We start from the raw sequence: 95,212 nt of genomic DNA, 5'->3' as shown, positions 1-95,212 counted from the left end.
TAGTCAGTAAGCTCTTTTGAAAAGACTAGTGTCTTCGCAACAACTTCATGTGGTGCTAAAGTTTGGCGGAAAGTCTTTGAATAAAAAGAGTTGAGAGATAGTTTACGGCTGTCCTTTTGGAAGAGTCGCCAATGATTTTTCAAGGTTCGATAGAGTAGTGACTTCTTATCGAACTGGTTCATAATTGCAATTCTAGTCTTTAAAAATGCTCTACCAAGGTGCTGGATAATGTGGAAACAATCAAGAACGATTTTTGCGTTTGGAAAGAGCTTGCGATCCAGTGGATTATAAGCTCCAGACATATCCATTGTGATAAACTGTACCTGTTGTCGGGACTTTCAATGGATACTTCAAAAAGTAGTTTCGTATAGTGGTTTGGCGACGATTATCAAGGATGGTTATGAGTTCGTTTGTCTCATACTTTTGAGCTACAAAAGCCAACTCCCCTTTCTTGAACCCAAACTCATCCCAGGACATAACAGCAGGGAATTTGTCATAATGTTCCTTGAAAGTAAACTGATCAAGCTTACGATAGACAGTGGACGTCGACACGCGAAGTCTTCTTGCAATATCAGTTAGTGACACTTTCTCAGTTAGGAGTTGTGTAACTTTTTGTCGGACTAGATTGGAGATTTGGCAGTTTTTCTCAACGATAGATGTCTCAGCTACCGTGACACTTCTACAACTTTTACACTGGAAACGACGTTTTTTCAGACGTAGTAGAGTTGGCGTTCCCGCTTGCTCGAGAAGAGGGATTTTAGAAGGCTTTTGAAAGTCGTACTTGATCATCTTTCCATGGCAATGAAGACATGATGGTGCAGGGTAATCAAGTTTTGCTTGAATCTCGATATGAGTGTCAGTTTCAAAAACAAGTGAAATCTTGATATTTTGGTCTTTGATTCCGATTAATTCTGTGTTATTCTTAATAAGTCTCATAAGTTCTTCCTAATGATGGTTTGGTTGCTTTTCATTATAGTTCTTATGGGACTTTTTGTGTACACTCAAAAAGCTCTATAATCCCTACAGTAGTTTTACCCACTACAGAAATTATAGAGCCAAGATACTCCCCTATTCGACATAGGGGAGTATCTTGTTTTAAAACGACGAAGTGGTCCTAACTCTTCCGTTTTATTTATTAAGTTATAGCATATCTCACTCAACAGATTTTAGAGCCTCGAGCATATTGACTTTCTTAAGGTGTTGGTTCACAAAGATACCCAGACCTGTCAGAATGATAATGATTACTAGTGTTGGAACAGCGTAGATGAGCCAGCCAAGACTTGGATTGAACATAATATTTTCAGGTGGGATAACATCTACCATGTATTGATGCAGTCCCAAACCAAGTCCGAATTCAACCAAGATACCAATGATAGAAAGATAAATTGTTTCTCGATAGATGTAGAGCGTCACTTCTTTATTAAAGAAACCTAGAACCTTAATGGTTGATAATTCGCGGATACGCTCTGCCACATTGATATTCGTTAAATTGAAGAGAACAACAAAAGCAAGAAGAATAGAAACACCAATCAAAACTCCCATAACACGGCTAAGTGAGTTGACGATGGTCTTGATTTGTGCCTTTAGAGTAGTATTTTGGACATCCCCTTTTACACCATCAAGAGACATAAATCGACTGGCTGTTTGCTCAACATTTTTGTCTGAATGATCTTTTAGTGTAAGTATCGTAGCATTTTGGCTAGCCTCTTTTCCGAAAGCATCCTTATAAGTAGATTCGTTCATAAAGATGAAGTGCCCCATGTACATCTCAGAAATACCAGCAACTTTGAGTTTGATGTCTTTGTCCTGGCTATTTTGAACGGTTACTTCATCACCTACAGAAATACCAGCTAGGTCCGCCAATTTCTCTGAGATAATAATGCCTTTTTCAGTCAAATCAAGCTTCTGACCAGTTTCACGATGATTGAGTTTGATGTAATTTTGAAGTGTTTTTTGATCTTTATCATTGACAACAAGTGTTGTGATATCTTGACGATCGTTATTACTTCCTACATCTAACAGGTGCTACGGACGGTATCGGTAAGCATCTAGCAAAGAAACCGTCTAGTGAAGGCTTATCATATCATCCTCCACGGTCGCAATCCTCAAAAGCTGGAATTGGCTACTCAGGAGGTTCGGGCAGTCTCCTTGAGAGGCAGAGTGTCTAGCTACTTGGCTGATTTTTCAAAATTAGATAATGTTTATCGATTTGTGGAGGAAATCAAGCGAGACTTTCAAAGGATTGATATCTTATTTAACAATGCAGGTCTGTATGCAGGGAAAGAGCGAAAAGCGAGTGGTGAAAATGTCGAACTAACTTTCATGTTATCCGTTCTGGTTCCCTATATTTTTATAACAGAGCTAATCCCCTTGTTAGAAAAATTGCCTGATGGCCTTGTTATCAATACCTCTTCCTATATGCACCATTTTGCGAAAGTGAAGGATTTGGACTTTGGCTTTGAGAAAGAATATAATCCCGGTTTGGCCTACAATAATTCCAAGCTCTACACCATTTGGATGACACGCTATCTAGCAAGAGATTTCTTTTTAAAAGGTTCAAATACCACTATTAATGCCTACCATCTCGGCTTGATTTTAACCAACTTAGGGAATAATTCTAGTGATAAAAAGACGGAAAAGTCTCTCTTCGGACGCTTGATGAAGTCTCTTTCAAAAGATCTAGATCAGGGAATCGAAACAGGCTATTATCTCACCTTATCAGAGGAAGTCAGTGGCTTGACTGGCTACTACTTTGATGAAAAGAAAGTCAAGTCGGTATCTGAAAAAGTCTACTCATTTGAAAAAACACAGAAATTAATGAATTACTGCCAAGAAAAGGTCAAAATGTTTAAAGAAAAGCAGAATGTTTAATATCATAAATATAAGAAAAAAGCTCAAGTTTTCATTAATAAAACTTGATCTTTTCTTATACAAGAGTTAATAAAATCGTAATTACCAGAGCGATTCCGATCCGAATCAGGTAGCGGGCTACTAGATGGAAATTTCCTTTATGCTTGCCAATCCAATAGGCTCCGTAGCAAATCAAGCTAACTCCGATCAGCCAAAGGAATAAAGCAACAATCGGCAAAAGGAAGTAAAGGATGAGAGAAGGTCGCAAGGTTGCTTCCGATAAGGAGAAGCCGATTTCCTAGAGTATTCTTGTGCTTTCTTAATTCTGAAAGACTGGCCATTAAATGAAGAAGAGCAAAAGCAAGGGATAAGAAAGCTGTGAAAATACCAAGAAGAATGAGGAGGAGCATAGTTTTCCTTTCTATGATACATGATGTAAAGTCGCACCTTAGTTAGAAGCGACGTTTAAAATCTCCAAATAAAACTGGACTACTTCCTGCTCGCTGTAGGACTTGCCTTTTTTCAACCACCAGGTCAGGGTTTCAATGAAGTTGGTTACAACCAGGTGCTTGAGATATGAGTGAGGAATGTTGGGGTGTGATTGAATCAGTTCATCAGCTACCATAGGATAGACGTCATGTTCCAGTTCTTTTCGCAGCTGCCGGATAAAATAATCGTTTTTTGAAAGCAAGAGACTGGTTACATGGTCTTGATTTTTCTTGAAATGTTGAAAGATATGGGTCAGGTAGTCATGTGGAGAGAGGTATTGAGTACGCTCAAACAAATGGTGAAAGAGCTTTTGGCAGAGCTCATCCAGTAGTAACTCTTTGCTCTCATAATGGCTGTAAAAGGTCGAACGCCCCACATCAGCCAAGTCAATAATCTCCTGAACGGTGATGGCCTCATAATCTTTTTGGTTAAGTAAGTACAAGAAAGCTTGATAGATGGCTTTTCTAGTCTTGGTAATGCGACGATCTTGTGCAGTCATATGGACACTATGAACAAACTGTTCAGTAACGTACACAGCGAACGGTTTGCCCCTATCCTTTCTGTTGGTAGTATTGGATAATAGATATTGAATATGATGTTCGTGAATCTATTATACCAAAGGAAGGTAAAAAATGAGTTCAAAATATGCAGTCTGGTTGGCTTTTTTCTTGAATCTAAGCTTTGCCATTGTTGAGTTTATTGCAGGGGGAATCTTTGTTTCCAGTGCTGTTCTCGCTGACTCTGTCCATGACTTGGGGGATGCTCTAGCCATTGGCCTCTCGGCCTTTCTAGAAACAATCTCCAATCGTGAAGAAGATAGTCGCTATACCCTAGGCTACAAGCGTTTTAGCTTATTAGGGGCTTTGGTAACGGCAGTCATTCTGATGACAGGGTCTGGTATGGTGATTTTAGAAAATGTAAGCAAGCTTTTCCACCCACAACCCGTCAATGACGAAGGGCTTCTTTGGTTGGGAATTATTGCTATCAGTGTTAATCTGCTGGCGAGTCTGGTCATTCGTAAGGGTCAGACCAAGAATGAGTCTATTCTCAGCCTGCATTTTTTGGAAGATACCTTAGGTTGGTTGGCTGTCATCCTGATGGCCATTGTCCTCCGATTTACGGACTGGTATATCCTAGATCCCCTCTTGTCTCTTGCTATTTCCTTCTTTATTCTGTCCAAAGCCATTCCACGTTTTTGGAGCACGCTCAAGATTTTCCTGGATGCTGTGCCAGAAGGGGTAGATATCAAGCAAGTTAAGAATGACTTAGAGCAGTTGGATAATGTTGCTAGTATCAATCAGCTTAATCTTTGGACCATGGACGGCTTGGAGAAAAATGCTATTGTCCATGTTTGTCTGGAGCATGTCAAACATATCGAGGTCTGTAAAGAGTCTATCCGAGACTTGCTCAAAGAGAGTGGCTTTCAAAATGTCACCATCGAAGTTGATGAAGACTTGGCAACCCACCAAGCTCACAAGCGAAATATCGAAGAGCTAGAAGCAGAAAGTGAGCAGCAACACCATCATTAAGGTTTGTTTTTAAACTCTTAGAGTCTACCTTTAAGAGTTATTTTGATACCAAGTTCCCTAAAGTGATCCTTTTCATGATAAAATAGAACAAATGTAGAACAAGGATTAATTATGAGTAAGAGAGCTGTGTTGATGATGACCTTTGGGTCACCAGAAGAGATTACCTATGAAGGAGTAGCGGAGTTTTTCACGAATATACGGCGTGGTGTTCGTCCTGAACCACATAAAATTCAGACTTTACATGACAATTACCTCCGAATTGGTGGAACTCCACTCCAAAGGATAACCAGAGAAGAGGTGGATTTGGTTGCTTCTGCTCTTGGAGAACAAGTGTCGGTTTACTTTGCCAATAAATTTTCACGACCTTTCATTACAGATGTGATTACACAGATGGAGAATGACGGAATTGAAGAATGTTTGTGCTTGATTTTAGAGCCCCATTATTCTTACTATTCTGTCATGGGATATGAGAAATTTTTAGAAAGTGAGCATATTAGGTTCCAAATTATCAAGGACTGGTACCGCGAACCTTCTCTTCTTCATTATTGGGCTGATGAAATCCGAAAGATTTTAGATCAGATTGGAGACGACAGTTATAAGGTGATTTTTTCAGCTCACAGTGTCCCAGTTTTGGCACTAGATTTTGGTGACCCTTATATCGACCAGATTTATGATAATAGTCGCTTGATTGCGGAGGATTTAGGACTTAGAGAAGAGCAGTACACTAATACTTGGCAGAGTGAGAGTGATATAGGTATTCCTTGGATTAAGCCTGATGTCTTAGAATATCTACGAGATGAGCGTGAACACCCAGACCACTATATTTTTGTCCCTATTGTCTTTATTAGTGAGCATATTGAGGTTCTTTTTGATAATGATGTGGAATGTAAGGAACTTTGCCAAGAGCTAGGTGTAGCCTATCACAGACCTCCCATGCCAAATCGCGATCCTCGTTTAATCAAGGCCCTTCTTTCGGCTATTCAGTCTCATATAGACGGTGACTATAGTTACTATCAACCTCAGCTTGAGACCTTTGATGAGCTGGAAACTCCTTCTAGCACAGGTCAGATTTTGGATGAGGAAAAGGATATTCAAATGCCCTATTTCGTCAAGAAATTGATTGCTAAAAAAGGTCTAGAAAATGTCAAGATGCCATATCTATTTAAGAAAATGCTTGAAAAGAAGTATGGAAAAAAATATAATTAGTTGCTATTGTTTGAAAGTAATTTGGAGGGCATGATGTGAGCTAAAGCTTGCCTAAAAGTGTATACTAACTATAACTAAAGAAATAGAGGTAGATATATGAAATCAGCAGTTTATACCAAAGCTGGACAAGTGGGGCTGGCAGAAATTGATCGCCCGCAAATCGTGGCAGCAGATGATGCCATTATCAAGATAGTACGTACTTGCGTTTGTGGATCTGACATTTGGAGTTACCGTAATCCGGAAATGGAAGAGGGACATAGAAATAGTGGTCATGAGGCTATCGGAATTGTCGAAGAAGTTGGTGAGCAAGTTACTACAGTAAAACCAGGAGACTTTGTCATTGCACCTTTCACACATGGGTGTGGTCAGTGTGATGCTTGTCGAGCTGGTTTTGACGGCTCTTGTGATAACCACTCAGGTAATAACTGGTCTGAGGGCGTGCAGGCTGAGTATATCCGTTTCCACTTTGCCAACTGGGCACTTGTCAAAATTCTTGGGCAACCCTCAGATTATAGCGAAGGCATGCTCAAGTCACTTTTGACACTTGCTGATGTTATGCCGACGGGTTACCATGCTGCGCGTGTGGCTAATGTACAAAAGGGTGATAAGGTTGTCGTTATCGGAGATGGGGCTGTTGGTCAATGTGCTGTCATTGCATCTAAGATGCGTGGGGCTTCTCAAATTGTCCTTATGAGCCGTCACGAAGATCGTCAAAAGATGGCTTTGGAGTCAGGTGCGACTGCGGTTGTAGCTGAGCGTGGCGAAAAAGGCATTGACAAAGTCCGTGAAATCCTCGGGGGAGGAGCAGATGCAGCTCTCGAATGTGTCGGTACTGAAGCAGCAGTAGAACAAGCTCTTGGTGTCCTCCATAACGGTGGTCGTATGGGATTTGTCGGTGTGCCTCATTATAATAACCGTTCCCTTGGTTCGACCTTTGCCCAAAATATTTTAGTGGCGGGAGGGGTAGCCTCTGTCACAACCTATGATAAACAAGTTTTGTTAAAAGCTGTTCTTGATGGCGACATCAATCCAGGCCGAGTCTTTACGACAAGTTATAAATTGGAAGATATTAATCAGGCTTATAAAGATATGGATGAACGCAAGTCTATTAAATCTATGATTGTTTTAGATTAGTTAAGTTATACAAAAGTCTTGGTAATGCAAGAGAGCTGTGTTTCCAAGACTTTTTATATGTTGCAAAGGAGACAAAAAATGATTACAGTCGAAAGGGCTAGTCACACAGACCTTTATGACCAGGTGAACGTGATTCCGTTTGAAGAGATGGATCGTTTCATTAAGGAAAACATGTAAGATGAATGAGTTCGTAATCAGTATTGCAAGTAAAAAAGTTATGACCATTTAGCTCTTACATAAAGCAAATCAGAAAGGTATATATGAAGAAAAAACTCTTATTTTCAGTCTTTTAGCAATACTTGGTCTTGTTTGTGTAGGTGTTTGGTATTTTATTTCCCAAAACCAAGCGCAGGCCGTAAAAGCAGAAGCAAGAAAAACATTTATTCAATCAAGCCGTCCAACCATCTTTTTCCATGGTTGGGAGCTCAAGCAGTCATGCGGAAAGACACATGGCTAATGCAGCTAAAAAATCTGGCGTGACCCAAACCATTATCGAAGCCAATGTAGCTGAAGATGGGACCGTTACTCTGAAAGGGACTATTCAAAAAGATGCGGTCAATCCGATTGTCCTAGTCAATTTTGACAATAATTGAGGGGCCAGCACTCAGGACCAGAGCAACTATGCCTACGCTGTCGTCAAAGCTCTCCAGGATACCTACGAAATCACTGAGATGAACATGGTTGGTCACTCCTACGGCAATATAGCTATCGTCTATTATATGCTCCAGCATGGCAGTGATACCAGTCTGCCTAAACTAGTCAAACAAGTGGATATCGCCGGTCACTTTAACGGGATTATCGGCATGGATGAACCGGAAGAAAACTCTCTAGATGGCGAAGGAAAACCAACTAGCATGACCGGGTCATATGAGGAGCTCTTGTCTCTTGGAGACAACTATCCTCAAGGACAAGTTGAAGTCCTCAACATCTATGGCAATACAGGTAAAGAGAGTGATGAGCGCGTGACCAATCTATCCAGTCAATCCCTAGCCTATCTGCTTAAAGGTCATGTCAAATCCTACCAAGAAAAGGAAATCATAGGTCTTAACGGCCAACACAGTAAACTCCATGAAACAACCTTGGTCGATAAGCCTCTAAATGCTTTCTTGTGGGGAAAATGAGTTGATAAGAATATAAAAAAATCTAGTAGAGGCTGTCTACTAGATTTTTTTAATACAATGATTGGGTTGGCAGAGAAGAGAAGTAAAAGAACGAATCCAATTTCATCTGACATTTCATGTAAAGAATGTTAAATAAAGATAAGATAATGTAATCGTTTACTTTTGTTTCTCATAATATTTACAGCCTTGTTTTTGATGGAGTTCAGAAAGATGAAGTCTAGTGATTATAACAAGGTCAGAGGAGTTATTGTCGAGAATTGTAATAAAGTGGGTCTGCATGGTAAGGTTACTATCACTAAATTATATTGGACAGCCTTAGAAATACCAACTTACCACGTAACTTATACCTATTCTGATAAAACTAACGATGACCAGAAAGTAGTATTAGAGAAAATACGGCTATTCATGAAGAAGGATCAAGTGACTCTTATGGCAATGTTCCAGAATATAAGGAATCGTTTTTGAAGCAGAAATCTGTCCAAAAGGTTGAGAAGAAAATTAAAAAACAATTGAAGAAACAAAAACTCGGTCTTCCTATTAGTTCATTTAGTTTTCTATCTAACTTCAGTCATGATGAAAAGGAGAAAAATCTGGATACCTTATCCTCAGACAATCTCAAAGAAGGTAAGAAGGACTTTGCAGGTTACTATCAAATTTCATACCAAACCTTGATTGATAAAGAGTTGATTGAGATGGTCATTTATATCGATGAAAAGGTAACAGTCAAATCACAAGATATGAAAGATGCGGCTAAAAAGTTAGATGCTAGTGATCTTCCGAATGGTGAATATAATTTCTTTTATTCCAATACCAAGGATGAGAATCAAGATTAAATCAGTTATTCTTTTAAAGTAAAAGATGGGAAAGTCGTTTTTTATGAGGATGAGAATCTAGTACTAGAAGATGATGATTAAAGGTGAGGAGATGAAGAAAAGTTATAAATTCTATTTATTTGTTATTATCAAGAATCTTCATTCTCACAATCCTTTTAAAAACTGGATAGGAGAGATTATTTCAGAGTATCGTGCATAGGTTCTTAACATCAGAAGATTTCGTGAGACAATAAAAGATGATTGAAATAATCTTTCTTGAATAGAACACAAATAAGACATGTTTCTGACTAAAACAGATTCATGTCTTTTTTAGGTGTTATGATTTAATCATCTATTTTTCTTGATTATAAGCTAATAGATTTTATGAAATCATATAATCAGTTTAAATTTTTGATATAATGATTCTTAAAACTTAGGAGGCAACAGATGATACATAAACATGAAATCCCAATTTTAGAGTTTGATGATAGTCCTCAGGCTGTGATTATGCCGACACATGAGGACTTAGATTTAGACTTGCCTGCTAGGTGTATTTACGCCTTTTTAGAAGAAGAGATTGAACGCTATGCGAACGCTGTTGAGGCTGATAAAGTTGGAGAGTTTGTCTCCGCGACCAAAACTTATCCTATATTTGTTATGACTTACAATGGGGAGGAGATTTGCTTGGCTCAAGCTCCAGTTGGATCAGCTGCAGCTGCACAATTTCTTGATTGGTTAATTGGTTATGGCGTAAAACAAATCATTTCAACTGGAACTTGTGGCGTTTTGGTAAACATGAAGGAAAATGTTTTTTTGATTCCTACTAGAGCGTTGAGGGATGAAGGAGCGAGTTACCACTATGTTGCGCCATCCCGCTATATAGACATGAATAAACAAGCTCTGGAAGCTATTGAGAAAACTTTAAAACAAAAGAAAATCCCCTATGAAGAGGTCATGACCTGGTCGACAGATGGTTTTTATAGAGAAACACCAGATAAGGTTTCCTATCGTATTGAAGAGGGCTGTAGTGTTGTAGAGATGGAATGTTCTGCACTTGCAGCAGTTGCTCAACTTCGAGGAGCTATTTGGGGATTACTACTCTTTACGGCAGATTCCCTTGCAGATATTGACAATTACGATCAACGAGATTGGGGCTCAGAGGCTTTTGATAAGGCTTTAGAGCTTTGTCTGGATATCATTGTCCAGATGTAATCCTAATTCAATAGAAAAAAGAGCATGACTATATAATCGTGCTCTTTTTAGATGTAAGTTATTATTTCAAAATATCCCAAAGTTCTTGGGTAGTCTCAGCTACAAAATCTGGATTTTCAGCTAATAAGGTTTCGTTAGTCCCGAATCCCCAGGTAACCGCTATTGTTTTGATGCCAACTGTTTTTCCACCAATCAAATCAAACTTGGTATCACCAACAATGACAGAACTGTCCTTATTCGCATTATTTTCAGTGATAGCACGCTGCAAGACGTCAGCCTTGTGGAAAGCAGTAGGTGTGGCCCCATAGATACCGTCAAAAAACTCAGTGATGCCAAGGTACTCGCACATTTCCAGAGCGGTAGGCTCATTTTTGGAAGTCGTAATATAGATTTTCTTATTTGGATCGTGACTCAGCTTTTCTAGAACCTCTTTTATACCGTCGTAGAGGTGAGCTTCAAACTGTCCTTTGGTCTCATAATAGTCACGATAAATTTTGACAGCTTGGGCAGCACCTTCTTCGCTAATTTCTTCTTTGAATGTCACTTCTAGAGGTGGTCCCATAAAGGTTCGAATTTTTTGGTCGCTAGGAACAGGTAGGCCCAGTCTTTCAAAGGTTTGGACAAAACCATTGTGGATACCCTCGGAACTATCTATAAGAGTACCATCAAGGTCGAAGAAAATGTGTGTAAATGTCATATGATTCTCCAATACAATGTTATTTGTTTATTATATCATGATAGGACAAAATGCAAAGTCAAACAATACAAGTCAGACTTTCAAACATTTTGGTTACCTGTATGATACTTATAAGTTCAATCGTGCGAAACCTATAATTCAGATGATATGTTCCAACTTAAAAACTCACCTATCTGGAGTAAGCTTAAAGCTGTTCAAAATAATAAGGCTATCTATGCAGATTATTTAACTTATATGCTCGGATTTGGCATTGTGTCGCAAGAAATAATTATGAAACAAATAGCTGATGAATGGGAATTGAATTAAACTAAAAAGGGATCTAGCTGACAAACAAACGTCTGGTGTGTTTTCTCAAAGAAAAATAGAGCTGAATAGTCATAGGAATCCAAAGCAATGGTTCACATGGATAACGCCAAGATAGCCCATATAAAGAATGACAAACATAACAAAGAGAATTTCACCAAAAAGCTCAATAAAGCTAGAGGTTAATGGTGTGAGTTTTTTACCTAGCCCCTGGAGACTATTTCTAAAGATGAAGAGTATTCCCAAAATAGGATAAAAAGGGAACTGATACGCAAGTAGCGGTCGGCGTTGTTGATAATCGTAGCATTATCAGACCCATAAATAAGACCAGCCAAGAAGGGACTTGTCATATAGAGTAGGACACAAGCAATAATGGAACAAATGATAGAGACAAGGCATTACTGTTTCAACCCTTCAACAATACGTTTAAACTGTTGGGCCCCGAAATTCTGTGAGGTGAAGGTCGTCACCCAGCAGCAAGGGAGGTCAAATGAAAAAAGGAACCTACTAAGTTCCTTTTTTATTACAGTTAAACTAGCATTAACAACCACTAGGCATTACATAATGGTTGGTGGAATGTTCAATTTATTTCATTCGCATGCTGTCAATTTTTTCTTTAGTTGGTGTGACACGTAAGGTTTTTTGTCCCGTATAAGTCACAAATCCAGGCTTACCTGCTGTTGGTTTGTTGAGTTTCTTAACATCAATCATATCTACTTGAACCAAGTTTGATAGACAAGCCTTAGAGTAGTAGGCAGCTAGTTCTGCCGCATCAGTCTTGACCTCATCGGTTGGGTTAAGATTGTCCTTGATGACCACGTGACTACCTGGAATATCCTTGGCGTGGAACCAGAGCTCCCCCTTTTTAGCCATCTTGAAGGTCAACTCCTCGTTTTGCAGGTTATTACGACCAACCATGATAATGGTCTTGCCATCAGAAGCTAGATAACGTTCAGGTTTCTTGCGTTTCTGACGTTTGTCAGTTGAACGACGCCTCATAAAGCCAGCTTGTACAAGCTCCTCACGAATGTCTTCGATTTCATCCATGTTAGCTTGAGAAAGACTGAACTCGACACTTTCCAAATAGTTAATGGTTTGCTTGGTTTCTTCAATTAAACCAGTTAAGTGCTTAACAGCTTCCTTGAGTTTCTGGTATTTCTTGAAGTAACGCTGAGCATTCTGGTTAGGCGTTAGAGCCACATTTAGAGGAATGGTAATCTTTTCGCCAGTATAGTAGTTGTCTAGTTCTACACTATCCTTGTCATTTGGTACCATGCTCAGAAAGGTTGTTAAAAGTTCACCTTTTTGACGGAACTCCTCAGCATTTTCAGTAGCAGCAAGCTCTTTTTCTTGTTTAACAAGTTTCTTCTTGTTTTTTTCCAGTTCATTTTGCACACGATGGATCAAATCACTAGCCTGTTGAGCCATACGGTCACGCGCCGCCTTGTCCAAGTAGTAGTAGTCCAAAAGATCTGACAAGGTCTCAAACTCAGGTTGGTCCTGACTATCTGAGAATCTTACAGCTGAAAATGCCTTAGTCGTAAGATTGGGTTTGACCTCACGATTAAAGAAGTCACGAAAATTCTTGAGTTTATCAGTCTCTAATAAGGCTGATAATTCATTAGCCGTATCACGACCCAACCCTTGGAAGAGTTTTTGAAGGTTTTTAGCTGATAAATCCTCCGTCTGTAAGAGTTCAAAGAGATTCTCGTCTGAAATATCGAAAGGATTCCTAGCATCTGTCTTTGGCGGAGCAATGTAGGTAGAGCCAGGCAAAATAGTTCGGTAACTATTTTGCGAGAAACCAACGTGCTTGATAGACTCTATGATTTTGTTCTCGTTCTTGTCAATAAGGATAATGTTGGAGTGTTTCCCCATGATTTCCATAACAAGAGTAACCTTAACGCTGTCACCAATTTCGTTTTTGTTAGACACGGAAATCTCAAGAACACGGTCATTTTCCAGCTGCTGGATATCCTGAATAACAGCTCCCTGAAGGTATTTACGCATAATCATGGTATAGGTGTTTGGATTCTGAGGATTTGGCAACTCTGCCTTGGTTGTCTGGATACGCCCAAAGACAGGGTGAGCCGAAAGCAAAAGCTTGTAATTCTGACGATTGTTACGAATGGTCAACACCAATTCACGCTCAAAAGGCTGATTAACCTTCTGGATACGCCCGTAAAGCACCTGCTCACGTAACTCGGCCGTCATATGATGAAGAAAAAAGCCGTCAAAAGACATGATGCAGTTCCTTTCTTGTTAGTGGTAATGGTTGTTATTTTAATTGTGATAATATATAAAATGCTTAACCATTATAGCATAAATCCGATAGAAATGTTTGGGGAGGGTCGATAATCTAAACTGATTATTTTAATCTATTATAAATTATCATAAAAAATGGTATGACATAAGTAGCTAAAACATATCAAAATTCTTCAAATATTCTTTTGAATTATATTCTAGTTATGGTATCATTTAATACGCTGAAAATTTAAGGAGTATTATAATGAATAATATTAGAAAGCTATGTAATGCGACTAATTTGAAATGCCTAGCTATTGTACTTATGTTTTTTGGATCACATCCATCAGATGTTTGAGGGTATGGGAGTGCCACTATGGTTAACTATGTTAGGGCGTTTGGTTTTTCCTATCTTCCTTTTTCTAGCAGCTGATAGTTTCCATTATACTCATGATCGATTGGCCTACCTCAGACGTCTCCTCTACATGAGTTAGTTCATGACCATTGGCAACGCCATCATTGGTAATGTCTTTCATAATGGTAATGTTGGTTTGATGAACAATGCTTTTTCAACCTTCTTTATTACTGGGATTTTTATTTGCTCTTGGGATTTGTTGACTAAGGGGCTTCGCGATAAATCATACAAGGAGTTGATTCAAGGGTTTGGTGTTTTTCTCTTGCCAATTCTGTCATCTATTCCAGTTGTAGACCTGGCAGGTATAAATGAAACACCTCATGCAAACCCAATAGTCGTTCAGATTGTTGCCTTTATCTTATCACTAGTACCAAGTATTCTTATAGCTGAAGGTAGTTTTATGATGGTTATTCTTGGTTTGCTATTCTATATTTTCCGTACCAATCGTATCGTACAAATTATCGTATTAGCTATTATATCAGTGATTGCCCATCTCTTTGATCCGACAACTGTGCAGTGGATGATGATCTTCGCTGCGATTCCTATGTATTTCTACAATGGTGAGCGTGGTAGTGGCAATAAGAATTTCTTCTACATATTCTATCCAGCCCATATTTATCTCTTGTGGATCTTAGCAAGTTTTTTCAGATAAGAAGACAAAGGCAGTCCTTGTACTGTCTTTGGCATTCCTTGTACTGTTTTTTTTTCGTGCTCAAAGTCCAATTTTTATAATTTGTTTCCTGCTTCTAAAACTGCTATAATTTAAGGAGTAATAGAATCTTGTGATAACTAAATTGGAGGTATATCATGACAAAAGTAGCAGTAGTATTTGCGGAAGGATTTGAAGAAATCGAAGCCTTGAGCCCAGTGGATGTCTTCCGACGAGCTGGATTTGACTGTAGCATGTTAGGACTTGAAAGTGCATCAGTGACAGGCTCTCATGGGATTCAAGTCACTATGGATGGCGTATTTGATGGTAATCTAGATGAATATGATTTGGTGGTTCTCCCTGGCGGCATGCCTGGCTCAACTAAACTACGTGATCACCAAGCCTTGATTGCCTCTCTTCAAGAAGTTGCTAAAGCTGGAAAATATGTTGCTGCTATCTGTGCTGCACCAATTGTTCTCGAACGTGCAGGCCTGCTTGAAGGGCGAAAATTTACTTGTTTCCCAGGTGTAGAGGAACAAATTGCATCTGGTGATCATCAAACTGACGTAGTGGTCGTGGATGACAATATTGTGACTAGCCGTGGTGCCGGAACAGCATTAGCGTTTGCTTATGCATTGGTTGATTTGTTGGGCGGTGATGGTCAGCAGTTGGCTCATACTATGGTCTACGACAGACTGTTTCAATAAGATTGATAATAGAGCATGTATCAAACAGATGGCCTAGTTGTAGGCTGGAGAGACCTTAGCTTAGTTTTAAGAGCTTTGGTTTTTTCTTTTCTGCTTTGACATCTCGCTTGAAAATGGTTATAATAATCACAAAATAACCTTTAAATGAGTCCAGAGAGGCTTAAAAGGTCGGACAGATTGAAACAGCAGGTTTCTCCTGTGATTTTTTGTGCGACCTTGCCGTATGGTGAGGTTTTTTTGATGACATTTTGCAGTATAGAAAGGGTTGTCATGATTTTAATTGAAGATTTAACCATTGTGAGTCAGCGTGAGATTGCACCTCGTATTTTTGAGATGGTGCTTAAGGGGGAGATGGTTGCGGATATGCAGCTTGGTCAGTTTGTCCACCTCAAAGTGCCAGACCCAAGCAAGCTCCTTCGTCGTCCGATTTCCATCTCAGAGATTGACTACAATAAAAAAGAGGCAACCATTGTCTATCGTGTGGAGCGTGAGGGGACAGCTATCCTTTCAAAGATGGTAGCCGGTCAAACTATTGATACCATGGGCCCTCAAGGAAATGGTTTTGATATTTCTATTATTGAGGCTGGGCAGAAAGCTCTCCTTGTTGGTGGTGGTATTGGCGTGCCACCTTTGGTTGAGACGGCTAAGCAGTTGAAGGCTAAGGGAGTGGAAGTCGTATCAGTAATTGGTTTCGCCAATAAGAATGCCGTTATTTTGGAGGATAAACTCAGGGCTTGTGGTGATGTTTATGTGACGACTGACGACGGTTCATACGGTATCAAGGGTTACGTTTCAACAGTCATTGATAACTTCGACTGGACACCAGATGCCGTTTACAGTTGCGGAGCTCCAGGTATGCTCAAATATGTTGACAGCAAGTTTGAAAATCATCCTCACGCCTATGTTTCTATGGAAGCTCGTATGGCTTGTGGAATGGGGGCGTGCTATGCCTGTGTAGTTCACGTTAAAGGAGAAACGGATACTAAAAATCTTCGTGTTTGCGAGGAGGGACCAGTCTTTCCTACCGGAAAAGTCATCGTCTAGGAGGTAACCATATCAGAGATGAAATCAGAAAATCGTTTAGCTATTAGCCTTCCAGGGCTCGATTTGAAAAATCCCATTATCCCAGCTTCTGGTTGCTTTGGTTTTGGTCAAGAGTATGCCAAGTACTATGATTTGGACAAACTAGGGTCGATCATGATTAAGGCAACAACTGCCAACCCACGTTTTGGGAATCCAACACCCCGTGTGGCAGAGACACCATCAGGTATGCTTAATGCCATTGGATTGCAAAATCCGGGTGTTGATGCTGTCTTGTCTGAAAAACTCCCATGGTTACAGGAACATTATCCTGAGTTGCCAATTATTGCGAATGTGGCTGGATTTTCTAACGAAGAATATGCAGAAGTCTCTCACAAGATTTCCAAGGCTAGTAACGTCAAGGCAATCGAGCTTAACATCTCCTGTCCAAACGTGGACCATGGCAATAACGGCCTTCTCATAGGACAAGTACCAGAACTTGCCTATGCAGCCGTAAAAGCCAGTGTTTCTCACTCTGATGTGCCCGTCTATGTTAAACTGACACCAAGCGTGGCTGACATTACAAGTGTTGCCAAGGCAGTCGAAGATGCCGGTGCGACAGGTTTCACCATGATTAACACCTTGGTTGGTACACGCTATGATTTGGCAACTCGCAAACCAATCATTGCTAATGGTCAAGGTGGTATGTCAGGACCAGCTGTCTTCCCAGTAGCCCTTAAACTCATCCGCCAAGTCGCTCTTGCATCAGACCTTCCAATCATCGGTATGGGTGGCGTAGACAGTGCCGAAGCGGCTATCGAAATGTTTATCGCTGGTGCCTCAGCCATAGGTGTTGGAACAGCCAACTTTACAGATCCATATGCCTGCCCTAAAATCATTGACCGCCTCCCAGAAGTCATGGACAAGTATGGCATCACAACACTAGAAGACTTACGTAAGGAAGTTCGAACAGACTTGTTGGGAAAATAAGGAAAGCAATCTCTTTACAATAAATAAAAATCGAAGTCCTATCGTTAGGGCTTCATTTTTTAGATAAGACATTAGAATATATTGACGATTAGAATTGTGGTGATATAATATATGTCATAAAATACTCTGAGGTAGCTTATGAGCGATTTATATATTCAAAGGTCCAATTATTACCTGTCCTTATCTGAACAAAGAATTATCATTAAAAATGATAATAAAGAGATTGTCAAAGAAGTGTCCATTTCACTCGTTGATAATGTATTACTTTTTGGTAATGCACAACTGACCACCCAACTCATCAAAGCCTTGTCAAAGAACAAGGTGAATGTTTACTATTTCTCAAATGTTGGTCAATTTATTTCTAGTATTGAAACCAACAGGCAGGACGAATTCCAAAAGCAAGAGTTGCAAGCAAAGGCTTATTTTGAAGAGGATTTCCGTTTGGAGGTTGCGAGGAGTATTGCTACGACCAAGGTGAGGCACCAGATTGCCTTACTTAGAGAGTTTGATACGGATGGTCTACTAGATACCTCAGATTATTCTAGGTTTGAAGATAGTGTCAATGATATTCAGAAAGCTTATTCCATTACAGAAATTATGGGTTACGAAGGTCGCCTTGCGAAATCCTATTTTTACTATCTGAATTTACTCGTTCCTGATGACTTTCATTTTAATGGTAGGAGTAGACGGCCTGCGGAGGATTGTTTTAACAGTGCCCTCAATTTTGGATATAGTATCTTATATTCTTGCTTAATGGGGCTGATTAAGAAAAATGGGCTAAGCTTGGGATTTGGGGTAATTCACAAGCATCATCAGCATCATGCGACCTTGGCCAGTGATTTAATGGAAGAATGGAGACCTATCATCGTCGATAATACGCTTATGGAGTTGATACGAAATGGTAAACTTCTTTTAAGTCATTTTGAAAATAAGGATCAAGATTTCATACTCACCGATGAAGGCAGAGAAATCTTTGCACGGGCTTTACGTTCAAGAATATTAGAAGTCCATCAGTATATTGAGTTAGACAAAAAACGCTATTCTTTTCTTTATACAGCAGATAGGCAAATCAAGAGTTTGATTAGGGCTTTTAGAGAACTTGACCCTAGTCTCTATGAGACAAGTTACACAGGAGGGCATTAATGGGACTTTACTTTAACCTCAGCGAAGAAGAGCGTGAGTTTGCCAAACAAAAAACCATGTTTTGTCTGATTATTTATGATATTCGAAGTAACAAACGTAGACTTAAACTCTCGAAATTACTTGAGGGTTATGGCGTGAGGGTGCAAAAATCCTGTTTCGAGGTCGACCTGTCAAGAAATGATTATCAGTCTCTCCTTAAGGATATCGAGGGCTTCTACAAGGCTGATGAAGAAGACAGCATAATAGTGTATGTGACAACCAAAGAAGAGGTGACTAGTTTTAGTCCCTACCATAGTGCTGAAAAATTAGATGACATTCTCTTCTTCTAAGCCTTTATAGACCTTTAATCATATGGTACAATATAGATAGTGTTTCCAGTAGGTCCTACATCTTGTGCCTCTAGCAACTGCCTAGAGCACAAGATATGGGGATATAAACCTAATTACCTCGAGAGGGGACGGAAACTATTTTACCTCATTTGCTTGGTAGTATGCTTTTTGTGATATAAACCTAATTACCTCGAGAGGGGACGGAAACTGGATTACTTTGTGAGGTGTTAAAATGCCTGTCTCTGGATATAAACCTAATTACCTCGAGAGGGGACGGAAACTGTTAGTGTGTTCAATAATTTTTTGTGTAAAATGTGATATAAACCTAATTACCTCGAGAGGGGACGGAAACACTTCTAATGTTTGCTTGTTTGACCAAATCCAATTAAGATATAAACCTAATTACCTCGAGAGGGGACGGAAACTCTTTTAATTCTTCTAGGTTATCGCTGAATGGATAGAACAGATATAAACCTAATTACCTCGAGAGGGGACGGAAACTCTGAAATTATCATAATTCAAATAAGTTGCTTCAGATATAAACCTAATTACCTCGAGAGGGGACGGAAACAGGGTATTCTGATCTTATAACTTCGACTTCATCAGATATAAACCTAATTACCTTGAGAGGGGACGGAAACTAAATGCTCTTGTGTACTGTTTCTTTCTTTGTCGATATAAACCTAATTACCTCGAGAGGGGACGGAAACACATTTAATATTTGGTGTGTCTGGTTTGCTGCAAACAGATATAAACCTAATTACCTCGAGAGGGGACGGAAACCGGTTAGGGTTGTATGTTATTTGAATCTGTTTCTAGTTTGATATAAACCTAATTACCTCGAGAGGGGACGGAAACCGTTTTTTCATGGCATCCATAAACTTCTTTTGGTCGATATAAACCTAATTACCTCGAGAGGGGACGGAAACGCGTTACCGTAGACCTCTGCGTTACCACTTACCTGATATAAACCTAATTACCTCGAGAGGGGACTTTTTTGAAAATTTTGAAAACAGTATTGACATCGCTTCCAGAAAAGTGTTAGACTAAAAGCACATTAAGGGCGCCCCAATGAGTTGAAAAGTACTTTCAGCTTTTTTTGGGTTTTTCATACAAAGATGAAGGAGTCGAATGAAAAAATTAGTATTTACTTTTAAAAGGATCGACCATCCTGCACAAGATTTGGCTGTTAAATTTCATGGCTTCTTGATGGAGCAGTTGGATAGTGACTATGTTGATTATCTGCATCAGCAGCAAACAAATCCCTATGCGACCAAGGTAATCCAAGGGAAAGAAAACACGCAGTGGGGTGTACATCTGCTCACAGATGACCTCGAGGATAAGGTTTTTATGACCTTATTACAGATTAAAGAGGTGTCTTTAAACGATCTGCCTAAACTCAGTGTCGAAAAAGTTGAGATTCAGGAGTTGGGGGCAGATAAACTGTTAGAGATTTTCAATAGTGAGGAAAATCAAACCTATTTTTCAATTATTTTTGAGACTCCAACAGGTTTTAAATCTCAAGGTTCCTACGTCATCTTCCCGTCTATGCGTTTGATTTTTCAAAGTTTGATGCAAAAGTATGGAAGGTTGGTTGAAAATCAACCTGAAATTGAAGAGGATACCTTAGATTACCTATCTGAACACAGCACTATCACGAATTATCGCTTGGAGACGAGTTATTTCAGGGTGCACAGGCAACGAATTCCTGCCTTTAGAGGAAAGTTAACCTTTAAAGTACAAGGCGCCAAAACTCTAAAAGCTTATGTCAAAATGCTTCTAACATTCGGTGAATATTCAGGTCTTGGCATGAAAACGAGTCTCGGTATGGGAGGGATAAAGCTTGAAGAAAGAAAAGATTGATTTATTTTACGGAGCTCTTTTGCATGATATCGGTAAGGTCATTCAAAGGGCGACAGGAGAACGAAAAAAACACGCCTTGGTAGGCGCGGATTGGTTTGATGAGATTGCTGATAATCAAGTTATTTCCGATCAAATTAGATATCACATGGCTAACTACCAGAGTGATAAACTTGGAAATGACCACCTTGCTTACATAACTTATATCGCTGATAACATTGCCTCTGGTGTCGACAGAAGACAGTCAAATGAGGAGAGTGACGAGGATGCATCAGATAAGATTTGGGATACCTATACAAACCAGGCTGATATTTTTAACGTTTTTGGGGCACAAACGGATAAACGCTACTTTAAACCGACGGTTCTAAACTTGAAATCTAAACCTAACTTTGCGTCGGCAACATATGAACCTTTCTCAAAAGGTGATTATGCGGCAATTGCGACTCGTATCAAAAATGAATTGGCAGAATTTGAGTTTAATCAAGCACAAATTGACTCTTTGTTAAATCTGTTCGAAGCAACCCTCTCTTTTGTGCCTTCTTCGACTAATACTAAAGAAATCGCTGATATTTCACTTGCTGAGCATAGTCGTCTGACAGCAGCTTTTGCTCTAGCCATCTATGATTACTTGGAAGACAAAGGTCGTCATAACTATAAGGAGGACTTGTTTACTAAAGCATCAGCCTTTTATGAGGAAGAAGCTTTTCTCCTAGCTAGCTTTGACTTATCAGGGATTCAAGACTTTATCTATAATATTGCGACGAGTGGTGCTGCTAAACAATTGAAGGCTAGATCTTTGTATCTTGACTTTATGAGCGAGTATATAGCAGACAGTTTACTTGATAAACTAGGCCTCAATCGGGCTAACTTGCTCTATGTCGGTGGGGGACATGCTTACTTTGTCCTAGCCAATACTGAAAAAACGGTAGAAACACTCGTTCAATTTGAAAAAGATTTCAATCAATTTTTATTGGCAAATTTCCAAACCAGATTATATGTTGCCTTTGGTTGGGGAAGCTTTGCGGCTAAGGATATCATGAGCGAACTGAACTCACCTGAAAGCTATAGACAGGTCTATCAAAAGGCTAGTCGCATGATTTCTGAGAAAAAAATCTCAAGGTATGATTATCAAACCCTTATGTTGTTGAACAGGGGCGGTAAATCTTCTGAAAGAGAGTGCGAGATTTGTCATTCCGTTGAGAATTTAGTTTCTTATCATGACCAAAAAGTGTGTGACATTTGTCGAGGCTTGTATCAATTTTCTAAAGAGATTGCCCATGACCATTTCATTATCACTGAAAATGAAGGGCTTCCTATTGGTCCGAACGCATGTCTTAAAGGTGTTGCATTTAAAAAGCTGAGCCAAGAAGCTTTTTCCCGTGTCTATGTCAAAAATGACTATAAGGCTGGTACAGTTAAGGCAACCCATGTTTTTGTTGGAGATTACCAGTGTGATGAAATTTACAATTATGCTGCCTTATCTAAAAACGAAAATGGGTTAGGTATTAAACGCTTAGCTGTTGTACGTCTTGACGTGGATGATTTGGGAGCAGCCTTTATGGCTGGCTTCTCCCAACAAGGAAATGGGCAATATAGTACTCTATCACGCTCAGCCACTTTCTCTCGAAGCATGAGTCTTTTCTTCAAGGTTTATATTAACCAGTTTGCTAGTGATAAGAAGCTCTCTATCATCTATGCCGGTGGGGATGATGTTTTTGCTATTGGCTCTTGGCAAGATATTATTGCCTTTACTGTTGAACTTCGTGAGAACTTCATTAAATGGACAAATGGAAAACTAACACTATCAGCTGGTATCGGTCTGTTTGCTGATAAGACCCCTATTAGCTTAATGGCACATCAAACAGGGGAGCTAGAAGAAGCAGCTAAAGGCAATGAGAAAGATAGTATTTCACTCTTTAGTTCCGACTATACCTTTAAATTTGATCGGTTTATCACTAATGTTTACGACGATAAGTTAGAGCAGATTCGCTATTTCTTTAATCACCAAGATGAACGAGGCAAGAATTTCATTTATAAATTGATTGAATTGCTTCGAAACTACGAGAGTGAAGAAAAGATGAATGTTGCCCGATTAGCTTACTATTTGACACGTCTGGAAGAGTTAACAGACAAAGATGAAAGAGATAAATTCAAACAATTCAAGAAATTATTCTTCAAATGGTATACAAACAATGAATCAGACCGTAAAGAGGCGGAACTAGCTTTGCTTCTCTATGTTTATGAAATTAGGAAGGATTAATACATGGCAATTTTAACTGATGAGAATTATGTGGATAAAGCAGAACGTGCTATTTCATTACTTGAAAAGGATAATAAAGGGAATTATTTACTAACAACGTCACAAATTAGAAAGTTATTATCCTTATGTAGTTCTTTATATGATAGAAGTAAAGAAAGAAAGTTTGATGAATTAATAAATGATGTTTCCTATTTAAGAGTACAATTCGTCTATCAGTCTGGAAGAAACTCTGTAAGAGTTAATAGACAGACGTTCTTCCCTGTTAAAGATTTGGTAGAAAAAGGTCAAATTCTTGAAGCGCTTAAGGAAATTAAAGATAGAGAGACACTTCAAAGATTTTGTAGATATATGGAAGCACTAGTCGCCTATTTCAAGTTTTATGGAGGTAAAGATTAATGACATTCGCTAAGATTAAATTTTCAGCTCAAATTCGTTTAGAGACAGGCCTTCATATTGGGGCTAGTAATGCTTTTGCAGCCATTGGTGCGATCGATTCGCCTGTTATTAAAGATCCTATTACCAACCTACCAATCATTCCTGGTTCAAGTCTCAAAGGAAAAATGAGAACGCTTCTTGCCAAGGTTTATAATGAAAAGGTAGCTGAGAAACCAAGCGATGACAGTGATATTCTTAGCCGTTTATTTGGGAATAGTAACGATGAACGATTCAAAATGGGACGCTTGATTTTTCGTGATGCCTTTTTGTCAAACGCTGATGAGCTAGACTCTCTTGGGGTAAGAAGTTATACAGAAGTAAAATTTGAAAATACAATTGACCGTATCACTGCCGAAGCTAAACCAAGACAAATTGAACGTGCTATTCGTAACAGTACTTTTGATTTCGAGTTGATTTATGAAATTACAGATGAGAATGAAAATCAAGTCGAAGAAGATTTCAAAGTGATTCGAGATGGTTTAAAACTGCTTGAACTTGATTATCTTGGTGGTTCTGGATCTCGAGGTTACGGTAAGGTTGCTTTTGAAAACCTCAAAGCTACTACCGTATTTGGTAATTATGATGTTAAAACATTAAATGAACTTTTAACTGCGGAGGTCTAATATGACCTATAAACTGTATATTATGACCTTTCAGAATGCTCATTTTGGTTCGGGCACTCTTGATAGCTCAAAATTAACATTCTCAGCAGACCGTATCTTCTCAGCACTAGTGCTAGAAGCCCTAAAAATGGGAAAACTCGATGCATTTCTTGCGGAAGCTAACCAAGACAAGTTCACGCTCACAGATGCCTTTCCATTTCAATTTGGTCCCTTTTTGCCGAAACCTATTGGTTATCCCAAACATGACCAAATAGATCAATCAGTTGATGTCAAAGAGGTTCGCCGTCAAGCAAAATTGTCTAAGAAACTGCAATTTCTTGCTCTAGAAAATGTTGACGATTATCTCAATGGAGAGTTATTTGAAAATGAAGAGCATGCAGTCATTGATACTGTGACAAAAAATCAACCACATAAGGATGACAATCTTTATCAGGTAGCTACAACCAGATTTTCAAATGATACGTCGCTTTACGTCATCGCAAACGAATCTGATTTGCTTAATGAGTTGATGTCTAGTCTTCAGTATTCAGGTCTTGGTGGAAAGCGTTCAAGTGGTTTTGGTCGTTTTGAGTTAGATATTCAAAATATCCCACTAGAATTGTCAGATAGACTGACTAAGAATCATTCAGATAAAGTGATGAGTCTTACGACAGCACTTCCTGTAGATGCTGACCTTGAAGAAGCAATGGAAGATGGACATTACTTATTAACTAAATCAAGTGGTTTTGCATTTAGTCATGCTACCAATGAGAATTATCGTAAGCAGGATCTTTACAAATTTGCTTCTGGTTCAACTTTTAGTAAAACATTTGAAGGTCAGATTGTTGATGTGAGACCACTTGATTTCCCTCATGCTGTTTTAAATTATGCTAAACCACTCTTCTTTAAATTGGAGGTATAAAAATGAAAAATGACTATAGAACATTTAAATTAAGCCTCCTGACACTTGCTCCAATTCATATTGGTAATGGAGAGAAGTATACCTCTAGAGAATTTATCTATGAAAATAAGAAGTTTTACTTTCCTGACATGGGGAAATTCTATAATAAAATGGTGGAGAAGAGGCTTGCTGAAAAGTTTGAAGCATTTCTAATTCAAACTCGTCCAAATGCACGTAATAATCGTCTTATTTCCTTCTTAAATGATAACCGAATTGCAGAGCGTTCTTTTGGAGGTTATAGTATCTCTGAAACAGGTTTAGAATCGGACAGAAATCCTAATTCATCCGGAGCTATTAACGAAGTTAATAAGTTTATTCGAGATGCTTTTGGAAATCCCTACATTCCTGGTAGCTCACTAAAAGGTGCTATTCGTACCATTTTAATGAATACTACCCCTAAGTGGAATAATGAGAATGCTGTAAATGACTTTGGAAGATTTCCGAAAGAGAATAAGAACCTTATCCCTTGGGGACCAAAAAAGGGAAAAGAATACGATGATTTGTTTAACGCAATTCGTGTGAGTGATAGTAAGCCTTTTGATAATAAGAGTCTTATCATAGTGCAGAAATGGGATTATTCAGCGAAAACAAATAAAGCTAAACCACTTCCCTTGTATAGAGAATCAATCTCTCCATTAACAAAAATTGAATTTGAGATTACAACAACCACTGATGAAGCTGGAAGATTGATTGAAGAATTAGGTAAGAGAGCACAAGTGTTTTATAAAGACTATAAGGCATTTTTCCTATCTGAATTTCCTGATGATAAGATTCAAGCCAATCTACAATACCCAATTTATTTAGGTGCGGGGAGCGGTGCTTGGACAAAGACTCTATTTAAGCAAGCTGATGGTATTTTACAAAGACGATACAGTCGAATGAAAACTAAAGGAGTTCTTAAGCTCACAAAAGCACCTCTTAAAACAGTTAAGATTCCATCTGGTAATCATTCATTAATCAAGAACCACGAGTCCTTTTATGAAATGGGAAAAGCTAATTTCATGATTAAGGAGATTGATAAATGAGAGTACTTATATCAGCTGTAGGTGACACAGATCCTTTTAGAAATTTTCATGATGGCGCCTTAATTCATATTGCAAGAAAATATCGTCCCGAAAAAGTTATATTGATTTTTTCAGAACACACTGCAAAAAAACAAGGTAATATTGAAAAAGCCTTGTTTTCTATTGCTCCTAATTATGAGCCTGAACTCATAATTCATGATCCCATTATTAGTGATAATGAGGTTCATATTTTTGATGTGATGTTTCAACGTTTCTCTGACATTTTGCAAGAATACTATACTAAAGAAGATGAATTTATCTTGAATCTTTCTAGTGCAACACCACAAATCAAATCTGCTCTATTTGTGATTAATCGTTTAAATGGTATCAATGTCAAAGCGGTTCAAGTTTCGAGTCCCGAACACGCTTCAAACGAGAATATCGGTCATGATAATGATGAGAATATCGATGAACTCATCAAAGTCAATGAAGATAATAAAGTCAATTTCATTGATCGAACGATTGAAGATAATGCCGAAAAATTTAGTCAGGCTCTATTGAAGAAAACTGCTCGAGATTTTATTGAGAAGTTTGATTATAAGGCGGCACTAGATATTCTAGACCAATTGTCAGATTTCCCGAATTTAAAAAGTGTTAGAGAAGAAATCCGCGATGTTGTCAACTGTCTGTCTAAACAAGATGTTCCAAAAGGGTTACGTCATAAAAAATTGAAGGAAGAAGAACAAAAAATTCTTAGTGCCCATTTGACTATTGAACTACAAAGAGAACGTGGGAACGTAAGTGAAAGTTTTATACGAATAAAAAATTTAACGGAATTTATTTTGGAAGACTATATTGAAAAAAGATACCCAGGTTTAATAGATGAATATTGTGAAGATATTCAGAAATATTATCTAAGTCTCTTTGATTACAGTAAACTTTTAAAAGCAACGAGAGAATTTAAACTTAAGAGAACAATCGCTCCAATTATTGATATGAATTCTTCTAGAAATAAGGTTGCCCACAGCTTAAGTCCTTTGGACTCAGATGCAGTTAAACAACTGGGGATAGCTATGAAAACCTTAAAAATTTTGGTTAGAGAACAATATCATTTTAGCCAGAGTGATTTTAATTTTTATCAGGATTTGAATAAAAAATTATTGACTAAGTTGAACTAAAGAGGTGATCCAAGTTGAAAATATTAATCTCTGCTGTAGGGACCACTGATCCTATAAGTAATAATCACGATGCAGCTTTACTTCATATCGCAAGAAATTATAGACCTGACAAGATTGTCCTTGTATATAGTCAAGAAATGATGGTCAAACAAGATTTGATAAATAAGGTTTTGCTCTCAATCGAAGGCTTTAACCCTATCATTGAAATTGACTCTACAATCTTGAATAACGACGAAGTCTTTCTTTTTGACAAAATGTATGAAGTTATGGGACAAATTGTTCAAAAGTATACTAATGACGATAACGAAATCATCTTGAACTTGTCATCAGGTACACCACAAATTATTTCAGCTCTCTTTGCCCTTAACCGTATCAATGACTATAACACACAAGCTATTCAGGTTGCTACTCCTAAAAATAGAGCAAACAGAGAATACACAGCTCTGACTGAGTCTGAGATAGATGCTCTGATTATGGAAAATCAAGATAATAGGCTGGATTTTGTTGACCGAAGTATTAAAGATAAATCTGAGAAATTTACTCAAGCATTAGTCAAACGTCATCTTAGAAGTTTAATTGCTTCCTTTAATTATCAAGCAGCAGAAGCGATAATCAATCGAAAAGAATATAATAAATTACTTTCTAAAAAGAAAATCGCTTATATTCGTGAGAAACTATACGATTTTTCACGAGTTTTCAAAAATCAGTATATTCTTTCAGATATCCTATCGTTTCCTCTCGATGACTCCCAAAAGAAGGCTTTGAATTACTATTTGATGATTGATGTTTTAAAAGAACGTGAGCATATTGCTGATGTCTTAATTAAGGCAAAATCACTAGCTGAATTTGTCATCGAAGAAACCATCAAAAAAGATCATGAGGGCTTAATTGTATTTGATGGCAATCTGCCAAAACTTAATCCAAGTTTTCCTGATTGTGAGGCAATTTTAGACGATATTGATAAGAAAATGAAAAAATCTAGGGGTATTGAAGACACTGAAGAACGCATTTTTTCAGTACAATCTACACTTAATCTATTATCTTACTTGAATATCCTTGAGTTCTATGAATATGATTCTCAGCTTCAGACAGCGATTAATGGCATTTTAAGTTTGAATGGTGAACGAAATAAAGTTGCTCACGGTTTGTCAGAAATTGATACGCGATTATTAAGTCGTAAGAAGTTAAAACAACTTTCTGAAAACTTGCGATTGCTTCTTGTTGATTGTTTGGGTATTGATTCAAGCTATTTTAACTACTATGACAAACAAAATAAAGAGCTTACAAAGATGCTTGAATAGATATTTGGGTATCGTCCCCTTTGACATTCCATTATAAAAGCGCTATAATAGAATAAATTGAAATGTACCTTTAATCGAGTCCAGAGAGGCGAGAAAGGTGTACTGAGATGTTATGGCATCACTAAGGGTAGGGACTGCCCTGTTTTCGTGCAACCTTCGCTGACTGGCGGAGGTTTTTTTGTGAAAGGATATAAGAAATGAGAGAAAAACGTCCTGTTATTGCCCTTGATTTCCCTACTTTTGGGGATGTGAAGACTTTTCTTGCTAAGTTCCCTGCTGATGAAAAGCTCTATGTGAAGATTGGTATGGAACTTTACTATGCGGCTGGTCCTGAGATTATACGCTACGTTAAAGAGCTTGACCATAGTATTTTCCTTGACCTTAAGCTTCACGATATTCCAAATACTGTCAAATCAGCTATGCGTGTCTTGTCTAACCTTGGCGTTGATATGACAAATGTGCATGCGGCTGGTGGCGTGGAGATGATGAAAGCTGCGCGTGAAGGCTTGGGAGATGGACCAATCTTGATTGCTGTAACTCAGTTGACCTCTACCTCTGAAGAGCAGATGCGTGATTTTCAAAATATCCAAACCACACTTCAAGAATCAGTGGTTCATTATGCTCAGAAAACTGCTGAAGCAGGTCTCGATGGTGTTGTCTGTTCAGCACACGAAGTAGCCAAAATAAAAGAAGCAACTAACCAAGACTTCGTTTGTTTGACACCTGGTATTCGTCCAGCAGGAGCAGCGGTTGGTGACCAAAAACGGGTCATGACACCTGCTGATGCTCATCAAATTGGTTCAGACTACATTGTTGTCGGTCGCCCAATTACGCAAGCTGAGGATCCAGTGGCAGCTTATCACGACATCAAGGCCCAATGGAACGATCAATAAATTTTCAAAAATACCTGATTTCTTAATAAAAATAGAAAGAATTGGGTTATAATAAACTACAGAAAACGCTTTACGGAGGAAACATAATTATGACATTAGCATCACAAATTGCTTCAGACTTGCTAGATATCAAAGCGGTTTACCTTAAACCTGAAGAGCCATTTACATGGGCATCAGGAATTAAATCACCAATCTACACTGATAACCGTATCACTTTGTCTTATCCTGAAACACGTACGCTTATTGAAAATGGGTTCGTGAAAAAGATTAAAGAAGAGTTTCCGGAAGTAGAAGTAATTGCTGGTACTGCAACTGCGGGTATTCCTCACGGTGCGATCATTGCAGACAAAATGAACCTTCCATTTGCTTACATCCGTAGCAAGCCAAAAGATCACGGTGCTGGTAACCAGATCGAAGGCCGTGTGGTTAAAGGCGAAAAAATGGTTGTTGTTGAAGACTTGATTTCAACTGGTGGGTCAGTACTTGATGCTGTCGCTGCTGCAGAGCGTGAAGGGGCTGATGTTATTGGTGTTGTAGCTATCTTCACTTACGAATTGCCAAAAGCTGAGAAAAACTTCGCAGAAGCTGGTGTGAAATTGGTTACTCTTTCAAACTACACTGAGTTGATTAAGGTTGCTAAAGTTAAAGGTTACATCACTGCAGACGGACTTCAACTCTTGAAAAAATTCAAAGAAAACCAAGAAACTTGGCAAGACTAATTATTATGATTTAAGGCGGAATGTTTTAGGCGTTTCGCTTTTTTTAGTATAATTTAGAAGATAATAGAAGCAGGAGATTATGAGAGGACAATAAATAAGTGGTCAGATGCGACAGCAATGGCTGAAGCCGTGCAAAATAAGATGGTCAGACCTCAAGAACTAGTGGAAGCGGACTATTCGTGAAGCAGAGAAGACAATCCTAAAATCAATGCTATTGTCAATCAACGTTACGAGAAAGCATTGGTAGAAGCAGAAAATCGAGATTTTTCTGATAAGCCTTTTTCAGGAGTACCAATTTTCCTGAAGGATTTAGGTCAGGAGCAAGCCGGGGAGCCTTCAACAGCAGGTTCTCGCCTATTTACAAGTTACCATGCTAAAGAAACGGATAACTATGTCAAGAAGCTTGAAGAACTGGGCTTCATTATTTTAGGGGTTCTAGCACTACTGAGTTTGGTTTCAAAAATATCAGTGATGCCCAGATTCATGGTTCTGTCAATCTGCCTGACGATGCGACACGAAATACTGGCTGGTCAAGTTGAAGCTGAAGATTTCTCTGATAAAGCTGCTGATAAGGCTAAAGAAGTTAATGAAAATGTTGACAAGGCTGCTGAAAAAGTTGCTGACAAAGCCCGACGATGTGAAATAATTAAGCATAAAAAAAGCGCTCACAATATATGAGCGCTTTTTTATGCAATTTATTCAACACCTTGCATCAAACCTTGAATACGCTTTGATAGGAAGACGAGAACAATACCAAGTACAACAGAACCTAATCCGAAGTAAGAGAAGTAAGCGACTTCAGATTTGGCGTTATACAACGTCACCAGTTGTGCGTTCAAAGCAGAACCTACCGCTGATGACAAGAACCACATTGACATCATTTGAGAATTAAAGGCTTTTGGTGCCAACTTAGTTGTGACGGATAGGCCGACAGGTGAAATTAACATTTCACCGAGGATAACAAGGGCCCATGAACCAACTAACCATAGTGGTGATACTTTACCACTTGTGCCATACAAAGCACCAGGAATGGCCATTAGCAAGAAGCTTAAGCCGGCAAACATCAAACCAACGGCAAATTTTATTGGTGATGATGGTTGGTTTTTCTTCCAGGCAGTCCATAGCCAAGCGAAGAATGGTGTGTAAAGCATGATGAACAGTGGGTTCAATGATTGGAACCATGAGACAGGGAACCAAGATGAATCAACACGTTCAGCAGCAAATGTTGCCAACACAACTGAGCCTTGTTCTTCAATCGCCCAGAACAAAACAGCAGCGATGAAAAGTGGGATGTAAGACACAACACGCAAATGTTCAGTTGACGTCACCTTCACTGAAGAAATCATCCAAGCAAAATAGAAAACCGGAATGGCGATCGCAACAATCGTCAAGAGATTGATGTAGGCAGGCAATGAATTCCAACCGACAAGGTTCATCACAACGATGATTGCAATAAAGCCAACAACAGCTAAGCTTACCTTAACCAGTAATGGCTTAACTTCTTCTGGTGCTAGTGGATCAGTTGGGCGCAAGTAATGCGGATCCAATGTTTTCTTACCACCGAAGTAATAAACCAGCAAACCAATAAACATACCGATTGCTGCCAATGAGAAGGCCACGTGGTAACCTGCAACTTCTTGTGCAGCACCAACGATAAGTGGTGCAATAAACGCACCCAAGTTAATACCAAACACAAAGATTGAGAAACCAGCGTCACGACGACGATCATGTTCGTCATACAATGTCCCAACCAATGTTGAAACGTTTGGCTTCAAGAAACCAGTTCCGATAATAATTAAGATCATTGACCCAAACAATGCGCTTGCGCCAAAAGGCAAAGCGAGCACGATATGTCCAAGCATGATGAGAACACCACCCCAGAATACAGCTGGACGTGCTCCGATGATACGATCGGCTACGAAACCACCGATCGTACCAGAAAGGTAAACCATTGAAGCGTAAATTGCCATGATTGATGCGGCTGTTGCTCGTGTAATGTGTAGATCACCAGTACTGATGAGGAACCACATATAGTAAAGCAAGATGGCGCGCATACCATAGTATGAGAAACGCTCCCACATTTCAGTCATGAACAGTGTTAACAGTCCTAAAGGTTGACCGAAAAATGTCTTTCCTTTGTCTTCCATGAAATTCTCCGATTGATTTTTGATACGTTGCTATTGAATTAACAACGTTACAAACATATTTATTAAAAATATCCTTCTATTTTATGCTAAAATGGTGTAAAATACAAATTATTTACCCAATTTAGTATCAAAATAATATCATATTAGGCGTGCTTAACCGATAGGTTGACGTGAAGATATCGTAAAATAGGGCGAATTAGTGGTCAGACCGTGGATTTATCTATACAATAGAGGGTAAACGAATTTAAGTTAAAGGAATGACGTACCCGTTGGGATGTCCAAAAGTATGGCAAAAGAAAAGTTTGACGCAGGGGAATTTATCTCCTCACTATTCCACTATGCACATGATTTCAATTATAATCATATTGTTTTTGAGGCTAATCGGTATAAAGTATCGGTTAATTTGACACGTAGATCGGCAATCTATGGGAATGCTGACATGTTTTATGTGTCAGCAGATACGAAGTCGTTTGCACCCGTGATGTCTGTAATTAACGGTGCCATTGAAGTGGCGGAACTCGCTAGCAAGCAACAAGCCATGGTGGAGACAGCTGCAATGTTTGATGGTACAGAAGGTGCTTTGGGCCGTTCGATGACACTTGAATATATGGAGTTAATGACTTGGGCCCATTTTTCAATCGGGTCAAAAGATTCCAGCCAAAGTTTACTCTAAAATACTAGCTCAGTGGGACCTGTATAGAGCTATCAGATGGCAGTCTTTCATGAGTCTTACGATATTTTTCTGACACCTACAGTTGCGGATGTGTCACCTAATCACGGACAGTTTGCTCTATCTGAAATCCTACAAAATCAACTCAAACCGATTGCTGATTTTGATTGGCCAAAGCAACAGGAACTTATTTGGGCCATGTTTGCGGATAGCCTAGATTGGACCCCCTTTACTCAGCAAGCTAACTTGACGGGTCAACCATCGATTTCTTTATCTATTATCTATCGTAATGCAGATGGATTATCGCTTGGTGTTTAACTGACAGTCCCCAAAGGAAGAGAGGATCTCTTGCTACTGTTAGCCAAGCAAATGGAAGAACGTTCAATTTTTAACCAGACATATTCATTCTCAGTTCAATTTTATGTAAAACTCTTTCAAATAGTGTAGTTTAAGATTATAAGTTTTTAACTTAACTTCATTATTTGTTTTAAGGAGACATATATAGATGAAAAAGAGTTTTTCGCTGTTTTCAGCCTAATCTTGGCTGCGGTCTTTTTTGGTTGCTTGCTCATCACAAAGTTCAGCTGACAAGAACTGGGAAAAGATTGAGAAGCGTGGCAGTATTTAGGTTGCGACTGCTGGAACCCTTTACCCACAGACTTACCACGACGATGATAACAATTTGACTGGTTACGATGTTGAAATTCTTAAAGAAGTTGGAAACGTCTTAAGTTAAAAATCGACTTCACTGAGATGGGCGTCGATGGTATGCTTACTTCTGTAAATAGTGGTCACGTAGATATCGCTAACCACTCACTAGAAGATGACAATAAGAACGTTAAAAAAATCCTACGTTCTGAACCATATAAGTATTCATTCACTTCTATGGTGGTTCGTGAATCTGATAGCTCAGGAATCTCTTTATGGGAAGACCTCAAAGGTAAGAAAGCAATGGGTGCTGCAAGTACTAAATACATGAAGATTACTAAAAAAATGGGTGCCGAACTTATTGTTTATGACAATGTTACCAATAATGTGTACATGTAAGACTTGGTAAATGGCCGTACAGATGTTATCGTTAACGATTATTATTTGCAAGAGATAGCAGTCGCTGCTATCAAGGACAATTACCCTGTAAAAATCAACGATGGTATCTACAGTAACCCTTATTCAACTAGCTTCACCTTTTCTTGAAAAATAAAACCCTTCAAGAAAAGGTCAATAAAGCGATCAAAGATATGAAAAAAGATGGTACTCTTACCAAGATTTCAGAGAAATTCTTTGCTGGTCAAGATGTTACAAAGAAAACTAAAGTTGACTACACTGAGATTGATATCTCTGATATCGAATAAGATAAGCGATTCAAATGGATCGCTTATTTGATAAAGTTATGTTTAGAAAGATAGACTTATGATTATTGATTTTTCGCTGATTTCAAAAAGTATTCCCTATGTCCCCTAACAGGTCTACCATACACCATAGGAATCTCAGTTTTGAGCTTTATCATTGGAAACTTTTTTGCTATTCTTCTTGCCTTTATGCGGATGTCAAAAAGCCTTGGTTAAAGTATCCAGCCTGTATCTACATTATTTCACTTATGCGTGGGGTTCCTATGTTGGTCATGCTCTTCATTTTTTACTTTGGTCTGCCTTATGTTGGCATTCAGATACCCGCTCTTTTATGTGCCCTAATTGGTTTTTCTACCGTAAGTGCAGCCTATATGTCAGAGATTTTCCGTTCATCCATTTCTGCTGTAGATAAGGGACAGTGGGAGGTTGCTCGATCTCTAGGACTTACTCAAAAGCCAATTATTCGTCACATCATTTTACCTCAAGCCCTACGTATTGCAGTAGCACCACTTGCAATGTCCTTATTGATATGGTTAAGAGTTCCTCATTGGCAGCTATGATTACAGTGCCTGACATTTTCCAAAACACAAAAAATATTGGTGGGCGTGAGTATGACTACATGTCTATGTATATTCTAATCGCCTTTATTTACTGAGTACTTAGTTTCATTTTAGAGCTTCTTCAAGGGCAAGTCAAAAAAACGTTTAACGGTATATTAAGAATAAAACAGACAGAGAAAAGTATCTTGGTCTGTTTATCACAATATTTAGAATTCTTTAATATTTAAACCTCTTACATAAATATAATTATGTTATAATATTAACGATATTCTTTTGAAAGGTTTTTTAGTGATGAAAAAGAAAACAATTGTTGCAACGACCCTATCAACCCTACTTGTATCAACAGCCATCTTGGCTAATGCTGTTAAGGCTGACGAAGTAGAAACTAGTACAGCTGTTACAGCACCAAGTACAGAAGTAGTAACCACAGAGGCAACTACCGATATGACATCTACTGCAGCAACAACCGCGTCAAACGAGTCTGAAACACCTCTAGCTAGCTCAATATCAGTTATTACAACTTCAACAGCTGAAACTAGCGTAGCACCAGTTGCTACGGCCAATGAAACAGCAACTGCAACTGCAAGCCCAGCACCACCAGCAGTTGTGACAAACGCTAGCGCAAGTGACAATAATGATACTGTAACTGTTCTCCACACTAACGACGTTCACGGTCATATAGTAGAGGATGACCATAATGGAGTCATTGGCGATGCACTCTTATCAGGTATCGTAAATGACACGCGGTCTAAAGGAACAACCCTTGTCTTTGATTCTGGGGACTCTTTCTAAGGTCTTCCAATTTCAAATAGTTCTAAGGGTGAGGATATGGCTGCTGTCATGAATGCGGTCGGTTTTGATGCCATGACAGTCGGTAACCATGAGTTTGACTTTGGACTTGATCAATTGCGTCGTTTGAGCAAACAAATCAATTTCCAATAATCACATCTAATGTCTATGTCAACGGTGTTCGTCTTTTCCAACCATCGACAATCGTTGATAAAACGCCTGGTATTGATGGAGATGAAGTAGTAGTTATTGGTGTTACGACGCCTGAAACAGCTACTAAAACACACCCACGTAACCTTCCTGGTGTCTCTTTCACTAATCCTATTACTGAAGTTAAGGATGTGGTCGACCAAGTAGAATCAAACGCTCGTGCCGAAGGTAAAGATTACGAAACTTACATTGTTCTTGCTCATTTGGGTATTGATACTACGACACCAGTAGACTGGCGTGGATCAACTTTGGAAGAAGCTCTTTCAAATTATGCACCACTTAAAGGTAAACGTGTACTTGTTCTAGATGGGCACTCACATACCCTTCATACAGCAACTTACGGAGATAATGTTACTTACAATCAAACAGGTAGCTACCTAAATAATGTTGGCCGTGTTGTCTATAATTCTGACCGTGTTTTGTCATATGGAGTGATTACACATGACGAAGCTAAGAAAAATTACCAAGTTAACCCTACTGTTAAAGCTATGATTGATGACATTCAAGCTAAGTACAAGGCAGAATCTTCTAAAGTTGTCATTGACAATAGTCCTGTAAAACTTAGCGGTGACCGTATGGACGTTCGTGTTCGTGAAACAAACCTCGGTAATGCGGTTGCTGACGCACTTTTGGATTATGGTCAGTCTGCCTTTACACACAAATCAAATCTTGCAGTAACTAACGGTGGTGGTCTTCGTGAAACAATTGCTAAGGACAAACCGATTACTAAAGGTGATATTATTGCCGTTCTTCCTTTTGGTAACTCTGTTGCTCAAATTCAAGTAACTGGACAAAACATCTATGATATGTTTGTGAAATCACTTGGATCAATTCTCCAAGTTGATGAAAGTGGTAAAAACGTTTTTGACGAAAATGGTCAACCTCTTCTTGAACCTTCAGGTGGCTTCCTTCAAGTCGCTGGAGGTCGTGTATATTATGACACAACTCTTCCAACTGAAAAACGTATCCTATCAATTGACATTTTAGATCCAGAAACTGGTGTCTATAAACCACTCAACACTACTGAAACTTATTATCTAGTAACAAACGATTTCTTGGCTGCTGGTGGTGATGGCTTCACAATGCTTGGTGGTCCTCGTGAAGAAGGTCCTTCACTCGATACAGTCTTTGCCGATTACTTGACGCGTTCAGATCTTACGAAATACGAAGTTATTAATCCTAATTCACGTACAATTTCTATTTCAAGTGCCGATTTTGCTGCTTTGAACAAGAAAGAGAATGCAGAAGATACAACGGTTAATCCAGTAAATCCTGTTGACTCAACTGTAGCTTCTAAAGTTTCAGAAAAAACGAAACCAGTGGTATCTAAAGTAGTAACAACACCTAACGGTAAAGTCTTCTTCGTTTCAATTTCAAACGAAACTCTTAAAGAAACTGAAAAAGTTACTGAAACTTCAAACCAAACCGAAGAACTTCCAACAACAGGGGATAAAGCTTCACATGCAGGTCTTCTTGGACTAGGCATGTTGCTTACGATATTTGGACTTAGTGGCAAACACAAAGGTAAAGAGAAAAATTAAATAGCTTCTCTGCATAAATAATAAGAGTTGACCAATGGTTAACTCTTATTTGTTTTCTTGTTGCAATTTGTCTTCCTGTACTGGCTCGGTGTTTGAGCATAATAATGATTAAATTGGTGGTTAAAGTTTGAAAGGTTGTTAAAACCAACGCTCGTAGAAATTTCTAAAACTGGTTTTACGCTAATTACGGAGTTCCTCACAAGTAGCGTTCAGTCTATCCTGAATAATAAATTCAGTACAAGAGGTACCAGTATGTTGTTTAAATATGGTTATAAAATGCGTCTTACTGTACCCCCCATGAGCTCGGACAATTGTTCAATAGTAAGCGTCTCAACATAATGCTTATTGATATAATCAATGATTTCCCGAATTTTTTCATTTTTACGATGATGATTATCAGAAGTCTTTCTCTTTACCAAACGATAGTAGTAGAAGAGGTAGATGAGTTCCTCCAATTTGGACTTAAGTAAAATCTCGTAGTGTCTCTCTTTTTGTCGAGAATGATCTTAAAAATTGCAAATAGGGTTCCCTTAATTTCAGAATACCCCTCATCAGTTGGTTTTAAACATTGTTTGAACTTAAAATTAGAATTTTGTAAGGGTTGAAGATAACGGAGACTAAGAGGATCCACTGGAGATTGTCCTAACATATCTAAATGAAAATGAAGAGTGTCATATGGGTGCGACTGATTATCAATAGGATGGACAGAATGGAGTCCATTAGGACGAATTAGAAAGATATCTCCAGCCTAACTATCAAAATAGTCATAATCAATGTGATAGCGAGCAGTCCCTTCATAGACGTATTAGATTTCAAGTTCTGGGTGCCAATGAAAAAGAATGTCAGGTTGTCCATTTTCAACCTTAGTTTCAGTTAGTCTAAAAGAAAGAAGATTATCATCAAAATCTATAAAATGTTTAAAATCAGTATCAGTAGTTTGTTGACCCATCATTAACCTTTCAAAATCATAGGATAGTACCATGATAGCATTTTCTTTTTCGAAAAGCATGGCAAAATCATTTTAAGGTATAAATTTATTATATTTAACATAATTATATTTCTGTAATAACTTAATTTAAAATAAAAAGATAGCAATCTATCTTTTTATTTTAAATTAAGTTGTGTCTATTTACCGAGACAGAACTGACTAAAGAGTTGAGTAATAAGCTCATCCGGTGCGGCATCACCAGTAATTTCGCCAAGAATTTCCCATGTGCGAGTCATATCAACTTGTAATAGGTCAACAGGCATACCTAATTCAAGACCTTGATTAACGGCTTCGAGACTTTCAAGCGCCTTTTCAATGAGTGAAATATGACGTGCATTTGAAAGATAAGTAGCATCTTTTTCTACTAAGCCAGTATTATCAAAGAAGAGTTGGTTGATACGATCTTCGATTTTGTCAATGTTTTCATTTTTGAGGACTGAAATTGGGATAAGGTCTTCAGGAAGCTCTTCAATCTGGATAGCTTGTGGAAGGTCCGTCTTATTTAAGAGAATGATTCGGTTGCTATTTTGGCTGATGTCAAGCAGTGTACGGTCTTGGTCGGTAAGTGATTCAGAACTATTAAGCACAAGAAGGACCAAATCAGCCTCTTCAAGAGCTTTTTTAGAACGCTCAACACCAATTTTTTCGACCACATCATCTGTGTCACGAATACCAGCGGTATCGATTAACTTAAGAGGAACACCCTTGATATTAACGTATTCTTCAATAACATCACGGGTAGTCCCTTCAATATCAGTGACGATGGCTTTCTCCTCACGTAGGAGATTGTTGAGAAGGCTAGATTTTCCGACATTAGGACGGCCTATGATTGCTGTCGAAAGACCTTCTCGTAGGATTTTTCCTCGTTTGGCAGTTGCAAGAAGATTTTCCAAGAGAGCCTGGAACTCTTGAGTTTTCTCACGGACTAGATTTGTGGTAACTTCTTCAACATCATCATACTCTGGGTAATCAATATTGACTTCGATTTGTGCCAAAGTATTAAGGATTTCTTGGCGTGTGTTGTTAATGAGATTTTTAAGCGAACCATCTAACTGAGAGACAGCAACAGTCATAGCCTTATCAGTTTTGGCACGAATCAAATCCATGACAGCTTCAGCCTGGGTCAAATCTATCCGTCCATTTAAGAAGGCACGTTTGGTAAATTCCCCTGGTTCGGCCATACGAGCACCAGAACGGATAAGGAGTTGAAGGATTTCATTTGTAACTGCGACACCACCATGTGTGTTGATTTCTACGACATCCTCACGTGTAAAGGTTTTTGGTGCACGCATAACACTGACCATGACTTCATCAATAATTTCATTATTTTCGACAATATGGCCGTAGTTGATAGTATGAGAATCAACGGTTTCAAGATTTTTACCTTTGAAAACCTTATTAACAATAGCAATAGCATCGGTCCCAGACAAGCGGACGATACCGATAGCACCTTCACCTAAGGGAGTTGAGATAGCAGTGATAGTATCGAATTCTTTGGTAATTGACATAGTTTTTCCTTTGGATTTTTTTCTTTACAAGTTTTAAAATGATTTAATTTCATTGTAACTCAAATGAGCAGTAGTAGCAAGGATTGGTACCTTTAAAGGCAAGCAAAAAGAGCATGAGCTCTTTTCCTTATTTATGACGTTCAAAATATGATTTAGTCTCTTTGAGAATAATTGGTGAAAGGACTAGGAGGGCAATCAAGTTAGGCAATGCCATCAAGCCGTTTACGATATCCGCAATTTTCCAAACAACCTCAAGTGTTAGGTAGCCACCAAGAGCGACCATAACTATAAAAACAAGACGATAGAATGAGAGGAATTTGGTAGATTTGAAAATAAATTCGAAACAACGTTCCCCATAATATGACCAACCTAGAATAGTCGTAAAGGCAAACAAGACTAAAGAAAATGTTAGAGCAAGTTCTCCAAAAGTTCCAAAAATAGAAGAGAAGGCCGCTTGTGTCATTGGTGCACCTTCTAAGCTACCAGACCATTGTCCAGTTACGAGTATAGCAAGTCCAGTAAGCGTACAAATGATAATAGTATCGATGAAGGTACCTGTCATAGAAATCAGACCTTGTTCAACAGGCTCTTCAGTCTTGGCAGCAGCAGCAGCAATAGGGGCAGAACCAAGACCTGATTCATTAGAAAATACCCCACGTGCAATACCAAGTCGCATAGCATCCATGACAGTTGCTCCAGCAAAACCTCCGACAGCAGCTTTACCAGTAAATGCTGATTGGAAAACCATCTCAAGCACAGGGAGCAGCTGATTGAAATTAACAAAAATGACAATAAGTGCGGCAATGATGTAAAGACCAGCCATAAATGGCACAACTTTTTCGGATACTTTTGAAATAGATTGAATACCACCGAAAATGATAGTAGCAGTAATAAGAGCTAAGATAACACTAACAATTTTTGGTGACCAACCAAAGCTGTTTTGAAGAGATGATGTGATTGAGTTAACTTGCGAGAAGGTACCAATACCCAACCATGCGACAAGAACGCCAGCAAAAGCGAAGAAGTAGGCTAAAGGCTTAGCGATTATTTGCCATTTTCCACTAAAACCGTGTGTGATGTAATACATTGGTCCACCAGAGACATTTCCTTGGTCATCAAACGTACGGAATTTAATGGCTAAGAGACCTTCAGCATATTTGGTTGCCATACCAAAGAAAGCAGCAATCCACATCCAGAAAAGAGCGCCAGGCCCACCAGTCTTAATGGCTGTCGCAACACCAACAATATTACCAGTACCAACAGTTGCAGCAAGTGCTGTGGCAAGGGCTGCAAAACTAGAAATATCACCCTCTCCTTTATCTTCAGCAAAGATAAGTTTAAAGGCTTTAGGCAGACGAATGATTTGCAAAAGTCCAAGACGGATTGTAAGGTAGATACCAGTTCCTACAAGAAGGACAAGAAGGGGAGGTCCCCATACAAAGTCATCAATGGAAGTGAAAAAGTCTAACATGCGTTTAAAATCTCCTTAAACCGAGACGTCAAAAAAAGGTTTGGCTTAGCCAGACCCCTGAAAATACAAAGCTATTACTGAAAGTTAAAAACTTTCAACGCTTTCTGTCCTTTTACCTGAGAGTTTCGGGTCTTATCCCTTGCCCCTTCGGTGTCTTGTCTACAGCACAAGCCGTTTCAAGATCTCTCCAGAAGTCCGTCAATCACCAGTCATCCTGATGACATCACTCGGTTATTATTTTATTGCGGTTTCATCTTATCGAAAAAATCGAACGCTGTCAACATATAATTTTATTATATACGTAAAAAAATCCGAATATTGAGCTTTCAATTTATCGTTATCTACAGTCTTCAATCTCTCAAAAAGCACGTAATGTCACCCTTTTTATTAAGCTGAGACCCTAGCAAAAAAAACAGTTTTTCACTAAATTATTTTTTTCTATTACGAATAGACTCTGCATTTTCATCTGAAAAATGATAAAATAGTAGAGCTTATTTTTGAGAATGGAGAATATGATGAACCCATTATTAACTGGTATGAATGATAAACAGGCCGAAGCAGTCAAAACGACTGAAGGCCCTCTTTTGATTATGGCTGGTGCTGGATCAGGTAAGACTCGTGTCCTTACCCATCGTATTGCCTACCTTATCGACGAAAAAATGATCAATCCTTGGAATATTTTGGCCATTACCTTTACCAATAAGGCTGCCCGTGAAATGCGTGAACGTGCAGTGGCTTTAAATCCCGCAACTTCAGAAACCTTGATTGCGACCTTCCATAGCATGTGTGTACGAATCCTTCGTCGTGAAGCGGATCATATTGGCTACAACAGAAACTTTACTATTGTGGATCCAGGAGAACAACGTACTTTGATGAAACGTATTCTCAAGAATCTGAATTTAGATCCTAAAAAGTGGAATGAACGCGCCATTTTAGGGACCATTTCTAACGCCAAAAACGACCTCTTAGATGAGATAGCTTATGAGCATCAAGCTGGTGACATGTATACGCAAATCGTAGCAAAATGTTACGAGGCCTATCAAGAAGAACTTCGTCGTAGTGAGGCCATGGATTTCGACGATTTGATTATGATGACTCTTCGTCTCTTTGACAAAAATCCCGATGTCCTCGCTTATTATCAGCAACGTTATCAGTACATTCACGTAGATGAGTATCAAGATACCAACCATGCTCAATACCAATTGGTAAAACTCCTAGCTTCACGCTTTAAGAATATCTGTGTCGTGGGTGATGCTGACCAATCAATCTATGGATGGCGTGGAGCTGATATGCAGAACATTCTTGATTTTGAGAAGGATTATCCTGAAGCTAAGGTTGTCCTTCTGGAAGAAAACTACCGTTCAACCAAGAAGATTCTTCAAGCGGCTAACGAAGTCATCAAGAATAACCGCAACCGCCGTCCTAAGAAACTTTGGACTCAAAATGATGAAGGTGAACAGATTGTTTATTACCGTGCTAACGACGAGCGTGATGAAGCTGTATTCGTAGCTTCAACAATCGATAATATCGTCCGTGAAAAAGTCAAGAATTACAAAGACTTCGCTGTTCTTTACCGTACCAATGCTCAGTCTCGTACCATTGAGGAAGCCTTGCTCAAGTCTAATATTCCTTATACAATGGTTGGTGGGACAAAATTCTACAGTCGTAAAGAGATTCGTGATGTTATTTCTTATTTGAACTTGATTGCCAACACTTCGGATAATATTAGTTTTGAACGTGTCGTCAATGAACCTAAACGTGGAGTTGGGCCTGGCACACTTGAAAAGATTCGTAACTTTGCCTATGAGCAAAACATGAGTCTCCTAGATGCTTCAGCTAATATCATGTTGTCTCCTATTAAGGGGAAAGCAGCCCAAGGTGTTTACGATTTCGCTAACACGATTCTGAACCTACGTGATCAGTTGGATGGGCTAAGCATTACCGAGACTGTAGAAGCTATTTTAGACAAATCTGGTTATCTGGATGCTCTGTCCATGCAACAAACGCTTGAAAGCCAATCACGCATTGAAAATATCGAAGAGTTCATGTCTGTAACAAAGAATTTCGACGAGACCAATACAGATGGAACTGAAGATGAGACAGGCATTGACCGTTTAGGACGTTTCTTGAATGATTTGGCTTTGATTGCTGACACGGATGATGGTGATGTTGAGGCAGCAGAAGTAACCTTAATGACCCTCCACGCCGCCAAAGGGCTTGAATTCCCAGTTGTCTTCCTAATTGGTATGGAAGAAGGCGTCTTCCCTTTGTCTCGTGCCTCAGAAGAGCCAGATGAACTCGAAGAGGAGCGTCGTTTGGCTTACGTAGGGATTACACGAGCTGAGGAGATTCTTTTCCTAACTAACGCCAATACTCGGACCCTTTTTGGTAAGACTAATTACAATCGTCCAAGTCGTTTCTTGCGAGAGATTTCAGATGATTTATTGCAATATCAAGGTTTGGCACGACCTGCTAATTCATCCTTTGGCATCCGTTTTACAAAGGATGAACCGACACAATTTGGGCAAGGCATGAGCTTACAACAAGCTCTACAAACTAGAAAAGCTAATGTACAACCTCAAAGGGCGACTTCTGCTCAGCCATTTTCAAAAGCTACTGGAGGACTTCCTTTTGGAAAAACTCCAAACTCTGACAAAGGAGCTACAGATTGGGAAATCGGAGATATTGCTCACCATAAGAAGTGGGGAGATGGTACCGTCCTAGAAGTGACTGGTAGCGGTAAAACCCAAGAACTTAAAATTAAATTTCCAGAGATAGGACTTAAAAAAGTTTTGGCAAGCGTAGCACCTATCCAAAAGAAATAGAAAAGGATCGTACGATCCTTTTTATAATCCCTATCTATCACTCTGATAAGAAATTTCTATTAGACAGCTTGACTTGTTAGGTATAGAATGAAGGCAACTTTTGTTTTGGAGGAAACACATATGACACGAGAATTTTCATTTGAAACCCTACAATTGCATGCCGGTCAAGCTCCTGATAAGGAAGCTAAATCACGTGCTATTCCGATTTATCAAACGACTTCATATGTTTTTGACGATGCTCAAGAAGGTGAAGACCTCTTTGCACTTAGAAAACCTGGTAATATTTACACTCGTATTACTAATCCAACAGTAGCAGTACTTGAAGAACGTATTGCAGCTCTTGAAGGTGGTGTTGGTGCCTTGGCAACTGCTTCAGGTATGGCAGCTATCACCTATGTAGTGCTTTGTTTGGCTCACGCTGGTGACCACGTTGTTGCTGCAACAACTCTATACGGTGGAACTTTCAACCTCTTAAAAGAAACACTTCCACGCTACGGTATCACAACAACATTTGTGGATGTTGATAATCATGAAGAAGTTGAAGCTGCCATCAAAGATAATACCAAACTTATCTTAATTGAGTCTTTGGGTAATCCACTCATCAACATTCCAGATTTCGAAAAGATTGCTGACATCGCTCACAGTCATAAGATTCCATTGGTTGCAGACAATACATTCGGTACACCTTATCTCATTAACGTTATCTCTCACGGAGTAGATATCGTGGTTCACTCTGCGACTAAGTTTATCGGTGGACATGGAACAACTATCGGAGGACTTATCGTCGATTCTGGTAAATTCGACTGGGAAGTTTCAGGTAAATTTCCACAATTGGTGGACGAGGATCCTTCTTACCACAATATCAGTTATACACGTGATGTAGGTGCAGCAGCATTTATTACTGCCCTCCGTACCCAACTTTTGCGTGATACAGGTGCAGCCTTGGCGCCTTTCAATGCTTTCTTGCTCTTGCAAGGGCTTGAAACCCTCTCACTTCGTGTAGAACGTCACGTTGAAAATACTAAGAAAATTGTGGAATTCTTGGAAAATCATCCTAAAGTTGAAAAAGTTAATTATCCTGGATTGCCATCAAGTCCTTACTATGATTTGGCGCAAAAATACTTCCCTAAAGGACCAGGTTCTATTTTCACTTTCCATGTCAAAGGTGGGCAAGATGAAGCACGAACTGTCATTGACAACCTTGAAATCTTCTCAGATTTAGCTAACGTTGCTGATGCAAAATCCTTGGTTGTTCACCCTGCAACAACCACTCATCAACAATTGGAAGAAGCAGATTTATTGGCATGTGGTGTCACTCCAAATCAAATTCGTCTCTCAGTTGGATTGGAAAATGCTGATGACCTGATTGAAGATTTAACGCTTGCTCTTGATAAAATTTAGGAAGTATTTTAATACTTTGAATTTCAACCGGCTCCTTAACTGGTTATTTGTTATACTATATCTATAAATTTGTTTTTGATTTAGATGGAACACTCTGTTTTGATGGCATGACTATGTCAAAAAGGCTATAAAAGGTTATTTTATCAGCACCTAAGTATGGACATGATATTATTTTTCAACTGCACAATCCTATAGAGACTGTCTTAGCATTTTAGGGAGATTTAAATAAATTAACTGTAGTGGGTCTAAATGGAGGAGAGCTCTTTCAAGATGATTGTTTAGTATTTAAATACATGATTAAAACAAAAAAGATCTTACGGCAATCGTTGATTACTGTAACACTTTTAATTTACCTTATTTTATTGATGATACTTTTAATTATGCTATTCAAAATCTTGAGAAAATCCCTTTCTTATAAAAAGTTGACCCTTTAAATAAAGCAACAATTTTGCCAATTCAAGAACTTAATAATCCCATAAAAGTTGTTACCCCACTTGTAGAGCACGAAAATCTACGTGAAGACCTTATCTTTAATCTAACCAAATTGAGGTGTTTAGATCTTAGTTATCATGATATCGAAAGATGTCTTTACATTAATGCTAAGGGAGTTACAAAGGCAAGTACTGTTTTGAATCATTTCGGTAAGGATTTTGTAGCTTTTGGGAATGACAAAAATGATATTCCGCTTTTCAAGAATGCTTTATATGGTGTGCAAGTTGGTGATTTTCCCTACCTAAAAGACTTTGCGGATGAAATAATCCTTCCAGTTAGCACAGAATTGCTGAAAAAAATTAAACTTCTGTTTGAAAAAATTCTAAACAAATGCTTAGGCTTATCCCAATATTTACAGTACAATAGTAAGAAAAGTATTGGAGGACTATCATGCCTACATTTATCGGAAAACAAGTAACAGTAGCTGAAGACAAGCAACTTCAAGTTGGAGATATCTTGCGTGACTTTAACTTGACTGCCACAGATTTGAGTCAAAAAACACTTTCAGAATTCGACGGTAAGAAAAAAGTTATCTCTATCGTTCCATCCATCGATACTGGTATCTGTTCAACTCAAACACGTACCTTTAACAAGGAATTGTCAGAACTAGATGATATAGTGGTAATTACTATTTCAGTGGACCTACCATTTGCACAAGCTCGTTGGTGTGGTGCTGAAGGTCTTGAAAATGCTATCATGCTTTCTGACTACTATGACAATAGTTTCGGAAAAGAATATGGTGTCCTTATCGAAGAATGGCACTTGTTAGCTCGTGCAGTTTTAGTTGCAGATGCTGACAACAAGATTACCTATGTTGAGTATTTGGACAATATCAATTCAGAACCAAACTATGAAGCAGCAGTGGCAGCTGTTAAAAGTTTGTAATTAAGAGACTCAGGTCTCTTTTTTTTGCCTTTATTACAGTTTTCACTTGCAAAAGTATTAGCTTCTTGCTATCATTGTATAGCAATACTCATTATGGATACTGGAATATAAAAAGGAGATCCAATGTCTGAAAAAGAAAGACCTCAACTTATTATCGATTACGAAGCTAATACAGATAAACTCGTTCGTTTAGGCGATGTTGTCGATCAATTTAAAGGAAAAGCCGTTCCTGCTAAGGCAGAACCAGGCGAGTTTGCAGTTATTAACCTATCGGATATGACAAGCAACGGCATTGCCTACGATAACCTAAAGATGTTTTCTGAAGAACGCCGAAAATTATTACGCTTTCTTTTAGAAGACGGTGATGTCCTTATTGCTTCTAAGGGAACGGTTCAGAAAGTTGCTGTTTTCGAAGATCAAGGAAAGCGTGAAGTAGTCGCTTCATCAAATATCACAGTGCTTCGTCCCAAAGAGAAACTTCGTGGTTTCTACATCAAATTCTTTCTTGAAACTGAGATTGGGCGTGCCTATTTAGACTATGCTGATAAGGGTAAGGCTGTCCTAAATTTGTCAACAGCTGACCTCTTGGATATTAAAATTCCTGAGATACCGATTGTTAAGCAAGATTATCAAATTGCTGCCTACTTACGTGGGCGTGCCGATTACCACCGTAAGATGGTTCGTGCAGAGCAGGAGTGGGAAAATATCCAGCAAAATGTTACAGAAGCCCTATTTGGGAATTAAAAAAGACCAACAAACTAAGATTTGTTGGTCTTTTTTTCATTCTTCTCGTGTATAATGGAAGTAGTAAATATGTTATTAGGAGGTCATTATGACTGCCAACACTATAGATTTATCACAACCTGTTGCAACAACCATAAAAGAGCATCCAGAGGTTAAGGAATTACTGATTAATCTTGGTTTCAAGCCCTTGTCCAACCCAGCTATGCTAAATACTGTTGGTAAGGTAACAAGTCTAAAAGATGGCTCTAAGTTAGCAAATATTCCCTTATCTAAAATTAAGCAAACCTTACTGTTCAATGGTTATGATGTCATCGGAGACTAATATGGAAAACAATCGTATTCAAATACTTAAAGAAATTCTCCTTGATTTACACCATGGAGCTAGTCCCGAAAGTGTTCAAGAGCGTTTCAATCAACACTTCAAGGGAGTATCTGCACTTGAAATATCTATGATGGAACATGAATTGATGGCATCTGAAGATGGGGTTACCTTCGAAGATATAATGAGCCTCTGTAATGTCCATGCCAACTTATTTAAGGGGGCAATTGCAGATGTCGAAGTAGCAGATGCTGATCAAGAGGGACATCCTGTCTATGTTTTCAAGCAAGAAAATCTAGCCCTACGTTCAGCTATACTTCGTATCCGTCGTATCATAGAAAACATCAGTAAACCTGAAAATGAGCCCTTTAAATCTAATTTATTAAACGGACTTAAGCATCAGATGACTTTATTTGGGCAATTCCACAATCATTATACGCGTAAAGAAAAGCTTTTCTTTCCCATTATGGAGCGTTATGGTCACGATTCACCTCCAAAGGTTATGTGGGGAGTAGATGACGATATCCGAAAACTCTTTAGAGATGCAGAGGCTAAACTCCAAGAACTTCCGGACTCTGATATTGAAGAATTCTCAAAAGCATTCGAAACATTTTCGGAAGAATTTGAAGCTATGATCTTCAAAGAAGAGGCTATCTTACTTATAATTCTGCTTGAAACCTTCACACAGGATGATTGGCTTTCGATTGCCGAGGAAAGCGATGCCTACGGCTATGCAATTATAAAACCCTCAGCTGTCTGGAAACCTAAGCGTGAGAGTTTTGAAGAGGACGATACGAAGACTCCTCAAGAACAGTCTAGGACAAGGACTGAGGAAAATACCGAAAATACTCGAATCATCGACACTCCTGAGGGTCAAATCACTATCACCTTCACACCAAAACCAAAAAATGAATCTGTCGCAAACAGAGAAACCACTCAGCCATTTGGTAATGGTTATCTTTCTGTTGAACAGGCTAATCTCATTCTTAATCATCTCCCTTTGGAAATCACTTTTGTTAATAAAGATGATGTTTTCCAATACTACAATGATAATGTCCCGGCAGATGAGATGGTCTTTAAACGAACACCTAGCCAAATTGGAAGAAATGTTGAACTTTGTCATCCACCCAAAGTACTTGATAAGGTCAAGAAAATCTTTAACTTACTCAGAAGCGGGGAGCGTGACCAAGTTCCAATGTGGTTCAAGTCTAAACGTTTAGGAAAATTCGTCTATGTAACTTATGCTGCTGTCAGGGATGACCAGGGGGATTTTCAAGGTGTCTTAGAGTATGTGCAAGATATTCAACCTTTCTTTGAATTGGAAAGTGATCTAAATAGAGATATCGATTAAAATGAACAAGTAGTCCTGCGATTGCTTCTCATTATAAAAGTTAGGAGGCTAGAGATGTCGTTCTCTGCCTCTTTATGTTTCTACCTAGCTCTTTAGGATTGCTTTTGATATAATTAAAAGTATGATTTCAGGAATTATTAATCTAAAAAAAGAGGCTGGAATGACCAGTCATGATGCTGTTTTTAAACTACGTAAAATATTACATGAGAAAAAAATTGGGCACGGCGGAACTCTTGATCCAGATGTTACTGGTGTTCTACCTATAGCGGTTGGAAAAGCTACTCGTGTTATTGAATACATGACTGAAGCGGGTAAAGTCTATGAAGGCGAAATCATCATTGGATTTTCGACAACTACCGAAGATGCTAGTGGAGAAGTCGTCCAAACAACTCCAATAAAAGAGCTAGATGGAGCAACTGTCGATCAGGCGATGGCTAGTTTTGAGGGAGAAATCACACAAATTCCTCCTATGTATTCAGCGGTTAAGGTCAACGGAAAGAAACTTTATGAGTACGCCCGAGCTGGAGAAGAAGTTGAACGTCCTCAACGTCAGGTAAAAATTACCGAGTTTGTCCGCACCTCACCTATTGAACTAGAAAACGGTACTGCAAGATTCACCTTCCGTGTTGGTTGTAGTAAAGGAACTTATGTCCGCACCTTATCTGTTGATTTGGGTGTAAAACTAGGCTATGCTAGCCATATGTCTGCTCTGCGTCGAACAGCTTCTGCAGGTTTAACATTAGATTCATCCCTAAGCCTGTCACAAATTTCTGAAATGGTAGAAGCAGGAGATCAGTCCTTCCTACTCCCTATCGAATTTGGCGTTCAGGACCTGCCAGCCGTACAAGTCACTGAAGATGATGCCAAAGAAATCTCATTTGGTCGCTTTATTACAATTAATAGCCAAGAGCCTTTGGTTGCTGCCTTTTTGAGCGACAAAGTTCTAGCTATTATGGAAAAGCGAGGTCAAGTCTATAAACCTAGAAAAGTATTAAGTCAATGAAAGTAACGCCGATAAACGATTATAAAGATATTCATCAGGATAAGGAAACCGTCTTGGTCTTAGGGTATTTCGATGCTCTTCATCGTGGTCACAAAGTCCTTTTTGATAAGGCGCGCCAGATTGCTGATGAAAAACAGCTTGAAGTAGCTGTCCTTACCTTTAACGAGAGCCCTCAACTGACTTTCCAACGCTATACGGATGATCTCCTTCTGCATATCACAGCACCTCAGAGACGTTGTAATCTTTTTAAAGCCTATGGCACAGATCAACTTTACTTAATAGATTTTAATAGTGATTTTGCTCGAACAAGTTCTGACGACTTCATTACACGTTATATTAACCGTCTAAAATCTCAAGAGATTGTAGTTGGGTTCGACTATAAATTCGGACACCATCGCACTGATACGGACTATTTAGACCGTAATTTTTCTGGTACTGTTCATGTCATTGAGGAACAGCAAAGTGGTGGCGAAAAGATTTCATCAACGCGCATTCGTCAATTAATCCGAGAAGGCAATGTGAAAGAGGCCAATAATCTCTTAGGACATGAATTCTCTACGCGAGGTATTGTGGTACATGGTGATGCGCGTGGCCGGACTATTGGTTTTCCAACAGCAAATCTAGCACCTATCGATAGGACTATTCTACCAGCAGATGGTGTCTATGTAGCGGATGTCGTAATTGATGGTAAGCGCTATCGTTCCATGACTAGCCTAGGAAAAAACGTCACTTTTGGTGGTACAGAGTTACGTCTTGAAGCCAATATCTTTGATTTTGAAGGTGATATATATGGAAAAACAATCGAAGTCTTCTGGTTAGATTATATCCGTGATATGATAAAGTTCAATAATATAGACGAGCTATATGACCAACTGAAAGCGGATAAAAAAATTGCAGAAAAACTTTAAGAAAGCATAGCCAAAACTAATCAAATAATGTATAATATTTTTGGAAAGTTAATATGAAAGGGCGTTTACATGGTAACTTTATTTATATCACCTAGCTGCACCAGCTGTAGAAAGGCACGAGCATGGTTAATCAATCATGAAGTTGCTTTTGACGAACGCAATATCATCACGAGCCCATTAACTCACGATGAATTGATGAAGATTTTGTCTTATACGGAAAATGGTACTGAAGATATTATTTCAACTCGTTCTAAAGTCTTTCAGAAGTTGAATATTGATGTGGATGATTTGACAGTTGAGGAGCTCATTCAATTGATTTCTGAATATCCAAATCTTCTTCGTCGACCAATCATTATGGATAACAAACATATGCAAATCGGTTTTAACGAAGATGAAATTCGTGCCTTTTTGCCTCGTGGCTATAGAAAGCAAGAATTGCGTCAAGCGACCATTAGTGCTGAAATTAAGGGTAATTAACAATGACTAAAGGAAATTATTCCTACCCACTCGATCCATCATGGAGCACTGAGGAAATTACCACAGTGCTTCATTTTTTGAGTCAGGTAGAAAAAACATATGAGAGTAAGGTTGACCGTGATCAGCTCTTGGAGGCTTATAAGGCGTTTAAAACAGTTGTTCCAGGAAAAGCACCTGAAAAGCAACTAGACAAGGCCTTCAAAGAAACAAGCGGTTTTTCAACCTATCAAGCTGTCAGAGCTGCTAAAGCAAAAGAAAAAGGATTTGTAACACTTGGAAAATAAACTTGTTTTTGCTAAAGAAATCATCAAGGAAGCTGGGGCGTTTATTAAAAAAAGTTTGAGTAAAACAATCACGGTAGAGGAAAAGTCTGCTTTTGATGATTTAGTAACTAATATTGATAAACAAACGCAAGATTTACTGGTAGCACGCATTAAATCAGCTTTCCCAACAGACAATATTTTGGCTGAAGAAAATGATATGGTTCATAATATCAAAGATGGAAACGTCTGGGTCTTGGATCCTATTGATGGGACAGTCAATTTTATCGTCCAACAGGATAATTTCTGTGTCATGATTGCCTATTACGAAAAGGGACAGGGAAAATTTGGCCTAATATACAACGTTATGGCTGATCAGCTTTTCTATGGTGGGGGTCAGTTTGACGTATACTGCAACGATAAATTGCTTTCACCATATAAGAGACGTCCTCTGGATCGTTGTCTAGTAGGTAGTAACGCTGCTATGTACGCTAAAAATTACCATGGCATAAAAGGATTCATTGACAAAACTTTGGGTGTTCGAGTGTATGGTGGTGCTGGTCTAAGTATGTCCAAGGTCCTTTCTGGTCAAATTTTAGCTTACTTTTCAGTTATTTACCCATGGGATTATGCTGCAGCAAGTATTATGGGAAAAAAATTGGACTACCAACTTGAAACCATTACTGGAGAGCTACTTGATTATTCTAGTCGCCAAGCTGTGATGCTTGTTCCCAAAGATAGACTTGAAGAAATCAGAGATATTCTTAACTCAGAAAATTAACTTTAAAAATATATACTATTCTGGACAAATCAGAATAGCAAGTTCTCTTGGGTGGTCCAGTTTTTTGATAGAAAGGAAACTATGAAATTTCCATCAGATTTTATAGAAAAATATAAAGACTTACTTGGTGCTGAAGCGGAGGAATTCTTTACATCTTTTGATCAAGAAGCCGTGTCTGCCTACCGCATTAACCCTCTTAAAAAGCAGCAGAAGGACTATCCTGATCCTATTCCTGGGACACCTTGGGGCCATTACGGTAAAATTTCAGGAAAATCTTCTGACCACTCGACTGGTTTAGTTTATTCTCAAGAACCAGCTGCTCAAATGGTTGCTCAAGTGGCAGCTCCATCAAAAGGAAGCCGTGTTCTAGACTTAGCCGCAGCACCAGGCGGAAAATCCACGCATCTCCTAAGCTATCTGGATAATACAGGTTTACTCGTCAGCAACGAAATCAATTTCAAACGTAGCAAGGTTCTAGTTGAGAATATTGAGCGATTTGGTGCTAAAAATGTTGTTGTGACTAATACGTCAGCTGATAAACTAGCCAAAGTTTTTAAAAATTATTTTGATATGATTGTCTTTGATGGACCATGTTCTGGAGAAGGAATGTTTCGCAAGGACCCTGATGCAATCCAGTATTGGCACAAGGACTATCCTAGTGAACTGGCACAATTGCAGAAGGACATCCTAGCAGATGGTTTGAAGATGTTAGCCCCAGGAGGACAATTAGTTTACTCAACATGTACCTGGTCTCCTGAGGAAAATGAAGGTGTTGTTGCTTGGATTTTAGAGAATTACCCTGACCTTGAATTGGTGGCAATCCCTAAATTGAACGGGATGAGCGATGGGATTGATTTTCCAGAAACGGCTCGAATGTATCCACACCATTTCAAGGGGGAAGGTCAGTTTGTGGCAAAATTCCAGGATAAGCGCATGCCTGAGCAGTCATGCATCAAAGAGGGGAAAACAAACCTCAATAAGGAGCAAAAACAGCTCTGGGATGATTTTGTTAAAAAACACCTTAAGCTACCTCTAGACGGTTTACTACAAGTCTTTGGCGACAACCTCTATCTACTTCCTAGGGGACTACCAGATCTTTCCAAAGTTAAAATCGCACGCAATGGCTTGCATCTTGGCATCTTCAAGAAAAAACGTTTTGAGCCAAGTTTTGCACTTGGAATTGCTTTAACATCGGATGAAGTAGCCTCAAGTATAGAGTTAACTCAAGAACAATTTGCACAGTATGCCTCTGGTAATGTGGTTACACTTGACCAAACGTTAGAAAACGGTTGGTATCAACTTTTGGTAGATGGTAATGGATTTGGCTTTGCCAAGGTTATTGGAAATACTGTAAAAAACTACTATCCTAAGGGTTTGAGATTCCATATTTGAAACCTGTAATCAAATTTTAACATGACATAATTAACCTAGACTTGATATAATTAATTTAATGTCTTTTAACAGTATATATTGAAGGCATTAGTTAAATTTTGTGACATCATATCGGAGGACAGAAATGAAAAAAACAAAAGGCCTTGCAGTGATTTTATCACTGGCAATGGCCATGCTAGTCTTAACTGGTTGTGCCTCTTGGATTGACCGTGGTCAGTCCATTACAGCAGTTGGTTCTACGGCTCTTCAACCCTTAGTAGAAGCAGCATCATATGGTTTCGCTGAAAAGAATCCTGAAATTGTGGTTAACGTCCAAGGGGGCGGTTCTGGTACTGGACTTTCCCAAGTGCAATCAGGTGCTGTTGACATTGGGAATAGTGACCTTTTCGCTGAGGAAAAATCTGGAATCGATGCCAGCAAGCTCGTAGACTTTCAAGTTGCAGTTGCAGGTATTGCAGTTATCACTAATCAGAAAGTATCCATTGATAATTTGACAACAGAACAACTTCGTAAAATCTTCACTGGAAAAATCACAAACTGGAAACAGCTTGGTGGACAGGATTTGGAAATTACTATCATTAACCGCGCAGCTAGCTCAGGAACACGCGCAACTTTCGATTCTGTGATTATGGATGGCAAATCACCAATCCGTACCCAGGAGCAAGATTCTAACGGAATGGTTAAGTCAATTGTCGCTCAGACACCAGGTGCTATTTCATACCTATCATTTGCTTATCTTGATGATTCAGTTAAAACATTGAAACTAAATGGATTTGAACCTAATGCGAAAAATGTTACGACTAACGATTGGCCTATTTGGTCCTACGAGCATATGTATACTAAAGGGAAACCTAATGGCTATACCAAACAATTCTTAGACTACATGATTAGTGACGAGGTTCAAGAAAATATCGTTAAAAAAATGAGATACATTCCAATTCATACTATGAAAGTTACTAAGGATGCTGACGGCAAGGTTACAAAGAAGAGTGAGGAGTAATCATGAAAAATGAAAAATTGGTGAAACAATTAACTTCACCCTCTAAAAATTCACGCCTTGAGAAATTTGGTAAAACAATCACTTTCCTTTGCTTGGCCTTGATTGTTTTCATCGTAGCATTGATTTTACTTTTCGTTGCCCAAAAAGGCTTGGCGACTTTCTTTGTTAATAAAGTCAGCTTAGTCGAGTTTCTCTTTAGTGGCGATTGGTCACCGTCTGAAGGCAAATTCGGGGCTCTGCCAATGATTATAGGGTCATTTTTGGTTACCTTACTTTCAGCCTTGATAGCAACTCCATTTGCCATTGGTGCCGCTATCTTTATGACTGAGATTTCTCCTAAGGGAGCTAAATTCCTACAACCCGCTATTGAACTCTTAGTAGGAATTCCGTCTGTTGTTTACGGATTCATTGGTCTGCAAGTCGTGGTTCCATTTGTTCGTTTCATTTTTGGTGGAACAGGTTTTGGTATCCTTTCAGGTACCTTTGTCTTATTTGTCATGATTCTACCAACCGTAACCTTTATGACAACAGATGCACTTCGTGCAGTGCCACGTCATTATCGTGAAGCTAGTCTTGCCATGGGAGCTACTCGCTGGCAAACAATTTGGCGTGTGACACTTAATGCGGCTAAACCGGGTATTTTCACTGCCGTTATCTTTGGTATGGCCCGTGCCTTCGGTGAGGCTCTTGCCGTTCAGATGGTTGTTGGAAATTCCGCAGTTATTCCTACGTCTTTAACGACACCAGCAGCAACATTGACCTCTGTATTGACTATGGAAATCGGAAATACTGTCATGGGAACTGTTTCAAATAATGTCCTTTGGTCACTTGCCTTGGTGCTCTTATTGATGAGTCTTGGTTTCAATATGTTGGTAAAATTTATCACTCGTGAGAGAAAGAGAAATTATGAACGCTAAAAAAGTCGATAAAATTGCTATCAGCACGCTCTATGTGATTGCTGGCATTATTGTAACAATCCTAGCAGCCTTGATTCTCTATATCTTGGTTCGCGGGATTCCATACATCAGTTGGTCATTCTTGACTAGTATATCAACATCTCACAAAGCTGGCGGAGGAATTGGAGTTCAACTATACAATTCATTCTTTTTGTTGGTTATTACTTTAATTATTTCTGTTCCTCTTTCAATGGGAGCTGGTATCTTCCTATCAGAATATGCCAAAAAAGGCCGGCTCAGCAACTTTGTCCGTACCTGTATTGAAATCCTTTCATCACTGCCTTCGGTGGTGGTCGGACTCTTTGGTTATTTAATTTTTGTTGTACAATTCCAGTACGGATTTTCAATCCTTTCAGGTGCCTTGGCATTGACTGTCTTTAACTTGCCTCAAATGACTCGTACCGTTGAAGATAGTTTACGCACAGTTCACCACACTCAACGCGAAGCTGGACTTGCCTTAGGTTTGTCTAGATGGGAAACTACATGTCACGTTGTCATTCCTGAAGCTTTGCCTGGTATTGTGACTGGAATAGTACTTTCCTCTGGACGTATTTTTGGGGAAGCAGCAGCACTTATTTACACAGCAGGACAATCTGCACCACCGCTTAACTGGAGCAACTGGAATCCGCTTAGCATATCAAGTCCAATATCAATTTTCCGTCAAGCTGAGACACTTGCTGTTCACATATGGAAGGTCAACTCAGAAGGTACGACACCTGACGCCGCTGCAGTGTCTGCTGGTTCAGCAGCAGTGCTTATGATTTTCATCTTGATTTTCAACTTTGGTGCACGTCGTTTGGGAGCTTACCTCCATAAGAAATTAACATCCGCTTAAAGGAGATTTCATGACAAAATACAATTGGGACGAGCGTCATATTATCACCTTCCCAGAGAAGAAGCTCGCTCTTGAAACCAAGGATTTGCATGTCTACTATGGTCAAAAAGAAGCCATAAATGGTATTGATATGCAATTCGAAAAAAATAAAATCACTGCACTCATCGGTCCCTCAGGATGTGGGAAATCAACCTTTCTTCGTAGCCTAAACCGCATGAATGATACTATTGATATTGCCAAGGTTACTGGACAAATCCTTTATGAAGGAGTTGATGTCAATGCAAGTAATATCAATGTTTATGAAATGCGCAAACACATTGGAATGGTCTTTCAACGTCCAAACCCATTTGCCAAGTCTATCTATAAAAACATCACCTTTGCCCATGAACGTAAAGGTGTGAAGGATAAGCAAACTTTGGATGAGATTGTTGAAACATCGCTTAAACAAGCGGGACTTTGGGAGCAAGTAAAAGATGATCTTCATAAGTCAGCTTTTACACTCTCTGGTGGTCAGCAACAACGTCTTTGTATCGCAAGAGCTATCGCCGTTAAACCACAGATTCTTCTTATGGATGAGCCAGCAGCTTCATTAGATCCTGTAGCTACTATGCAGCTAGAAGAAACCATGTTTGAGCTGAAAGAAGATTATTCCATTATTATCGTCACACACAATATGCAACAAGCGGCTCGTGCCAGTGATTATACAGCATTTTTCTACCTTGGTGATCTTATCGAATATGATGAAACCAAGAAAATCTTCCAAGATGCTGCTCTACAGTCAACCAGTGACTATATATCAGGACGCTTTGGATAGAAAGGAGCACTTATGACTGAACCAATCATTTCAATCAATGATTTATCGGTGTATTTCAATAAGAAAAAAGCCATTAATAATGTGACTATGGATTTCTATCCAAATGAAATCACAGCCCTTATTGGGCCATCTGGATCAGGAAAATCAACCTTGCTTCGTTCTATCAACAGAATGGGGGACTTAAACCCTGAATGCACAGTTACTGGCGCAGTTTCCTACAATGGCCACAATGTCTACAGTCCTCGAATAGATACTGTTGAACTCCGTAAGGAAATTGGTATGGTCTTCCAACAACCCAATCCCTTTCCTATGTCTATATATGAGAACGTAGTCTATGGCCTTCGTATCAATGGTATCAAAGATAAGGCGGTTCTTGACAAAGCAGTAGAAGAATCTCTAAAAGGAGCTTCAATCTGGGAGGAGGTTAAGGACCGACTGCATGACTCAGCACTTGGTCTTTCAGGTGGGCAACAACAACGAGTTTGTGTTGCACGGGTACTTGCTATCTCACCAAAGGTAATTCTTCTTGACGAACCAACATCTGCCCTAGACCCTATTTCCGCTGCTAAGATTGAAGAAACACTCTATAACCTTAAAGATCAATATACCTTGTTGCTTGTCACACGTTCTATGCAACAGGCAAGCCGTATATCTCAACGAACAGCTTTTTTCCTCGATGGAGAACTTATTGAGTATTCATCAACTAAAGACATGTTCCTTAATCCACAACACAAAGAAACCGAAGATTACATTACCGGTAAGTTAGGTTAAGAAAGGACGGATACATTAACAATTATGATGTTACGAACACCCTTTGAAGAAGAATTAGAAAAGCTTCACAACCAATTTTATGCCATGGGTACTGAAGTTGCTGCACAGTTCAAAAAATCTTTGCGTGCCTTTTTTAGTCATGACCTTGAATTAGCCAAGGAAGTTATTGAAAACGACGAAATCATCAATAACTACGAAACAAAACTTGAGAAAAAATCACTTGAACTTATTGCGCTCCAGCAACCTGTATCAAGTGATTTACGTACTGTAATCACTGCATTAAAAGCATCTAGTGACGTCGAACGTATGGGTGACCATGCGGTGGCCATCGCTAAAGCAACCATCCGTATTAAGGGTGAAAGCAGAATGACAGATATTGAAACTGAAATCAAGAAAATGGGAAAAGCCGTCCGCCACATGGTCGATGAAGCTCTCGAAGTTTACTTGAATGCTGACGAAGATCGTGCTTATGAAATCGCAGCTTCAGACGAGATTATTGATAATTATTTCCGTGACATCCAAGCTATGACAGTAGAAGGTGTCCGCGAAAATCCAGATGCAGCATTTGCTGCCAAAGAGTATATCCAAGTACTCGTGTACCTAGAACGTATTGGTGATTATGCCCGTAATCTTTGTGAGTGGGTTGTTTACCTCAAGTCTGGAAAAATCATTGAATTATAGGCAAAGATTAAAATCTATGTTATAATGAGCCTGTATTGAATAATTCAGGCTCTTTTCTTTTGTTAAAGTACCTGATATCGAAACAAATATCGGTTTGTTTCGATACGAAAAGTTAGATTAGGAGTATTTACATATGACAGCATCTGTTGCTCGCTTTATCGAAAGTTTCATCCCTGAAAATTACAATCTTTTCTTGGATATTAATCGTTCTGAAAAGACTTTTACAGGGAATGTTGCCATTACAGGTGAAGCTTTCGATAATCTCATCTCCCTTCACCAAAAAGACCTTACCATTAATTCAGTTCTCTTGGATAATGAATCCTTGAACTTCCAAATGGATGATGCTAATGAGGCTTTTCATATTGAACTTCCAGAAACTGGGGTTCTAACAATTTTCATAGAATTTTCTGGCCGCATCACAGATAACATGACTGGTATTTATCCATCATATTACACTTACAATGGTGAAAAGAAGAAAATTATTTCAACACAGTTTGAATCTCATTTCGCCCGTGAAGCTTTTCCTTCTGTTGATGAACCAGAAGCAAAAGCAACTTTTGATCTTTCATTGAAATTTGATGCTGAAGAAGGTGATACTGCCTTCTCAAACATGCCAGAAATCAATAGCCATTTGCGTGAAGAAACTGGAGTTTGGACATTCGAGACAACACCTCGTATGTCTACATACCTTCTCGCCTTTGGTTTCGGTGCTCTCCATGGTAAAACAGCTAAAACAAAAAATGGCACTGAAGTTGGTGTCTTCGCTACAGTTGCACAAGCAGAAAATAGCGTTGACTTCGCTCTTGATATTGCAGTTCGTGTCATCGAATTCTATGAAGACTACTTCCAAGTCAAGTATCCTATCCCATTATCATACCACCTTGCTCTTCCTGACTTTTCAGCGGGTGCCATGGAAAACTGGGGTCTTGTTACCTATCGTGAAGTTTACCTCCTTGTAGATGAAAATAGCTCAGCTGCAAGCCGTCAACAAGTTGCCCTTGTTGTTGCTCACGAATTGGCTCACCAATGGTTCGGTAACCTTGTTACCATGAAATGGTGGGATGATTTATGGCTTAACGAAAGTTTCGCCAACATGATGGAGTATGTTTCAGTGAATGCTATTGAACCAAGCTGGAACATCTTTGAAGATTTCCAAACAACTGGTGTACCTCATGCTCTTCAACGTGATGCAACAGACGGCGTACAGTCTGTCCACATGGAAGTCAATCATCCAGACGAGATTAACACCCTCTTTGATAGTGCTATTGTTTATGCCAAAGGTAGTCGTCTTATGCATATGCTCCGCCGTTGGTTGGGCGATGAAGCCTTTGCCAAAGGGCTTAAAGCTTACTTTGAAAAACACCAATATAACAATACTGTTGGACGTGACCTTTGGAATGCTCTTTCAGATGCTTCAGGTAAGGATGTCTCTAGCTTCATGGACACATGGTTAGAGCAACCAGGATACCCAGTGGTTAGTGCAGAAGTTGTTGATGATACGCTTATCCTTAGTCAAAAACAATTCTTCATTGGTGAACATGAAGACAAAGGGCGACTTTGGGAGATTCCATTGAATACAAACTGGAATGGGCTTCCAGATACACTTTCAGAAGAGCGTATTGAGATTCCAAATTATAGCCAGCTTGCTACTGAAAATAATGGAGTTCTCCGTCTTAATACAGCTAATACAGCACATTACATCACAGACTATCAAGGACAACTCTTGGACAATATCTTAGAAGATTTTGCAAACCTTGATACTGTAAGTAAACTACAAATCTTACAAGAACGCCGTCTTCTAGCGGAAAGTGGACGTATCTCGTATGCAAGTCTAGTTGGTCTTCTTGATCTTGTCGAAAAAGAAGAAAGCTTCTTGATTTCTCAAGCTAAATCTCAAATCCTTGATGGTTTGAAACGCTTTATCGATGAAGATACAGAAGCCGAAGTGCATTATAAAGCCTTGGTACGTCGTCAATTCCAAAATGACTTTGAGCGCCTTGGTTTCGATGCCAAAGAAGGGGAGTCTGATGAAGATGAAATGGTCCGTCAAACAGCTCTTAGCTACTTGATTCAAGCAGACTATCAACCAACAGTCCTTGCAGCCGCAAATGTTTTCCAAGCCCATAAAGAAAACATAGAAAGCATTCCAGCAAGTATCCGTGGCCTTGTTCTCATCAACCAAATGAAACAAGAAAACAGTCTTTCTCTTGTTGAAGAGTATATTAATGCATATGTGGCAACAAACGACAGTAACTTCCGTCGTCAATTGACCCAAGCACTTTCATATCTTAAAAATCAAGAAGGTCTTGACTACGTACTAGGTCAGCTAAAAGATAAAAACGTTGTTAAACCGCAAGATTTGTATCTCTGGTATATGAACTTCCTCAGCAAATCTTTTGCTCAAGAGACCGTTTGGGACTGGGCTAAAGAAAACTGGGAGTGGATTAAAACAGCTCTTGGTGGCGATATGAGCTTTGATAGCTTTGTTACTATCCCAGCAGGAATCTTTAAAAATCAAGAACGTCTTGACCAATATATTGCATTTTTTGAGCCACAAACAAGTGACAAAGCTTTGGAACGTAATATTTTGATGGGAATTAAAACAATTGCTGCACGCGTAGACTTAATTGAAAAAGAAAAAGCTGCGGTTGAATCAGCTCTTAAAGATTATTAATATAAAAAACAAGCTTTCCATGAAGGAGAGTTTATTTTTATTTACATTGAGTTACATAATTTTAGGTCTGTTAACAATCGTAAATAAAATTATCATTACATAATTAAATATATGTATAATAAAAGTAATCAAGCCAAATCGGAATGGTTTTGATTGGTTAATCATAAATTATCTAGAGCATTTTTTTGCTCATCATTTACAATATGGGTGTAAAGATCAGTGACCTGAGTGGAAGAATGACCAAGTTGATGACTAACTAAAACTTGAGACTTAGTAGCATCATAAAGACGTGTTGCCAAAGTATGACGTAATTTGTGGGGAGTGACACGAATCTTGAAATCCTGAGAATACTTAGCAACCATTTTTTCGATACTTGAAGCATCAATACGGTTGGGAACGCCTCGATATTCTGTTAAAAATAGAGCAACATCTTGCTTTTCAGCCTTATAGCGTTTATTACGTATGCTAAGATAGTTTTCAAGATAGGGTCTTGCAAAACTTGCCACATTAACCGAGTCCCGTTGACCACCTTTTCGAGTAACGTCAATAACCATCATTTTTAAATTGATATCTTTAAGGTCCAGATTCACAGCCTCAGAGAGTCGAACGCCTGAAGACAGCAGTAGGGCAATGATAGCTAAATCACGCTCTTTATTCTTATAAAACGAAGATTTAGCACGATTTGAGAGCTTGACTTCGTATCCATTTTCTACATAATCAAGGAACTTCATGGTTTCATCGCCTAGAAAAAGTTTTTGTTTGATATTCTCAGCACGTGCAGCCAAGGTTTCTTTCTTTTTCTTAGTCGAAATTTTTTTCATGACATTACGATAGAAATATGGTTCACCATCAGGTCCCTCGACCTCCTCAGTTAAATACTTATAGAGACTAGATAGAGCTGAAAGAGTACGATTAATGGTTATTTGAGAGACACCCTGTTTCTTTGAATAGGTATTTAAAGATGGACGTTCACGTAGATAGAAGACAAAAGATTCCATATCTTTTTTAGTTAGATTCTCCAAGGTTTTGATATGAACTGAGGTAATATCATCAGCATCTGAAATACCTGTGTCAATTAACCAGTTAAAAAAGCGTTTATATTCCTTGAGATATTCATATAAGGTTGTGAAAGAATACGGTACAGATAGTTTAGATTGATAATACTCCAAAACAAACCAAGGCATAAGAGATTTGTATTCTTCAATTTTTTCTAGTAAGAGTTCACGTTTCATTAATCTTATTCTCCATAATTACTTAAATTACTTAGTAGAAGTATATCACACCCTTATATTTCTTTCAAGAAAATTACAGTTTTTCGGAAAGATGTTATGAGGTGTTCTTCTCTTATGGGCTTTTTAGGTTTGCTGGCCTATGCTATTAAAAACTTACTAATCATCTACAATAATTTACGCATACAAAAACAACCTGGAGTTTGCCAGATTGTTTTTCAAACAATGATTAAGCTACGATAGCTTTTGCAACCTCCTCAGTTGTCATGCGTGAGAAATAATGCGTTGTGTCAATGGTTTTGAGTTTTGCCAAGACATCTTCGTACTCGTAAGGTATACCGATCAAAAGTTCTTCAATATCAGATACATCTCCAATACCAAAGAAATCTCCGTAAATCTTAACAGATTTAATAATTGAATTTTCAACATTTGCATAGGTAGAAATCTTACCAGCTGGGTAACGGACATTACGTTCTACTGTGTATTCTGGAGATTGGCCATATGTCCAGTCCCATGTATTGAATTGTTTCTCATAAGACTCTTGAATCTTAGTCAATTCGTCTTCAGAAAGGACATATTCTGTCATTTCTGGGTAGAATTCTTTCATTTTTTCCAATATTTTATCTGAGAATTCATTTACAGTGATTTTTTCTGGCAATTCGTCTACAATGTTAGTCACACGAGCACGTACAGACTTAACGCCTTTAGATTCAATTTTGTCTTTGCTGACTTTAAGGGCTTGACCAAGAACGGACATATCAACGTCAAAGAGTAAGCAACCATGGTGCATCATACGACCTTTATAGTAGGCTTGGGCATTTCCGCAGAATTTTTTACCATCGATCTCAAGATCGTTACGGCCAGTAAATTCAGCCTTAACGCCCAAATCAGCAAGTGTTGCGATTACCGGTTGAGAGAAAGTCTTAAAGTCAAATGCTCCTTCATCTCCCTTATTTGAGATGATAGTATAGTTGAGGTTGTTCAAATCGTGATAAACAGCACCACCACCAGATAGACGACGAACGACCTTAATATCATGAGCATCAGTATACTCTTTGTTAATCTCTTGAATGGTATTTTGGTGTTTACCAACAATGATAGCTGGACGGTTAATCCAGAGAATGAACAATTCATCTTCATTTACCAATTCACGAAAGGCATAGGCTTCCAAAGCAATATTATAGGCAGGATCATTTGATGTGTTTACGATATATTTCATGAGGTCTCCTCTTGTAATGTGGTACCTATATTATAATGGAAAACAGTGACAAAGTACACGAAGATGGACGGATTCTTACCTAGAAGGAGAATCTAGAACAACAAAAGACGAAATCCATTATCTAAAATACTCTAAGTCTAAGACTTACGATTCATCAAATAAAGAAGCATATATTAATGATATACTAAATTATCAATCGAAATAACATAATCTTATTTATGTAAACACAGTTAATTATCCTATTGGCTGTGTTTTTTCATGCAAAAAAAACAAGACCATTTCTGATCTTGTTTTCCTTCTATGCAACTAGGCTAATATTTTGTGTGCCAGATATCTTTGTCATATTGTTCGATTGTACGGTCAGATGAGAAGAATCCTGCTTTAGCAATGTTGTAGACAACTTTCTTGTTCCATGCATCTTGATCTTCGTAAGCTGCGTATACCTCTTCTTTCTTCTCGATGTATTCGGCCAAGTCAATCAATGTCATGAACCAGTCTTTAGAGATAAGTTCTTTGTAAAGACGTTCCAAACGTTCTTTATCCCCAACTTTTACAAGGTCCTCGCTTACGATAAAATCAACAGCTGCTTTGATGTTAGCATCATTTTCGTAGTAATCACGTGATACGTAACCTTCTTTTTTATAAAGGTCGATGATTGTATCAGAGTCTTTACCGAATATGAAGATGTTTTCTGGTCCTACCAATTCAGCAATCTCAACGTTGGCACCATCCATTGTACCAAGTGTAAGGGCACCATTAAGCATGAATTTCATGTTACCTGTACCTGAAGCTTCTTTAGAAGCCAATGAGATTTGTTCTGAAATATCTGTCGCTGGGATAAGGTGTTCAGCAACTGTTACGTTGTAGTTCTCAACCAAGTGGACGTTGAGGTATTTGCTTACTTCTGGATCATTATTAATGAGTTCAGAAAGTGATAAGATTAAGTGAATGATGTCTTGAGCAATAACATAGGCAGGAGCTGCTTTACCACCAAAGATGATTGTGATTTTACGTTTTGGAAGGTTTCCTTTTTTGATTTCCAAGTATTTGTGGATGACATACAAAGCGTTCATTTGTTGACGTTTGTATTCGTGGAAACGTTTGATTTGTGTATCGATGATTGAATTTTCGTCAAGATCAATACCTTTATTGGCTTTAAGGTAACGCTTAAGAGCTAATTTGTTATCATATTTGATTTGAGACAAACGTTTGTGTACTGCAGGATCATCTGCAAAGGCAGCTAATTTCTCCAATTGAGTGGCATCAGTAAGGTAATCATCTCCAATTAACTCTTTTATGTAATCAGCAAGTTCTTGGTTAGCGAATTCCAACCAACGACGGAATGAAATACCGTTTGTTTTGTTGTTGAAACGTTCTGGGTAAAGGTCGTAGAAAGGTTTCAACTCAGATTTCTTAAGGATTTCTGTGTGAAGCTTTGCAACACCGTTTACGCTTGTAGAGAAGTGGATATCCATGTGGGCCATGTGAACACGGTTGTGTTCGTCAATAATTTGAACACGTGGATCATCGAATTTGCCACGAACGATGGCATCCAATTTCTTGATGATAACAACAAGGTGTGGAACAACTTCTTCAAGATAGTCAAGAGGCCATTTTTCAAGGGCTTCAGCCAAGATAGTGTGGTTTGTGTAACCTACCATTTTGCTCACAATTGCTACTGCTTCATCAAATTCAAATCCATGTTTTTCTGTCAAAAGACGAATCAATTCAGGGATAACCATTGATGGGTGAGTATCGTTGATTTGTACGTAAGCGTAATCTGGAAGATCGTGAAGGTTAGAACCACGTTCGATAGCTTCGTCAATCAAAAGTTGAGCAGCGTTTGATACCATGAAGTATTGTTGGTAGATACGCAAGAGCTCACCTTTACGAGTTGAATCGTCTGGGTAAAGGAAGAGTGTCAAGTTCTTTTGGATTTCATCTTGATCAAAAGTGATTCCTTTTTCAATTAAACCATAGTCCAAACCATTGATATCGAAGAGGTTAAGGTAGTTCTTAGTTTCTTTCTTGTAACCTAAGACATCCAAACGGTCCAAACGAGATTTCAAAGTGAAGTTTTTGAATGGAACATCGTAAGAGATATCAGTTGGAATCAACCATGATTGATCTTCAATCCAGTAATTTGGTTCAGCATATTGTTTGTTATCTTTGAAGACTTGTCTGAAAAGACCACAGTGGTAGTTAAGACCGACACCTTCACCGTTAATGCCAAGTGTTGACATAGAATCTATGAAACACGCAGCCAAACGTCCCAAACCACCGTTACCAAGAGATGGTTCTGGTTCAACATCTTCGATTTCACTGATTAATTTTCCGGCAGCAGCTAATTCAGCTTTCACATCTTTATAGATACCCAAGTTAATCAGGTTATTAGACAAAAGTTTACCAATCAAGAACTCAGCTGAGATGTAGTAAACTTTACGTTTACTATCATTTTTAGGTTTTGGAGCAGCTACTTCTTTTACAAATTCTAACAAAAGGTAGTAGATCTCTTCGTTTGAAAGTTCTTTAAGGTTTTTTTTTTTCGCTTCAACGTAATTTGTAAATGTAGACATTTTAATTATTTCCTCGATTATATCTTTTTGTAATATCAGTCAAAAATTCTTTCTTATCAACAGTGATTTCACCTGGAAGCATACGCCATTTCCAGTTTTTTCCAACTGTGTTAGGGATGTTTGTACGGCTATTTTCATGTTTATCAAGAATATCTTGCATAGTCGCAATAGCTGTGTTACTTACTGTTGCGAAGAGTGTGCGAAGAAGGGCACGTGTGATTGGTTCACCTTGACGACGGTTGATATAAGCATCAGTGTAATCACGTTGCTCTTGTGTCAAGTTATTATACCAACCATTGATAACTTCATTATCATGTGTACCAGTGTAAGCCACTGAGTGTTGTGTGTATGCGTGTGGAATATCAATGCTGTTACCAGTGGTATCATAGAAACCAAATTGAAGAATCTTCATTCCTGGGTAACCACAGTCTTCAAGGAATCTACGTGTTTTATCATCAATATAACCAAGGTCTTCGATAATAATCTTAAGATCACCTAACTCTTCTTTAACCACTTTAAAGAGTTCATAACTAGGTCCTGGAACCCATTTACCATCTTTAGCAGTTTCATCTCCACCAGGAATTTCCCAATAATCAGAGAAACCTTTGAAGTGGTCGATACGCAAGCAATCATAAAGTTTGAATGATTCTTGAATACGGAAGACCCACCAAGCATAGATTTCTTCTTTGTGTTTTTCCCAATCATAAACTGGATTCCCCCAAAGTTGTCCTGTTGGTGAGAAGTTATCTGGTGGAACTCCGGCAATGTAACGTGGCTTACGTTCAGCATCTAATTTGAAAAGGTGTGGTTGAGTCCAGACTTCCACACTATCAGCTGAAACGTAGATTGGCATATCACCAATAATTTGAATACCGTTCTTATTAGCATAGGCTTTCAACTCTGCCCATTGGCTAAAAAAGAGGTATTGCACAACTTGATGGTATGTGATACGATCAGTAAGTTCTTTGCGAAGCTTTTCAAGAGTTGCTTCATCACGTTCAATCGCTTTTTTATCATCCCAATCTTGAAGGGCTTTGTTATCAAAGTATTCTTTGATAGCCATGAAGTCAGCATAATCTGCCAACCAGTAAGCATTTTCAGCTTTGAAAGTTTCAAACTTCTTAGTTTCGTTTTCATTTGCCAAGACTGCTTTGACTGCTTTTTCAAGAAGTGGGCGTCGTGCTTCGTAAACTTTAGCGTAGTCGATAAACTCTGGATCTGAACCAAAATCAGAACCTTCAACATCTGTTTCCGTCAGGAATTTGTCACGAATAAGGAAATCCAAATCGATAAAGTGAGTATTCCCCGCTATTGCTGAGAATGATTGGTAAGGTGAATCTCCATAACCTGTAGTAGTCAATGGCAAAATTTGCCAGTATGTTTGCTTTGTTTCTTTCAAAAAATCAACAAAGTCGTAGGCTGCTTGACCGAAAGATCCGATTCCGTAGTCACCTGGAAGTGATGCGATGTGCATCAAAACACCGCTTGCTCGTATGTTCATAAAGTTTACCTCAAATTATTTTTTACACTAGCGATTATAATGCAAACGGTTGCACAAGTCAAGAAATTAGTGCTCTGGATTTTCTGAAAAAAGATTGTCGATTTTCGGAAAAACGATTGTCTAGGTAATAAAAAATGGTTGCTAACTTAAGTTACCAACCAAAAGTAAATATTTAAACCTTTTTTATCCCATTGAGACACTTTCTCTTTCAATGAGTCTAAATGGAACTGTTATTTTCTGTGCCTTAGTTTGAGGATTTTTAAGAAGATCCAATAGCCTTTGGACGCTTTCCTTACCCAATTCTTTAATATTAATGTCATAGGTAGTTAGGAAAGGGTGCATGATTTCAGCAAAAATTGAATTATTGAAAGAGATAATGGCGTAATCTTCTGGAATTCTGATTCCCTGATTATTTAACCAGTGTATAACACCGTAGGGCAATCAAGTCATCTTTAACTATTAAGGCAGTCAGCAGTCAGTTGATAAGATTGCAAGCTCTCTATCAATGAATCAATGACTCTAGATGAAAAAACAAGTTCTGGATAAGTTTCTAAATTAAATTCGTTAGTCGCTTCAATATATCCTTGATAACGTTCTTGACCCACTTGACCAAAAAGATCATCTGTTACAAAACCAATTTTTTGGTGACCTTTAGCCCTTAAAAAATTAACAGCTTCTTGTCCAAGTTCTTTATTATCATTATCGATATAGGTTACTTTATCATTGTTATCAACTGCTGCTCCAACAACTACGAAAGGAACTTTTTCTTTCAATAGGTAGTCTTTAACCGGATCGTTTGTTTCTGAATAGAGAATGATAAAGCCATCAGCTCGTTTTTGACGATGCATGAGCTCGACCTGTTTAACTAATTCTTCAAGTGTGGCACCCGTAGCAATACTAACAACTTGAGAGTTAGAACTAGCTTCTTCATTAATGGCTGTTATAATCTCCATATAGAAGGGTTGGCTAATATTTTCACAGTCTGTTAAAGGAGGAAGAACAACACCTAAACTATGTGTTAAGCCTGTTGCCAACATTTGTGCTGCTGAGTTTGGTACATAACCTGATTCATCCATAGCCGCTCTTACTTTAGCTTTGGTTTCTTTTGATATGGACGGATTATCCTTTAAGGTCCTGCTTACTGTTGATGGGATAACACCAGCCCTCCTGGCAACATCTTTAATTGTAGCCATCATTTCCCTCTCATTCTCATAAATATTTCTTTATAGTCGTAAAATACAAGAATAATTATAAAAAAATAATTATAAACAAAACACTTGACATGTTATGATAACGGTTTCATAATGTATACCATAAAATAAATTTCTGGAGAGAATAGAGATGAAAAAAATGGCAAAAGGTATTACTTGGTAGTGTTGGACTTCTTGTGGCTGGTTCGCTTTTAGTAGCGTGTGGGCTCAAGCTCAAGCAAGAACTCAAGTTCGAATAATAAGACTTTGAAACTTTGGGTTCCAACTGGTGCCAAGAAATCTTATTCAGATACAGTAGCATAATTTGAAAAGAAATCTGGCTACAAAGTTGACATGGTTGAAATGGCAGATTCAAACGCTCAAGAAAACTTGACTAAAGATGCTTCTACTGCTGCAGATGTCTTCTCACTTCCACATGACCAACTCGGTAAGTTGGTAGATGCAGGAGCTATCCAAGAAATTCCAGAGAAATACTCAAAAGAAATTGCTGAGCAAGATACTGAGCAAGCTGCTTTAGGTGCTCAATACAAAGGTAAAACTTACGCCTTCCCATATGGTATCGAAACACAAGTTACTTACTACAACAAGTCTAAGCTTAATGAAGAAGATGTTAAATCATATGAAACAATCACTTCTAAAGCTAAATTTGGTGGCAACTTGAAAGAAGTTGATCCTTATGTAACTGCTCCTCTCTTCCTTTCAGTTGGTAACACACTCTTTGGTCCAAAGGGTGAAGATCCAAAAGGGACTAACTGGGGTAACGAGGCTGGTGTCAACGTTCTTAAATTCATCGCAGCTCAAAAAGACAACAAAGGATTTGTAAATGTCGATTCAGCTAACATGATGGCTAAATTCGGAGATGGTTCAGTTGATGCATTCCAATCAGGACCATGGGACTACGCAGCTGCTGCTAAAGTTGTTGGTAAAGACAATCTTGGTATCGCTGTGTATCCAACAGTTAACATCGGTGGCCAAGATGTTCAACAAAAAGCCTTCTTGGGTGTAAAACTTTACGCAGTAAACCAAGGCTGACGGTCGTTTTCACATGGGGCTTATGACTGTCCCTTTGATTGGGGTTTTGTTCTTCACAATCTTGCCTTTGATCTATATGGTCTGTTTGGCCTTTACTAACTTTGACCACAATCACCCAGCCCCTAAATCACTCTTCTACTGGGTTGGCTTCGCAACTTTTGGTCAAGTTTTAGAAGGTCGTATGGCTGGTACTTTCTTCCCACTTTTGACTTGGACCTTGATTTGGGCAGTTGCCGCAACAGCAACTACTTTCTTCTTCGGTATTGTCCTTGCCCTCTTGATTAATACTAAGGGGCTTAAATTCAAGAAAGTATGGCGTACTCTATTCATTATCACTATCGCCGTTCCTCAATTTGTATCACTACTTTTGATGCGTAACTTCCTTAATGATGATGGACCTTTGAATGGTTTGCTTCAAACCTTTCATATCACCCTTTCATATCACTAATGGACCTCTTCCATTCTTGACTGACCCATTGTGGGCTAAGTTCTCTATTATCTTTGTTAATATGTGGATTGGTATTCCATTTACAATGTTGGTCGCAACTGGTATCATCATGAACTTGCCAACTGAGCAAATTGAAGCAGCTGAAATTGATGGAGCAAGTAAATTCCAAATTTTCAAGAGTATCACTTTCCCACAAATTCTCTTGATTATGACTCCTTCTTTGATTCAACAATTCATCGGTAATATCAATAACTTCAACGTAATCTACTTCCTTACTGGTGGTGGACCTACTAACTCTGATTACTATCAAGCAGGTTCAACTGACCTCTTGGTAACTTGGCTCTACAAACTAACTGTTAGCGCTAAAGACTACAACTTGGCATCTGTTATCGGTATCTTTATTTTTGCCATCTCTGCAACATTCAGTCTCTTGGCATACACAAGATCATCTTCATTCAAGGAAGGGGCTGCTAAATAATGAAACGTAAGAAAAATCTATACCTAACTGGTATTTATATTCTATTGACAGTTTTAGCTGTTATATGGTTGATTCCGATTATTTGGATCTTCCTTATAAGTTTCCGTGGTGAAGGAGCTAATGCCGTACCATACTTCTTCCCTAAGACATACACTTTTAATAACCACATCAAATTATTCACCAGCGATGCTTATCCATTTGGAAAATGGTTCATCAATACTTTCATCGTTGCTACATGTACATGTATACTCTCAACTTTGATTACCGTTGAGATGGCTTACTCACTTAGCCGTATTAAATTTAAGCACAGAGACGGCTTCTTGAAATTGGCGCTTGTGCTTAATATGTTCCCTGGTTTCATGTCAATGATTGCGGTCTACTATATTATGAAGGCTCTCAATCTGACACAAACCTTGACATCTTTGGTTTTGGTTTATTCTGCTGAGGCTGCTCTTGGCTTCTACATTGCGAAAGGTTTCTTTGACACCATTCCTTACTCATTGGATGAATCAGCAATGATTGACGGGGCCACACGTCTTCAAATCTTCACTAGGATTACCTTACCACTTTCGAAACCGATCATCGTCTACACTGCCCTCATGGCCTTCATGGGACCTTGGGTAGACTTCATTTTTGCATCTGTTATCCTCGGTGACGTTAAAGATAAATATACTGTTGCCCTTTGACTCTACCAAATGCTTAACCGAGACGCTATCAATGAATGGTTCCTTCCATAACTTTACAAAAAGCCAGCCAATAAACTTGTTGCTGGATTTATCGGAAGTCCTGCCATGAACTTCTTCAATGTCAAAGTTGATGGCAATCATATCACTAACTCTGAAGGTTTGGATATTGTGATCTCTGAAGGTCAAGCTAAAATCTTAAGGGAAAAAGGTTATCAAGGTGTCGTTATATATGTGAATCGTCGTTTTATCATTAATAATGAACGAACGATGGTAAGTCAATTATGATCTCTCGTATGTAAGAGAACATAATCTAAAATAACAGCAGAAACCAGTGCTGTCAACGGTTTTAGGCTATTTAAGAACTATTCTAAAGAGTAGATAAGAATGATTCTAGATAAGAAAAAACCAAGGAATTCTTACTCCTTGGTTTTTGACTATTTATTGTCCGGCATATTTTGAAGCTTCTTCAAAAATCAATTTAGTTGATTCCAAACCACCACCTGAGAGGTACCACAAATCTGAGGTAAGTGTAACAATATGCCCATTTTTACCAGCATTTGTTTCTTGTAGAAGGCTATTATTTAGAATATCAGAATTCTGTGTATCATCACCACCAATAGCTAGTGTACGGTCAATTACAAAAATGAAGTCTGGATTTACTTGGTTAACACTTTCAAAGCTAAGAGAAAATAAATGATAACCTCCACCTTTTTGTTCTTTTGAAGCTTTCTTCTCATTTTTCTCATCCTTGCCTTTTTTACCTTGTTTTCCTCCACCATGGGTTTCATTTGGAATTTTCAAACTTGTTGGTTTAAAGCCTAGGCTGTTGTAGATAAATGAAAAGCGACCTTCCGGTGATACACCAGCTATATTCCCCTCATTAAGCATGACTGTCAAAGTTGTTGACTGAGTATCCTTATTGGCTTCTTGCGCTTTTTTAACGATTTGATCAATCTCTGAAAGCTTAGTTTTTGCTGTTTCTTCAGCCTTATCGCCAAATACCTTCGCAAGCTCTTGAATATTAGTCTTCACAGAACCCCAATAGTCTTTTGAGCTTGTTTCGAAATAAACTGTTGGTGCAATTTTCTTGAATTCTTCCATTTGGCCTTGTGTACGATTAGATAGAATGATTAGGTCTGGCTCAAGCTCTGCAATCTTTTCCAAATTAACTTCTTTCAGATTACCGACATTAGTAATGCCTTTTTTATTTTTGAAATCACTGAGGTAGCTTGGTAGACGATCTATTGGTAAACCAACAATACTATCTTCTTTACCAAGTGCTCGAATGGTATCAGCTACACCATAATCCAAGACAACGATTTTTTTAGGATTTTTAGGTACTTTATTATTACCTGTAGAGGTTTTAATTGTAACAGTCTTTTCTTGAGTTGCACTACTGTTTTTTCCTGAGCCATTTGAACAAGCCACAAGAGTAAGAACTGATACAAGCGCTACAAGAGCTAAAAACAATTTACGCTTTTTCATAAATTCCATCCTTATCTATATAAGCAGATTTTCTTGCCATCGATATCTGCGATTGTAATTTTCATATCATAAAGCCTGCCTAGGATATCTTCAGTCATCACCTGATCTGGACTCCCGTGACTAAAAACTTTACCATCTTTAAAAGCAACCATGACATCAACGAACTGGCTGGCAACATTAACATCATGGATAACAACGACGACCGTTTTTCCCAAATCGTCCACCAAACTTCTCAAAGTTTTCATCATGAGAATTCCCTGTTTGATGTCCAGATTATTGAGAGGTTCATCCAATAGAATAATATCCGTATCTTGTGCAAGGATCATAGCAATATTGACGCGCTGTAATTGACCGCCAGAGAGATGATCAATGCGTCTTTTTCGGAAAGTATCTAGGTTCATATAGGTAATTGCCTGATCAATTTTTTGATAGTCCTCAGTTGATAATCTCCCTTGACTGTATGGATAACGGCCAAAGGAAATCAGTTCTTCAACAGTCAATTTCACCTGATAATCAACCTTTTGCTTTAACATTGAAAGTTCCTTTGCCAAGTTCAAAGAGTCCCAACTCTCAATTTCTTGTCCTTTAATATAAAGATAGCCTTTCTCTTTAGGCAAGAGACGACTGATCAAGGACAAAAGTGTAGATTTTCCAGCACCATTTGGACCAATAAAAGCTGTAAATTTCCCTTTGTCTATAGAAAGTCCAACTTCATCAAGAACTTGATCTTTTCCATAGGATTTTGACACCTTATCTATATTAATCATAATTTACGACGCTCCTTATACAAGAGATAGAAAAAGAATAGACCTCCGCCCAGTTCAATCATAGTACGAACACTGATACTAAAATTAAACACGCGTTCAACCAGTGTTTGAACCACAAGAAGGATAACGTAACCTAATAAACTCCCAACAATAAAGAGAGTTTGATGCCGGAAATCCTTAACCATCTGATAAGTTAAATTTGCTAAAATAAACCCAAGATAAGATAGGGGACCAACTAAGGCAGTTGAGGTAGCTACTAAAATCACAACAAACCAAAGAATTTGAGTTTGCTCCTTCTCAACATTGATTCCCAATAATCTGGCATTATCCTTACCAAGATAAAAAATATCCAAAATTCTTCCCTTTCGATATAGGAAAAAGCAAAACACAAAAGTTATCCCAACTGCTAAGTATAGAACCTCTTGATTAACATTTTGCAAGGAAGCAAAAAGCTTAGACTGAAGCTTATCATACTCATTTGGATCCATAATGACCTGAAGAAATGTCGATAGACTCCTAAATAGTGTCCCCAGTGACATACAGATTAAGAGAATCAACCTAATACCTTTGCCCAATAATTTTTTTATCATAGGTAGCAAGGACAGAAAGAAAGCACATTGCAAGCTCATGACAATCAAAAATTCGGTCATTGACCGCGGTGCTACTCCCTGTGACCAACGCCAAAAGATAGCTAAAAAGAGAGATTGCATAAGGACGTAAAAACTCTCTAATCCCAAGACTGATGGTGTCAAAAAGCGATTCCCTGTCACTGCTTGAAAGGACACCGTGGTAAAGCTTGAAATCAGCGCTACAAGCAGATAGACTAAGAGTTTCTTTACTCTCAAATTAAGAATATAGCTATTTGGCACACTTGCTGTCGGAAAAAGGTAATAAGATGTAGCTAAGAAACCCAGGCATGCAAGAATGAGCAATAGGATTAGTGTAGATCTTTTAATCATTGTCATGCATCTTTTCCTTTCCAAATAAGCATCAGAAAGACAAGGGTTCCAATGACACCCAAAATCAATGACACAGAAACCTCATAAGGCCAAATGACAAGACGTGCTACGATATCACAAGCAAGTACTAATATCATACCAACCAACATAACTAAACTTCGGGTATTTTTGAAGAAATCTCCAGCAAACTGACGAACTAAATTCGGTACAATAACCCCTAAGAAAGGAAGAGCGCCAACCGTTATCATAGTAATAGCTGAAGTTAGAGAAACCAGTACCAAAGCAAGAGTCTCCATAGTCTGGTAAGGTAGTCCCAGGGTACGGCTAGTATCCTCACCCAGTGCCATGGTTGAAAAAGTATTAGAATACCACCTAACAACTAATAAGACAAACACTAAGAGAAAAAGCCATTCATACTGATGTTTTTGGATCATCGAAAAAGAACCCTGACTCCATGAAGTCATAGATTGAGTAAGGTTAAAACGAAAGGCAATCGTTTCAGCAAAGGAACCAATAATGCCACTATAAATAAGTCCGACCAAGGGTAGGACCCATTTTTCCTTAAACTTCAAGCGACGAATAACTTGGATGAAAAGACTAGTAAATAGAAGAGACGAAATGAAGGCAAAGCTCATCTTTTGAAATAATGTTGCCTTACCAAAGAAGAACAGCGATGAAAGTATACCCAATTGTGCTGCTTCTGTGGTCCCTGTTGTCGATGGTGCTGCATAAGGATTTTGCGAGATAGTTTGCATTAGCAAGCCAGATAAACTAATGGCCGAACTCGCAAGTATTATGGCTAATGTTCTAGGCAGACGAGACTCCCAAAAAAGTTCCCAAGATTTGTGCTGTCCTTGAAATAATCCAAATAAACTAAACTGTCTATTTGAACCAATAGCCAATGATAACATAATGAGTAAGACGACTATTACCCATAAAATACACTTTTTCTTCATACAACCTCTTCTAATTACCAAAATAACCTTTAATCATAATCTCATCGAAAACCAATCCATAACTGACTTCAATACTATTAATTAAAGATTATGTTCTTACCCTATCAAATGTTATAAGTACTGTCAACGCTTTCTAATTATATAAGAATCATTCTAAAATATAGTTAAGAATAAGTATAAAAAAACAACGTTGTTTATAATAAATCAAAAAAAGCGAGACGGATCTAAACCTGAAAAATTTAGATTATCATCTCACTTATGTTAATTTGTTTTTAAAAATTTTTTGTTTTTGAAAATTCAAAGAAGAGACTTATTTTAGTTTCTTTGAAACATTGCGAACGTATTTCACAGCTTCAAAAATAATTACTTGATACGTCGTTTTCTAAGGAATCCTAGGCTAAGAATGCTTAGAAGACCTGCTAAAAAGAGTCCACGATTTGTCTTTTCACCAGTGGATGGCAGTTGCTTATCAGTTTGATGACTAGCTTCAGTTTTAGCCTAACCATTGTCACGATTAACAAGTTCTGCATTTCCAACAAGGTCCTCTTTACCTGAAGCCTTGACATTTGCTTTAGTTACCTCAGTATCTTTACCACCAAATGACCCGGTCTTTTCAGAAGGATTAGCTACTTGGTCAGTTGGTGTTTTAGCATTGGTCAAACGAATAATAGTCGCTGTTAGTGGATCCAAGGTCAAGATGTGATTGTTGATTGTCACACCTGATAACTCACTAATTCCAGATAGATTGACCTGATTTCCATTCGCCAAAACTATATAGGATAGACCATTTGTAATCTTGCTCAAATCAAACTGACGAGACTTGCTATCAGTATTGACATAGACAAGGTAATGGTCCCCATTGAAAGCAGCAGTTTGGTATCCCAATACCAAATCTTCTTGAGTGACATTGTTCGTACCTGGAACTGTCAATAGCGTCACACGTGCATCCACATCTACTTTTGATTTAAAGTTGAAAGCATCTGTAGACTTACGTAGGGCGATTAAACCTTTGGCAAAGGCACGTGTTTTCGTATTTTCTGGGAATGACTTAGTATCATTCGCCCTAGTACAGTCAAAATGGTTAAAGGCGTCACTAAAATCATAAGAATCATAGATAAAGTACGGATAATCAAACGGATTTCCTTTTTCATCAACTAAAAGATGAGCCTTATTCGGCACCTTGTCCTCAGAAACCGGATAACGATAGGTAGGATCGCGGAACTGTTTCGTACGACCATATTCCTGACCAGAATGAATAAAGGGTGTTCCTTGAGCAGTCAAGACCATGAGGTTTTCTAGACGCAAGCGACGATGAATTACAGCATTATTCTCAGACTTGATTGGATCCTTCTTGATTGATTGGGCGATGATATCAAAAAGGGTCAAATTATCGTGAGCAGCAATATACTGGATAACGTCACCTGGGGAATCAGTCTCAAAGTTAGTTGGTTACGCCTTGATATTGTCAAAAACCTTATTAATATCACGTTTTGCACCTGCGATGAAGGCAGGTGTCCCCCTCATTTGGATAACCTGATTTGAGGATATTTCGAACATCATCTGAAAATACAGCTACGGTATCTGTATTCTTCATTCAAGACTGATCGGCAGGCTGAACAGGGCTATTTTCATCGCCAGCATAAGTCACCCAGCCCTCACCAAGCATAATGAGGTTTGGATTTAGAGCGCGTGCAGCAAGGTAAGCCTTCTCGATACTTTCAGCATCATGGTCACCCATCATATCAAAATGGAAACCATCAACCTTGTATTCCTTAGTAAAATAAGCAATCGAATCCACCAAGACACGACGACTCATATAGTGAGTCGTGCCTAGACGGACCACCTCCAAAACTCGAACGTGGTGTGCCATCAGCATCCATAAAGTGATAGTAATTTGGCTCAAGGTCTTCAAAAATAGCTGTCTTGGCTGTGTGATTGTAGACTACATCCAAGATAACATCCATACCGTGGGCATGAATAGCAGAAACTAAATTCTTGAATTCTTCGATACGTTTAGCTGGATCACTTGGCTTTTCAGAATACATACCCGTCAAAGAGAAATAGTTTTGTGGGTCATAACCCCAGTTATAGTTACTGTTACTTGATGCATGGGCATCCAAACGCTTCCCATTTTGCATTTCATTGACCAAATAGTATCTTAATACTGGCAAAAGCTGAATATGGGTTACGCCAAGGTCTTTAAGATAATCCAAACGCTCCGCAAAGGCTGCAAAAGTCCCAAACTGGTATTTCAATTCAGCTGAAATAGCCTTATCAGAGGTAAAATCACGGACATGATCCTCATAAATGATGGCATCTTCTCGAGATTTAAAGTTTGGAATCTTAGCGTAGTCAAGATCTTTTGGTCCATAATTAGCAAAATCTACAAAGGCAGCCTTGGCAATCTTGTGTTCAGGTCCCTGGCTGACATTGTCACTATTCCAAGCGGCCAAAGACTTCGCATACGGATCCAAAACGATTACAGACTGATCACCACGTTTGATGCGGTATTGATAGAAATAACCGGTTAAGTTTTCCAAACCAAAATCAGTCGCAAGCAAGTCAGCTTGCCAAGTACCTCGAAGTCCTTTGCTTAGAGTATGTTCAGCAAGCACCTTATCTTGATTATTCTTATCATAGACAATGATATCTACTTGATCAGAACTTGGTGACCAAAGGGTCACATGTGCCTTAGTACCATTCTCTTCTAGACGAGCACCCAATTCGCCATCGTAACTGTAGAGGGCAACCTTCAATTGCCAACTATCAGATGTTTTAAAACTATCATTGCCCAAAGTGACCTTGTAAGGCAGATTTTTCGCAGCAAAATCACCAGTTAATATAGCTTTTTTGAGCTTAGTATCCAACTCAAGCTGTTTAAGAATCACACTGTTACCATCCTTATATGTAACCTTGAGGTCTTTGAGAATATCTTCAGATGAGACCTCGTCTAAGTTGGTGAAACTAAGTTCTATTTGGCTTGGACTAAGCTGATGAGCCCCAGTCAAACGCACATCCTTGACAAAGTAAGGGTTGGTGTAGACTGTCGGATCAGTATCTACATAAACGTGAGTCGTATAGCTGCCGATAAGATTCTTATGATTAACAGTCGAAACATTGATTTCAGTGTGTGAGCTATTAGGTGCTGTATTGTACCAAGAAAGGTTGCCTTAGTTGCTTTCTGACCATGCAGCTACACGGATATTCTGAATCTGACGACCTTGTGGCGCTTGATCAACTACTACTGTAAAACTACCTGCTTCTGAATTAACATTAGTGATATAGGTTTGCGTTTTTGTCTTAGCATTACGGAATTCAACTGTTGTCGTTGTCCCTCCTACACCAACTCGTGACCCATCATTTAAAATGTAGTACAAATGAATATTGTACAAGCCTGTTGAGTTTTTATGGCTAGTAGCTTGAACATTTACCGTATAAGTGCCATTAGCTTGTCGTGTGGCTTCATACCAACGAATGTCATCTTGGCCATCTTTTTCAGACCAAATAGGGGTACTTGAACAGTACGAACACCTTTAGAACTATAGACATCACTGATAATGACATCAAAAGTACCAGTATCTTTATTGTTATTAACTACTGAAATGGTACCTACTGGTTTATTATGTTTTACATCTACAATAGTTTCAGTGATATAATGACGTTGGTTGGCATTATCTACGATGTAAACGTCAGCACGGTATTTACCAGTTGAATTCTTATGATCTGTTGCTTTGATAGTCACTCGGTAAGAACCGTCGGCTTGACGAGTTGCCTTATGCCAAACGAGATCATCTTGTCTATTAACGAGACTCCATGAAGGAACTAAGACTTCCATAACCCCATTTGGTGCTACTATATTGCGGATAACAGCGTCAAAAGTGCCTAAATCAGCACATTATTCTCAATAACGAGACTTGCACTAGGGGCGAGTTTGAGTAATTTCTACCACTTTTTCAGTAATGTAGAAACGCTTATTAGAGTCATCTACGATGTAGGCATCAGCACGGTATTTACCAGTTGAATTCTTATGATCTGTTGCTTTGATAGTCACTCGGTAAGAACCGTCGGCTTGACGAGTTGCCTTATGCCAGGTAAGGTCATCTTAACCGCCAGCTAAACTCCATGAAGGAACAAGAACCTCTTTCAAACCTGTAGGAGCAACAATATTACGAACAACGGCATCAAAAGTACCTGCTGCAGTATTGTTGTTTTCAATTGTAAGAACACCACTTGGTCGAGCATAATCAACAGCCACTACTTTTTCAGCAATATAATGGCGGTTATTAGAGTTATCCACGATATAAGCATCGGCACGGTAATTTCTTTTAATGCCCTTATGTTCACTTGCCTTAATGGTTACACGATAGCTGCCATCAGTTTGCTTGGAAGACTTATGCCAAATAAGGTCGTCTTGACTATTTTCAAGACTCCATGTTGGCACCAAAACTTCCTTAACACCTAGTGGTGCTGTGATGTTAGTGATGACAGCATCAAAGGTACCATTCTTAGCATTATTATTTTCAATAGCAAAACTTACTTTAGGTTTCAACTGCTCTGATGTCTTACCAATGAAGACTTGAGTAGTTGTTCCGCCAACACCTGTTAATTGACCATCTTTTTGAACATAATAAAGATGAACATTATATAGGCCTGTTGAGTTTTTATGAGCTGAAGCCTTAACGTTTACTGTATAAGTTCCATTATTTTGACGGTTAGCCGTATACAAGATAATGTCATCTTGACCATTAATTTCTGACCAAATTGGAACAGAGACTGTTTCAACGCCATTTGGTGCTTTGACATTAGAGATGACAACATCAAAGCTACCAAGAGTTGGATTGTTATTGATAATAGAAATGGTTCCACTCAAATTGCCTTGAGTGGCATCAACCTCAGCACTGGCATTTGCGGTGAAACGTTCTGTATAGTCCACGCTATGGTCAAAGACATGTTTACCTGGCAAGAGATTAGCCGTAGCTGAAAACTGCCATGCACCAGTTTTGGCATTAAAGCACATGTTTTTGGCACTTGTTGCTGTAAGAGTTGATGATGGGTACTGTGCAACCCAGAAATTCTCAATCCCAAATTGAGAGGTTGAGACAGGGTCGCGGTAGCCTAGATTGTTCTCATCCAACCAGCTGGCACTTGTTAGAACATCAAGTTGTTATATCCATGCTTACGCATTTCGTTAACCCAAGCTTGGGTGTTACGGTTGATATTATAAAGCATCTTAGAGTCTTCGAAATCATTAACAATAACAGTACTCTTTGGAAGGTTCAGTTTTTGTGCAGCTTGGATGTAGAAACAAGCTTCTGCACGTGCTTCTTCCTCAGTTGTGTATCGAGAAAAATGATAGGTTGATACTTGAAGACCAGCAATTTGAGCATTGCGAACTTGTGAGGGTGCTTTAGGGTTGTTGTACCAAGTGTCCTCAGTCAACTTGACAACGACACCACCCACACCTTGGCGTGCAAGAGCACGATAGTCATCTACACTGATTTCACCATTATGGCTGCTGACATCGATAAAAGTCTTTGGTTGCACCTTAAGTGTTGACGAAGGAACATCTGTAGAATTCGTTAATTTAGCAGGTGTTGCTACAGTGCTGTTTGATGTTTCAGAATTTGTCGCACTTGTAGAAACTGTTGCACTTTCTGAACTAACAACTGAAGATATTACTAAAGTTGATGCCGTTGCAGCCTCGGAACTCTGTGAAGCAGGAGACCGTAGATACCGCTGGAGAACTAGCTTTTGCCACTTTACTTGTAGCCGCAGGTGCTGAAACACTTGAGCTAGAAGTTGCCGGTAAAGCTGCTTCTCCACCAAAAATCTCAGCCCCTGTCGCAGGTTGACACTGATTTCCTTCAGTAACGGAAGGCGTTTGTGTCGCCACTTCGTCTGCTTGAGCAACCTGTGTTGTGACAGCCAAGAGAACAGCCGCACTATCATAGTAGATAAAATCTTTCGTTCGCATTTAACTTTCCTTTTGCATTTTTATAATGCTTTAACCATTTTACCATAGAAAAACTCTCATGGAAAAGTCTTTATTAAAAATTTTCTAAATAAGACAGAAACATTATAAAATTCTAAACGCTAGTAAAATTGCGATTTATCTTATTTGAAAACCCTTTAACTACCTATTCGTATTTAATACTAAAAATGAAAAGAATTTTACGAGATTTAGCTGAATATGAAAATGTGTGACAAAAGAAAAAATCCTCAAACACCTGTCCGAGAATTTAATTTATCTTATTTACGTTTTGGTGGATTATGAACAGCTTCTCCAAGTACATCAGCAAAAGCCTCATACATATTTTCAGAGAAAGTTGGGTGACCATGGATAGATTGCAAGAGTTCATCTACAGTCAGTTCATTTTCCATAATAGTTGCTGCTTCGTTAATCAACTCAGCAGCAGCCGGACCAATAATGTGAACTCCAAGAATTTCATGGTATTTCGCATCCGCAACGACTTTAACAAAGCCATGAGCTTCATTTGAGGCGATAGCACGTCCATTCCCAGCGAAGCTTGATTTACCAATGAGAACATCACCGTATTTAGCGCGTGCATCTTCTTCAGTAAGACCACACATTGCTACCTCTGGGTGGGTGTAAACTGCCGCTGGTGTATAATCAAGGTGTGCCTTACGGACATTACCATGCATAGCATTTTCGGCTGCTACTTCCCCCATACGGTAAGCAGCGTGAGCAAGCATCTTAGTTCCGTTTACATCACCAGGGGCGTAAATACCAGGGATAGAAGTTTCTTGATATTCATTCACTTTGATACGGCCACGGTCGAGCTCAAGGTTAAGATTTTCAAGACCGTTCAATTGTGGCACACGCCCGATTGATAGAAGAGCACGTTCAGCCACAATCTCTTCACCATTATTGAGTTTAAGTGTTAATTGGTTATTGCCTTCAACAATTTCAGAAACACCAACAGATGTCATAATCTTCATACCCTTCTTAGAAAGTATTTTTTGAAGCTCAAGTGACACTTCTTTATCCATAGCTGGGATGATACGATCAGCCATCTCTACAACTGTTACGTCAACGCCGTATGAAGCATAAACAAGACCAAGCTCGATACCAACGACACCACCACCCATAACAGCAAGTGATTTAGGCAATTCACGCAAATCAAGAATATCATCTGATGTCATCACAAGTTGTGAATCGATTCCAGGGATATCAATACGTGATACTTTTGATCCAGTTGCAAGGATGATGTTACGTCCCTTGATTGTTTCTGAGCCAATAGTGACAGTCTTATCAGGGTTAACTTGACCAAGACCATTGAAAATAGTTACCTTATTAGCTTTCAAAAGACCTTGCACACCACCAGTAAGGGTCTTAACAACAGAGTTCTTAAAGTCAACCGTCTTATCCATATCGATGGTGTAGTTTGTTGATGCTAGGTTGATACCACGACCTGCTGCAATTTTAAGTCCATCAAGGATTTCTGCGTTTTTAAGGTAGGTCTTAGTTGGGATACATCCCTTATTCAAACATGTTCCACCAAATTCTGATTTTTCAACGATGGCAACCTTACCGCCAAGTTGTGCTCCACGGATGGCTGCATAGTAACCAGCTGGACCACCACCAACAACAACGATATCATATTCGTTATCAGCAAGGGCAGCTTCTTCTGCTGCCGCTGGAGATGGTTGAGATGGAGCTTTAGGGACTTCAAGCCCAGCCGCTTCCAATTGAGCAGTTGCTTCTGCAGCTGGTGTGCTTGTAGAATTATCAGCCACAACTTCTCCTTCAGCTCCGATATAACCAATTACCTCAGTAACTGGTACTGTTTCACCAGCTTGACGGGTAATCTTCAAAAGAACACCTGAGTCTTCTGCTTCAAGCTCCATGTTTGTCTTATCTGACATGATTTCAAGAAGGATATCTCCCTCATTAACCACGTCTCCCTCTTGTTTTTTCCACTCAATGATTTCACCTTCCTGCATATCAACACCGAGCTTAGGCATAATAATCTCAAAAGCCATTTATAAGATACCAAGAGCGACCAGAAAGCGACTGAAAATTAGGTGCCCGGCACGTCAGCCTGCTGGCGTAGACGGACGGTTTATTTTCCAAGCTTTCCGCTCGGGTTCAGTTAAACCCTATGGTTCGCTCTCTCCTTTCTATTTAAAACTTCAGTTTTTAGATATTTTTCTTAAATCAACAATTCCATTGGATTTTCAAGCAAATGCTTTAAATCAACCATGAATTTAGCACCATTCATACCATCAACAATACGGTGGTCAATAGTCAAGCAAAGACCCATGATTGGCCGCACGACAACTTCACCATCAACAACAACCGGTGTTTGAATAGTTGCTGAAACACCAAGGATAGCTGAGTTAGGTTGATTAATGATTGGATTGAATGACTTGGTTCCAAACATTCCCAAGTTAGTAATAGAGAAAGTAGAACCTGACATTTCTGCCGCCTTCAATTTACCAGCCTGAGCTTTTTTGATGACATCCTTAGAGGCCACCACAAAGTCAGACAAACTCATCTTATCAGCACCATGAACGACTGGTACAACCAAGCCATCATCTAGACCAACTGCAATACCAAGATTAACAAATTTGTGTAATTCGATATTTTGTGCATCATTAATCAAGGATGCATTGAGGTAACGGTGTTCCTCTTTCATAAGGGTACGCACAACTGCCAAACCAATCAAATCAGTGAAGGTCACCTTCATACCAGTCTTATTCATGATTGGATCAAGAACTTGCTTACGAAGAGCTATAAGGTTAGTCATGTCCACATCATAGTTAAGAGTAAATGTTGGTGCAGTCAAGTATGAGTGCGTCATTCCCTTAGAAATAGCCTTACGCATAGCAGACATCGGAATGACTTCCACACCTTCTGGCAAGACTTTTTCAGGTTTAGCTTCAACCGCAGGTGCGGCTGCAGCCACCTTAACTTGTGCTGGAGCACTGATTGCAAGAATATCTTCCTTAGTAATCTTACCACCAAATCCTGTTCCAGATACGGTAGCTAAATCAATATCGAGGTCTGCTGCAATCTTGCGAGCCAATGGTGTTGCCTTAGGTTGAGCGCCCTTAAAGTTCTCAACATCATCTGCATGAATACGCCCTTTTGCCCCAGTTCCGAGAACTTGAGCGATGTCAATCCCCATCTCACGTGCCACTTTACGTGCTTTAGGTGTCGCGCGTATTTTGCCACCTTCATGAACAATAGCTACCTGTGGCTGAGGCTTAGCAGCAGGCGTTTCCACATCAGCAACTTTTTCAACTTGTGGCGCAGCTTCTGCAGCTGGTGCGATTGCAGCATTATCAGCCACAACTTCTCCTTCAGCTCCGATATAACCAATCACCTCAGTAACTGGTACTGTTTCACCAGCTTGACGGGTAATCTTCAAAAGAACACCTGAGTCTTCTGCTTCAAGTTCCATGTTTATCTTATCTGACATGATTTCAAGAAGGATATCTCCCTCATTAACCACGTCTCCCTCTTGTTTTTTCCACTCGATGATTTCACCTTCCTGCATGTCTACACCGAGCTTAGGCATAATAATCTCAAAAGCCATTTATAAGATACCAAGAGCGACCAGAAAGCGACTGAAAATTAGGCGTCTGGTTCACCCTCTCCTTTCAACATTAAATTATAATTTTCGATACTCCCACAGTGAAAAAAAGAAATATATTTTACTAACGAGAAATATCGCTTAACCGTCGCTAGAAAGTTAGTTTCCTTTATTAGCCATCTTGATAATAGCAGCCTTAATTTTTTCAACATCTGGAAGAACCGCTTGTTCCAAGACACGCGCATAAGGTACAGGCACATCTTCACTTGCCAAACGTACAATTGGGTGGTCAAGGTAATCAAATGCTTCACTTTCAGTAACCATAGCAGCAATCTCACCGATGAAGCCACCTGTTTTATAAGCGTCATTGACCAACATAAGTTTTCCAGTCTTCTTAACTGATTCAAAAATCAATTCTTTATCAAGTGGAATGAGAGTACGAGGATCAACTACCTCAACATTAATACCTTGTTCAGCCACTTCTTCAGCCGCCTTAAGAACACGTTCCAACATACGACCATACGTGACAATAGTAAGGTCAGTTCCTTCGCGTTTGATTTCACCTTTTCCAAGTGGAATATAGAAATCAGGATCTTGTGTAACTTCTTCTTTTTTGCCATAAAGAGCTTTTGGTTCCATGAAGATAACAATGTTATTGTCCTGAATAGAAGATTTTAAAAGACCTTTAGCATCGTTTGCATTACCAGGAGCAACAACTTTGATCCCTGGAATATGAGTCAACCATGACTCAAGAGATTGTGAGTGTTGCGCTGCAGATCCGATACCTGAACCAGAAGCTACACGGAAAGTTACAGGAGTCTTTAAACCACCACCAAACATGTAGTTGTTTTTAGCACCATTATTAACGATAGCATCAAGGGCAATAGTGATGAAGTCCATGAAAGTCAAATCAACGATTGGACGAAGACCTGTAATAGCAGCACCCACGGCTGCACCAGCAATTGCTGCTTCTGAAATTGGTGTATCCTTAACACGTTTTTCACCAAATTCTGCCAACATACCGACTGATGTACCGAAGTCACCACCATAGATCCCGACATCTTCACCCATAAGGAAGATGTTATCGTCTTTACGCATTTCCTCGCTCATAGCAAGGTTTACTGCCTCACGCAATGCCATCAATTTTGTTTCACTCATACTTGTATTACTCATCCTTTCTCTTTAGTCTACCCATACATCTTCAAAGGCAACTGAAAGTTCTGGATCTGGGCTATTTTGGGCGAACTCATAAGCCGCATCAACCTGTGCCTTAACTTGGCTTTGGATAGCATCCAACTCTTCCACACTTGCGATATTTTCAGAAACAAGATAGTCGCGGTATCTAATAATTGGGTCGTTGTTGTTCTTCCACTCGTCAATTTCTTCCTTAGTACGGTAAACACCCGCATCGGCCGTAGAGTGACCAAACCAACGGTATGTTTCAACTTCAACAATAGCAGGACCATTTCCACCACGAACATGGTCAACAGCCTTACCCATTATATCATATACAGCCATTACATCGTTACCATCTTCGCAGTAGAATCCAGGGATACCATAGGCTTCTGCACGTGTATACAAGTGAGGAGTGTTGGTAGCTCTATGAATATCCATTGAGATACCATAACGGTTATTAATAATGAAGAAGATAACAGGTAATTTCCAAGTAGCTGCCATATTGACTGACTCATGGAATGAACCTTCATTAGTAGCGCCATCACCTGAAAAGGCAACAACGATATTTCCAGTTTCTTTGTACTGTTGAGTAAGGGCTGCACCTACAGCAAGAGCGTAACCACCACCAACGATACCGTTAGTACCATAGTTACCTTTTTCAAAGTCAGCCAAGTGCATAGAACCACCACGCCCCTTAGAAACTCCTGTTGCCTTACCAGCAAGCTCTGCCATCATTTTATTCAAATCCATGTCCTGAGCAATAGATTGTCCATGACCACGGTGATTTGAAAAGAAGATATCGTCATAACTTAAGTGTTGGACAGCTCCTACGTTAGCGGCTTCTTCACCTACTGAAAAGTGAGTCATTCCTTGAACAAAACCACGACGAACTAATTTATTAATACGTGAATCGAATTCACGGATACGTTCCATTTTAGTGAACATCTCAAGATGTGTCTCTTTAGAAAGTTTTACCATATCGATCTCCTCTATCGAATTTTTTATATATGTATAGGATAGGTTAAAAAAACTTAATGAGCAAGAAATATGCTTAAAAATGAAAAGGCTTACATCCTTATCGCATATAGGCAATTCGTATGCTCTTTTTCAAAGCGTTATGCTATAATTGGATAGATTTTTCTCAAACTCAAATAGGCTATTTTATTATATGAGTGATGCCATGATTCATGGGCTTACAGCACATGCATAGCACCTATACTTCAATTTGTTATCTTCAAAATAACTACTCAAAGACCGACGAGATATTGAATTCTCATCTTAACAGGTTTAGGCATTATAGCTTTCAGTTTCTTAGGAATTCCATTCCCAAAATCTGTCTTCATTGATCTTGTGTCTCTAATAACAGCTAGTTCTCACAAGAATCTTAGACATACCATTCTATAGGCATTCTTTATCCCGTATACCTTTTCTTTAATGGCAAGACTTAAGTAATTGTTTTTCTGGTCTTAGAAGGAACCACCGCCTCTGCCTCTGGAGAAGCCACCGCCACCTCAACCTCCACTACCACTGTTTGAGTTGATAGAAAAGTTACTTACGGTATCCGAAGTCGAAACATAGGATTCTAAGCGACTAACGTTGTTCAAAATAATAAATGGCGTTGCAGAATGAGTGAACTCATCTAAAGATGGATTGCTGAGGTGAATATTATATCATTTTAGCACATCACTTACTTTTTTCGCTTGTCCATAGAGTGTTGCATAAACCAAGATACGATTCCATAGGATAACGGATTCGAGTTCTGATTGCCTAAAGGATGTAATACTTCGGAGCATGCTTTCGAAATATTGCCAATGACGATATTCTTCGGTATGTGATGGGGCTAAAGTTCTCTTTTGTCTTTTTCCAATAGATTTTCTATTAGAGTGCCAAACTAAAGCAAGAAGGAGTGAAACCACAAGATAAATAACTCCTAGGCCAGAACCAAATCCCGCAAATAAAATTATTGTTGCTAGTGTAGGAATAATAAAAAGTAGAGCAAAGACCACATTTCCTAAAGTAGTAAACATATTTTCTTTAAAGGTAAAGTCTCGATATAGGTTAGGAAGACCAAGTAAGGCAATTTCTTGATTCACACCTTCATTAACACTTCTTCCATCTTTAACAAATTTCCTCCTGATACGCTGTCCTTATTCACGAACAGAATCTCTTTCATCATTAGACTTAGCGTTGTTAAACTATTTTCTTAACCCTTTCTCGTCAAGATAGTATCAAGAGAATCTCTCGCGATCCGTGATTTCTATACGATCATCAAACAACATTTCAAGGAAATCAAACTCATAGTCTGCTAAGCCTACCTTTGAAATTCGTCTTAGAGTATCAACACCATTTTCTTGGCTATAGGCTATGTAGCCTCTATCGATAAGATCTAGGATTATTGCTTGAACCGTGTTCTTAAATTTCAAATGTCCATTCTCTTCGCCAAGTCCTGTTTTATCAAATGATTGATTATAAATATTTTTTGCTAAAACTAAAGGTGATAAATCTTGAGGAGCTTCATATATTCGGACATCGTATGGGAAGGAAGGCTCCTTTGTCCATCTCAAAACTCTTCAAAAGAAGAAAGAGCCGAGAATAAAGAAACCAACCATCACTTTAGGCAAAACCTTGTAAAAACCATTCTAATAGGCCGTCGTTATCTTACTAATAGATACTTCCTTCTCTATAAACTTTTCCTTTTATTTCTCATCACTGATATTTGACAAATGACCATCTTTTAACGCAGATGTCATAGGCTAATAGGCATGTAGTTCTAGCTTACCACCTGGCGGTAAGTCTTCAACCTGTACACGATAACCGTTTGAAGTCCTCTCTACTTCTGGAGTTTTTTCCAAAATACCCTGTATATGAGCATAAAGCTCGCCATTACTAGCATCTAGACCTTCAACTTCAAAGTCAACATGGTTGATTGATTCATCCTAATCTGAGATGGGGAACCAGTTTAAAACAGCAATATCTGAATAGAGTGACAACATATTTTGTATCTGCCAGGTAATTTTTAGCTCAACCTTATCCCCCTCAGAACCCGAATTGTAAACTTTGAGTTTACTACCGTCAGAAAGATTTGTTTCCTCAACTTGTATATCATTCTTTTCTTGACCATTCACGGTTGCTGAAACACTAGGTTTTCCGAAATCATGAATCCTTTAGGTACTGGATCAGCATATCCAAGTGCCACATATTGTCCATTATAGTCACTATTAAAAACATATGGTACTTCCTGGGTGAAGGTCCCATTGCGATCATCATTTATAATTAGGTTCCCTTGTGGGAAGCAATGTCATATCTTACCTCTTTTGCATGAATTGTTGTTGTCGGCAGGAGGATGGTAAGAATAACAATCAGAAACAAAAGAATTTTTCATCTGTGCCCCCTTTAATGGCTAAAAAAGCAGGTGCAAGACCAAAAATCTCCTTGCCCCTGCTCTAATCCACTATTTAGGCTTGATAAACAATCTCACCGTCACAGATAGTGTATTTAACACTGCCCGTAAGCTCTTCGCCTACAAATGGTGAATTGGCTGCTTTAGACTTAAAGTCTGCTGTAACCTGACGTTTTTCCTTATCTGCAAAGATAACAAGGTCTGCTGGTCCATTTTCAGCCAAATAACCGGCATCGAACCCATAAAGATCAGATGGGTTGCTTGTCATTAATTTCAATAATTCTGTCAAACTTAAATGTCCTGCTTCAACTAAATAAGTTAAACCAAGAGATAGAGAGGTTTCCAGACCAGTCATCCCTGATGGTGCTTTAGTCACATCAGCCACATTCTTTTCATCTGCGTGGTGTGGCGCGTGGTCCGTAGCAATGACTGAGATTACTCCAGATTTCAAACCTTCGATAACGGCTTGACGGTCTGATTCCAAACGAAGTGGTGGGTTCATCTTGGCATTAGCGCCTTTTGAGAGTAAGAGGTCTTCAGTTTTTGAGAAGTGCTGCGGCGCCACTTCAGCAGTGACTTGTGCTCCAAGTTTTTGAGCAAACTCAACGACTTTTACAGATTCAGCTTTTGACAAGTGTTGAATATGAACATGTGCTTGTGTATCATAAGCAACCATGACATCACGCGCAATCATGCTGTACTCAGCTACGCCAGTTGCCCCACAAATATGAAATTCTTTTTTAGCAATATTTTCATTGAAACCGAGAACACCATTAAGATCAGGATCCTCCTCGTGAAGACTGATAAAGGTATTATTCTCTTTAGCTAACTCCATGGCTTTTTTGACAATCCCAGCATTGGTCAATGGAATACCGTCATCTGAGAATCCAACAGCACCTGCTTCAAGCAAACCCTTGAAATCAGTAATATTTTCACCATCAAAGTTCTTTGTAATAGTCGCAACAGACTTAACATGGATATTTTCCTTAGCTGCTGAAGTCAAGACCTCTTTCAAAGTTTCCTTGTCTGAAATCGTTGGATTCGTATTAGCCATCATCACAACTGTTGTAAAACCACCTGCAGCCGCTGCCAAGGCACCCGTATGAATGTCTTCCTTATGGGTTTGACCTGGCTCACGGAAGTGAACATGGATATCCACCAAACCAGGAGCAACCACAAGACCAGTCGCATCGATAACTTGGGCATCTCCCACATCGATATTTTCAGCAATTTTAACGACTTTTTTTCCGTCTACAAGAACATCGGCTTGTGTGTCCAAACCAGATTTAGGGTCAACAACACGACCATTTTTAATCAGTAACATAATCTTCCAACTTTCTATCTTACTTCAACCAATCAATCGGGGATTGTCCTTGAGATACGAGGTAGGCATTGGCTTTTGAAAAAGGCTTGCTGCCAAAAAAACCGCGATAGGCCGATAAAGGGCTAGGATGAGCACTCTCAATAATGGCATGCTTAGGATTGGTTACTAGTGATTTCTTCTTACGAGCATAGCCGCCCCAAAGTATAAAGACAACCGGAGTATCCTTTTGATTGAGAACCTTAATCACAGCATCTGTAAAAGGTTCCCAAATCTGACCAGCATGACCATTGGCTCGACCAGCTGGAACAGTCAGACAGGCATTAAGTAATAGCACTCCTTGCTCGGCCCAAGTTGTTAAATCATGATGACTTCTAGGACCAAGATCCTCCCCCAATTCTTTGAGAATATTAACCAAAGAAGGTGGAGCTGGAATCGTCTCAGGTACTGAAAATGACAAACCCTGAGCCTGATTAGGACCATGGTAAGGGTCCTGTCCAAGGATAACCACCCGGACTTCTTCAAAAGGAGTCTCTAACAAAGCATTAAATACCTTGTCTCGTGGGGGATAAATTGTTCCCTCTTCATAGACCTTGTCCATAAACTGATTTATCTTTGAAAAATAATGGTTAGGCAATTCCTCTTTTAGAAGCCTGTGCCATGTCGAATGTTCCATAAAAACCTCTTTTAGACTGTTATACACACTAAATTATACCACATTTTGTAGATAATATTCGGAAAATACTGAAAAATAGTATGTGATAGCTGTTTCTTTAATATTTTCCTTTTAAGAAAGACGATTCATATTAACAATATATTCGGAAAATACTGAAAAATAGTATGTGATAGCTGTTTCTTTAATATTTTCCTTTTAAGAAAGACGATTCATATTAACAATCAAGGTATTACAGGCTTTAAGTAACTATTCTTTTGTGCTATAATAAATTATTGTATTAAACAAAAAGGTAAATCTATGACGACGTATGAAAATTTAAGGGTAGCCAGACGAGGTCCCATCGTTAGTATTGCAGCCTACTTACTTCTTACCATTGCCAAACTTATTGCTGGACATTTTTTAAACTCCAGCTCATTGATTGCCGATGGTTTTAACAACTTATCTGATATTTTGGGGAATATCGCCCTACTCATTGGATTACAGCTGGCTAGTCAGCCAGCTGATTCAAATCATAGGTTTGGACATTGGAAGATTGAAGATTTATCAAGCTTAGTTACTTCCTTTATCATGTTTGTAGTAGGCTTCCAAGTCCTAATTCAAACAGTCCGAAAGATTTTTTTAAGAGAAGAAACTGTCGTCGATCCTCTTGGTGCTGCCGTCGGAATCCTCTCTGCTATTGTCATGTGTGCAGTCTATTTCTATAACAAAGGGTTAGCGAAAAAACTAAAATCCAGTGCCCTTATCGCAGCTGCTAAGGACAACCTATCAGATGCCGTGACCTCTATTGGAACTTCAATTGCCATCGTCGCAGCATCCTTCAACCTTACCATCATAGACTATATTACTGCTATTATCATCACCTTCTTCATCCTAAAGACAGCCTATGATATCTTCATGGAAGCAACCTTCAGCTTGTCAGATGGCTTTGATGAAAGAAATCTTAAGGCCTATGAAAAAGCCATTCTGAATATTCCTAAAGTTACCAAAGTTAAAAAGCAACGTGGACGTTCCTATGGTAGTAATATCTACCTTGATATTGTGGTTGAAATGAACCCTGACCTCTCCGTCTACGAGAGCCACGCCATTACGGAACAAATTGAAGAAATCCTCAGTAAGCGTTTTTCTGTCTATGATACTGATGTCCATGTAGAGCCTGCTGCAATTCCTGAAGACGAAATTTATGGGAATGTCCTTCGCAAACTCATTCGGAATGAAAAGATTATCTTATCAAAGATTCCAGGCTACGAAAACCTCTTAGCACCCGATTTCTTTTTGATTGATGAAAACGGCCATCGTCAGAACCGGGAAGACGTCATTGCTAATCATCAACCGCTTCTCAATAACTTTGACAAGTTTAAGATGACATCCATCAGTCAAAAAACTAAATTAATTAGTTACGAACTGGGAGGAAATTTCCATACCAGCATCTGGCGCCGAAATGAGACATGGTTTATGATTTACCATCAAGTTACAGCTATAAAAGATAAAGAGTAACGAGCAAATCAGCTTGTTTTTTTTGTTATCAAAAGTATGTGATTTTTAAACCACTATAGATTCTAAAAAATGTATTAAAATATAAAATATTTCGAAAGCTAAGTATTTTATACGGTATAATGGAGGTGTTTATCACTATTAAATTTGTTTTTTAATTTTGATTGATACGCAATTTCTATTAAGTATATAACTGGGTTCCACCTATGACAGAACCCATATAAAATATATGTCTAAGGCTATGACGCTGTATTTGGTCTTCGAAACCATGTCCATCAGAAAAGCACGCTTTTAGTTATCTCCAAGAAATATTTTGAGATTGGTCATATCATTACGCATTTGTTTCAATCCTTCTTGATAAATGGCTTCGAACTTTTCTTGGTCCTTTTCCAATCTACTAACTTCAAGCGCATGCTCTGGACGAATGGCATAGACTTTTCCAGATTTTTCCAAGGTCTCAATCTTCTCAATGCTCTTATTGTAGTGAATATGTCGATTTGAAGCAACCTCAACAAATTCAGGATACTTGCGGTAAAAGAGTTTGTAGATGCGCTTGCTAGTTTTAGAAGGATGTTTTCGATAACCCTTAGGACGTGTCAAAACTACAATAAGTTTGTCAAATCCCATACTTTCCATGAAATCAATAGGAAGACTATCAGCCAGACCACCATCCATGTAGCGTTTGCCCTTGTACTCGACTATTTCAGAAACCAGAGGTAGGGCAGAACTGGCACGAAGGGCTTCCATCTGCTCAAAGACATGATCAATCTTAATATAGTCTGGTTTTCCCGTCTTAATATCTGTAGCGACCACATAGAAGGGAACACCCGACTCAGCAAAAGCGTCCTGATCAAAAACATCTAACTCCATAGGAACCTTATAATAGGAGAACTCCTTATTAACGAAGTTACCGGTTGTCAACCATGACCAAAAACTCATGTAACGACGGTCTCCCATGAATCGCTTGTTATAGCGAAGAGCTCTTTTGGGTTGGTTAGAGAGATAATTGACACCGAAGAGCGCTCCAGCAGATACCGAAACAACACCATCCACCTTAATCCCTGCTTCTAAAAAAGCGTCTAAAACTCCAGCTGTGTATAAGCCACGCATACCACCGCCTTCGAGGACTAAGCCTACCTTCATTCTAAAATCTCCTTTATAATTGGTTCTGCTATG

Annotated in this window: 67 protein-coding genes, 18 pseudogenes, 1 CRISPR repeat array and 1 riboswitch (1 of these 87 only partly in view); of the genes and pseudogenes, 55 read left to right on the top strand and 30 right to left on the bottom strand. The window is 38.8% G+C overall.

Annotated features, from left to right (window positions below; all coding sequences use genetic code 11):
* Window positions 1-936: pseudogene (locus NSQ85_RS07180) on the bottom strand (ISL3 family transposase); the annotation flags it as partial.
* Window positions 937-1,152: 216 nt separating this feature from the next.
* Window positions 1,153-1,896, bottom strand: coding sequence for an ABC transporter permease (locus tag NSQ85_RS07175; protein WP_179974481.1), 744 nt, complete (start codon window positions 1,894-1,896; stop codon window positions 1,153-1,155).
* Between the two features lie 140 nt (window positions 1,897-2,036).
* On the opposite strand from NSQ85_RS07175, the pseudogene NSQ85_RS07170 reads away from it, so the two are divergent.
* Window positions 2,037-2,871 (top strand): annotated as a pseudogene (locus NSQ85_RS07170) (SDR family NAD(P)-dependent oxidoreductase).
* A 427-nt stretch (window positions 2,872-3,298) separates the two neighbouring features.
* On the opposite strand, the gene NSQ85_RS07165 reads toward NSQ85_RS07170, so the two are convergent.
* Window positions 3,299-3,838 (bottom strand): TetR/AcrR family transcriptional regulator, encoded by a 540-nt coding sequence (locus NSQ85_RS07165; RefSeq protein WP_179974482.1) that lies wholly within the window; start codon window positions 3,836-3,838, stop codon window positions 3,299-3,301.
* 133 nt (window positions 3,839-3,971) lie between these two features.
* On the opposite strand from NSQ85_RS07165, the gene NSQ85_RS07160 reads away from it, so the two are divergent.
* From NSQ85_RS07160 to NSQ85_RS07135, 6 genes and pseudogenes are all read left to right on the top strand, one after another.
* Window positions 3,972-4,868: a cation diffusion facilitator family transporter gene (locus tag NSQ85_RS07160; RefSeq protein WP_065973155.1), complete on the top strand. Its 897-nt coding sequence runs from the start codon at window positions 3,972-3,974 to the stop codon at window positions 4,866-4,868.
* A gap of 111 nt (window positions 4,869-4,979) precedes the next feature.
* The gene (gene hemH, locus NSQ85_RS07155) at window positions 4,980-6,074 is read left to right on the top strand and encodes a ferrochelatase (protein ID WP_179974483.1); all 1,095 of its coding nucleotides are present in this window, start codon (window positions 4,980-4,982) and stop codon (window positions 6,072-6,074) included.
* Window positions 6,075-6,170: 96 nt separating this feature from the next.
* Window positions 6,171-7,208, top strand: coding sequence for a zinc-binding dehydrogenase (locus NSQ85_RS07150; RefSeq protein ID WP_179974484.1), 1,038 nt, complete (start codon window positions 6,171-6,173; stop codon window positions 7,206-7,208).
* Between the two features lie 256 nt (window positions 7,209-7,464).
* Window positions 7,465-8,329 (top strand): annotated as a pseudogene (locus NSQ85_RS07145) (alpha/beta hydrolase).
* Window positions 8,330-8,790: 461 nt separating this feature from the next.
* A complete protein-coding gene (locus NSQ85_RS07140; RefSeq protein WP_179972938.1) occupies window positions 8,791-9,162 on the top strand; it encodes a hypothetical protein in 372 nt (123 codons plus the stop codon).
* Between the two features lie 426 nt (window positions 9,163-9,588).
* On the top strand, window positions 9,589-10,353 hold the full coding sequence (locus NSQ85_RS07135) for a nucleoside phosphorylase (RefSeq protein WP_002948370.1): 765 nt from the start codon (window positions 9,589-9,591) through the stop codon (window positions 10,351-10,353).
* Between the two features lie 61 nt (window positions 10,354-10,414).
* Here NSQ85_RS07135 and NSQ85_RS07130 read toward each other — a convergent pair whose 3' ends face one another.
* The 3 genes and pseudogenes from NSQ85_RS07130 to NSQ85_RS07120 all read right to left on the bottom strand — a co-directional run bounded on the left by NSQ85_RS07130 (window position 10,415) and on the right by NSQ85_RS07120 (window position 13,597).
* Window positions 10,415-11,050, bottom strand: coding sequence for an HAD hydrolase-like protein (locus NSQ85_RS07130; protein ID WP_011681099.1), 636 nt, complete (start codon window positions 11,048-11,050; stop codon window positions 10,415-10,417).
* A 319-nt stretch (window positions 11,051-11,369) separates the two neighbouring features.
* A pseudogene (locus tag NSQ85_RS07125) lies at window positions 11,370-11,843 on the bottom strand (MATE family efflux transporter); the annotation flags it as partial.
* A gap of 95 nt (window positions 11,844-11,938) precedes the next feature.
* On the bottom strand, window positions 11,939-13,597 hold the full coding sequence (locus NSQ85_RS07120; RefSeq protein WP_340781500.1) for an Rqc2 family fibronectin-binding protein: 1,659 nt from the start codon (window positions 13,595-13,597) through the stop codon (window positions 11,939-11,941).
* Between the two features lie 350 nt (window positions 13,598-13,947).
* On the opposite strand from NSQ85_RS07120, the gene NSQ85_RS07115 reads away from it, so the two are divergent.
* The 18 genes and pseudogenes from NSQ85_RS07115 to NSQ85_RS07030 all read left to right on the top strand — a co-directional run.
* Window positions 13,948-14,091 (top strand): hypothetical protein, encoded by a 144-nt coding sequence (locus tag NSQ85_RS07115; protein WP_332068230.1) that lies wholly within the window; start codon window positions 13,948-13,950, stop codon window positions 14,089-14,091.
* Window positions 14,092-14,094: 3 nt separating this feature from the next.
* On the top strand, window positions 14,095-14,664 hold the full coding sequence (locus NSQ85_RS07110) for a TraX family protein (RefSeq protein WP_232087377.1): 570 nt from the start codon (window positions 14,095-14,097) through the stop codon (window positions 14,662-14,664).
* A gap of 155 nt (window positions 14,665-14,819) precedes the next feature.
* Window positions 14,820-15,368, top strand: a complete 549-nt coding sequence (locus NSQ85_RS07105; RefSeq protein ID WP_100262636.1) for a DJ-1 family glyoxalase III — start codon at window positions 14,820-14,822, stop codon at window positions 15,366-15,368.
* A gap of 270 nt (window positions 15,369-15,638) precedes the next feature.
* A complete protein-coding gene (locus tag NSQ85_RS07100) occupies window positions 15,639-16,412 on the top strand; it encodes a dihydroorotate dehydrogenase electron transfer subunit (RefSeq protein WP_340781496.1) in 774 nt (257 codons plus the stop codon).
* A gap of 18 nt (window positions 16,413-16,430) precedes the next feature.
* Window positions 16,431-17,378 carry a dihydroorotate dehydrogenase gene (locus NSQ85_RS07095; RefSeq protein ID WP_340781494.1) on the top strand — a complete coding sequence of 316 codons (948 nt, stop codon included), beginning with the start codon at window positions 16,431-16,433 and terminating at the stop codon, window positions 17,376-17,378.
* 138 nt (window positions 17,379-17,516) lie between these two features.
* Window positions 17,517-18,521 carry a CRISPR-associated endonuclease Cas1 gene (gene cas1, locus NSQ85_RS07090; protein WP_084830621.1) on the top strand — a complete coding sequence of 335 codons (1,005 nt, stop codon included), beginning with the start codon at window positions 17,517-17,519 and terminating at the stop codon, window positions 18,519-18,521.
* Entirely contained in the window at window positions 18,521-18,850 is a 330-nt protein-coding gene (gene cas2, locus NSQ85_RS07085) for a CRISPR-associated endonuclease Cas2 (protein ID WP_014608281.1), read from the top strand. Before cas1 ends, cas2 begins: the two co-directional genes overlap by 1 nt.
* 100 nt (window positions 18,851-18,950) lie before the next feature.
* Window positions 18,951-19,849: a CRISPR direct-repeat array (repeat unit 36 nt; unit sequence GATATAAACCTAATTACCTCGAGAGGGGACGGAAAC).
* 132 nt (window positions 19,850-19,981) lie between these two features.
* On the top strand, window positions 19,982-20,713 hold the full coding sequence (cas6, locus tag NSQ85_RS07080) for a CRISPR-associated endoribonuclease Cas6 (protein ID WP_084830622.1): 732 nt from the start codon (window positions 19,982-19,984) through the stop codon (window positions 20,711-20,713).
* Window positions 20,694-22,970, top strand: a complete 2,277-nt coding sequence (gene cas10 / locus NSQ85_RS07075) for a type III-A CRISPR-associated protein Cas10/Csm1 (RefSeq protein ID WP_340781491.1) — start codon at window positions 20,694-20,696, stop codon at window positions 22,968-22,970. The genes cas6 and cas10 overlap by 20 nt, the downstream gene beginning before the upstream one ends.
* Before the next feature lie 3 nt (window positions 22,971-22,973).
* Entirely contained in the window at window positions 22,974-23,366 is a 393-nt protein-coding gene (gene csm2, locus NSQ85_RS07070; RefSeq protein WP_014621548.1) for a type III-A CRISPR-associated protein Csm2, read from the top strand.
* Window positions 23,366-24,028, top strand: coding sequence for a type III-A CRISPR-associated RAMP protein Csm3 (csm3, locus tag NSQ85_RS07065; protein WP_179974491.1), 663 nt, complete (start codon window positions 23,366-23,368; stop codon window positions 24,026-24,028). Before csm2 ends, csm3 begins: the two co-directional genes overlap by 1 nt.
* A gap of 1 nt (window position 24,029) precedes the next feature.
* Entirely contained in the window at window positions 24,030-24,929 is a 900-nt protein-coding gene (gene csm4, locus NSQ85_RS07060) for a type III-A CRISPR-associated RAMP protein Csm4 (RefSeq protein WP_014608283.1), read from the top strand.
* A 2-nt stretch (window positions 24,930-24,931) separates the two neighbouring features.
* Entirely contained in the window at window positions 24,932-25,993 is a 1,062-nt protein-coding gene (gene csm5 / locus NSQ85_RS07055; RefSeq protein WP_179974492.1) for a type III-A CRISPR-associated RAMP protein Csm5, read from the top strand.
* Window positions 25,990-27,150 carry a type III-A CRISPR-associated CARF protein Csm6 gene (gene csm6, locus NSQ85_RS07050; RefSeq protein WP_340781490.1) on the top strand — a complete coding sequence of 387 codons (1,161 nt, stop codon included), beginning with the start codon at window positions 25,990-25,992 and terminating at the stop codon, window positions 27,148-27,150. Before csm5 ends, csm6 (NSQ85_RS07050) begins: the two co-directional genes overlap by 4 nt.
* Window positions 27,151-27,164: 14 nt before the next feature.
* On the top strand, window positions 27,165-28,451 hold the full coding sequence (gene csm6, locus NSQ85_RS07045) for a type III-A CRISPR-associated CARF protein Csm6 (RefSeq protein WP_179974494.1): 1,287 nt from the start codon (window positions 27,165-27,167) through the stop codon (window positions 28,449-28,451).
* 197 nt (window positions 28,452-28,648) lie between these two features.
* Window positions 28,649-29,344, top strand: a complete 696-nt coding sequence (gene pyrF, locus NSQ85_RS07040) for an orotidine-5'-phosphate decarboxylase (protein ID WP_340781488.1) — start codon at window positions 28,649-28,651, stop codon at window positions 29,342-29,344.
* Between the two features lie 89 nt (window positions 29,345-29,433).
* Window positions 29,434-30,063 (top strand): orotate phosphoribosyltransferase, encoded by a 630-nt coding sequence (gene pyrE, locus NSQ85_RS07035; RefSeq protein WP_011681117.1) that lies wholly within the window; start codon window positions 29,434-29,436, stop codon window positions 30,061-30,063.
* Between the two features lie 117 nt (window positions 30,064-30,180).
* Window positions 30,181-30,599 (top strand): annotated as a pseudogene (locus NSQ85_RS07030) (amidase family protein); the annotation flags it as partial.
* 159 nt (window positions 30,600-30,758) lie between these two features.
* On the opposite strand, the gene NSQ85_RS07025 reads toward NSQ85_RS07030, so the two are convergent.
* Window positions 30,759-32,210: a peptide MFS transporter gene (locus NSQ85_RS07025; RefSeq protein ID WP_340781486.1), complete on the bottom strand. Its 1,452-nt coding sequence runs from the start codon at window positions 32,208-32,210 to the stop codon at window positions 30,759-30,761.
* Window positions 32,211-32,496: 286 nt separating this feature from the next.
* Between NSQ85_RS07025 and NSQ85_RS07020 the strand changes: the two are divergent.
* The 5 pseudogenes from NSQ85_RS07020 to nt5e all read left to right on the top strand — a co-directional run.
* Window positions 32,497-32,760: pseudogene (locus NSQ85_RS07020) on the top strand (hypothetical protein); the annotation flags it as partial.
* Window positions 32,752-33,327: pseudogene (locus tag NSQ85_RS07015) on the top strand (amidase family protein); the annotation flags it as partial. The pseudogenes NSQ85_RS07020 and NSQ85_RS07015, both read left to right, overlap by 9 nt.
* Before the next feature lie 54 nt (window positions 33,328-33,381).
* A pseudogene (locus NSQ85_RS07010) lies at window positions 33,382-34,232 on the top strand (transporter substrate-binding domain-containing protein).
* 58 nt (window positions 34,233-34,290) lie between these two features.
* A pseudogene (locus NSQ85_RS07005) lies at window positions 34,291-34,881 on the top strand (amino acid ABC transporter permease); the annotation flags it as partial.
* 199 nt (window positions 34,882-35,080) lie between these two features.
* Window positions 35,081-37,329: pseudogene (gene nt5e / locus NSQ85_RS07000) on the top strand (cell surface ecto-5'-nucleotidase Nt5e).
* A gap of 38 nt (window positions 37,330-37,367) precedes the next feature.
* On the opposite strand, the pseudogene NSQ85_RS06995 reads toward nt5e, so the two are convergent.
* From NSQ85_RS06995 to NSQ85_RS06985, 3 genes and pseudogenes are all read right to left on the bottom strand, one after another.
* Window positions 37,368-38,311: pseudogene (locus NSQ85_RS06995) on the bottom strand (AraC family transcriptional regulator).
* A 143-nt stretch (window positions 38,312-38,454) separates the two neighbouring features.
* The gene (gene mnmE / locus NSQ85_RS06990; protein ID WP_179974496.1) at window positions 38,455-39,825 is read right to left on the bottom strand and encodes a tRNA uridine-5-carboxymethylaminomethyl(34) synthesis GTPase MnmE; all 1,371 of its coding nucleotides are present in this window, start codon (window positions 39,823-39,825) and stop codon (window positions 38,455-38,457) included.
* Between the two features lie 127 nt (window positions 39,826-39,952).
* Window positions 39,953-41,296 carry an alanine/glycine:cation symporter family protein gene (locus NSQ85_RS06985; protein ID WP_340781485.1) on the bottom strand — a complete coding sequence of 448 codons (1,344 nt, stop codon included), beginning with the start codon at window positions 41,294-41,296 and terminating at the stop codon, window positions 39,953-39,955.
* Window positions 41,297-41,390: 94 nt separating this feature from the next.
* Window positions 41,391-41,497, bottom strand: a riboswitch (glycine riboswitch).
* Between the two features lie 314 nt (window positions 41,498-41,811).
* Between NSQ85_RS06985 and pcrA the strand changes: the two genes are divergently transcribed.
* The 20 genes from pcrA (at window position 41,812) to NSQ85_RS06885 (ending at window position 61,865) form a co-directional block, all read left to right on the top strand.
* Window positions 41,812-44,121, top strand: coding sequence for a DNA helicase PcrA (pcrA, locus tag NSQ85_RS06980; protein WP_340781555.1), 2,310 nt, complete (start codon window positions 41,812-41,814; stop codon window positions 44,119-44,121).
* 120 nt (window positions 44,122-44,241) lie between these two features.
* Window positions 44,242-45,522, top strand: a complete 1,281-nt coding sequence (locus tag NSQ85_RS06975) for an O-acetylhomoserine aminocarboxypropyltransferase/cysteine synthase family protein (RefSeq protein ID WP_340781483.1) — start codon at window positions 44,242-44,244, stop codon at window positions 45,520-45,522.
* 448 nt (window positions 45,523-45,970) lie between these two features.
* Window positions 45,971-46,432, top strand: coding sequence for an HAD family hydrolase (locus NSQ85_RS06970; protein WP_232087379.1), 462 nt, complete (start codon window positions 45,971-45,973; stop codon window positions 46,430-46,432).
* Window positions 46,405-46,899, top strand: coding sequence for a thiol peroxidase (gene tpx, locus NSQ85_RS06965; RefSeq protein ID WP_179974499.1), 495 nt, complete (start codon window positions 46,405-46,407; stop codon window positions 46,897-46,899). Before NSQ85_RS06970 ends, tpx begins: the two co-directional genes overlap by 28 nt.
* A gap of 123 nt (window positions 46,900-47,022) precedes the next feature.
* Window positions 47,023-47,643: a restriction endonuclease subunit S gene (locus NSQ85_RS06960; protein WP_179974500.1), complete on the top strand. Its 621-nt coding sequence runs from the start codon at window positions 47,023-47,025 to the stop codon at window positions 47,641-47,643.
* Window positions 47,644-47,731: 88 nt separating this feature from the next.
* Window positions 47,732-47,965 carry a DUF1858 domain-containing protein gene (locus tag NSQ85_RS06955; RefSeq protein ID WP_179974501.1) on the top strand — a complete coding sequence of 78 codons (234 nt, stop codon included), beginning with the start codon at window positions 47,732-47,734 and terminating at the stop codon, window positions 47,963-47,965.
* A 1-nt stretch (window position 47,966) separates the two neighbouring features.
* Window positions 47,967-49,313 carry a DUF438 domain-containing protein gene (locus tag NSQ85_RS06950; RefSeq protein ID WP_179974502.1) on the top strand — a complete coding sequence of 449 codons (1,347 nt, stop codon included), beginning with the start codon at window positions 47,967-47,969 and terminating at the stop codon, window positions 49,311-49,313.
* Window positions 49,314-49,434: 121 nt separating this feature from the next.
* Window positions 49,435-50,316 (top strand): tRNA pseudouridine(55) synthase TruB, encoded by an 882-nt coding sequence (gene truB / locus NSQ85_RS06945; RefSeq protein WP_179972954.1) that lies wholly within the window; start codon window positions 49,435-49,437, stop codon window positions 50,314-50,316.
* A complete protein-coding gene (locus NSQ85_RS06940; RefSeq protein ID WP_179974503.1) occupies window positions 50,313-51,224 on the top strand; it encodes a bifunctional riboflavin kinase/FAD synthetase in 912 nt (303 codons plus the stop codon). The genes truB and NSQ85_RS06940 overlap by 4 nt, the downstream gene beginning before the upstream one ends.
* 69 nt (window positions 51,225-51,293) lie before the next feature.
* Window positions 51,294-51,701, top strand: coding sequence for a Spx/MgsR family RNA polymerase-binding regulatory protein (locus NSQ85_RS06935; protein ID WP_179974504.1), 408 nt, complete (start codon window positions 51,294-51,296; stop codon window positions 51,699-51,701).
* Window positions 51,702-51,703: 2 nt separating this feature from the next.
* Entirely contained in the window at window positions 51,704-51,985 is a 282-nt protein-coding gene (locus NSQ85_RS06930) for a UPF0223 family protein (protein ID WP_179972957.1), read from the top strand.
* Window positions 51,975-52,742, top strand: a complete 768-nt coding sequence (locus tag NSQ85_RS06925; RefSeq protein WP_179974505.1) for an inositol monophosphatase family protein — start codon at window positions 51,975-51,977, stop codon at window positions 52,740-52,742. The genes NSQ85_RS06930 and NSQ85_RS06925 overlap by 11 nt, the downstream gene beginning before the upstream one ends.
* Window positions 52,743-52,823: 81 nt before the next feature.
* Window positions 52,824-54,134 (top strand): RsmF rRNA methyltransferase first C-terminal domain-containing protein, encoded by a 1,311-nt coding sequence (locus NSQ85_RS06920; RefSeq protein ID WP_340781473.1) that lies wholly within the window; start codon window positions 52,824-52,826, stop codon window positions 54,132-54,134.
* Window positions 54,135-54,258: 124 nt separating this feature from the next.
* Window positions 54,259-55,134 carry a phosphate ABC transporter substrate-binding protein PstS family protein gene (locus NSQ85_RS06915; protein WP_179972960.1) on the top strand — a complete coding sequence of 292 codons (876 nt, stop codon included), beginning with the start codon at window positions 54,259-54,261 and terminating at the stop codon, window positions 55,132-55,134.
* Between the two features lie 2 nt (window positions 55,135-55,136).
* The gene (gene pstC, locus NSQ85_RS06910; protein WP_179974507.1) at window positions 55,137-56,051 is read left to right on the top strand and encodes a phosphate ABC transporter permease subunit PstC; all 915 of its coding nucleotides are present in this window, start codon (window positions 55,137-55,139) and stop codon (window positions 56,049-56,051) included.
* Entirely contained in the window at window positions 56,041-56,925 is an 885-nt protein-coding gene (pstA, locus tag NSQ85_RS06905) for a phosphate ABC transporter permease PstA (RefSeq protein ID WP_340781472.1), read from the top strand. The genes pstC and pstA overlap by 11 nt, the downstream gene beginning before the upstream one ends.
* A 10-nt stretch (window positions 56,926-56,935) precedes the next feature.
* Window positions 56,936-57,739, top strand: a complete 804-nt coding sequence (gene pstB / locus NSQ85_RS06900; RefSeq protein WP_179974509.1) for a phosphate ABC transporter ATP-binding protein PstB — start codon at window positions 56,936-56,938, stop codon at window positions 57,737-57,739.
* A 12-nt stretch (window positions 57,740-57,751) separates the two neighbouring features.
* Complete coding sequence (gene pstB / locus NSQ85_RS06895; RefSeq protein ID WP_179974510.1) at window positions 57,752-58,510, top strand: phosphate ABC transporter ATP-binding protein PstB; 759 nt, start codon at window positions 57,752-57,754, stop codon at window positions 58,508-58,510.
* Window positions 58,511-58,537: 27 nt separating this feature from the next.
* A complete protein-coding gene (gene phoU, locus NSQ85_RS06890; protein ID WP_179974528.1) occupies window positions 58,538-59,191 on the top strand; it encodes a phosphate signaling complex protein PhoU in 654 nt (217 codons plus the stop codon).
* Between the two features lie 133 nt (window positions 59,192-59,324).
* Window positions 59,325-61,865, top strand: coding sequence for a M1 family metallopeptidase (locus NSQ85_RS06885; protein ID WP_179974511.1), 2,541 nt, complete (start codon window positions 59,325-59,327; stop codon window positions 61,863-61,865).
* Window positions 61,866-62,026: 161 nt separating this feature from the next.
* Here the strand turns inward: NSQ85_RS06885 and xerS are convergent, their stop codons facing one another.
* From xerS to NSQ85_RS06860, 5 genes and pseudogenes are all read right to left on the bottom strand, one after another.
* The gene (gene xerS / locus NSQ85_RS06880) at window positions 62,027-63,097 is read right to left on the bottom strand and encodes a tyrosine recombinase XerS (protein WP_179974512.1); all 1,071 of its coding nucleotides are present in this window, start codon (window positions 63,095-63,097) and stop codon (window positions 62,027-62,029) included.
* 226 nt (window positions 63,098-63,323) lie between these two features.
* Window positions 63,324-64,313, bottom strand: a complete 990-nt coding sequence (locus NSQ85_RS06875; RefSeq protein WP_179974513.1) for a lipoate--protein ligase — start codon at window positions 64,311-64,313, stop codon at window positions 63,324-63,326.
* A gap of 311 nt (window positions 64,314-64,624) precedes the next feature.
* Window positions 64,625-66,889 carry a glycogen/starch/alpha-glucan family phosphorylase gene (glgP, locus tag NSQ85_RS06870; protein WP_340781469.1) on the bottom strand — a complete coding sequence of 755 codons (2,265 nt, stop codon included), beginning with the start codon at window positions 66,887-66,889 and terminating at the stop codon, window positions 64,625-64,627.
* A gap of 1 nt (window position 66,890) precedes the next feature.
* Window positions 66,891-68,390, bottom strand: coding sequence for a 4-alpha-glucanotransferase (gene malQ, locus NSQ85_RS06865; protein ID WP_340781468.1), 1,500 nt, complete (start codon window positions 68,388-68,390; stop codon window positions 66,891-66,893).
* 183 nt (window positions 68,391-68,573) lie between these two features.
* Window positions 68,574-69,583, bottom strand: a pseudogene (locus NSQ85_RS06860) (LacI family DNA-binding transcriptional regulator).
* A 194-nt stretch (window positions 69,584-69,777) separates the two neighbouring features.
* Here NSQ85_RS06860 and NSQ85_RS06855 point away from each other — a divergent pair.
* The 4 pseudogenes from NSQ85_RS06855 to NSQ85_RS06840 form a co-directional block, all read left to right on the top strand.
* Window positions 69,778-70,627: pseudogene (locus NSQ85_RS06855) on the top strand (extracellular solute-binding protein); the annotation flags it as partial.
* Window positions 70,623-71,559 (top strand): annotated as a pseudogene (locus tag NSQ85_RS06850) (carbohydrate ABC transporter permease); the annotation flags it as partial. The pseudogenes NSQ85_RS06855 and NSQ85_RS06850, both read left to right, overlap by 5 nt.
* A pseudogene (locus tag NSQ85_RS06845) lies at window positions 71,559-72,242 on the top strand (sugar ABC transporter permease); the annotation flags it as partial. The pseudogenes NSQ85_RS06850 and NSQ85_RS06845, both read left to right, overlap by 1 nt.
* Before the next feature lie 54 nt (window positions 72,243-72,296).
* Window positions 72,297-72,464 (top strand): annotated as a pseudogene (locus tag NSQ85_RS06840) (sugar ABC transporter ATP-binding protein); the annotation flags it as partial.
* 219 nt (window positions 72,465-72,683) lie between these two features.
* Here NSQ85_RS06840 and NSQ85_RS06835 read toward each other — a convergent pair.
* The 13 genes and pseudogenes from NSQ85_RS06835 to NSQ85_RS06765 all read right to left on the bottom strand — a co-directional run bounded on the left by NSQ85_RS06835 (window position 72,684) and on the right by NSQ85_RS06765 (window position 92,545).
* Window positions 72,684-73,730 carry a siderophore ABC transporter substrate-binding protein gene (locus NSQ85_RS06835; protein WP_179973739.1) on the bottom strand — a complete coding sequence of 349 codons (1,047 nt, stop codon included), beginning with the start codon at window positions 73,728-73,730 and terminating at the stop codon, window positions 72,684-72,686.
* Window positions 73,731-73,741: 11 nt separating this feature from the next.
* On the bottom strand, window positions 73,742-74,497 hold the full coding sequence (locus NSQ85_RS06830) for an ATP-binding cassette domain-containing protein (protein ID WP_340781467.1): 756 nt from the start codon (window positions 74,495-74,497) through the stop codon (window positions 73,742-73,744).
* Window positions 74,494-75,462, bottom strand: coding sequence for an iron chelate uptake ABC transporter family permease subunit (locus NSQ85_RS06825; RefSeq protein ID WP_179973741.1), 969 nt, complete (start codon window positions 75,460-75,462; stop codon window positions 74,494-74,496). The genes NSQ85_RS06830 and NSQ85_RS06825 overlap by 4 nt, the downstream gene beginning before the upstream one ends.
* Entirely contained in the window at window positions 75,459-76,412 is a 954-nt protein-coding gene (locus tag NSQ85_RS06820) for an ABC transporter permease (protein ID WP_179973742.1), read from the bottom strand. Before NSQ85_RS06820 ends, NSQ85_RS06825 begins: the two co-directional genes overlap by 4 nt.
* Window positions 76,413-76,775: 363 nt before the next feature.
* Window positions 76,776-82,386 (bottom strand): annotated as a pseudogene (locus NSQ85_RS06815) (pullulanase).
* Window positions 82,387-82,661: 275 nt separating this feature from the next.
* On the bottom strand, window positions 82,662-84,416 hold the full coding sequence (gene lpdA, locus NSQ85_RS06800; protein ID WP_179973745.1) for a dihydrolipoyl dehydrogenase: 1,755 nt from the start codon (window positions 84,414-84,416) through the stop codon (window positions 82,662-82,664).
* 170 nt (window positions 84,417-84,586) lie between these two features.
* Window positions 84,587-85,975 carry a dihydrolipoamide acetyltransferase gene (locus NSQ85_RS06795; protein WP_014608315.1) on the bottom strand — a complete coding sequence of 463 codons (1,389 nt, stop codon included), beginning with the start codon at window positions 85,973-85,975 and terminating at the stop codon, window positions 84,587-84,589.
* 156 nt (window positions 85,976-86,131) lie between these two features.
* The gene (locus tag NSQ85_RS06790) at window positions 86,132-87,130 is read right to left on the bottom strand and encodes an alpha-ketoacid dehydrogenase subunit beta (RefSeq protein ID WP_179974529.1); all 999 of its coding nucleotides are present in this window, start codon (window positions 87,128-87,130) and stop codon (window positions 86,132-86,134) included.
* Window positions 87,131-87,154: 24 nt separating this feature from the next.
* On the bottom strand, window positions 87,155-88,126 hold the full coding sequence (locus NSQ85_RS06785; RefSeq protein ID WP_179973747.1) for a thiamine pyrophosphate-dependent dehydrogenase E1 component subunit alpha: 972 nt from the start codon (window positions 88,124-88,126) through the stop codon (window positions 87,155-87,157).
* Between the two features lie 692 nt (window positions 88,127-88,818).
* Window positions 88,819-89,712 (bottom strand): annotated as a pseudogene (locus NSQ85_RS06780) (DUF2207 family protein).
* A gap of 372 nt (window positions 89,713-90,084) precedes the next feature.
* Entirely contained in the window at window positions 90,085-90,273 is a 189-nt protein-coding gene (locus tag NSQ85_RS06775; protein ID WP_232087304.1) for a DUF2207 domain-containing protein, read from the bottom strand.
* Window positions 90,274-90,603: 330 nt separating this feature from the next.
* Window positions 90,604-91,872, bottom strand: coding sequence for a dihydroorotase (locus NSQ85_RS06770; RefSeq protein ID WP_179973748.1), 1,269 nt, complete (start codon window positions 91,870-91,872; stop codon window positions 90,604-90,606).
* A 19-nt stretch (window positions 91,873-91,891) separates the two neighbouring features.
* Complete coding sequence (locus NSQ85_RS06765; RefSeq protein ID WP_179973749.1) at window positions 91,892-92,545, bottom strand: uracil-DNA glycosylase; 654 nt, start codon at window positions 92,543-92,545, stop codon at window positions 91,892-91,894.
* 297 nt (window positions 92,546-92,842) lie between these two features.
* Here NSQ85_RS06765 and NSQ85_RS06760 point away from each other — a divergent pair, with 297 nt between their 5' ends.
* The gene (locus NSQ85_RS06760) at window positions 92,843-94,039 is read left to right on the top strand and encodes a cation diffusion facilitator family transporter (protein WP_179973750.1); all 1,197 of its coding nucleotides are present in this window, start codon (window positions 92,843-92,845) and stop codon (window positions 94,037-94,039) included.
* A 288-nt stretch (window positions 94,040-94,327) separates the two neighbouring features.
* Here the strand turns inward: NSQ85_RS06760 and NSQ85_RS06755 are convergent, their stop codons facing one another.
* The gene (locus NSQ85_RS06755) at window positions 94,328-95,179 is read right to left on the bottom strand and encodes a patatin-like phospholipase family protein (RefSeq protein WP_179973751.1); all 852 of its coding nucleotides are present in this window, start codon (window positions 95,177-95,179) and stop codon (window positions 94,328-94,330) included.
* A protein-coding gene (locus tag NSQ85_RS06750; protein WP_179973752.1) for an SGNH/GDSL hydrolase family protein crosses the window boundary here: on the bottom strand, window positions 95,176-95,212 show its 3' portion. 584 nt of this gene lie beyond the right edge of the window; 37 of the gene's 621 nt are visible here — the last part of the coding sequence; its start codon lies beyond the right edge, outside the window; the stop codon is at window positions 95,176-95,178. Before NSQ85_RS06750 ends, NSQ85_RS06755 begins: the two co-directional genes overlap by 4 nt.

This window comes from Streptococcus sp. FSL L8-0526 (genome assembly GCF_038007145.1).
In the GTDB taxonomy this organism is placed as follows: domain Bacteria; phylum Bacillota; class Bacilli; order Lactobacillales; family Streptococcaceae; genus Streptococcus; species Streptococcus thermophilus.
The sequence above is the reverse complement of the archived record's forward strand: the minus strand, read 5'-3'. Positions and strand labels throughout refer to the sequence as shown.

Excerpts from the sequence above, each read along its gene's own strand:
- NSQ85_RS07165 (WP_179974482.1), bottom strand. The coding sequence starts at position 3,838 with ATGACTGCACAAGATCGTCGCATTACCAAGACTAGAAAAGCCATCTAT.
- NSQ85_RS07160 (WP_065973155.1), top strand. The coding sequence starts at position 3,972 with ATGAGTTCAAAATATGCAGTCTGGTTGGCTTTTTTCTTGAATCTAAGC.
- hemH (WP_179974483.1), top strand. The coding sequence starts at position 4,980 with ATGAGTAAGAGAGCTGTGTTGATGATGACCTTTGGGTCACCAGAAGAG.
- NSQ85_RS07150 (WP_179974484.1), top strand. The coding sequence starts at position 6,171 with ATGAAATCAGCAGTTTATACCAAAGCTGGACAAGTGGGGCTGGCAGAA.
- NSQ85_RS07135 (WP_002948370.1), top strand. The coding sequence starts at position 9,589 with ATGATACATAAACATGAAATCCCAATTTTAGAGTTTGATGATAGTCCT.
- NSQ85_RS07130 (WP_011681099.1), bottom strand. The coding sequence starts at position 11,050 with ATGACATTTACACACATTTTCTTCGACCTTGATGGTACTCTTATAGAT.
- NSQ85_RS07120 (WP_340781500.1), bottom strand. The coding sequence starts at position 13,597 with ATGTCTTTTGACGGCTTTTTTCTTCATCATATGACGGCCGAGTTACGT.
- NSQ85_RS07115 (WP_332068230.1), top strand. The coding sequence starts at position 13,948 with ATGTTTGAGGGTATGGGAGTGCCACTATGGTTAACTATGTTAGGGCGT.
- NSQ85_RS07110 (WP_232087377.1), top strand. The coding sequence starts at position 14,095 with ATGACCATTGGCAACGCCATCATTGGTAATGTCTTTCATAATGGTAAT.
- NSQ85_RS07105 (WP_100262636.1), top strand. The coding sequence starts at position 14,820 with ATGACAAAAGTAGCAGTAGTATTTGCGGAAGGATTTGAAGAAATCGAA.
- NSQ85_RS07100 (WP_340781496.1), top strand. The coding sequence starts at position 15,639 with ATGATTTTAATTGAAGATTTAACCATTGTGAGTCAGCGTGAGATTGCA.
- NSQ85_RS07095 (WP_340781494.1), top strand. The coding sequence starts at position 16,431 with ATGAAATCAGAAAATCGTTTAGCTATTAGCCTTCCAGGGCTCGATTTG.
- cas1 (WP_084830621.1), top strand. The coding sequence starts at position 17,517 with ATGAGCGATTTATATATTCAAAGGTCCAATTATTACCTGTCCTTATCT.
- cas2 (WP_014608281.1), top strand. The coding sequence starts at position 18,521 with ATGGGACTTTACTTTAACCTCAGCGAAGAAGAGCGTGAGTTTGCCAAA.
- cas6 (WP_084830622.1), top strand. The coding sequence starts at position 19,982 with ATGAAAAAATTAGTATTTACTTTTAAAAGGATCGACCATCCTGCACAA.
- csm2 (WP_014621548.1), top strand. The coding sequence starts at position 22,974 with ATGGCAATTTTAACTGATGAGAATTATGTGGATAAAGCAGAACGTGCT.
- csm3 (WP_179974491.1), top strand. The coding sequence starts at position 23,366 with ATGACATTCGCTAAGATTAAATTTTCAGCTCAAATTCGTTTAGAGACA.
- csm4 (WP_014608283.1), top strand. The coding sequence starts at position 24,030 with ATGACCTATAAACTGTATATTATGACCTTTCAGAATGCTCATTTTGGT.
- csm5 (WP_179974492.1), top strand. The coding sequence starts at position 24,932 with ATGAAAAATGACTATAGAACATTTAAATTAAGCCTCCTGACACTTGCT.
- csm6 (WP_340781490.1), top strand. The coding sequence starts at position 25,990 with ATGAGAGTACTTATATCAGCTGTAGGTGACACAGATCCTTTTAGAAAT.
- pyrF (WP_340781488.1), top strand. The coding sequence starts at position 28,649 with ATGAGAGAAAAACGTCCTGTTATTGCCCTTGATTTCCCTACTTTTGGG.
- pyrE (WP_011681117.1), top strand. The coding sequence starts at position 29,434 with ATGACATTAGCATCACAAATTGCTTCAGACTTGCTAGATATCAAAGCG.
- NSQ85_RS07025 (WP_340781486.1), bottom strand. The coding sequence starts at position 32,210 with ATGGAAGACAAAGGAAAGACATTTTTCGGTCAACCTTTAGGACTGTTA.
- mnmE (WP_179974496.1), bottom strand. The coding sequence starts at position 39,825 with ATGTCAATTACCAAAGAATTCGATACTATCACTGCTATCTCAACTCCC.
- NSQ85_RS06985 (WP_340781485.1), bottom strand. The coding sequence starts at position 41,296 with ATGTTAGACTTTTTCACTTCCATTGATGACTTTGTATGGGGACCTCCC.
- pcrA (WP_340781555.1), top strand. The coding sequence starts at position 41,812 with ATGAACCCATTATTAACTGGTATGAATGATAAACAGGCCGAAGCAGTC.
- NSQ85_RS06975 (WP_340781483.1), top strand. The coding sequence starts at position 44,242 with ATGACACGAGAATTTTCATTTGAAACCCTACAATTGCATGCCGGTCAA.
- tpx (WP_179974499.1), top strand. The coding sequence starts at position 46,405 with ATGCCTACATTTATCGGAAAACAAGTAACAGTAGCTGAAGACAAGCAA.
- NSQ85_RS06960 (WP_179974500.1), top strand. The coding sequence starts at position 47,023 with ATGTCTGAAAAAGAAAGACCTCAACTTATTATCGATTACGAAGCTAAT.
- NSQ85_RS06955 (WP_179974501.1), top strand. The coding sequence starts at position 47,732 with ATGACTGCCAACACTATAGATTTATCACAACCTGTTGCAACAACCATA.
- NSQ85_RS06950 (WP_179974502.1), top strand. The coding sequence starts at position 47,967 with ATGGAAAACAATCGTATTCAAATACTTAAAGAAATTCTCCTTGATTTA.
- truB (WP_179972954.1), top strand. The coding sequence starts at position 49,435 with ATGATTTCAGGAATTATTAATCTAAAAAAAGAGGCTGGAATGACCAGT.
- NSQ85_RS06940 (WP_179974503.1), top strand. The coding sequence starts at position 50,313 with ATGAAAGTAACGCCGATAAACGATTATAAAGATATTCATCAGGATAAG.
- NSQ85_RS06935 (WP_179974504.1), top strand. The coding sequence starts at position 51,294 with ATGGTAACTTTATTTATATCACCTAGCTGCACCAGCTGTAGAAAGGCA.
- NSQ85_RS06930 (WP_179972957.1), top strand. The coding sequence starts at position 51,704 with ATGACTAAAGGAAATTATTCCTACCCACTCGATCCATCATGGAGCACT.
- NSQ85_RS06920 (WP_340781473.1), top strand. The coding sequence starts at position 52,824 with ATGAAATTTCCATCAGATTTTATAGAAAAATATAAAGACTTACTTGGT.
- NSQ85_RS06915 (WP_179972960.1), top strand. The coding sequence starts at position 54,259 with ATGAAAAAAACAAAAGGCCTTGCAGTGATTTTATCACTGGCAATGGCC.
- pstC (WP_179974507.1), top strand. The coding sequence starts at position 55,137 with ATGAAAAATGAAAAATTGGTGAAACAATTAACTTCACCCTCTAAAAAT.
- pstA (WP_340781472.1), top strand. The coding sequence starts at position 56,041 with ATGAACGCTAAAAAAGTCGATAAAATTGCTATCAGCACGCTCTATGTG.
- pstB (WP_179974509.1), top strand. The coding sequence starts at position 56,936 with ATGACAAAATACAATTGGGACGAGCGTCATATTATCACCTTCCCAGAG.
- pstB (WP_179974510.1), top strand. The coding sequence starts at position 57,752 with ATGACTGAACCAATCATTTCAATCAATGATTTATCGGTGTATTTCAAT.
- phoU (WP_179974528.1), top strand. The coding sequence starts at position 58,538 with ATGTTACGAACACCCTTTGAAGAAGAATTAGAAAAGCTTCACAACCAA.
- NSQ85_RS06885 (WP_179974511.1), top strand. The coding sequence starts at position 59,325 with ATGACAGCATCTGTTGCTCGCTTTATCGAAAGTTTCATCCCTGAAAAT.
- xerS (WP_179974512.1), bottom strand. The coding sequence starts at position 63,097 with ATGAAACGTGAACTCTTACTAGAAAAAATTGAAGAATACAAATCTCTT.
- NSQ85_RS06875 (WP_179974513.1), bottom strand. The coding sequence starts at position 64,313 with ATGAAATATATCGTAAACACATCAAATGATCCTGCCTATAATATTGCT.
- glgP (WP_340781469.1), bottom strand. The coding sequence starts at position 66,889 with ATGTCTACATTTACAAATTACGTTGAAGCGAAAAAAAAAAACCTTAAA.
- malQ (WP_340781468.1), bottom strand. The coding sequence starts at position 68,390 with ATGAACATACGAGCAAGCGGTGTTTTGATGCACATCGCATCACTTCCA.
- NSQ85_RS06835 (WP_179973739.1), bottom strand. The coding sequence starts at position 73,730 with ATGAAAAAGCGTAAATTGTTTTTAGCTCTTGTAGCGCTTGTATCAGTT.
- NSQ85_RS06830 (WP_340781467.1), bottom strand. The coding sequence starts at position 74,497 with ATGATTAATATAGATAAGGTGTCAAAATCCTATGGAAAAGATCAAGTT.
- NSQ85_RS06825 (WP_179973741.1), bottom strand. The coding sequence starts at position 75,462 with ATGACAATGATTAAAAGATCTACACTAATCCTATTGCTCATTCTTGCA.
- NSQ85_RS06820 (WP_179973742.1), bottom strand. The coding sequence starts at position 76,412 with ATGAAGAAAAAGTGTATTTTATGGGTAATAGTCGTCTTACTCATTATG.
- lpdA (WP_179973745.1), bottom strand. The coding sequence starts at position 84,416 with ATGGCTTTTGAGATTATTATGCCTAAGCTCGGTGTTGATATGCAGGAA.
- NSQ85_RS06795 (WP_014608315.1), bottom strand. The coding sequence starts at position 85,975 with ATGGCTTTTGAGATTATTATGCCTAAGCTCGGTGTAGACATGCAGGAA.
- NSQ85_RS06790 (WP_179974529.1), bottom strand. The coding sequence starts at position 87,130 with ATGAGTGAAACAAAATTGATGGCATTGCGTGAGGCAGTAAACCTTGCT.
- NSQ85_RS06785 (WP_179973747.1), bottom strand. The coding sequence starts at position 88,126 with ATGGTAAAACTTTCTAAAGAGACACATCTTGAGATGTTCACTAAAATG.
- NSQ85_RS06770 (WP_179973748.1), bottom strand. The coding sequence starts at position 91,872 with ATGTTACTGATTAAAAATGGTCGTGTTGTTGACCCTAAATCTGGTTTG.
- NSQ85_RS06765 (WP_179973749.1), bottom strand. The coding sequence starts at position 92,545 with ATGGAACATTCGACATGGCACAGGCTTCTAAAAGAGGAATTGCCTAAC.
- NSQ85_RS06760 (WP_179973750.1), top strand. The coding sequence starts at position 92,843 with ATGACGACGTATGAAAATTTAAGGGTAGCCAGACGAGGTCCCATCGTT.
- NSQ85_RS06755 (WP_179973751.1), bottom strand. The coding sequence starts at position 95,179 with ATGAAGGTAGGCTTAGTCCTCGAAGGCGGTGGTATGCGTGGCTTATAC.